The sequence below is a fragment of the Nonomuraea sp. NPDC002799 genome (assembly GCF_053592075.1).
Genome location: NZ_JBSFVA010000038.1, coordinates 1 through 91,139, shown reverse-complemented (window position 1 = coordinate 91,139; position 91,139 = coordinate 1). Strand labels below are relative to the sequence as shown.

Below are 91,139 nucleotides of genomic sequence, written 5' to 3'. Positions count from 1 at the left end.
TCTTAATTCTTTCAGCCGTTCAAGTCCCTGTCAAATTGACCCGACTTGCTCGACCTGCTGGAATTAAGCCCGCCCCCTTTCGAGGACAACCCCTCAAACTTACCAGCCGTTTCGAGTGGACGTGAACAACGTCCCACCGAAGTGGAGAGTGTGTCTGGAGGTGGCCCCGAGTGGGTCCGGCGATCAAGCGCCGTCCCCGTGGGACTGCTGAACTCTATGTACGCCTCCGGGAACCGTCAAATCGATGGTTCGGCCGCCCAGCGGGGGTACGAAGGGATCGTGCTTGATCAACCCGTTCCGAGAGCGCTCATCATCTTGGTGGGCATCGCCGCCGCCGTGGTGGCCGTCTTCGGGCTTCGCGAAGTCGCCTCCATCGCCGGCCCCGTCGTCCTGGCACTCGTGCTGGTCATCGCCGTCGCGCCGGTGCGTAGCCGGCTCCACGGAAGAAGGATGCCCACCTGGCTCCAGGTCGCCGTGCCGTTCCTCATCGTGGTCCTGGTGCTGCTGGGCATGGTCGGCATCCTGACCTACTCGGTCGCCCAGCTCGCCTCACGGCTGCCCGCGTACACCGGTCAGTTCGACAAGCTCGTCACCGACGCCCAGCACTGGGCCACCACTCACGGCATCAGCAACGACGTGCTGAACAAGGGACTGCAGGCGTTCGACCCCGGCAAGATGCTCGGGTTGGCGCAGAGTCTGCTCGGCAGCCTGATCGGTGTGCTGTCCGCGCTCTTCCTCATCGTCGTGTTGTTGCTGGCGATGTGCCTGGACGCGCCCGCGACGGCGAAAGTGCTCAGCAAAGGGGAGGGTGACAAACCCCAACTGGTGATGGCATTGGCGACTTTCGCCCACAAAACGCGGCGCTATTTGATCGTCTCGACCGTGTTCGGATTGATGAACGCGATCCTCGACGTGATCGCCCTGTCTTTGCTCGACGTGCCGCTGCCGCTGCTGTGGGGTGTGCTCGCGCTCATCGCCAACTACATCCCGAACATCGGATTCGTCATCGCGCTGCTGCCGCCCGCCATGCTCGCGTTGCTGGACGGCGGTGTGAAGACGATGCTGCTCGTCATCGCCGCATATATCGTGATCAATGTCGTCACCCAGTCGTTCATTCTGCCGAAATTCCTGGGCGACGCCGTCGGTCTTACGACGACGATGACGTTCATCTCGTTGTTGCTCTGGACGTTCGTGCTCGGGCCGCTGGGCGCGATTCTCGCCATTCCGCTGAGCCTGCTGACGCGGGCGTTGCTGATCGACAGCGATCCGAGCGCGAAATGGGCGCAGGCGCTCGTGTCAGGCAAGCTGCCGGACGGGTGAGACGAGGTCGCGCATCGGCATCCCGCTCAGCCGCTTGACGTCGTGGGCGAGATGCGCCTGATCGGTGTAGCCGGCCGTGGCGGCCACGTCGGCCAGGCGCTCGCCGGCGCGGGCCAGCCGCAACGCGCGCTGGAAGCGGACGATGCGCTGCAGGGTCTTGGGCGCGTAACCGAAGGAGACGAGGCTGCGGCGGTGCAACTGGCGCTCGCTGAGCCCCAGGTCCCAGGCCACTTCGGCGACCGTGCGGCCCCTGCGCAGCGCCGCGGCGATGGCGGGCGCGGCGGGATCGGCACCGCCGGACCGGGCCAGCCGAGCCTGAACGGCGGTGCACATGATGTGGAGGCGGGCCCCTATGACGCTCTCCACGTCCGGCGAAGCACGGATGGCGTCCTCCACGTCCCCCGAAGCGCGAATGCCGCCCCCTGCGGCTCGGAGCTCCTCCGCGGCCCGGATGTTGCCCAGCGCCTGCTCGGGGGCTCGGATGGCGCCCGCTGGCAGGCGAGCGACGGTGAGCTCGGCTGCGGGCAGGTCGGCGAGGGGGATGCGCTGGTCGCGCAGCTCCTGGAGCGGCACCCCGAAGACGTCGCCAGCCCCGCCCGGCCTGAAGCGGATGCCCGCGAAGATGTCGCCCGCCACCATGGGCGTCGTCATGGGCCGGGTGTCGGGCCCGGCCACGAACACGCCGCCGGGGCCCCAGATCAGATCGACGCAGGCGTCGGGGACCACGAGCTGGGCGGTGCCGGCCTCGCTGACCTGGTGCCACACGCAGGCGACGCGCGCCGCGAGGTCAGGACCTGGAGGTCGTTCCGCGTACATGCCTCCAACGTACGCCGGCGCACCGACAGAACCGCTTCACCCGGGCAGCCGCCCGTACGCCCGCAGGGTCTTGAGCCGCTGCACGGCCAGGTAGCCACCCCATTCCCAGGCCACCACAGGCGTCCAGACCGGCCAGTTGGGTGCCGCGTCGTCTTTCGCGGCCAAGGCGTCGAGGTGGACGTCCAGGACGTCCTGGGTGAAGAGCGGCAGCCGCAGCGGCCACGGCGCGAAGTCCAGCGGGAAGTGCACGGCCCCGTCGGCGTGCGGGTCGAAGGTGACCGTGGCCAGGATGGCCTCCCGCAACCGGGCGAACTCCGCCTCCGCGCGCTCCCGGTCGGGCGCCAGCTCCAGGAAGGTCACCACGGCGCGGGCCTCGTACGCCCCGAGCTCCCGCGCCGAGGCGATGCGCGACCAGCAGAAGTCCGTCGCGGCGGCCAGCCAGGGGTGGGTGCTGCCGTGCTTGTGCAGCAGCCCGGCGAGGGACGCGGTCGGGATGAGGTGCCCCGGCGGGTCGTCGTCGTCCGTCCGCCACCACGGGGCGCTCGGCGTGTCCCTGACGGACGGCGACACGAACGGCACGCCACCGTCGGGGGTGCTGATGCCGGCCAGGTAGTCGCAGGCGACGGGCACTATCGGCGAGTCGAAGGCGTCGATCTCGTCCAGGATCCAGAACGCCACCTCCACCGGCTCCGGCTGGCTGCCCGCGCCGCGCAGGTCGGGTTCGAGCGCGTTGCCGAACCCCCCGTCCGAGGGATTCTGGTAGCAGCGCAGCGCGTCGAGCACGCGGTCGCGCGAGCCGCCTCTGAACAGCGCCTCGAAGCGCAGCCTGTCGATCAGCCGGCCGTGGAGCTGGAGACGCCGCTCCACCTGGTCGAGCATGTCCATGTCAGTCCCGCCTTCCCTTCCTGACAGCCGGTTCCGCACCCAAGCTACGCCGCCGGGACCGCCACCTCTTGTAGGAATCGGACGGTCTGCCTGAGGGGATATTCGGTTGCTCCCGCGAGCGGCCCGCACTTAGCGTGACGGGCATGTCATGCATGTTCTCCTGCCAGGTCTTCATCCGCATCCGCCACAGCCGGGCTCTGGCCCGCTAGCGGACGCGATCACCTGAGCTGAGCGTCCGCAGGCGCGCCCAGGGCCCTTCGAGACCCGTCAATCTCGAAAGACCCGGAAGGGCAGTGCTGTGGCGCAGAATTTCGCGCACGGAAACTATTCACACACCCAGAAGAAGGTCGGGAACGGCGGCGGCGGTCGCACGCCCAAGGATCGGGCGCGGCGCACGCTGTCGCAGAATTTCCTGGTCGAGCGGCATGCCGTCGATCTCGTCGTGAAGGCCGCCGCGCCCGAAGGGCTCGTCCTGGAGCCGGGTACGGGCGAGGGCGCGCTGACCATGGCGCTCGCCGAGGCCGGCGCCCAGGTCGTCGGTTACGAGATCGATCCGCGGCTGGCGGGCCTGCTGGGCTCGCGCACCCGTGACGATCCCCGGATCGACGTCGTCAGAGGCGACTTCACGGTGGCGCGGGCGCCGCGCGAGCCGTTCGCGGTCGTGGGCAACATCCCGTACTCGATCACGTCGAAGATCGTGGACTGGTGCCTGCGGGCGCCGGCGCTGACCTCGGCGACGCTGCTGACGCAGCGGGAGTACGCCCGCAAGCGGGCCGGCGACTACGGCCGCTGGACCCTGGTCACGGTGGAGTCGTGGCCGTGGTTCGGCTGGCGGCTCGGCGACACGATCGGCAGGGAGAGCTTCCGGCCGGTCCCGGCGGTCGACTCGGCGATCCTGCGTCTCCAGCGCAGGCCCGAGCCGCTGGTGTCCGGCCGCCGCTCCTACCGGGAGCTGGTCGGGCTGGGCTTCAGCGGAGTCGGCGGCTCGGTACGGGCCTCGCTGAAGACCCGCTACGCGGGCGTGGACGCCGCGCTGGAGGCGGCCGGGGTGGCCCGCGGCACCGTCGTGGGCCACGTCCACCCCGATCAGTGGATCACGTTGTGGGGGCGCCTATGCCGGTGAGCTGACCATGGCCGGGGGCCTGCCCTGGGAGCCGCGCGACCCGGCGGCCCCAGGGCATGGCCAGCGCCAGGATCGGCAGCAGCACGATCGAGGCGCGTGACCAGTCGGAGTGCAGGGCCCACCAGGTGTTGGTGTCGAACTGCGTCATGTAGAGGTAGCCGTAGCCGGCCCAGAGGGACACGCCTACGATGGCCGGCCAGGCGAACCTGGTGGGCCTGGCGACCAGGAACGGCATGAACCACAGCAGGTATTGGGCGCCGAGCCGCGGCGTCATGACCATGAAGACGAGCAGGATGGCCGTCGTCATGTCGATCGGGTCGGCGCGCCGCCAGTAGAGCACGACGGCGACGACGCACACGTAGATGAGGTTGGTGCCGAACGAGGCCAGATCCGACCGCAACGCCCACTCGCCGCCGGTGAACCACGGCGTCCAGCCCCATTCGCCGACGATCGGCCGGATGTCCCTGATGGTGTCGATGACCGCGGGGATCTGGTCGAGCGCCGTGCCGGCGAAGACCGGCAGGGTGACGAGGAAGAACAGCGGCACCGCGCCCGTGGTGAACAGGGCGACGATCCGGGAGCGCAGGTTGGGCAGGAGCAGCAGCATACCGGGGATCAGCCAGAGCGGCCAGCTCTTCGCGGACAGCGCCAGGCCCATGAGCACGCCGGCCAGCGCGCCACGCTTGAGCAGCGCCCGGTCGTCGGTGCCGGGCAGCAGGGCGCGGTGCAGCATGCCGCGCCGGCCGATCACCCGCTGGACGGAGGCGCTCCAGCCGTACGCGGTCACGCCCTTGCGCACCTTGGCGACCACGTCGGTGGTCATGCCGGCCCGCTCGGGCGAGCCGGGGCCGCGGGCGACCACGAAGGCGGCCACGCCGAACACGAGCGCGACCGGCTCCACCTGGCCGTGGACGGAGGCGATGAGCACGGCGAGCGGGCTGAGCGCGTACTGAAGGGCGCGCAGCGAGGCTTTGGGGCCGCCGGCGAGCTTGGCGACCAGCGGGATGATGAAGATGTCGGCGACCACGGTGACCAGGCGGCCGGCGAACTCCCACGGGATGCCGAGCCACAGCAGGATGCCGTAGACGTAGGGGATCATGGCCAGGAAGTGCCAGCCACCCTCGCTGGCCAGCACCGGGTCCTCGCCCCGCAGCACGGCCTCGCCCGCGGGGCGGAAGCTCTCCACGAAGTCGACGGGCTGCCAGGAGTCGATGGCAGAGGTGAACATGATCAGCACTCGGACCGCGACGCCCACGAGGACGGCGACGATGAGTGGGGGTCGCCAATCCCGCCATTGGGCGATCAGAGCGAGGGCGACACCGGCGACGAGGACTATCCCCGTGAGAACTGCGTAATCCATGGCGGGATCTAGCCTGCCGTAACCCCGGGACTGCTGCCACCAGGGCTTCCGATTCTTATCCCCGACATGCCGACACGTATCCCGATACGCGATCCCGGTCTGTGTTGAACTTTTGCCATGGGGGGATCGCAGGTCAACCAGGCACTGGTCAGGCTCTACTTCGAGGTGAGAGATGGGCTGTGCGACCCGGTCGCGGCCTGGGCGAAACTCACAGGCAACCCACAGCAATACCGGCAGGCGCGGGGCGACAGGCGGGTGCCGCTCGACGACGGCACCGCGGCCGAGCTGGCGGCGGCGGCCATCTTGCACACCACGGCGCGGCACGGGGCCGAGCACGTGGCGGCGCTGGCCACCTCGCCGCTGGCGCGGCTCGTGGGCGGGCTCGGCGGCGCCGTGCTGACCGAGCATCCGTGCGCGCCCGAGCAGGTGCTGGGGCCGTGGTTCGCCGGTCCCGCGGCGGGCGACTGGGCGCGGACGGCGTATGTGCTGCTGTGGGGCGAGAACAACCGGCTCGTACGGACGGCGGACACGCCCCCGGTCATCGCCGGGCGCTACAAGGGGCAGAAGGTGGTCGCGATCGGCACGCATCCGACGCGGTTGTCGGACGAGACCCTGGTGGTGCGGCCCGGCACCGACGGGGCGCTGGCCATGGCCATGGGGCACGTGCTGCTCAAGGAGTTCTACCTGGACAGGGGGCCGTTCGCGGAGCACGCCATGGCCCGCACCGACCTGCCGTCGCTGGTGCGGCTGCGGGCCAGGCAGGAGGCGTACGTGCCGGGCGAGTTGCTCGGGCGGGTCGGCGACCGGCTCACCGTGTACGGCGGCGAGGCGGTCGAGGTGCTGCTGCCGCGCTTCGACGACGGGCCGGGGGTGCTGCGGCGCGGTGTGCCCGTGGTGCGCGACGGCGACGAGCTGGTGACGACGGTGTTCGACCTGCTGCTGGCGGTCTACGGGGTGGCGCGGCCGGGGCTGCCGGGGGTGTGGCCCGGCGGTTATGAGGATCGCGGCGAGCCGTACACGCCGGCCTGGCAGGAGGCCTGCACCGGGGTTCCGGCGTCGCGGACGTTGAAGGTCGCCAGGGAGCTGGGCGTGACGGCCGAGAAGACCGGCGGCCGGTGCGTGATCGTGCCGGGGCGGCTGGACACCCCGCACGCCGACACCGCCTACCGGGCGATGCTGGCGCTGCTGGTGCTCACCGGCTGCGGCGGCGGCTGGGCGCAGGCGGGCGGCTCGGGGGTCCCGCTGGTGCCGTACCTGTGCCTGCACGCCTGCGGCGAGGACCGCTCCGACGTGGGCGCGCTGAGCTGGGCGCTGGCCGACGGCCTGTTCGCGCGGCGGACGTCGCGCTCGGTGTTGCTGGAGGCGGTGCGCGACGGGTGGCCGATGGCGCCCTCGCCGCGCGTGCTGGCGCTGCCGCGGCCGATCTACCCGCTGCCGCCCGAGGTGGACCTGCTCATCGGGCCCGACGACCACTGCGACCTGTCGCCGCCGGACGCGGAGCTGGTGGCGGCGGCCGTGGCACGGCTGGCCGGGCCCGCCGCCCCCATGGTGGCGGGCGGCGGGCCGGACGCGGCGCGGATGCGGCTGATGGTGGACCACGCCTGGATGCACGAGTACGGCGAGGCGCTGCCGACCTACCGGCCGCCGGGTCTCGGCATCCCGCTCAAACCCACCCAGCTCGTGCGCTGGCCGGGCACGGTCGGATAGGCGAGGCCGCGGCCCGCCGGAGCGGGCCGCGGCGGGGGTCAGAAGCCCGCGGTGATCCTGGTGAACTCCCAGTCGGCCTGGGCGATGCCGCTGCAGTTGGAGACCACGCCGCCGCCCGGGCAGGGACGGTCGCGGTTGACGGCCCAGTACGCGAGCCGGGTCAGGCCATGGGAGTTGGCCCAGTCGCGGATCTGCGTCCAGGTGGAGGGTGAGGTGAGCTCCTGCTGGTCGGACAGGCCGTTCATGCCCGAGATGCCCATGTGGGCGTACGCCTGGGCGTCGGTCCAGCCGAAGGCGTTCTTGAGTGCGTTCTTCAGGCCCTCGGAGGCGTTGACGGTGTCCTGGTAGATGTTGGAGCCGCCGAAGTCGAACGGCATGATCGTGTAGTTGTCGATCGGCACGGCCAGCGCCCTGGCCTGGTTGATGAGCCGGACGCCATGCGCGTTCGGGCCCGAGGTGGTGGTGCCGAAGGTGACGACGACCTTGACGTTCGGGTTGTTCTGCTTGACGATCTTGAGGCCGTTCAGGATGCGGTCCTGGACGGTGTAGTTCTCGAACTCGTCGAAGTTCTCGATGTCGAAGTCCACGACGGCGGGGCCGACGGCGTTGATGACCTGCTGCACCGCGCCCGCGAACGCGGCCGGGGTGGCGCAGTTGGGGCCGAGCTTGTTGCCCTGCCAGCCGCCGAAGGAGATCTGGACGCTGCCGCCCTTGGACTTGATCGTGTTGATCGCCTGCTGGTCGGCGCCGCCGGTCAGCGCGCGGTTGCCGTCCCACGCGGGGGTGCAGCCGCCGCCGGACAGGATGAAGGCCATCGTGAACGACTTCACGCCGGTCGCATCCATGACCGTGCCGGGGTTGGGCGGGTTGCCCCAGCCCATGTAGAGGTAGGGCGCGCCGGGCATCTTGGTCGCCGTGCCGCATCCCGTCGTGGTGGCGGTGACGTCCCGGCCGGCCGACTCGCCCGCCGAGTTGTACGCCCGCACGCTGTAGGTGTGGGTCGTGCAGGCGCCGAGGCCGGAGATGGTCGTGCTGGTGCCGGTGACCTGGGCGCGCTGCGCCGCGCCTTCGTAGACGCGGTAGCCGGTCACGGTGCCCGAGGAGGCTCCCCAGCTCAGCGCGATGCTGGAGGCGGTGACCGACGTGCTGACCGTGCCGGGCTGGCCGGGGGCGCCGGTGCCGCCCGAGGTGGTCGCGGTGACGGAGTTGCTGACGCCGGAGAGGTTCCCGGCGGCGTCGCGGGCGCGGACCGTGTAGGTGTAGGCGGTCGAGGCGGCGCGGCCGGTGTCGGTGTAGGAGGTGCCCGTCACGGTGGTGACCAGGGTGCCGCCGCGGTAGACGTTGTAGCCGGTGACGCCCACGTTGTCGGTGGCGGCGTTCCAGGCCAGGGCGACGCTGCTGGAGGTGACGCCGGTGGAGCGGAGGTTGCCGGGCACGGAGGGCGCCGTGGTGTCGGTGCCGCCGCCCGTGGTGGGCTTCCAGAGGGCGGGCACGTTCGGCGGCTGCCAGTCGGGCTGGGAGGTGTGGCCCTGGAGGCACACGTAGTCGACGCCGTTGTAGGTGACGACCGCGCCGGTGGCGTACGCGGTCCAGGGGGCCCAGGCGGCGGCCAGCAGCCGGCTGGACTGCTGGGCCTCGCCGTAGGCGGCGGGGGCTCCGCCGGCGAGGCCGGCTCCGGTCAGGACGAGGGCTGTTCCGGCGAGTAACGCGGCGAGTTTTCTACGGAGTGTCATGGCATTCCCTGGAGGTGGGGCTTGACGGTCTTGGAGAACGACCAGTTGGTGCTCGCGTCCCAGTTGATGGACCACGTCATCGCGCCCCGGATGTCCGGATAGGCGCGCGGTGGCACGAAGGTCCCGCAGCTGGTCCGCTTGGCCAGGCAGTCGAGCGCCTGGTTGACGAGGGCGGGGGCGACGATGCCGCCGCCCGCCGCCCCTGGTCCGGCCGGCAGGCCCAGCGCCACCTGGTCGGGGCGCAGGCCGTTCTCCAGCTGGATGCAGGCCAGGGCGGTCATGAAGGTGACCGAACCCTGCGCGTACGCCTGGGCCTGGTCGCAGCCGAGCATGGAGCCGGAGTTGTAGAACTGGGTGTGGACGACCGTGAGGATGTCCTTGATGCTCAGGGCGAGCTTGAAGTACTCCATCCCGGTCGACTGCATGTCGATGGTCTGCGGGGCCATGGTGATGATCAGCCCGGAGCCGGCCTTCGCGCGCAGCGACCTCAGGGCCTGGGCCATGTAGGTGGCGTTGAGTCCGTTCTCCAGGTCGATGTCCACGCCGTCGAAGCCGTAGCTCCGCATGAGCGCGTACACCGTGTCGGCGAACGTCGCCGCCGCCGCGGCGCCGGCGACCTGCACGCGCCCGGCCTCGCCGCCGACCGACAGGATGACCTTCTTGCCGCGCTGGTGCAGGGCCTGCACGTCAGCCCTGAACTGGGCGTCGGTGTAGCCGCCCACGGCCGTGGCCAGGCCCGGGTCAAGGCCGAAGACGACCTCTCCCGGGGTGGCCGTGGCCTCGCCGAACGCGATCGCGATCAGGTCGTACTCGTTCGGCACGGCCGACAGCTTGAGCTCGGTGGCGGCGTTGACGAAGTTGTGCCAGTAGCCGGTCAGGATGTGCTTGGGCAGCGTCCCCGCCGGGCAGCCGGTGGTGGTCGCGGTCACCGCGTCCCCTGCCGACTCGCCCGCCGCGTTGTACGCCTTGACCGTGTACGTGTGCGTCTCGCACGAGCCGAGCCCGCCGATCGTGGCCGTCGTGCCCGTGACCGTGGCCTTGACAACCGAGCCCTCGTAGACGCGGTAGCCGGTCACCGTGCCCGCCGAGGCCCCCCAGGCGAGCGTGATCGCGGAGGCGGTCGTGGTGGCGGTGGCGGCGCCGGGCTTGCCGGGGACGCCGGTGGACGAGCCGCCGCAGGGAGCGCCGTTCAGGGTGCAGCCGGTGATGCCGGGGAAGTTGCCCGGGGCGCCGTTGAAGCCGAAGCTCGTGCCGGCGCCGGCCGCGAGCGGCCCGGCCCAGGCCGGTTGGGTGAAGGTGTAGTGCTGGCCGTTCCTCGACATGACCGCGTCCCAGGCGGACGGGATCGCGAAGCCGGCGGGGACGTCGAACTGCACGTTCCAGCCGTTCATGGGGGTGGTGGTGCCGTTGGTGACGGTGACCTTGCCCTCGAATCCGGAGCCCCAGTCGGAGACCTTGACGAAGGTCGCGGTGGCCGAGGCGGCCTGGGCGGGGAGGGCGATGAGGCTGAGTGCGAAGGTCGCTGACGCCAACAGGATCGCGCGAGCTTTCACGGGGTTCTTCCTTCGGGGGGTGGCGTGCCGTACGGCGTGCACCGGGGGGTGAGAGCGCAAGCCGTACGGCACGGGCCCGTGGAGGTGCGCACGGGCCTCTTCAGGGGACGAACGCGCGGTCGTTTCCTTGCGGAGGCTGTAAGGATTTGTCCGATTGATGATTACTTTTAGGAAAGTTTCCTAAGAGTTGCCGCGATCGTAGCTTTGACATCCCATGCTTACAAGACCCAAAACAAGGCTCCGCCGCCCAGGATTCGGGGTCCTGGACGGCGGAGGCGTGGCGGGCGGTCGTTACGGTTGCTGGGTGATCCGGACGTCGTCGACGCCGGCCTCCACCAGGGAGGCCCCGGAGGCGTCGGCCGCGTCGATGAGGATGCGGACCGTCTGGCCCGCGAAGGCGTTCAGGCTCGCCGTGGCCGTGGCCCAGGCGCCGTTGCGGTTGGCGGCGGATCCGGCCTGGTTGAGCACGGTGGTCGTGGTGCTGCCGACCACCCGGACCCTGAAGTAGTCGGCGCTGGAGGCGTTCGAGCCGTGCGCCAGGTACCAGGAGAGCGACAGGTTCAGCGCACCCGTGGCGGGCAGCGTGATCGGCGGCGACTGGATCGAGGTGACGCCGCCGTCGAGGTCGAAGTCACCGGCGGCGGAGCCCGCCTGGGCGCCGGTCACCAGGTCGTTCGTGCCGCTGACCGTGGTGCCGAGCTGCTTGGCCCCCGAGGACGTGGTCGCCGCCGGGTCACCGCGCTCCCACTGGCCCGTGGTGGCGGTGTCGGTCGCCGACGGGTTCGTGGTCCAGCCGGTGGCGGTCTCGAAGGTGTCGGAGTAGACGGTCAGCGGCGGGTTGCCGGTGCCGCAGTACTGCGCCTCCTTGCCGATGATCCGGTAGACGCAGTCGGAGTATTCGAGGAAGCGGAGCACGGCCTCCCTGTTGCGGGTGGTCTGCGGGACGATCTGCTCGTCCGGCGGATAGAAGCCGGGGCTGGAGCCGGTCGGGTACATCTCGAACGTGAAGCTGAAGATCTTGTAGACGCCCCACATCCAGTCGTCGATGGTCCCGTCGGTGATGTAGAGGTCGCTGGCCTGCTCGGGCGTGTAGTTGTTGGTCGAGGCCATGTTCTGGCCGAGTGTGGCGTGCGCGTCCCGGTCGTCCTGGGTCAGGCCGGGCCCGGTGTCGTTGAAGGTGTAGCCGTAGGGCCACAGGATCAGCTCGCTGTAGGTGTGCCAGTCGATGTGCGACTTGAGCTGCTGCACGCCGCCGACGACCCGGCTGCGCACCCAGTTGGCCGCCGCCTTGACCTCGGGGGCCGACTCGGCTGCCGCGCCGCGGTACGTCTCGCTGGAGGTCGTGCCCGAGGATCCGCCGCAGCAGCCCCAGTTGTAGGCCCAGTTGCGGTTCATGTCGGTGCCGACGGCCGAGGAGCCGGAGTTCGGCTGGCGGTTCTTGCGCCAGGAGCGGTAGCTGCCGGTGGCGATGTCGTACTCGCCGCCGTCCGGGTTGAGGTCCGGCATGATCCAGATCTCCCGGGAGTTCACCAGGTTCGTGATCCGGGAGTCGCTGCCGTAGTTGTCGGCGAGCAGGTGCATGATGTACAGCGCCATCTCGACCGTGAGGTGCTCGCGCGCGTGCTGGTGCGCGGTGAAGAGCACCTCGACCTCGTTCTCGTCCGCGGCCACGTTGTCGCTGATCTTGATCAGGCGCAGGGCCCGGCCCTCGTACGAGGTGCCGTACGTGGTCTGGCTGACGATGTTCGGATGGGCCGCGACCAGGGCGTTGATGTCCGCGGTCATCTCGGCGAAGTTGTGGTAGGCGGAGTCCGCCGGCGGGAAGTCAAGCGCCTCCACGGCGGACGGGGATGTCGGGCGTGGCTCCTCCGCCACCCGGTAGCCGAGCCGCCTGATGGCGGAGATCTCCGCTTCCGTGGCCGTGACCAGGACCGATTCCTTGGCGACCTCCTCGATGGCCGCGCCGGTGGCGGCGACGGCGCTGCGCTGCCGCGCGTCAGCCGGGCCCTCGACGCGGTACTGCTTGTTGGGTGGCGGTTCCGCGGTCGCTCCCGCTCCGGTCATACCGGTCAGGCTGATCAGGCTGAGGGCCGCGAGCAGGATGACAAAACGGTTTTTCACCTCGTCCTCCTCAGGCGCTCGGGATCGGGTGGTGACCGGCGCCTGAACCGAGAGTGAAGACCTTGCCCTCTTCCGCAAAGACCCAAATTTTCGGACCTGAGGTTTTGGTCGGGTGCGCCCGCTGACAGGTCGCTGCCAGGTGGATGCCAGGACGGCCCGGCACCGTTGCCGGCATGACGTACGCGATCGAAGCAGAAGGGCAGGGCAGCCGTGCTGCTGCCGCTCACCTTCGGCAGCAGCGCCTTCATCCCGGCCACTGACATGCCGGGCTGGCTGGCCTGGTGGCTGGGCGTCAACCCCGTCCCCCACCTGGCCGGCGCCCTGCGCGGGCTCCTGACCGGCGGCACGCACGTCTCCGACGTGTGGATCACGCTCGGCTGGACCGCCGCGCTGCTCACCCTTTTCGCCCCGCTTGCCCTGCGCGCCTACAACAGGAGAGTCCGATGATCGAGACCACTGAGACCATGACCACCCGCGACGGCGTCGAGCTGGTCGCGACGGTGTGGCGGCCGGACGAGCGCGGGCGCTTCCCCGTGCTGCTGTCGCGCACCCCCTACGGCCGGGCGCTCCTGGGCCCCGGCTTCCGCCTCGACGTGCCGCGCCTGGTCGCGGCCGGGTACGCGGTGGTCGCCCAGGACGTGCGCGGCACCGGCGGATCAGACGGCCGGTTCGCTTTCCTCAGCGGAGAGGCGGCGGACGGCTACGACGCGGTCCGGTGGGCGGCCACCCGGCCCTGGTCCGACGGAAATGTCGGCATGTACGGCGACTCCTACCTCGGGATCACCCAGCTCCTCGCCGCCCAGGAACGCCCCGAGGGCCTGAAGGCCATCGCCCCGCACGTCTCCCCCGCCGGCCTGTACGCATGTGTGTACCAGCCGGGCGGCGTGCCCAACCTCAACGTCATGCTCACCATCAGCGTGGTCGTGCTGGCCGTGAACGAGCTGGAGCGCCGCATCGCCCTGGGCACGGCCACGCCGCAGGACAGGGACGCCTATCTGGCGGCGATCGGCATGCCGGCCACGATCGGCGAGGTGCTGCACGAGCTGGCCGAGCGCCTGCCGCTGGACGACCAGCCGCTGCTGGCCGACCTCGTGCCCTTCTACGCGCCCTGGCTGGCCACCCCGGACCCGGCGGCCCCGCTGTGGCGCGGCGGAGTGGTCGACCATGCCGCCGTCGAGGTGCCCGCCCTGGTCAGCACCGGCTGGTACGACTACTTCCGCGACGGCTCCATCGAGCACTACGAGCGGTTGCGCGGCTCGTCGCGGCTGATCGTGGGCCCGTGGGCGCACACCTCGTACGAGCGGGACATCTGCGGGCGCGACTACGGCGACCACGCGAGCCAGGACGCCGTCGACTGGACCGGCGTGCACCTCGACTGGTTCGGCCACTGGCTGCGCGGCGCGCCACCGGCCGTCGAGGCGCCGGTGAAGATCTTCGTGATGGGCGACGACGCCTGGCGGGACGAGGACGCCTGGCCGCTCGCGCGGGCCCGGCACGTGCGGTACCACCTGGGCGTGGACGGCACGCTCGGCACCACGCCGGGCGCCGGCGGCGACGCCTCGTTCACCGCCGATCCGGGCGATCCGGTGCCCACGGTCGGCGGGGCGGTCATGATGTTCGACGCGTTCGGGCCGCTCGACCAGCGCCCGCTCGACGGGCGCGGCGACGTGCTGCGCCACCAGACCGAGCCGCTTGCGGCGCGGGTGGAGGTGACCGGGCCGGTCGAGCTGGTGGCGCTGGTCTCCTCGACGGCCGTGAGCGCGGACGTGACCGCCAAGCTGATCGACGTGCATCCCTCCGGGCGGGCCGAGCTGCTGACCGACGGCATCGTCCGGGTCACCGGGCTCGCTCCCGGTGAGGTGCGCGAGGTCACGGTGCCGCTCGGCGCGATCTCGAACGCGTTCCTGCCGGGACACCGGATCAGGGTCGACGTGGCCGGCTCGAACTTCCCCCGGTTCGGCGGGAATCCGGAGAAGGGGACCACCACGCTGCACGCCCCCTCCTACGTGGTGCTGCCGACCATCCCGTAGACCTCCGGCCCGGCCAGGGCCGCGCCCGCGGCGAAGCGCTCGCCGAAGCGTCCGTCGCCGAGCGCGGCCCTGGCCGCCGCCGCACCCCTCATGGTGTCGGAGGCCGTGTCGTGCGGCTCGACGGCCGACGACGCGCCGAAGAGCACGGCCGCCCGCTCCGGGTCGCCCGCGGCCAGCGCGGTCAGCGCGAACCCGGCCAGCACGGCGGAGCGCAGCGACCGGTCCGGGGCGGTGTCGCCGAGCCGGCCCAGGGCCTGGCGGTGCTGGTCGAGGGCGGCGTCCAGGTCACCGATCTCGGTCAGCGCCCGGCCGTAGGCGGTCCTGAGCGAGATGACGAGTTGCGGGAGCGCCGGCTCCCCGGCGAGCACGTCGAACAGGCCGCGGTAGATCTCCAGAGCCCGGTCCAGGTCGCCGCGGTGGCGGGCGTGCGCGGCCTCGGCCAGCCCGAGCTGCACCAGCGAGAACGCGGTGGTCTCCTCGCTCACACCGGCCCTGGCCCTGGCCAGATCCGCGCCGGCGGCGTCCAGGTCGCCGGCCCGCGCGCGCAGCTCGGCCAGCCTGATCAGCGTGGAGATGAGCTCGTCGGCGCTGATCCACGCGTTGGTGAGACCCCGGGCCTCGGCGACCAGGTCGTCGGTCGGCGCGCCCCGGGCGGCCCGCAGCGAGGCCAGGTTCAGCAGCGCCTCGCTCAGGCCCCATCGGTCGCCGAGCTTCCTGAACCCGGCCACCGACCGTTCGAGCTGCTCCTCGGTGCGGCGCGAGCCGCCGATCATGAGGGCGGAGCTGGACAACCAGGGATCGTCGCTGCCGGCATAGCCGTCGAGCAGCTCGACGGCGAACTCGTCTCGGCCGGCCGCGGCGGCCATCATGGCCCGGCTGATCCGCAACAACGGATGCAGGGGCCCCTCCCGCTCGGCGGTCTCGACCACCCGGTCCATCCGCTCGGACAGCTCACGCATGGCGGCCTTGTCGTTGATCAACGAGCCGAACCTGTCCACCCCGGACGCGAACATGCAGGCCGTGTAGGCCGCCGCCAGTCCCGGAGGCGGCGTCCGGCCGGCCAGGTCGAGCACCTGATTGGCCCAGACCGCGCTCTCCCGCCGGTAGCCGCACATCCACCAGTACCAGTTCAGCGCCCCGCACAACCGCAGCGCCAGCGCCACGTCCCGCTCGTCCAGGGCCCAGCGCAGCGCGGCGGCGCAGTCGTCGCGCTCGGCGGCCAGCCGCTCGATCCAGCCGATCTGCGCGGCGGTCCGCAGCTCGGGAACCGCCCGCTCGGCCACGTCGAGCAGGTGCCAGGCGTGCCGCCGCCGGTACTCGCCGACCTCGCCCGCCTCCGCCAGCCGGTCCAGGGCGTAGGCGCGGATGGTCTCCAGCATGGCGTAGCGGCCTTCGGACGAGACCTGGACCAGCGACTTGTCGGCCAGCGCGCCCAGCACGCCGGCCGTGCCGCCGCACACCGCCTCCACGGCCTCCAGCGTGGCCCCGCCCGCGAACACCGCCAGCCGTCTGGCCAGCACCCGCTCCTCGTCACCGAGCAGGTCCCAGCTCCACTCCACGACCGCTCTCAACGTCTGCTGGCGCGGCAGCGCGGTCCTGCTGCCGCCGGTGAGGAGCGTGAACCGGTCGTCGATCCGGTCGGCGAGCTGCCGGGGCGTCATGGTGCGCAGGCGGGCCGCCGCCAGCTCGATCGCCAGCGGCATGCCGTCCAGCCTGCGGCAGAGCTCCACGACGGCGGCCACGTTGGCGTCGTCGATCACGAAGGCGGGCCGGGCGGCGGTGGCGCGGTCGAGGAGCAGCCGGACCGACGGATATCGGGCGGCCTGCTCGGGGCCCGCGCCGACGGGCGGCGGCTCCAGCGGCGGGACGGGGGCGAGATGCTCGCCGGGCAGGCTCAGCGGCTCCCTGCTGGTGGCCAGCACGCGCACGGCCGGGCACTCGGTGAGCAGCCGCTCGGCCAGCAGGGCGGCGGCGGCGATCACGTGCTCGCAGTTGTCCAGCACGAGCAGCGCGGGCCGGTCCGCGAGCGCCTCGGCGACCTGCCCGACCGGGTCGGCCTGGTCGGCCCCGTCGGCTCGGCCGAAGGGCGGGCGGCCGTCGCGCACCCCGAGCGCGTCCAGCACGGCCCCGGGCACGTCGGCGGCATCGCGTACGGGAGCCAGCTCGACCATCCAGACCCCGCCGTCGCCGCCGGACCGGAGGGCCACCTCGGTGGCCAGCCTGGTCTTGCCCGCGCCGCCGGGGCCGACGAGCGTGACGATCCTGGCCCGGCCGAGCAGGGTGGCGAGCTGGTCCAGCTCGGTCTCACGCCCGATGAAGCTGGTGCGCGGAGCACGGACGTTCCCCACCCGCCGCCCGCTCCCGGCCGATGGGCGGGACGGAAGGTCTCCGGAGAGCACGGCCAGGTGGGCGGCCCGCAGCTCCTGGCCCGGGTCGACGCCGAGCTCGTCGGCGAGCCTGCGCCTGGTGTGCTCGAACAGCTCCAGCGCCTCCGCCTGCCGGCCGGCCGCCGCGAGCGCGCGCATGGTCAGCGCCCCGAGCCGCTCACGCAGGGGATGCGCCGCCGCCTCGGCGGACAGGTCCACCGGCGATCCGGCCGCCAGCCGGGCCTCGGCCAGCGCCTCCACGGCGGACAACCGCTCCTCCTCCAGGGCGGCCGCCGCGTTCGCCAGGCGCGGCACGGAGGTCAGATCGGCCAGCGCCGCTCCGCGCCAGAGCGCCAGCGCGGGCTCCAGCGTCCGCCGCCCGCGCGCCAGCCGCCGGAACAGCAGCGCGTCCACCTCGTCGGCGGCCAGGTCGAGCATGTATCCCCCGGGCCTGCTCCCCACCACGGGTCCGCGCGCCGGCACCTCGTACGGCCGCAGCACCGCCCGTAACCGCCTGACCAGCGTCTGCAGCGCGTTGGCCGCGTTGGCGGGCGGATCATCCGGCCACAGACCGTCGATCAGCCGCTCGGCGGTGACGGTCCGGCCCGCTTCGAGCGCCAGCAGGGCCAGCAGCGCCCGCAGCCGGAGTCCGCCGACCGCGATCGGCGCGCCGTCGCCCTCGACCTCCAGGGGGCCCAGGATGGATATCCGCACACATCCCATCCTGCCCTGCCGCTCGGAGGGCACGGTCCGCGCAGCCACCCCTAGCCACGCGAACCGCACTCACCCCAAAAGGCGAACCCGCCTTACGAGCGCACCGCCAGCCACGGTACGAGCAGCGGGTCCCTCTATATTCATGGTAAACCACTAGGGATTATCGGTAAACCCCCAGATTCATACGCGTACCAGTGTCACGACCCCGGCGACGACGAGAGCCGCCGCCCACATACGGTCCACGTTGAACCAGGCCCGGCGGAGCACCGTCAGCCCGGCCACCTCATAGACGATCACGGCGATCGTGCCCGCCACCAGGAACATGGCCAGCGTGTGGTAGATCGCCACGGCCAGGCCGCCCGACACCGCGTGCCCAGCATGGCCGGGCACGCCGTCCGCGTGCAGCCCGGTGAAGACGGGCAGGAGCATCAGCCCGGCGCCGTGCGCCGACGACATCAGGAACGACCAGCCGGCCAGTTGCCAGAGCGACAACCGCATCCCCACCCAGCGGAAATGCCGGGACGACAACAACCGCCACAGGCCGAAGGCCACCAGCACCACCCCGCCGCCGATCGACAGGACGGTGCCGGTGACGAGCGAGCCGGTGCCGGCCACGACGAGCGCCACCAGGGCCACCGAGGCCAGGTGGCCCAGGGCGATGGCCGGGATCGACTGCAGGAGCCGGTCCCTGCTGCGCTCCTGCAGACCGCGGGCCACGGCGAAGAGCCAGCCCATGGCCGGGTTCAGGCCGTGGAAGGCGCCGAGCGCGAGCACCGCGGCGAGGGTCACGGATAGCAGTAGGAGTCGGAGGAGGCGTCGCCACCCTGCAGGCGCACCTGGTGGGGGCGCAGACCGCGGAAGTCCGCGCCGTGCGGGAAGAAGCGGGTGTCGAAGGCGAACGCGTCCGTGTCGACCTTCGCCATCCAGGCGCCGACCCCGTCGGGGTAGAACTGGTCGTCCCAGGCGCCGTAGAGGGAGTTGGTCAGGTAGACGCGGCTGCCGTCGCGGCTGACCTCGACCATCTGCGGGCCGCCGCGCAGCGCGAGCCCCGGCTCGGCCGGATGGGACTCCTGCCGGACGATGCCGCCGATCCGCAACGAGCCGAGCTCGACCGGATGGTACGGATCGGAGACGTCATACTGCTTGAGCTCGCCCGTGCCCCAGCAGGAGACGTAGAGCCGCTGGTCGTCCACCGACAGGGCGATGTCGGTCACCAGCGGCGGGACCGCGCCGAACGGCTGGAGCAGCGGCGGCAGGCGGTCGGTGTCGGCCGGTTCTGCGGGGATGGAGATGACCTTGCGGACCTGCCAGCGGCCGTTCTCGTGGAACCAGGTCCAGACCGAGGCCGACAGGTCCTCGACGCTGACGGCCACCCCGACGAAGCCGTACAGGCGGGTCGGGTCGTGGGCGGGGCGCAGCTCCAGCGGCATCTGGTACTGGTCGCCCAGGTCCACCTCCTGGACGTGGGCCCGCTTCCGGAGGTCCCAGAAGTGCAGCTTGTGGCCATATTTCCGGCCGAGCAGCAGCTCCCCTACGATCCCGTCCTCGATCATGGACGGCGTCCCCCACTCCGAGGAGACCAGCACGTCGTGGTTGATGTGCCACCAGAAGTCGTAGGCCAGATATTGGGGCCCCCGATCCAGCTCCCACTGCCCGATCACCTCGAACGAGGTGTGGTCGAGCACCGCGATGCCGCCCGGCCCGTCGTTGCCGTCGGCGCCGCCGATCGCGGACACGTACAGGCCCTCGGGGCCGCAGTGGACGGTGTGCGGCCGCGAGTAGCCGGCGCGCGCCGCCAGCGTCTCCGCGTCGATGACCTTGACCAGCTCGGGGCTGATCCGGTCCTTGGTGTCGTAGATGTGGATGCGCGAGGAACGCAGCCCGGGCACGACGAGGTAGCGGCGCTCGACGTGCGGATGCGGCGCGTTGGGGCACAGGGCGCTGCTGCACGCGTTCCAGCCGAAGTGGTGCAGCTCGTCACCGGTGCCCGGCAGGTCCGTCCAGCCCACCACCGTGCCGTAGCCGGCGGAGGACGGGTCCGTGTCCAGCACCGCCAGCGCGTCCGGCCGGGCGGCGGCCCGATCGAAGGCGGCGACGTAGGCCAGCTTCTCGGTCGGGGCGGCGGCGGCGTCCCGAGGTGACGGGTAGAACGTGGGATCGGGAGTCCAGAGAGTCATCTTTCCAGATATAGACCGATTCCCTACACGGTCAATAGGTATTGATCTTCCCGCTGAGTCGATCAAGCGCGGCCGGATCCTCGGCACACATCACGAGATACCGTTATATGTCACCAGTTCTTCTCCAGGAGCAAGCGGCATGTTCTTCGGTATCACGGATTTCTGGGCCTACGTCGTCGGCGCCTTTCTGATCATCCTGCTGCCCGGCCCGAACTCCCTGTACGTCCTCACCTTCGCCGCCCGGAACGGCGTGCGCCAGGGCTACCGGGCGGCCGCGGGCGTCTTCGTCGGCGACACCGTGCTGATGGTCCTGGCCGCGGCCGGCGCCGCGTCGCTGCTCCGCTCGAACGCGCTGCTCTTCACCATCGTCAAGTACGCGGGCGCCGCCTACCTGGCCTGGATCGGCTTCCAGATGATCAGGGGCGCCATCGCCGCCTGGCGCACGAGGGCCGTGGCCACCTCGGAAGAGAAGGAAGAGCCGGCCGAGCGCCAGGCCCGCCCGTTCCGCAAGGCCCTGACGATCAGCCTGCTGAACCCGAAGGCGATCCTGTTCTTCGTCTCCTTCTTCATCCAGTTCGTGGACCCGGCCTATCCCGCTCCCGCGCTGCCCTTCCTCATCCTCGGCGCGGTGATCCAGATTTTCAGCTTCCTCTACCTGACCGCGCTCATCTTCGGCGGCACCTTCCTGGCGGCCCAGTTCAGCCTGCACCGCAAGCTCAGCGCCGGGCTGACCTCGGGCGTCGGCGCCGTCTTCCTGGGCTTCGGCGCGAAACTGGCCACCACGTCACTCGGTTGAAAGCCAGGTTCAAGGCTCTGCTGATTTGGTTGGCAACAGATGGAACGCGTCAAAAGAGGCAGTCGCATCGACCCGCCTCGGGTACGGTAGGCCACCGGCGTGCCGCCCGGGACGACGGTGCGACCGCGTCGGTTACAGCGAGCGGTCCATCTGGAAAGCCTGGTCCCCCGAACCCCGGGTAGACGCTGGTCGTCGGCCTATCTGCGGAGCAGCCTTGAATCACTCTCCGGTCACTCTCCCACGCCTCACCGCCCTCGCCCGGCAGGCGGCACCCCGCCTGCTCGAAGGCGTCGTGGCACCGCTGGCGGTCTTCTATCTCGCCATGATGCTCCTCGGTTTCAAGGGGGCGCTCGTCGCGACGGTCGCCTGGGTCTACATCGGAGTGGCCTGGCGGCTGGTCAGGCGGGTCAAGGTGCCCGCGACGATGTATCTGGCCATGTTCGCGATCACCGTCCGCGCCCTCGTGGGGTTCTGGACCGGCACGTGGATGTGGTTCTTCATCCAGCCCGAGATGGGCACGATCTGCATCAGCATCGCCTTCCTCGCCTCCGTCCGGCTCAACAAGCCGATCGTGCAGAAGCTGACGCTCGACTACATCCATCTGCCCTCGGCGGTGCTCAAGCACGAGCGGGTGCGCCGGTTCTTCGCCAGGATCACGCTGTTGTGGGCGTTCGTGCTGCTGATGAACTCGACGTTGAGCATCCTGCTGGCGGTCTACGAGTCGTTCGCCGGGTCGCTGGGCGCGTTCATGGTGTTGCGGACCTCAGCGGTGGCCGTGATCAGCGGGACGGCGATCGTGTTCTCGATCTTCGCCTTCAAGCGCGTCCTGCGCCGGCTGCACGTCGCCCACTCCTGACCGCCCGCCGCCCGGACCTCTTTCTGACGATCCCTCCCCCGGAAGCTCGACGGCCAGCTCGAAGCCGCCCTCCGCAGGACCGGCGCGCAGCGTGCCGCCCGCCAGCCGGACGCGCTCCCGCAGACCCGCCAGCCCCAGGCCGCCGCGGCGCGCCGTGGGCCGGGAGCGCGGCGGCCCGTTGCGGACCACCACGCGGTGCGCGGCGACCGACACCCGCACGGGCGCGCCGGGGGCGTGCTTGGCGGCGTTCGTGATGCCCTCCTGCACCACCGCGCGGGCCAGCTCCGGCACCGCGCCGGGGGCCAGGTCGAGGGTGATCGACATGCCGGACTCGCCGGCCCGCCGCACCACCTCGGCCACGTCCTCGTCCACCGGGGACAGCGGCGCCGCGTCGGAGTCGTCGCGCAGCAGCCCGATGATCTGGCGCAGCCGCTCCGTGGCCTCCGCCGCGGCCAGCCGCAACTCGCCGGCCGCCCGCACCTGAGCCCCGTCCAGCCCGGGAGCCAGCTCCAGCCCCGCGGCCCGGACCGCGATCAGAGCCAGGTCGTGGCCGAGCGAGTCGTGCATGTCCCGCGCGATCCTGGCCCGCTCCCGCAGCCGGGCCTGCGCCTCGGCCGACACCCCGGCCTGCCGCCGTTGCTGCAGCAGCCGGCGCCGCAGCAGCCCGAGCAGGTACGGCACGAGATAGGTGCCCACCAGCCCGCTGGCCATGGAGACCCACAGGGCCAGGTCGCCGCCCCCGGCCAGCACCACGGCCACGCCCACGGCCGAGATCAGGCCGAACGTCGCCGGCGCCGGCCAGATCCGGCTCAGGCGGCGGCCGGTGAGGTAGGCGTACCAGATGATGAACGGCGACGTGGCGAGCAGCGGAAAGATCTTGACGTCGCGCCGGGGCAACAACCAGCTCAGGTCCACGGTCGCGAAGCCGTCGCTGAACCGCCACGGCCCGAGCGGCAGCAGCAACACCAGCGCGGCCAGTGGCCGGTGCCTGCCGACCAGCACCGCCGCCCCCGCCAGCGCGAGCCTGGGCACGGTCAGCAGGGTGAACCCGGCCGGGTCCCGGAGCGGATCGGGCCCCATGGCGGCGACGGAGACGCCGAGCACGATCCAGAGCAGCAGATCGTAGACCACCTGGCGGCGGCTCTCCCGGCGGGGCAGGCGCGGACGTTGCACGGCACCGACGTTATCCGCCGCGCGGACGAGGCGGTCCCGTCCTCAGGCAGGAGCCGACCCTGACGAAGGTCAGGGTGGGGCGGAACCGACCAGCGCGGTGGTGCTAGCCCCACCGCGAAAGCGCCTACCCGCCCTGCTGTGCCGGCCTGCGAAAAGCGATGGGATCAAGGGTGTCATCCAGAGGTCGCGCGCCTGACCCCGACGAAAGTCGGGGGTGCCGCGTGCCGATCGACCGATGTGCCGTGACCTGCGGGGTTTCTACCTTGCAGGGGTACCGGCCCTGATCCACGTAAGGGAAGGGCCCGCGTTCGACCGGGGGCATCCCCGATGTCCCCGGACAGCGCGCACCGACACGCTGAGTGGGTGCCCTAAACGATCGGAGTACACGCTTATGTCGCACACCATCCTGGACCTGGTCCAGCAGATGATGTCGTCGCCCTGGTTGTACGTGGCGCTGTTCGCCCTCGCCCTGCTCGACGGGTTCTTCCCCATCGTGCCGGCCGAGACGTCGGTGATCACGGCGGCGGTCTTCGCCGCGTCGGGCGAGACGAACCTGGCCCTGGTCATCGTGGTCGCGGCATTGGGCGCCTTCGCCGGCGACCACGTCTCCTACCTGATCGGCAAGAAGTCGGGCGGCAGACTGCGCGGCAAGAAGGCGTTCGTCTGGGCGGGCAACGCGCTGGCGGAGCGGGGTGGCCTCGTCCTCATCGCGGCCAGATACATCCCGGGCGGCCGGACCGCGACCACGCTGACCATGGGCGCGGTACGCCATCCACTGCGCTCGTTCACCTTCTTCGACGCGATCGCCGCCGGCTCGTGGGGACTGTACTCCGGGCTGATCGGCTTCTTCGGCGGAATGGCCTTCGAGAACGACCCGATCAAGGGCCTGCTGCTCGGCCTGGGCATCGCGCTGTCCGTCACGGGCGTCGTGGAGCTCGTGCGCTGGCTGCGGAAGCGAGCCGCCATCCAGCCTTCTCCGGAACGTCTTCCGGTGGACACGTCCGTTTGACCCTGCCTGGTAACACCATCCGTTGGGAGAGGAGTGCGCATGACTGTGCTGGCCGCGGTGATCGCCTTGGTCGGTTCGCTGTTCTTCGCGCTCGGAGCCGCTCTGCAGCAGTTCGAGGCGGCCGGGTCCGCCAAGCCCGGCTTCCTGGCCCTGCTGCGCAGGCCGCGCTGGCTGTTCGGTGGCCTCTCGATCCTGGCGGGTGGCGGCCTGCACATCGTCGCGCTCGGGCTCGGCCCGCTGACCGTCGTCCAGCCGATGGGCGTGGCCAGCCTGCTCTTCGCCCTGCCCCTCGCCGCCACGCTGCACGGCCGCAAGCCCTCCCGCAGGGAGCTCGGCGCGGCGGCCGTGGTGGCCGCCGGGCTGATCGGGCTGGTCCTGCTGGTGCCCGAGTCCGACGGTCCCACCCACCTCAGCCCCAACGGCGTGCTCACCCTGCTCGGGGTGTCCGGCGTCGCGGCGGTGCTGCTGTGGGCCGGCTCGAAGGCGGCCTCGCCCGCGGGCCGGGCCGCGCTGCTGGCGACCAGCTCCGGCGTGCTGTACGGCGCCACCGCCACCCTCATGCGCGTGCTGGTGGACGGCGGCTGGAACTGGTGGTACCTGCTGGCGCTCCCGGTGCCCGCGCTGCTGGCGCTGATGATGCTGCAGCGGGCCTACGCCGTCGGGCACTTCGGCGTCTCCTTCGCTTCCCTGCAGATCGCCGACCCGCTGACAGCGGTGGCGTTCGGCGCGCTGCTGCTCGGCGAGCCGGTGCCGACCGGGATCGCGCCGATCGCGGCGGCGGCGCTGACCGCCGTGGGCACCGTGGCCCTGGCCCGCACCAGCCCTCTGGAGGCCCGCAACGAAGCCGCGTGATCTGACCTGATTCGTCCTTGCCTGTTCGTCCGCCGGCCCTCCCCCAGCCGGTTCCCCTTGTGAATTCGGAGTCACCGTCATGGCCATGCCCCTGCACACCGTCCGCGACCGTACCGGCCTCGTCCCCGTCCCTAACGCCGCTCCCGCCCCCGAACGACCACGCCGGGTGCTGATCTCGACCGACACCTATCCCCCTGACGTGAACGGCGCCGCCTACTTCACCCACCGCCTGGCCACGGGCCTGGCCGCGCGCGGCAACGAGGTGCACGTGGTCTGCCAGTCGGAGCTCGGCCCGGCCGGCGCCGACGTGGTGGACGGCGTGGTCGTGCACCGGCTGCGCTCCGCGCCGCTGCTGGTCCATCCCACGATGCGGGTCACCGTCCCCACCAGGCTCGACCGGCTGGTCGCCGGCATCGGCCCCGACGTGCTGCACACCCAGGGGCACTTCGTGGTCGGCCGGGCCGCGATCGCCGCCGCCCGCCGCGCCGGGGTGCCGGTCGTGGCCACCAACCACTTCATGCCCGACAACCTCTTCCAGTTCGGCCACATCCCGGAGCGGCTGCGCACCGGCGCGGGCCGGCTGGCCTGGCGCGACTTCAGCCGGATCTTCAACCGGGCCGACCGCATCACGACCCCGACGCCGCTGGCCGCCCGCCTCCTGGCCGAGCAGGGCTTCGACCGCTACGTGGAGCCCGTCTCCTGCGGGATCGACCTGACCAGGTTCCACCCGCACGCCGAGCCCAAGGCGTGGGCGCGCAAGATGTTCGACCTGCCGGACCGGCCCACCATCCTGTTCGTCGGGCGCCTGGACGAGGAGAAGCACCTCGACGAGATCGTCCGCGCGCTGCCTCTCGTGCTCAACGAGACCGACGCCCAGGTCGCCTTCGTCGGCAAGGGCAACCAGCGGGAGGTGCTGGAGAAGCTGGCGCGGCGCATCGGCGTGAGCGAGCGGGTGTTCTTCCTCGGCTTCGTGCCCGACGAGAAGATGCCGCAGGCGTACGCCGCCGCCGACGTGTTCGCCATGCCGGGCGTCGCCGAGCTGCAGAGCATCGCCACGCTGGAGGCCATGGCCACGGGGCTGCCCGTCGTGGCCGCCGACGCGATGGCGCTGCCGCACCTGGTGGAGGGGAACGGCTTCCTGTACCAGCCGCGTGACGTGGTCGCGCTGAGCAGGCTGCTGACGCTCGTCCTCACCGACGACGCCCTGCGGAGCAGGCTCGGCAAGGCCAGCAGGGACCTGGCGCTCACCCACGACGACCAGTCGTCGCTCGCCCGCTTCGAGGCGATCTACGACGAGGTGGCCCGATGAGCCCGCTGCCCAGCGCCCAGGGCGCGGCGGCCGACCCCGCGGCCGGTTCGAGCGTCGGCACAGGCGTCGGCACAGCGGTCGGCACGGTGGCCTGCACGGGGGCGTCCGCGGTGGCGCTGGCTTACGCGGAGCTGGCGCTGCCCACGCAGCCGCTGCTCAGCCACTACGCGCTGGTGCCCGGCGGGCTGATGCCCGTGCTGATCGGAATGCTGGCGCTGGCGGCGGCGTGCCTGTTCCTGGCGTACGGTCTGGCGGTGAGGGACCCGGCGCGCACCGCCGCCACGCGGGTCATGTTGCTGGCCGGGGCGGCGGGGCTGATGCTGAGCGCGATCTTCCCCACCAATCCCATCAACTCGGACATCGGCACGCTCTCCGGAGAGATCCACCGCTGGGGCGCGGCTCTCTTCTTCACCGCGTTGCCGGTCGCCGGCTGGACGCTGGCCAGGGGCCGGGCCGCGGCGACCCGGTGGAACGCGGTCAGGGCCGTCAGCGTGACCTCCACCGTGACACTCGTGATCTACCTGGCGGCGCATCCCGCCTCCTTCACCTCGGACCTGCTGAACGGCGGTGCCTACTACGGGCTGCTGGAGCGCGGCGTCGTGCTGGTGGAGATGGTGCTCATCGCGGCCATGGCCCTGGCGGCCCACCTGGACAGGCCCACTGTGCGAAACGCTGCGCGGGCCGGGGTGCGGGCCGGGGTGCGGCCTGAGGTGCGGAGCGAGGTGCCGTCCGGGGCGCCCGTCGCCGAGACCACCGAGCCCGGCCGTCCGGAACGCCTCGTAGCCTGACCCCCGGCATACTTCGGCCCCCGGCATACTTCGGCCCACGACGAACAGAGTGCGCTCTAGCCTGCGGACATGCCCATCACACGCCACGCGCAAGCCCAGGCGGTCCTCGCCGACAGCAGGTACGTGCCCCCTCCCGTACGCCAGGACGGCAGGACGGGAACGCTCGCCTGGCTCCGCGCGCACGTGTCCCGGTTCAGCGCCGGTGAGACCCACGCGCGCCGCCGCCACCTGGTCGTCGAGCGGCTGGCCACGGTGGACGCCGCCGAGCTGAGAGCGGCGGCCAGGGCCATGACCAGGGAACGGGACGGGCACTGGCGGGGCGTCCCCACGGCCGTGCTGGGAGCCGCGCTCGGGGTGGCCGACACGAGCGCCGTACCCGCAGCCGCGGCCGGCTACCTGTCAGGCGACGAGAGCCCCGAAGCCGACGCCGCCGTCGCCACGCTGCTCGGCCTGGCCGACCTTCCGGCGATCACGCTGCTCCTGCAAGGGCACGCCGCCACGGAGGCGCTGATCGAAACCGCGCTCACCCACGTACGGCACGGCGACGATGCGACCGCGCTCCCCCACACACGACACGAGGACGAGACCGCACTCACCCACGGACACGGGGACATCGCGACCGCGCTCCCCGGCGCACGACACGGCGGCGACGTCGACGCGCTGCTGCGCGAGACCCTCAGGCAGGACCCGCCGCTCAAGGCCACCCGCAGGCTGGACACGCGGACCGGCACGGAGGTGACGATCGACCTGGTGGCGGTCAACCGCGACCCGGACGTGTTCGTGCGGCCCGAGCGGTTCGAGCCGGATCGGGGCGACACTCCGCACCTGACCTTCGGCGCCGGCCTGCGACCCTGCCCCGCGCCCGCCCACGCGCTCGCCCTCGCGGCGGGCGTACTCGAAGCCCTGCTCGACGGGAGCCCCCGATGACCTTCCACGACCTGCACCGCCCCGGCGACCCGCTGCTGCTGCCGAACGCCTGGGACTACGGCTCCGCCGCGCTCCTGGCCGCGCGGGGCTTCCCGGCCATCGGCACGACCAGCCTCGGCGTGGCCGCCGCTTCCGGCAGGCCGGACGCGGCCGGCGCGACCCGGGCCGAGACCATCGAGCTGGCCGAGACCGTCAAGGATCTGGGCGTGCTGGTGACCGTGGACGTGGAGGGCGGGTTCAGCGACGATCCCGCCGAGGTGTCCGACCTGGTCGCGAGCCTGGCGGCGCTCGGGGTGGCCGGGGTCAACCTGGAGGACGGCCGCCCCGACGGCACGCTGCGGCCGATCGCACTGCACCAGCGGATCATCGAGGCCGCCAAGGGGCACGGGGTGTTCGTCAACGCCCGTACCGACACGTGCTGGCTGCGGACCGGCGACACGCGGGACCGCGTCCGCGCCTACGGCCACGCCGACGGCGTCTTCGTGCCGGGGCTGAGCGATCTGGGCGAGATCGCGGCGGTGGCGGCGAGCACGCCGCTGCCGCTCAACGTGCTCTACCAGCCTGGCGGCCCCACGCTGGCCGAGCTCGCCGGGGCGGGCGTGGCCAGGGTGAGCACGGGCTCGCTGCTCTACCGGGCGGCGCTCCAGGGAGCGCTGGCGACGGTGCTCGGCATCCGGGGAGAACCGACCCCTCAACTGCCGACATACGCCGAAATAACCGCGATGTTGCCGCGGCCGCGATAATCGAATCATGCGCTTCCAGATCCTCGGGCCCACCACTGTGCTGGGCGAGGACGGCCGGCCGATCCCCCTCGGGGGGCCGCGCGTGCGCGCCCTGCTCACGCTGCTGGCCCTGCACGCCGGCCGCATCGTCGGCGCGGAGCAACTCGTGGCCGGCATGTACGGCGCCCGGCCCCCCGAGGGCGTGGCCAACGCGCTGCAGTCGCAGGTGTCCAGGCTGCGCAGGTCGCTGGGCAAGGACCTGGTGGAGTTCCATCCGGCGGGATACCGGCTGGTCGCCGAGCCGCAGGAGGTGGACGCGCGCCGGTTCGAGCTACTGGCGCAGGCGGGCCGGCGGGCGCTGGCGAGCGGCGATCCCGGCCAGGCGGCCACGCTGCTGCGCGAGGGGCTGGACTTGTGGCGCGGGGCGCCACTCGCCGACGCCCCGCACGCCGAAGCCGCCGCCGCGGCGCTGGAGGAGCTCCGGCTGTCGGCCACCGAGGAGCGCGTGCAGGCGGACCTCGACCTCGGCAGGCACCGCGAGCTGGTCGGCGAGCTGCGTCAGCTCGCCACCGCCCACCCGCTGCGCGAGCGGCTGCGGGCCCAGCTCATGCGCGCCCTGTACGGCAGCGGCCGCCAGGCGGAGGCGCTGAGCGTCTACGACGAGGCCAGGAAGCTGCTGGACGACGAGCTGGGCGTCGAGCCGGGCGCCGAACTGGCCGCCGCCCACCTGGCCGTCCTACGGGCCGACCCGGCCCTCGGCACCCCGGCCACCTCGCGCCGGGCCGACCCGACGCTCGGCAACCCGACCGCCGCGCATCTGGCCGCACTACGAGCCGACCCGGACCGGGCCGGACCACAGGCCGGCTCGCCCGCCGCGAACCGGTCCAAGCAGGGGCTGCGGGCTCAGCTCACCAGCTTCGTCGGCCGGGCCGAGGAGCTGGCGCAGCTCAGCTCCCGGCTCTCGGCGAGCAGGCTCGTCACGCTGATCGGGCCGGGCGGCTCGGGCAAGACCAGGCTGGCCGGCGAGGCCGCCGAGCGGGCTCCCGGCGACGTGTGCTTCGTGCCGCTCGCGCCGGTCACCGAGAGCGCCGACGTGCCCCGGACCGTGCTGGCCGCGCTCGGGGTGCGCGACCCCCTGCTGCAGAACCGCGACAGGCCCGCCGTGGACCCGCTCACCCGGCTGCTCACCGCGCTGGCCGGCCGCAGGCTGCTGCTGGTGCTGGACAACTGCGAGCACCTCGTCGCCGCCGTCGCCGAGCTGGCGGACTCGCTCCTGGCCGCCTGCCCCGAGCTGCGCGTCCTGGTCACCGGACGCGAGGCGCTGGGCATCACCGGCGAGTCGATCATGCCGGTGTCGCCGCTGCGGGTGCCGCCGCCGGAGGCGGACAACCCGCTGGACTTTCCGGCGGTCCGGCTGTTCGCCGACCGAGCCGCCGCCGTCCGGCAGGGCTTCGCCATGGACGCGGGCAACCTCGCGCAGGTCGTGCACATCTGCCGGGCGCTCGACGGGCTGCCGCTGGCCATCGAGCTGGCCGCGGCGCGGCTGCGCACGCTGACGCTGGCCGACATCGCGGCCCGGCTGGACGACCGGTTCAAGCTGCTCGCGCGCGGCAGCAGGACGGCGCTGCCCCGGCACCAGACGCTGCACGCGGTCGTCGCGTGGAGCTGGGACCTGCTCGACGAGGACGAGCAGCGGATGGCCAGGGCGCTGACCGTGTTCGCCGGCGGTGCGCGGCCCGAGGCGGCCGAGCGGGTGTGCGGGCTGCCGGAGGAGGTGCTGTTCTCATTGACGGAGAAGTCGCTGGTGGAGGCGGACGGCGGCCGCTACCGGATGCTGGAGACGATCAGGGCGTTCTGCGCGGAGCGGCTGGCGGAGTCGGGCGAGGTGGCCGCGATCCGCGACGCGCACGCCGGCTACTACCTCGACCTGGCCGTCGAGGCCGACCCCCGGCTGCTCACCGGTGAGCAGCTCGCCTGGCTGGCCCGGCTCGACGAGGAGAGCGACGACCTCAACGCGGCGGTGCGCTGGACGGTCGAGTCGGGGCGGCTGGAGATGGGGATGCGGCTGCTGGCCCACAGCGCCTGTTACTGGTGGATGCGCGGCCACCGCGCGAGCTGCGCCGTCCTGGCCACCGAGCTGCTGGCCGCGCTCGGCCCCACCCGGTTCGACGGCCGGGACGAGGAGTACGTCATGTGCGTGCTCGTCGCCGCCTGGACGGGCACCGTCGACGCGGAGGTCCACGCGCGGCTGGGTGAGGTGCGGGAGCTGGTCCCGTACGCGTACGTGCCCACGCGGGTGGAGTTCCTGATGATGTTGTTGTCCTCCTTCACCGGGCCGCCCGGCGACTTCGAGGAGATGTACACCACGTTCCTGACCGGTGTCCATGTCCTTCCGCCGTGGCAGCGGGCGTTGTCCTCCTTCGGCGCGGCGTTCGTGCTGCAGACCATGGGCCGGATCGACGAGGCACGGGCCGAGTTCGAGTACAGCCTGGCCGCGTTCAAGGGCATCGGGGAGCGGTGGGGCGCCGTGCTGGTGTTGTCGGGGCTCGCCTCCATGCACCAGCAGGAGGGCGACCACACCCGCGCGTACGCGCTGGCCGACGAGGCGCTGACGCTGGCGCGCGACCTGGGCGCCAAGACGGAGATCGCCGAGGGCCTGTGCCGCAGGGCCGACGCGCTGCACGGCCTGGACGACCTGGCGGGCGCGCGGGCCGACTACGTGCTCGCGGCCGAGTTGTCCCGCCGCAACGGCTCGATGGAGGTTCTGGCCTGGGCGCATTGCGGCCTGGGCGAGGTGGCGCTGTCGTACGGCGACCTGGAGGAGGCGCGCGCCCTGCTGACGAAGGCCCACGACGAGTGCCCCGGCGAGTGGTACAGCGCCAGGGACACCGCCACGCGCATCGACGCCGCGCTGGCCGGGCTCGCCCGGATGGTCAGCGAGCGGTAGGCGGGCCGTCAGCGGCTCCCCGGACAGTGGGCGCCATGAGAACCCAATGGTCCTGCCTGGCCATCGCCTGCCTGGCCACGTTGCTGCTCTCGCTCGACCTCACGGTCCTGCATCTGGCCCTGCCCGGGCTGGTCACCGACCTCGGCGCGAGCTCCACGCAGCTCCTGTGGATCGGCGACATGTACGGCTTCGCGCTGGCCGGCCTGCTCGTCACCATGGGCAACCTCGGCGACCGCATCGGCCGCAAGCGCCTGCTGCTGATCGGCGCCGCCGCGTTCGGGGCGGCCTCGATCGTCACCGCCTACGCGCCCAGCGCCGAGCTGCTGATCGCGGCCAGGGCGCTGCTGGGGGTGGCGGCCGCGACGATCATGCCGTCCACCCTGTCCATCATCAGGAACGTCTTCACCGAGCCCGGCGAGCGCACGGCGGCCGTCGGCATCTGGAGCGGGATGAGCGCGGCCGGCTTCGCGCTGGGGCCGGTGCTCGGCGGCCTGCTGCTCGACCACTTCTGGTGGGGCTCGGTCTTCCTGATCAACGTGCCCGTCATGCTGCTGGTCGTGGTGGGCGGCGCCCTGGTGCTGCCCGAGTCGCGCAACCCGCACGCGGGCCGGATCGACCTGCTCAGCGCCGTCCTGTCCTTCGCCGGTGTCGTGACGGTCATCTACGCGATCAAGGAGGCCGCGCACCGGGGCGCCGGCCACGCCGACGTGCTCGCGGCGGGCGCGGCCGGGATCGTGTTGTTGTCGGTGTTCGTGTGGCGGCAGACGCGGCTGGCCGAGCCGCTGATCGACGTGCGGCTCTTCCGCCGCAGGGCGTTCAGCGCGTCCATCGTCACGAACCTGCTGGCGATCTTCTCCATGACCGCCATGATGCTGATGTTCGCGTGGTACCTGCAGCTGGTGCTCGGCTGGTCGCCGCTCCAGGCGGGGCTCGCGCAGCTCCCCGGCGGCCTGAGCGGCGCGGTGGGCGGCATCCTGGCCGCCCGGCTCATCCGCCACATCGGCCGGAACGGCGTGGTCGCGCTGGGCCTGGCCATGAACGCGGCCTCGTTCCTCTACTACTCGACCCTGGGCACCGAGCTGAACTACCTCGCCCTGCTCCCCGCCATGATCATCGGTGGGATCGGCGTCGGGTTCGCCTTCACCGTCAACAACGACAACGTGCTGGCCACCGCCCCAAGGGAACGCGCCGGGGCGGCGGCCGCGGTGTCGGAGACGGCCTTCGAGCTGGGCGGGGCGCTCGGCATCGGGATCCTGGGCAGCGTGCTGAACAGCGCCTACCGCGCCAACCTGGAGCTGCCGGCCGGCGTCGCCGCGGAGGCCGCGCGCGAGTCGATCGCCGGGGCGGTCGGCGTGGCCGCCGCACTGCCCCCCGAGCAGGCCGACCGGCTCGTACGGGCGGCGCAGGCGGCCTTCATCGAGGGCGTGCACCTGACCTCGATCGTCACCGCGAGCCTGCTGGCCGTGGTGGCCCTGCTCGCCCTGGTGGGGCTGCGCGGCGTGCCCAAGGTCATCCCGGAGGAGGTCCTGGCCCCCGCGCACGGGTGATCAGGCGATGGGGTTGGTGGGGCACGGGCGGGTGGTCGTCGGGGAGAGCCCGTCGAGCCGCCCGCCGATCATCCGGGCGATGCCCTCGATGGTCTCGATGCCCGTGCCCTCGCCCGGTTGCTGATCCGTCTGCACCGACAGCAGCAGGTCGCGTCCCGGCCCCGCCACGCGCCCGTAACTCGTGACGGCCCAGGTGTTGTGGATGAACGGCCGCGGCGTCCACCCGTTCTTGAGCGCCGCCCGGTCCCCTGGCCGCGCGGCGGCGCTGACGCCCCACGCCTGGTCCTTCTGCACCTGCCCCATCAGCCCGAGCACCAGCCCGCGATCCGCCGCGGACAGCCCCTTACCCCCCTTGATCAGCACCTGGAGCAAGCGGATGCGGTCGGCGGGGCTGGTGGTGGTGCCGCCCCAGAAGCGGCTGGGCCCCGGCGTGGTCTCCCGGAGGCCGAGCCGGGCGTAGAAGGCGCTCATCGCGCCGCCGCCGCCGACGCGCGACCACATCGCGTCGGCGGCGCTGTTGTCGCTCTCCTTGATCATGCGGTCCGCCAGGTCGCGCTCCCCCTCGTCGAGACCGCCGCTCCGCCGGAGCAGCAGCGCGGCGAGGATGTCCACCTTGGCGCCGCTGGCGGTGATCATGTCGTGCTGGTGCTCGCCCCGGCCCAGCCTGACCCCGCTGACCAGGTCGAGCGCGCCGTAGACGATCCGCCCGGGGCGTTTGCTCACGTAGCGGGAAATGTCGCGTTCAAGCCGGACACGGGCGCGGCCGGAACCGGCTCTGTCCGGAAATTTCATGACGCATCGCGCCACCTTCACCGGCACGTCCACCGCGACGGGCACCACCGGCGCCCGGCCGTTCCCGCACCCCCCCGCGAGCGCCAGCCCACACCAGGCGACCATCCACTGAGCACGCACGCGCCAACCCCCGTGATCGGTTCGGGGGATCCCAGGAGCATGCCCGGCCTGGTGGCGGGCGCCATCACACCCGGTGCTTTCCTGGTCAGACCTTCAGCACGACCTTGCCGACCGTACGGCGTCCCGCCAGGTCGGCCAGCGCCCTGCGGGCCTCGGAGAGCGGATAGGAGCCCCCGGCCAGCGGCCTGACGGCTCCGGTGGCGGTGAGGTGCAGCAACTCGCCGAGCTCGGGCCTGTCGATCCCGCGCGCGGCCAGCATCGGCTTGAGCCAGAAACCGGCGACACCCTGGTTGCCGGCGGTGAGCCGGGCCGGATCCACCACGGGCGCGGGCTCGCCCGACGACGTCCCGTACGTCACCAGCCGTCCGAAAGCGGCCAGCGCGACCAGCGCGGCCTCGAACACGGCCCCGCCCACCGCGTCGAGGACGACGTCCACGGGCCGGCCGCGGTTGGCCTCGATGACACGCTCGGCGTAGCCGTCGGCACCGCCGTCCACCGCGGCGTCCGCGCCCAGCTCCAGGGCCAGCGCCCGCTTCTCCGCCGTGGACGCGGTCGCGATCACCCGCCCGGCCCCGAACACCCCGGCGAGCTGCACGGCCAGGCTGCCCACCCCGCCGGCCCCCGAGTTCACCACGACGCTCTCCCCCGCCCGCAACCGCGCCGACGAGCGCAGCAGGTGCCAGGCGGTCAGCCCCTGGACCAGCAGCGCGAGCGCCTTTTCCGCCGCGAGCGCCTCGGGCACCACGACCAGGTCGCCGGCGCCCAGCACCGCCCTGGTCGCGAACCCGTTCGCGGTGAACCCCATCACCCGCCGCCCCTGCGGGTCCCGCCCGATCACCTCGTTGCCGGGGATGAACGGCAGGCGGTCGGGCCGCGCGTAGTGCCCGGCGATCTGCCGTACGTCGGCGAAGTTCACCCCCGCCGCCTCCACGTCGATCGGCACCTGCCCCGGCCCCACCACCGGATCGGGCAGCTCTGCCTCTTCGAGCACCTCTGGCCCGCCGTAACGGGCGAACTGAATGGCACGCATGGATCCCCCTTGATCACCTCGACATGACTCAGGGTAACCGTCAGAGGTGTTCGGCCAGGAAGGTGGCGGTCGCGTCCACGGCCTGCGTGACGTGCGGCTCACGGTCGTAGAGGTCGATGTGCTGCTTGGCGTCGACCCAGACGAGCCGCTTCGGCTCGTCGAGCCGCTTGAACACCTCCTCGGCCCCCTCGGGCGAGCAGAACCGGTCGATCACCCCGTGCACGATCAGCGCGGGCTTCGGCGACAGGAAGTCGGCTCCCATCATGTTGTCCAAGGTCAGCAGCTCGCGCGCGCTCGCTCTGGTCACGGTGTTCGACCAGGACGGCGAGGCGCCGCGCTCGGTGCCGTAGTAGGCGTACGGCTCGTCGCCCGGCATGGCGGCCGCGCCCTGCTCGGCCACGGCGGGCACGTACTCGACGGGCCCGCCCCGGTCCTCGCGCTCCAGCACGGCGGTGAGGTCGCCCAGAGCAGCCTGGTAGTCCATCCCCGATCGCATGGCGTAGGGGTTGTTGTACGCCCCGGCGATGCCGACAAATGTCCGCACCCGAGGCTCAAAAGCAGCAAATTTCAGGGCGTACCCGCCGCCGAGGCAGATCCCGACCACCCCGATCCGCTCCGGGGCCACCTCGGGCCGCGACCGCAGGAACGACACGGCCGCCCGCAGATCCCGCGACTTGCCCTGCGGATCCTCCGCATGGCGCGGCATCCCTTCGGACTCCCCCCAGTTGCGGTGGTCGAAGGCCAGCGTGGCGTATCCGCGCTCCGCCAGCCTCGCCGCGTACAACCCGGTGACCTGGTCGCGCACCCCGGTGAACGGCCCGGTGAAGACCAGGCCGGGATGCGGCCCCACGCCGTCCGGCACCCGCAGGTCACCGGCCAGCGCGAGGCCGTCCACGGTGAAGTCAACTCTCATGCCACCAAGTGTGCGCTAAGAGTCGAATCCCAGCCCCATCCGGTCCAGCGTGCGCAACCACAGATTGCGCCGCCCCTCGTGCTCGTCCGCCTGGGCGATCGACCACCGGGTGAGCTGGATCACCCCGGAGCGCACCGGCTCCGGCGGGAACGGGATGGGCTTCTCCCGCACCATCCGCAGCTCGGTGCGCTCGGTGCGCTCGCCCGACAGCAGGTCGAGCATGACGTTCGCGCCGAACCTGGTGGCCCCGACGCCCATGCCGGTGTAGCCGGCGGCGTAGGCCAGCCGCCCGCCGTGCGCCTGCCCGTAGAAGGCGCTGAACCGGCTGCAGGTGTCGATCACACCGCCCCATCGGTGGGTGAACCGCACGTCGCCGAGCTGCGGGAAGGTGGCGTAGAAGTGCCCGGCCAGCTTGACGAAGGTCTCGTCGCGCTGGTCGTACTCGGGTTTGACCAGGCCGCCGTTGTAGTAGACGGCGTCATAGCCGCCCCACAGGATGCGGTTGTCGTCGGTCAGCCGGTAGTAGTGGAAGCGGTTGCCCGAGTCGCCGACGCCCTGCCGGTTGCGCCAGCCCACCTCGGCGAGCCGGCCGGCGGTCAGCGGCTCGGTCATCAGGACGTAGTCGTACACCGGGACCACGAAGTGCTTGAGCCGGCGCAGCAGCGGCGGGAACACGCCGGTGCCCAGCGCCACCCGGCGGGCGGCGACGGTCCCGTGCGGCGTGCGCAGCTCGATCGTGGCGCCGTCGTCGTGCAGGGAGCGGACGGGGCTGCGCTCGTAGACCCGCACGCCGAGCCGCAGGCACGCCGCGCGCAGCCCCCAGGCCAGCCTCGCCGGGTCGAGCATGGCGCAGCCGCTGCGCTCCCAGAGCCCGCCCAGATAGGTCGGCGAGCCGACCTCGGCCCGCACCTGCCGCTGGTCGAGCGGCTGGTAGTCGAGCCCCAGCTGCGAGATGAGGTCGAGGTGCTCGCCCAGCGCGTCGAGCTGCCACGGCTCGGTGGCCACGTGCAGCTCGCCGGTGCGCTCGAAGGAGCAGTCGACGCCGTAGCGCTCCAGCGTGCGCTCGATCTCGTCGAGGTTCGCCACGCCCAGGCGCTCCAGCCGGCCGATCTCCTCCGGCCACCGCTCCAGCCCGTTGGCCAGGCCGTGGGTGAGGGTCGCCATGCAGAACCCGCCGTTGCGGCCGCTGGCCGCCCAGCCGATCCTGCGCCCTTCGAGCAGGACCACGTCCAGCGCGGGGTCGCGTTCCTTGGCCATCAGGGCCGTCCACAGGCCGGAGAAGCCGCCGCCGACGACGACCAGGTCGGCGCGGGTGTCGCGATCGAGCCGCGGCAGCGGCTCGGGTCTGGCCGGACTGTCCAGCCAGTACGGCTTGCGCTCCGCGTCAGCCAGCGCCTTCAGCGGATCCACACATTCCACGTCCCTACGAAAGGCGTCGGAGTCAGTTTCGGCGCCGCGCCGCCACCGCGTTGGCGATCGCGATCAGCACGCCGATGCCGAAGATCAGCGTACCCATGACGTTGACCTGCGCCGGGATCCCGGTCTTGACCGCGCCGACGATCCACAGCGGGAAGGTGACGGTCGAGCCGTTGACGAAGCTGGTCACCACGTAGTCGTCGATGGACAACGCGAACGACAACATCGCGCCCGCCAGCACGCCCGGCATGATCGCCGGCAGCGTCACCTGCCGGAACGTCCCCCAGGCCGTGGCCCCGAGGTCCCTGGCCGCCTCCTCCAGCGAGGGGTCGAGCGTGACGACCCGCGCCCGCACCGTGACGACCACGAACGAGAGCGAGAACAGCACGTGCGCGATGATGATCGTGTTCGCGTCGCGGGGCAGGTTGCCGGAGACGAACAGCGACAACAACGACGCGCCCATGACCAGCTCAGGCGTGGAGATGGCGGCGAAGACCAGGAAGTTCGTGAGGCCCTTGCCGCGGAAGCGGTGCCGGCCGATGGCCAGCCCGAGCATGGTCCCGATCACCACCGTGACGATGGTGCTGACCAGCGCGATGACCAGCGAGTTCTGCAGCGCCTCGGTCAGGTCGGAGATCTCGAAGAGCTCGGCGTACCACCGGAGGGTGAAGCCCTGCCAGGAGGTGTTCGACTTGCTCTGCTTGTCGTTGAACCCGAACAGGATCATCACGGCGATCGGCGACGACAACCAGGCGATGATCAGCCAGGTGTAGCCGTGCAGCAGCCGGTCGCCCAGCCTCGCCCGCCTCATCGGGCCGCCGCCTGCAGGACGTTCTCGGTGCCGAGCGCCCTGGCGTAGACGAAGATGCCCACGAGCAGCACCGCCATCAGCGTGAACGACAGCGCGGAGGCCGTCGGGTAGTTCTGGTTCGTCAGGTACTCGGTCTGGATGATGTTGCCGATCATCGTGTTCGACGTGCCGCCCAGGATCGCCGCGTTGATCGGGTCGGCCGTCGCGGGCACGAACGTCATCAGCACCCCGGCGAACACCCCGGGCAACGACAGCGGCAGCACCACCCGCCGGAAGGCGCCCGTCCGCGTGGCGTACAGGTCCTGGGCCGCCTCCACCACCCGCGGGTCCACCCGCTCCAGCGCCACGTAGATCGGCAGGATCATGAACGGCAGGAAGTTGTACGTCAGCCCGCCCACCACCGCGAACGTCGTGGCCAGCACGTGGAAGCCCTCGGGCAGCAGCCCCGAGTCCTTCAGCGTGCCCAGCAGGATGCCGTTGTCCGACAACAGGAAGTTCCACGCGATCGTCCGCAACACGAACGAGACGAAGAACGGGAGCAGCAGCAGGAACAGGTAGACCGACTTGCGCGTGCCGCCCTTGAAGGCGATCCAGTACGCCACCGGATAGCCGATCACCAGCATGGCCACCGTGGCGAGCCCGCCGTAGAGCAGGGAGCGCAGGAGCTGGGTGCTGTACCTGCCGATGGCGTCGCCGTAGTTGGAGAAGCTGAACGTCATGGCGAAGCCGTCGATGCGGTTGCCGGTCTGCAGGGAGACCGAGGCCATCGCGGCCATGGGCACGACCAGGAAGATCGCCAGCCACAGCCAGCTCGGCAGCGCGAGAAGATAGGGGGTGAGCCGCCGCATCGTTATGCCTGGGTGATGGACTGGAAGATCCGGTTGAAGACCTGCTCCTGCGCGGTGGTCAGGCTGGTGTAGTTGTGCAGCTTGGCGTAGTCGGCCTCGGTCGGGAACATGAGCGGGCTGTCGACCATGTCCTCCAGCGCCTTCTTGTCCTTGCCCTTGGCCGTCCCGGCCTTCTCCCTGAGCAGGTCCTGCACGGCCGGGACCGGGCTGACGAACTGGATGTACTCATTCAGTTCGGCGGCCACGGCGGGCTGGTAGAGGTAGTCCATCAGCATGAGCGCGTCCACCGGGTTGGCGGCGCCCTTGGGGATGAGCATGTTGTCGGTCCAGATCGTGCCGCCCTCCTCGGGCACCACGAACTTGACGGGCTCGCCGGCGAGCTGGCGCTGGAAGACGTCGCCGGACCAGGCCATGGTCAGCCAGATGTCGCCCTTGGCCACAGCGTCCAGGTATCCCTGGTCGTAATATTTCCGTACAATTCCGGCGTCGCGCTGCGCCTTCAGCTTCTCCCCGGCCTTCTTCCAGTCGTCCTCGGTCGACTTCTCCGGATCGATGCCCAGCGCGAACATGCCGAAGTTGCCGATCTCCTGGGCGTCGGCCATCATGCCCACCCGCCCCTTGTACTTGGGGTCGAACAGCGCCTCGATGCTGGTGATGTCGTCCTTGACGAACTCGGTGTTGTACGCGATGCCGGTCACCCCGGAGGTGTACGGAACCGTGTACTTGTTCCCGGGGTCGTAGGCCCGCTCCTTGTACTTCTGGCCCGCGTTGGCCGCGAAGTTGGGCAGCTTCGTGTGGTCGAGCGGCACGGCGTAGCCGAGCTCGATCATGTGCTGGAGCTGGATGCCGTTGGTCATGACGACGATGTCGTAGCCCAGCGACTGGCCGGCGCGGAGCACGGGATCGGACTTGCCGAAGAACTCCGCGTTCTCCTGGATGACCTCCTTGTACTCGTAGGAGATGCCGCTGTCCTTCGTGAACTGCTCCAGCGGGGCCTTGTCCTCGGGCATGTACTCGGGCCAGTTGGCGAAGACGACCTTGCCGTGCTTGCTCTGCTGGGCCCAGAAGTCCTTGACCGCGTCGGCCTTCGGCGGGGCGGCCTTCTGACCCTGCACGCCGCAGGCGGCGAGGGCGAGCCCGGCGGCGGAGTATCCGGCCAGCCGGAAGACGTCACGACGGGTACGGATGCGAGGGAGGTGCGGACGGGGGTTCATGGGGTGCTATCAACTTCCAATCACGTACGAGTGCTGCGCCTGCCACGACAACCACACGGAGTCGCCCCGCTCCGCCGTCGCCGTGGCGTCATTCGCGTTCTGCTGGAACACCGTGACCTCGGCCCCGTCGGCGAGACTCACGGCGTAGCTGTTGTAGGTGCCCAGGTAGACCACCTCGGCCACGGTGCCGCGCACCGCACTCAGCCCGGCACCGGGCTCCTCCGTGCCGATGACGATCTTCTCGGGCCGCACGGTCACGGTGACCGCGCCGTCGTGGCCGGGCACCAGCACCCGGCCGCCGCCGATCGTCAGCTCGCCCCCGGCCGCGGTGCCGGCGAGCAGGTTGGAGGTGCCGATGAAGCCGGCCACGAACGCGGACGCGGGCCGCTCGTAGATCTCGCGCGGCCTGGCGAGCTGCTCGACCCGCCCGTCGTTCATGACCGCGATCCGGTCGCTCATGGTCAGCGCCTCGTTCTGGTCGTGCGTCACGTACACGAACGTGATGCCGACCTCGCGCTGGATGCGCTTCAGCTCGATCTGCATGGCCTGGCGCAGCTTGAGGTCGAGCGCCCCGAGCGGCTCGTCGAGCAGGAGCGCCCTGGGCCGGTTGACCAGGGCGCGGGCCAGCGCGACGCGCTGCTGCTGGCCGCCGGACATCTCGCGCGGCCGGCGCTTCTCCCGGCCGGTGAGGTCGACGATCTCCAGCATCTCGCCGACCCGCCGCTTGACCTCCTCCTGCGGCGTCCTGCGCTGCTTGAGGCCGAACGCCACGTTGTCCCAGACGCTCATGTGCGGGAAGAGCGCATAGGACTGGAAGACCATGTTGACGTCACGCTTGTTCGGCGGAACGTTCGTGACGTCCTTGCCGAGCAGCTTGACGACGCCCTTCGTGGGCTCCTCGAAGCCGGCGACCATCCGCATGGTCGTGGTCTTGCCGCAGCCGGATGGGCCGAGGAGGGAGAAGAACTCCCCCTCGGCGATGCCCAGTGTCACGCCCCTGACCGCCTGGACGACCTCGCCATGCGAGAGGTACTCCTTGACGACGCCCTCAAGCTCTATCGCATACAGCTCAGTCATCCCAGGATTCGTCCTATTCGCCGATGTAGTGCATGACGTGCTTGACCCGGGTGTAGTCGTGCAGGCCGAACACCGACAGGTCCTTGCCGTAGCCGGAGTGCTTGAAGCCGCCGTGCGGCATCTCCGACACGAACGGGATGTGGGTGTTGACCCAGACCACGCCGAAGTCCAGCCGGTTGGACATCCGCATCGCGCGGCCGTGGTCGGAGGTCCAGACGGAGCCGCTCAGGCCGTACTTGACGTCGTTGGCCTTGGCCAGCGCGTCGGCCTCGTCGGTGAACGTCTGGACGGTGATGACGGGGCCGAAGACCTCGTTCTGCACCATCTCGTCGTCCTGGCGCAGGCCGTCCACGATCGTCGGCGCGAAGAAGTAGCCCTTGTCGCCGACCCGCCGGCCACCGGTGAGCACCTTGGCGTGCCCGGGCGTCCGCTCGATGAAGCCCTGCACCTTGGCGAGCTGGCTCTCGTTGTTCAGCGGCCCGTAGAGCGCTTCCTCGTTGCTCAGGTCACCGGTCACGGTGCCGGCCGCGGCCTCGGTCAGCGCGGCCACGAACTCGTCGTGCACGCTCTCCTGCACGAGCACCCGGCAGGCCGCGGTGCAGTCCTGGCCGGCGTTGTACAGGCCCGCGGTCGCGATGTCGGCGGCGGCCCTGGCCAGGTCCTTGACGTCCTCGAAGACCACGACCGGCGCCTTGCCGCCGAGCTCCAGGTGCACCCGCTTGAGGTCGTCGGCCGCGCTGCGCGCCACCGACATGCCCGCGCCCACCGAGCCGGTGATCGCGACCATGGACGCGGCCGGATGGCCGACCACCAGCGCGCCGGTCTCGCGGTCGCCGGCCACGACGTTGAAGACGCCCGCGGGCAGCACGCTGCCCAGGATGTCGGCCAGCACCAGCGTGGAGGCCGGCGTGGTGTCGGACGGCTTCAGCACGATCGTGTTGCCGGCCGCCAGCGCCGGGGCGATCTTCCAGACCGCCATCATCATCGGATAGTTCCACGGCGTGACCTGGCCGATCACGCCGATCGGCTCGTGCCTGATGACGCTGGTGTGCTCGGCCAGGAACTCGCCCGCCGTCGGCCCCTCCAGGGTGCGCGCCGCGCCCGCGAAGAAGCGGAAGTGGTCGGCGGCGACCGGGGTCTCGTCCTCGGCCATGCGGGCCCGCGGCTTGCCGGTGTTGCGGCACTCGGCGTCGTTGATCTCATCAGCCCGCGCGTCGATCGCGTCGGCGACCTTGAGCAGCAGGTTCGCCCGCTCACCCGCGGTGGTCCTGCCCCACGACCCGAACGCGGCGGCGGCCGCGGCGAACGCGGCGTCGACGTCCTCGGCGCCCGAGACAGGAGCCTGCACGTACGCCTCACCCGTGCAAGGATCGATGATGTCGGAGAATCGGCCGCTCTTGGCGTCCACGAACTCCCCGTTGACGAAGTTCTGCAGACGGGTGGTCAAAGTGACCTCCTCGGGATGTGGCTGAGATGCCGCGACTCTTACAGAGCAAGGGCATCCGGACAAGGGATTTCGTGGCGAAGATATCAAATTGCTACGAATTCGCTTGACAGACTGCCAAGAACTGACACCATGTCGCACCAGGACGGCAACCGAGTGGGAACGCCCCCGTTACGCCGCTCCGCTAGGAGGACACCGCTCGATGACGACGCCGCCCCGCGTTCGCCGGAACAATCCGAGCGCCGGTCCCGTGGTGCTCGACGATCTGTCGAAGCAGATCATCGAGCAGCTCCAGGCCGACGGGCGCATGCCGTACGCGGCGATCGGCAAAGCGGTCGGCCTCTCGGAGGCCGCGGTGCGCCAGCGGGTGCAGCGGCTGCAGGACGCGGGTGTCATGCAGATCGTCGCGGTCACCGACCCTCTCACGCTCGGCTTTCCCCGTCAGGCGATGATCGGGGTCAACTGCGAGGGCGATCTGGACTCGGTGGCCGACGAACTGGCAGCCATCAGCGAGATCGACTACGTGGTGCTCACGGCGGGCTCCTTCGACGTGATCGTGGAAGTGGTGTGCGAGGGCGACGGGCACCTGCTGGAGATCCTCAGCAAGATCCGCGCCATTCCGGCCGTCCGGGCGACCGAGTCCTTCGTGTACCTGAAGCTGCGCAAGCAGACGTATTCCTGGGGCACCCGCTAACGCGTGCCCCAGGAATGCCTCACCTGACGGGCTCCGGCGCGCGGGCGTCGACGATGGGCAGGATCGGCGTGTCGGCCGAGCGGACCAGGCGCGGGCCCTGCGGGCCGAAGACCGCCCGCGGCTCGGGGAAGGCGGCCAGCAGCGCCAGGTAGAGCAGCCCCGCGACCGCGAGACCGACCGGAAGCGAGATGTCCACCCCGCCGGCCAGGTCGCCGAGCGGCCCCACGAACTGGCCCGGCAGGTTCACGAACATCAGCGCCAGCCCGGCGGAGACCACCCAGGCGCTCAGCCCGCGCGCGTTCCAGCCGTGCGTGAACCAGTAGCGTCCACCGCGCTGGCGCCGGTTGAAGACCTGCAGCGCCTCGGGGTCGTACCAGCCCCTGCGGGTCACGTAGCCGAGCATCATGATCACCATCCACGGCGCGGTGCACGTGATGATCAGCGTGGCGAACGTGGAGATGCTCTGCGTGAGGTTCGCGGCGAAGCGGCCGACGAAGATGAACACGATCGACAACGTGCCGATGAGCACCGTCGCCTGCACCCGGGAGAAGCGCGGGAAGACGCTGGAGAAGTCCAGGCCCGTGCCGTAGAGGGCGGTCGTGCCGGTGGACATGCCGCCGATCAGCGCGATGAGGCAGACGGGGACGAAATACCAGCCGGGTGAGACGGCCAGCAGCCCGCCGACGTAGTTGGGGGCGGCCGGGTCCATGTACTCGGCGGCCTTGGCGGCGATGATCGAGGCGGTGGCCAGGCCGAAGAAGAAGGGCAGGATGGTGGCGATCTGCGACATGAACGCGGCGGCCATCACCCGCGAGCGCGGCGTGTTCGCCGGGATGTAGCGGGACCAGTCGCCCAGGAAGGCGCCGAAGGAGACCGGGTTCGACAACACGATCAGGGCCGCGCCGATGAACGACGGCCAGAACAGCGGGTCGCCGGCCGCCAGGGCGCCCGGGTAGGAGGGGTCGAAGTCGCCGGCGAAGGCGAAGACGCCCAGGACGAACAGCAACGACGCCGCCGTGACCGCGATCTTGTTGACGAGCAGCATGAAGCGGAAGCCGTACACGCAGACGATGAGCACGAGGACGGCGAAGAGCGCGTACGCGACGCCGAACGACACATCCGTGTCCGGCAGCCCGGCCAGCCGGTGGGCGCCGCCGACCAGTGCGTCGCCCGACGACCACACGGAGATCGAGAAGAACGCGATCGCGGTCAGCAGGGACAGGAAGGAGCCGACGACCCGGCCGTGCACGCCCAGGTGGGCCGAGGAGGAGACGGCGTTGTTGGTGCCGTTCAACGGCCCGAACAACGACAGCGGCGCCAGGATCAGCGCGCCGACCACCAGCCCGAGCACGGTCGCGGCCAGCCCCTGCCAGAACGACAGGCCGAACAGGATGGGGAAGGCCCCGAGCACGCAGGTCGCGAAGGTGTTGGCGCCGCCGAACGCCAGCCTGAACAGGTCCAGGGGGCGCGCGGTGCGGTCGGCGTCGGGGATGCGCTCGACCCCGTAGGTCTCGATCTCGGTGATGCTGCCGCTCATGTGCGCTTCTCCTGCATCGCTAGCAAGCTGACGAGGTCGTAGGCCACGTGGGAGGCCGCGACCGCGGTGATCTCCGCGTGGTCGTAGGCGGGGGCCACCTCGACCACGTCGGCCCCGATGAGGTTGCGGCCGGCGAGACTGCGCAGGATCTCCAGCAGTTCGCGGCTGGTCAGGCCGCCCGCCTCCGGCGTGCCCGTGCCGGGGGCGTGGGCCGGGTCGAGCACGTCGATGTCGACGGAGACGTACAGCGGGCGGTCGCCGATCCGCTGCCCCAGCAGGTCGATCACCTCGTCCAGCCCGCGGCGCAGCACGTCGGCCGCGGTCACGATGCCGAAGCCGAGCCGCTGGTCCTCCTGCAGGTCCGCCTTGCCGTAGAGGGAGCCCCGGATGCCCACGTGGCTCAGCGCCTCGGTGTCGAGGATCCCCTCCTCGACGGCCCGCCGGAACGGGGTGCCGTGCGTGTACTCGGCCCCGAAGTAGGTGTCCCAGGTGTCCAGATGGGCGTCGAAGTGCACGAGCGCCACCGGGCCGTGCTTCTTGGCGGCCGACCGCAACAGCGGGAGCGCGATCGTGTGATCGCCGCCGATGGTGACGAGCCGGGCGTCCAGCTCGTCGGCGGCGGCCTCGATGGTCTCGATCGCGGCGCCGATGTCGAACGGATTGACCGCGATGTCACCGGCGTCGGCCACCTGCGCCTGCTCGAACGGGGCGATGTCCAGCCCCGGATGGTACGGCCGCAACAACCGCGAGGCCTCCCTGACCGCGGCCGGGCCGAACCTGGCGCCCGGCCGGTAGGACACGCCGCTGTCGAAGGGCACGCCCACGACCGCGACGTCCGCCCGCTCGACCTGGTCCAGCCGAGGCAGCCGGGCGAAGGTGGCGGGGCCGGCGAAGCGTGGGATCTTACTGGAGTCGACGGGGCCCATGTTCATGCGGCCAGTGTTCGCCATGCCGCTGACCTGGGACAATTGTCGCCATCACGAAGTATGGCGACCCGCGTTGTGGCTGACCACAAACGAGGGTGAGCGGGCGGCGATGTCCCGCCTCCCGCTCACCTTTCAGCCGGTCCTTACGGGCGGGCCAGGGCGTACACCTTGGTGCCGGCGACCTTGAGCACCTTGCAGTAGTACTCGGGGCCGGCCTGGTTGGCGGCGACGTTACATGCCTTCGCGCCCGCGGTCGTGTACGAGTACCACTGGACGATGACCTCCGCGTTGGCCGTACCCGGCGTGACGGCGGCGAACATGGCGGTGGAGATGGCGGCGGCGGCCACTCCCGTGGACAACCGCTTCAGGGCAGTCTTCATCGGAACATTCCTCCCGAAAACCTCGAAATTGCCTTTATGGGATGCCCAGGCATATGCATGGACGATAGCGGCGGAAGGCGTCGGGCCGCAACAAGATCGTCGCTGCTATTTTTACCAACCGAATACCCCTATTTGCCTCAGTCAGTCAATTGGAGAGTCGCTATCTCCCACGCCCGCAGAGGAAGCCGGACGACTCCCTCGGAGACCGGCACCGGGGCCCCGGGACGCCCGCGCAGGTCGGCCTGCCTGGCGTGGGAGAACGCGCCCTCGATGACCGCCTCCGTGTCGTCGGGCGTCAGCGCCACCACGCGCAGCTCCCGCCACCCGTCCCGATTCCGGAGCGAGGTCATCACCACGCCCTCCCCCGTCACCGAGAGCCCCGCCGCCGGCGGGGGCAGGGGCAGGGCCGGCGCGCCCGAGCCCGGCACCACCAGCAGGTCGTGCCGGAAGGACTCCGCCTGCGGGACCACGTCCTGCCAGGAGCCCTGGTAGGGCATCAGCGCCAGGCTGACCGAGCGCAGCCCGCGCGACTGCGCGGCCGGGGTCGGGAGCTGGGGACCGGCCGGTTCGGGGCGCAGGACGTTGCGGTTGCGGGAGAGGTAGCCGACCGAGCGCAGCAGCGTGAGCGCCAGCTCGTCGTCCACCAGCTCGTATTCCGTCACGTGCTCCAGCAGCGCGGCCGCACCCCCTGACGCCACCCAGCCGGAGGCCGGGAAGGTGGGCAGCGGGGTCTCGCCGCAGCCGCCCTCCGCGGTGAGCCCACGGGTGACGACCGCGAACTGCCCCTCGGCGTGCGACTGCGCGGCCGGGGCCGGCAGCGGCACGTGCAGGCGGACCCGGTGGTCGGCGCAGCGGTTGTCGAACGCGACGTTGAGCCGGACGAAGGGCTCGCCCGCGCGCAGTTCGACGCGGGTGGTGACGACGGTCTCCTCCGCCCGCAGGGAGCGCTCGGCGGCGGGCAGCTCGGGCGCGCCGTCGATCCCGTCGCCCTTGGCGGGCCACCGGTAGGTGCGCCGCACGTCCACCACCGCCACCAGCGGCCCCGAGCAGACCAGCTCGGCCCGGACGAACTCCGGCTCCGACACGATCCGGTCCGACAGGGGCGGCGCGTAGTTGTAGGTGTCGCCGACGTCGCCGCCGTCCTCGATGCGACCGGCTCCCGTGATCGTGGTGCCGTCCTGGCCGACCAGCGTCAGCGTGCCGTCCTCCGCGATCGTGACCCGCAGCAGCCCGTTGTCCAGCACCTCCTCGTCGCCGCGCACCGGCAGCGGCGCGGAGTCCGAGCTGAGCCAGCAGGACGGGTCGTGCTGGGAGAGCGGGTGGCCGTCCGGCACGTGCGCCGCGTCGCGGGCGGCGGGCCGGACGCTCGTGTGGCCCAGCGGCGGCGCCTCGACCATGGCCGCGACCGTCCGCCGGGGCTCGGCGACGATGCGGACGCGGGTCACGCCCTCCAGCGCGCCGCGCAGGTCGTCCACGTCGAAGACGACCTCGGTCTCCCGCGCCACCGTGAACGTCAGCGTCCCGCCGGCCACCGACCAGTCCGTGATGTGCTGCCCGTACAGCTCGGTCCCGTGGACGAAGGAGAGCGCCGTGGCCGGATCCATCTCCTCGTCGAGCAGCAGCGTGGCCGCGTACTCCAGCGGCTGCGTGGGCACCGGCGCGCCGGTGGGGCCGACGAGCGGGTCCGTGCCCGCGACGTCCACGACCACGACGCCGCGCCGGAAGGCGGGCGTCGGGTTGACGACGAGCACGCCGTCCGACGGCACGGTGGCCGCCAGGCGGGCGGTCACCATGTCGCGCACGGCCTGGCCGAGGTGCTCGGCCTCCGCGATGCGGGCGGCCACCTGCTGGGCGGTGTCGTCCACGCCGCAGCCGGTCACCGAGTCGTGGCCGCTGGCGTCCACCAGCCGCCACCACGCCATGTCCAGGAAGCGCCCGGGCCACTCGCCGCCCCAGAGCGTGGCGAGCGGTTCGGCGTAGCGCTCCACCATCCGCTCGGCGCGGCTCATGGCCTGCTTGACGTGGGCGCGGACGGAGATGACGCCGGGCAGGATGTTGGCCCGCGCGTGGGAGCGCAGCTCACCCGTGACCCGTGGCAGTCTCTCGACGTCACCCGAATAGGCCCCGATGTATCCGGACAAGGTGTCCATGCGGGCGCCGATCTTCGCCACCATCTCCGGCAGCCCGCGCACGGGGGCGGAGTGGTCGGTGCCGTACATCGCCAGCAGCGAGCCCTCGGGCCCGTGCCACTCCCGCATGGTCGCGGAGAACGCCGCGGCCCGCTCGGCCAGCCCCGAGGCGTCGTGGAACAGGTGCGCCCCGTTGCCGTAACCGCCCGCCGGCAGATACTGCGTCCGCAGCGCCGTCCCGTCGGGCGCGACCCAGGCGAAGGCGTCGGTGGTGACGGACGACGGCACCCCGCGATAGACGCACGCGTGCAGCAGCCCGGCCTTGCGCAGGATCTGCGGCATCTGCGCCGTGTGACCGAACATGTCGGGCAGGTAGCCCACCGGCATCGCCCCGCCGAGCTTGTCCGCCCGGTCCAGGCCGAGCTCCAGGTTGCGGACGATGTTCTCGCCCGAGCACAGGAACTCGTCCAGCAGGATCTGCCACGGCCCCACCGCCAGCCGCCCGGACTCCACCAGGGCGGCGATCCGGTCGCGGTTCTCCGGCCGCACCTCCAGGTAGTCGTCCACGCAGGCGAGCTGCCCGTCGAGGGTGAAGTGATAGGCGGGCTCGCGTTCCATCGTGTCGAGCACCTCGTCCAGCAGCGCCACCAGGCGCAGCCGGAAACGCTGGAAGGGCTCGTACCACTCCCGGTCCCAGTGTGTGTGCGGGACGACGACGATCTCCGTGCTCACGCTGCTTCCCCTCCCATGGGCAGATCATGTTGTACGGCGTAGCGGGCGGCGATCCGCTGAGCCGTCACGATGTCCTCCAGGGCGCCCGTCGCGTCGGTGAGCGGCGGCTTGCCCTCGTTCACGAAAGCATGGAAGGCGGCGAGTTGTACTTCGAACGCCTCGGTCACGTCCCGCCACTCGGTCCGGCTCTCGCCGCCGGACACCACGGTGAGCGTCGTCGGGGCGTTCATCAGGTAGGGCGAAGGGAAGACCAGCTCCAGCGAGCCCTTGTCGTGGTGGATGGTCACGGTCTCCCGGTAGGCCGGATAGTCCTCCAGGTAGTGCCAGCGCAGGTGGAACCGGCCCCGGACCGGCAGCGGGCCGGAGATCTCGATGGAGCCGGGCGCGGGACCCCAGGTCTCAACATACGAAATTTCCGCAGGAGACCCGGTGAAGCGCCTCAAGAGCGACAAGTCGTGGCATATCGAGCCCAACGACACCCCGTACAGGCTCCGCACCGCCTCCGGCGCCGACTCTCCCAGCGCCTTGGACACGAGCGCGTTCTCGGCGGCCCGCAGCGAGTCCAGCAACCCGGGATCCACGTCGCGCGCCTGGGTCAGGTTCGCGAAGGCGAGCTGCGAGTCCCCGCTCGGGTGCAGCACGCTCACCTCGGCCGACCTGATGGCCTCGGGGCCGCCCAGCTCGGCCAGGATCTCCTCGGCCCGGCGCACGGCGGGGTCGTACTGCTTCATGTAGCCGACCATCAGCCGCCCCTCGGGCAGCGCGGCCACCTCGGCCCTGGTCAGCGCGAGCGGCTTCTCGCACAACACGGCGTATCCGGCGGCGAGCGCCTGCCGCACGGTCTCGCCGTGGGAGCCGGAGGCCAGCACGAGGACGGCGTCGAACCCGCCGTCGGCGATCATCTCCGCCAGCGAGGTGTAGCGCCTCGACGCCCCCAGCCGCTCGCCGGCGGCTTCGGCGAGCGTGCGCGACAGGTCGCAGACGGCGCTCACCTCGAACAGGTCACGGCGCCTCGACAGCAGCGGCACGTACACCGCCTGCGTGACGGCTCCGCATCCCACCAGCGCGATCTTCACAGTCCCAGTTCCTTCAGCTTGCGGAGGTTGGCGGCCTGGTCGGCGATGTTCTGGGCGACGGTGCGGCGGCCGGGCAGGGTGTCCTGCTCGATGATGATCCAGCCCTCGTAGCCGGTCTCGTCCAGGGTCCGCGCCACGCCCGGCAGGTCCAGCTCGCCCTCCCCGAGCTGCGCGAACCCGCCGCGGCCCATGAGCTCGCGCAGGTCCACGCCGTCGGCGAGGGCCCGCTCCAGGATCTTCGTGTCGCCGTCCTTGATGTGCACGTGGTCGATCCGCTCCGCCCACGCGCGCAGCGCCGTCACCGGATCGCCGCCGGCCAGCAGCAGGTGGCCGGTGTCCAGGCAGAGCCGCACGTCGGTCAGCTCCAGCAGCCGCTCCACGTCCTCGGGGGTCTCGACGTAGGTGCCGAGGTGGTGGTGGAAGGCGGGCTCGAACCCGCGCGCACGGCACCGGTCGGCGGCCTCCTGCACCCGGGCGGCATAGGACGGCCACTCGGACGCGGGCAGCCCTGGAACGCTCCCGCCGGGGCGGGCGAACCGCTCCGCCGAGCCGGAGCAGGCCAGCGTGGGCCGCGGCGCGAACCCCTCGGGCGCCGGGGGCGCGGCGGCGAACACGTCCAGCGCGGCCTCCAGCGCGGGCAGCCCGCCCGCGAACGCCGCCGCGTCGCCGTAACGCAGGTCGACCCAGCCGCCGGCGAGCAGCAACCCGCTGCCGGCCAGCCGGTCGGCCAGAGCCGAGCCGGTGCCCAGGTAGCCGATCGGCCCGGAGTCGATGCCCTCGTAGCCGGCCTCGGCCAGCGCGCGGACCATCTCGTCGGCGGTCAGCGGCGGTGGGGCGTCACTGAGCTCGAACACGCCGAAACTCACGGGCGCGTTGGCGATTCTCCTCACGCGCATAGGGCGATCACCTCGTTCTCGTAGGTTTCCAACCGGTGCCGTCCGTCCAGCGCGCGCACTTTCACGCGGTCGCCGCGGATCACCTGCCGGGTGCCGTCCGGACGCACCAGCACCAGGCCGTCGGCGTCCAGGGCCAGCAGCTCGTCGCCGAGCCGCAGCAACAGCGGCCCGTCCGGGCCGGTCGAGACGGCGGTACGCCCGGCGCGCACGCCGTCGAGCACCGCCGCCGTGTCCGCGGCCAGCACCCACGTCGTGGGAGCGCCGGGCAGGCCGTCGGAGTCGTGGCGGTGGAAGTCGCTGCCGCCGATCGCGATCACGTCATCGCGCCAGGCGTCGGCCCAGGCCAGCGGCGCGCCCCAGCGGCGGTCCCACCAGCCGGAGCTCCAGACCTCGGCGACCTGGGGGCGGCGGCTGATCGGCAACAACCAGGCGCAGTCGCCGCCGAGCGGATGGTTGACCGACATCAGGCCGCCTTCGCGGTCGGCGTGCTCGGCCCAGGAGTCGGCGGGGCGCCTGAAGTCGACCCAGCCGACGTCGCCGAACACGTTCGCGTGGCCCCGGTCGGTGGTGACCTCCTGGCCGGGGATCAGCGTGATCCCGCGCTCGATCTTGCCGAGCCAGGGGTGGTGGCTGACCGTGTTGTGGTCGGTGACGGCCAGGAAGTCGAGCCCGCGCCCGGCGGCCAGCTCGGCCAGCTCGGCGATGGTCAGGGCGCCGTCGCTGTGCACGGTGTGGGCGTGGAAGTCCCCGGCGAACCACCGCAGACCATCCACGTCGGGAATGTCCCTGCGCGGCGGGCGCGCGCCGTGCGGCGGCTCCTCGGCCACGGGCTCGGCCGGCGCGACCCGCTCGGCCGAGATCTCCAGCTCGAAGTCCAGCCCCTGCGGCGGGATCCGGTGCAGCCGCACCCACACGTGCCAGGTCCCCGCCTCGGGCTCGCCGGGCAGATAGCCGGGGGTCGCCCAGTCCCGCGTGATCGTGTACTCGTCGCGCGCGCCCCCGGACCAGCCGCGGAACCCGGCCGGCGATCCGCACCCGAGGTCGAGCACCCCCTGCGACCTGTCGTAGGCCAGCCGGACCGTCACGGCCGCCGTCCCGGCGGGCACCTCGAACGGCACCTCCCGCAGGATCCGCTCCAGCCGGTCGTCCAGGCTCCAGTGCCCCCTCATACCAGCTCCCCGTCGCGGTAGACGAGGGCCCGATCGTTCCTGGGCAGCGCGTAGCCGTCGTCGCCGAGCGCGGGCTCGCTGCCCTCGGGCACGACGGCCTGCACGTTGACGTCGTCGACGTCGAGGGTCACCAGATGGGCGGCGCCCAGGTTCTCCACCATGGCCACCTTTCCCCCCAGCGCGCCCGGTGCGGGCTCGGCCGAGTAGGACATGTACTCGGGTCGCACGCCGTACACGATCTTCTCTCCGTCGGACAGCAGCCCGCCGGCCGAGACCGGGACCGCCACCTTGCACCCTGCCACGTCCAGCGTGTCACCGCGGACGACGGCGTCCAGCAGGTTCATGGGAGTGGAGCCGATGAAACTTGCCACGAAGGTGCTGACCGGCCGCTGGAACACCTCGGCTGGCGTGCCGATCTGCCGGATGTGCCCCGCCTCCATGACGGCCATGCGATCGGCCATGGCCAGCGCCTCCGCCTGGTCGTGGGTGACGAAGACGGTGGTGACGCCCAGCTCGCGCTGGAGCTTCTTCAGGAACGTGCGCGCTTCGAGCCGCAGCCGGGCGTCCAGGTTGGACAGCGGCTCGTCGAACAGGAACGCCTGCGCCTGCGTGGCCATCACCCGGGCCAGCGCGACCCGCTGCTGCTGCCCGCCGGAGAGCTGGCCGGGCCGCCGGTCCATGAGCTGGTCGAGCCCGAGCCGCGTCCCCACCTCCAGGGCCTTGTCACGGCGCGCCTCCTTGGCGACCTTCTTGATGCGCAGGGGATAGGCGATGTTGTCCGTGACGTCCATGTGCGGGAAGAGCGCGTAGTCCTGGAAGACCATCGCGATGTCCCGGCCGCCGGGCTGCACCCCGGTCACGTCGCGCTCGCCGATCACCACGGAGCCGCCGGTCGCGGTCTCCAGCCCCGCGATCGTGCGCAGCAGCGTGGTCTTGCCGCAGCCGGAGGGGCCGAGCAGGGCGAAGAACTCGCCGTCGGGGACGACCAGGTCGAGCGAGTCGAGGGCTTTCACCCCGCCGGGATAGACCTTGGTCAGCCCGCGTAGTTCGATGGCGGCCATTTAACGCTTGATCCCTCCGTGGAAGCGGAAGCCATACTTCTTGCTGACGAACAGGTACATGAGCACCACGGGCACCGAGTAGAGCAGGCCGAACGTGGAGAGCATGCTGAGGTTGGCCTGGCCACCCTCGGTGTACAGCGTGTACGTGATCACCGCCGCCGGCTGCTTCTCGACGTCGCTCAGCAGCAGGTACGGCATCAGGAAGTTCCCCCACACGTTCGCCACGGCCCAGACCCCGATCGTCGCCAGCCCGGGCCGCACCAGAGGCACCACCACGTGCCGGACGATCTGCAGCGGCGTGGCCCCGAAGACCCGCGCCGACTCCTCGTAGGACTTCGGCGTCGAGTCCATGAAGTCCTTGAGCATGAAGATCGCGGCCGGCAGCAGCCCGCCGGTGAGGATGAGGATCAGCCCGAGTTGCGAGTCGATGAGGTTCAGCTCCACCGCGAGCTGGAACAGCGGCACCATGGCCGCCGTCCCCGTGATGATCGACGACAGCAGCAACAACGCGTAGAGCAGGGCGTCCCGGCCGGGCAGCCGCACCCGGCTCAGCGCATAGGCGGCCAGCGCCGACAGCAGCACGACCAGCAGCGCGGTGCCGACCGACAACACCACCGAGTTCCAGAGCGACGGCAGCGCGTACGGATGCTCCACGACCGCCCGGAAGTTGTCCCAGGTGAAGTCGGGCACCGAGACCTCGTACGTAGGGTCCGAGGTGAACGGCGCCGTGACCAGCCAGAGCAAGGGGATCGTGAAGAAGGCCAGCAGCACCGCGATCAGCGTGTAGAAGCCGATCCGGCCGAGGACGAAGCGCGTCATTTCTTGCTCCGGAGCAGCCGCAGGTAGAACATCGCCACGACCAGGTTGATGAGCAGGATGATCGTGGAGACGGCGGCGCCGTAGCCGAGCTCGCCACCCTGCAGGGCCACCTTGTAGACGTGCACCGCCAGCACCTCCGACTTACCGTCGGGGCCGCCCGCGGTGAGCATGAACGGGGTGAAGTCGTTGAACGTCCACAGGCTGATCAGCAGCAGGTTCGTCAGGATGTGCCCTCTGATGTGCGGGAACACCACGTCTCTGAGCTGCTGCCAGCCGGAGGCGCCGGCCAGGCGGGCGCTCTCCAGGTGCGAGGGCGGCACGTTGCCGAGGGCGGCGCCGTACAACATCATCGAGAACGCGGTGCCGCGCCAGGTGTTGAACACCACGATCGACAACATGGGGTGGTCGAGCAGCCAGGCGAAGCCGGGGATGCCGAGCAGCGCGTTGAGCGTGCCGCCGTCGCGGTCGAGCAGCGCCACCCACAGGAACGACACGACGGCGCTCGGCAGGATCCAGGCCAGGATGACCAGGCCCTCGACCAGCCGCTTCAGCGGCCCGCGGCGGTCGCGCAGCAGCCAGGCGATCGCGAACCCGAGCCCGACCTGCCCGATGACGGCCGAGCCGAGCACGAACTGCACGGTCAGCCAGGTCGAGCTCCAGAAGTCGGGGTGGGTGACCGCGCCGAGGAGGTTGTCCAGCCCGACGAACTGCGGGTTGGCCGCGGCGGCGCCGGTCAGGCGGTAGTTCGTGAGCCCCAGGTAGAGCACCCACAGTGCGGGGAAGACCAGGAAGACCGCGATGAGCAGCAGGGCGGGGGCCATGAAGGCCCCGGCCCGCAGCCTGCCCAGGCCCGCCGCGTCGGAGCTGTAGCGGCGGGCGGGCCGGTCTTCCGCGACGGCCTCAGGAGCCTCAGGAGGCGATATTACCTGCGCCACCGACGAGTCCCTCAAGCTTCTTCTGGTAGTCGGCCGCCGCCTGGTCGGGCGCCGTGCCCCCGACGACCGCGGCCGTGGCCTCCTGCAACGCCGCCGACACCTGCGGGTAGACCGCGACCGGCGGCCGGTAGGCGGTGAGCGGCAGCACCTTCTCCGAGATGAACGTCAGCAGCGGCTCACCCGCGAGGATCTCCTTGTTGACGTCGGAGCGCGGCGTGATGCGCACGTTGCCGTCCTTGGTCTCCTCCTTCAGCGCCTCGGGTGAGAGCGTGAAGGCCGCCAGCTCGAAGGCCTCCTTCGGATGCTTGCTGTTGGGGTTGACCGTGCGCAGCGCGCCACCGGACATGCTGACGAAGTCCTGGCCGCGCAGGCCCTTGCCAGGCTCCACGGCGGGGATCATGGCGTAGCCGACGACCGTGTCGCGGTCGGCCATCTTGGCCACACCGGTCGCGGGGTTGACGACGCCGCGCCAGAAGTAGTCGCCCTCCATGAGGATGCCGATCTTGCCGGCCGCGAACTGCTGGAACGACTTGTCGCGGCCCTTGGCCTCCTGCTGCAGCTTGGGATCGCCGAGGCCGCCACCGTAGATCTTCTGGTAGAGGCCGAGCGCGTCCTTCAGCGGCTGCGCGGCGCCGGTCCACTTGCCGTCCTTCTGCACCTCGCCGCCCGCGCCCGCGAGCAGCGGCAGCACGCCCTGCATCGAGGTGGCCTCGCCCATCGCGGTGCCGGCGTTGACCTGGATCGGCACGGGCACGCCGGACGACTTCAGCTTCGTGCCGGCGTCGAGGACCTCCTGCCAGCTCTTGGGCTGCCAGTCGGCGGGCAGCCCGGCCTTGGCGAAGAGCGTCTTGTTGAAGTAGAGCACCCGGCCGTCGGTGCCGACGGGCAGGGCGTACTTCTTGCCGTTGAACTCCGTCATGCCCTGCACGGCCTCGGGGATCTGCGCCCAGCCGTCCCAGCTCTCCGCCTCGGCTCCGACCAGGTCCGGCAGCGGCTTCAGATAGCCCGCCTCGGCGAACTCGCCGGCCCAGATGCCGTCGATGTCGATCACATCGGCGCCCTTGCCTGACTTGAGGTCGAGGGAGAGCTTGGTCTTGTACTGCTCGTCGTCGACGCCGCTGGGAAGGAACTTGACCGTGACGTTCTTGCCCTTCGCCTTCTGGGCCGCCTCGAACTTGGGGATCACCCAGTTGGCGACGAAGCTCGCCGCCGCGGCGTTCTTGCCGCCGGCGATGGCGTTCTGGGCGATCGTCAGCTCGACGGCGTCACCCTCGCCTCCTCCGCCCGACGACTGGCCGCAGGCGGCGAGCCCCAGCCCGGTCGCAGCAAGGACGGCGACCACACCCATCGACCGTTTCCGCAATGCCATGCAAACCCTCCGACGTGTCTTTAAGGGAGGCAGCCAAGGGGCCAATATGTCATGACATGCATATGACGTAAAGGCCCGGCCATATTTCGAGGATGTGCCCGCATGCTGCGTCTTCTCCGAGACGGGAGCCTGCTAACAGTCCGGCATCATGCATGGTGCGTCGCGCCGGTTTCGGTCTGGGCACATTAGGTAACCTAGCTGACATCCGAATGTCATGACAATATGCCATAGTGACGAAGTAAGCTCCTGGGAGGCGCGTTGTACGATCTGATCACGATCGGCCGCTGCGGTGTGGACGTCTATCCGCTGCAGACCGGCGTCGGCCTGGCCGACGTCGAGACCTTCGGCAAGTTCCTCGGCGGCAGCCCGACCAACGTCGCCGTCGCCGCGGCGCGCCACGGGCTGCGCCCCGCTGTGATCACCGCCGTCGGAGCCGACCCCTTCGGTGAGTTCGTCCGGCGGGCGATCCGCGACTTCGGCGTCGACGACGTCTACGTGCGCACCATCGAGGGACCGCCCACCCCGGTGACCTTCTGCGAGATCTTTCCCCCCGACCACTTCCCGATCTACTTCTACCGTGGCGAGCACCCGCCCGACCTCCAGCTCACCGCGTCCGCCCTCGACCTCGACGCCATCAGCGCCGCCGGCCTGTTCTGGTTCTCGCTGACCGGGCTGAGCCAGGAGCCGAGCGCCGCGGCCCACGCGGCCGCCCTGTCCGCGCGCAGGTCGTCGGGCTGGACCGTGTTCGACCTCGACTACCGGCCCACGCTCTGGGAGTCGCGGGTGGCGGCCCACGAGGCGGCGCAGCGGTTGTTGCCGTACACCAACGTGGCGGTCGGCAACCTCGACGAGGTGGAGACCGCGGTCGGCGTCCGGGATCCGGAGGCCGCCGCCCAGGCGCTGCTGGACGCCGGGGTCGAGGTCGCGATCGTGAAGATGGGCCCGGAAGGGGTCTTCGCCCGCACCGCCACCGAAAGCGTGCTGGTGGCGCCCCTGGAGGTGAAGGTGGTCAACGGGATCGGCGCCGGCGACGCGTTCGGCGGAGGCGTCTGCCTCGGCCTGCTGCGCGGCTGGCCGCTGGAGCGCACGATCCGGTTCGCCAACGCGGCGGGCGCTCACGTGGCGGCCCGCCTGGCCTGCGCCGATGCCATGCCGACGACCACAGAGGTGGACGAGTTGCTGAACGGGGTGCGCTCTTGAGCGACATCACGCTGCCCGTGAGCGCCGGTTACGAGCGGCTCACCCACATCCGCGCCACCCGGCCGGAGGGCATCGCCGAGGCCGCGGCCCGCAGGGTGCGCCGTGGTCTGCCGGGCGAGGGCGAGCGCCTGCTGATCATCGCCGCCGACCATCCCGCGCGCGGCGCCCTCGGCGTCCGCGACCGGCCGCTGGCCATGGCCAGCCGCGCCGATCTGCTCGACCGCCTCCAGGTGGCGCTGGCCAGGCCCGGCGTCGACGGCATCCTGGCCTCGCCCGACGTGCTGGAGGACCTGCTCCTGCTGGGCGCCCTGGAGGGCAAGCTGGCCTTCGGCTCCATGAACCGCGGCGGCCTGGCGGGCTCGGTGTTCGAGGCCGACGACCGCTTCACCGGCTTCGACGCCGCCGCCATCGACACGATGCGCCTGGACGGCGGCAAGATGCTCTGCCGCATCGATCCGGCCGACCACGCCACGGTGGCCACGCTGGAGTCGTGCGCCCGCGCGGTCACGGATCTGGCCCGGCGGCGCCTGATGGCCATGGTGGAGCCGTTCTGGTCGGGGCGTACGGAGTCGGGGGCGCTGCGCAACGACCTGTCGCCCGAGGCCGTGATCCGCTCGATCAGCGTCGCCCAGGCGCTCGGCGTCACCTCCGCCTACACCTGGCTCAAGATCCCCGCCGTGCCGGAGATGGAGCGGGTGATGGCCGCCACCACGCTGCCCGCCCTGCTGCTCGGGGGCGACCCGCCCGACATCGACGCCGCCTACGCCGACTGGGACCGCGCGCTGAGCCTGCCGGGGGTGCGCGGCCTCGTCATCGGGCGGGCCCTGCTCTACCCTGCGGACGACGACGTGGCGACCGCGGTGGACGGCGCCGCCGCCCTGGTGCGAGAGGCCCGCGCATGACCTACCTTCCCTACGGCAAGGCCGCCGCCGCCCCCTGGTCGGTCGAGATCACGCCGGCCCTGGCGGGCTGGGACTACTCCGGGCTGCGCGTCCTGGACCTGACCGACGCCCCGGTGTCGTTCGAGACGGGCGACACGGAGCTGCTCGTCCTCCCCCTGGCGGGCTCCTGCACGGTGACCCTGCCGGACGACGCGTTCGTGCTGGCCGGCCGGGACTCGGTCTTCGACGGCCCCTCCGACTTCGCCTACGTCCCGATCGGGACGGCCGTGACCCTGCGCGGCGCCGGCCGCATCGCGCTCCCCTCGGCCCGCGCCACCCGGGCCCTGCCGCCCCGCTACGTCGCCGCCGCCGAGGTCCCGGTGGAGATCAGGGGCGCCGGCCAGGCCAGCCGCCAGGTCAACAACTTCTGCGCCCCGGGCGTCTTCGACTGCGACAAGCTCATGGCCGTGGAGGTCCTCACCCCGGACGGCAACTGGTCGTCCTACCCGCCGCACAAACACGACACCCCCGGCCCGGGCGAGGCCGTGCTGGAGGAGATCTACTACTTCGAGGTCGCCGACCAGGGCATCGGCTACCAGCGTGTCTACTCCTCCGAACGCGGCCAGATCGACACCCTGGCCGAGGTCTCCTCCGGCGACGTCGTCCTGGTCCCCTACGGCTACCACGGCCCGTCCATGGCCGCCCCCGGCTACGACCTCTACTACCTCAACGTCCTGGCCGGGCCCGCGGAGCAACGGTCGATGGCGTTCTGCGACGACCCCCGGCACGCCTGGATCCGCTCCTCCTGGGACGCCCAGCACATCGACCCCAGACTGCCGTTCGGGAGGACCCCATGATCCGGCTGACCGTCGCGCAGGCCGTCGTCCGCTTCCTGGCCCAGCAGCACACCGAGCGCGACGGCGTGGAGCGCAGGTTCTTCGGCGGTTGCGCCGGCATCTTCGGCCACGGCAACGTCGCCGGGCTCGGCCAGGCGCTGGCCACCTCGGCCGAGGACCTGCCCTACCACCTGAGCCGCAACGAGCAGGCGATGGTCCACACCGCCGCCGCGTACGCGCGGGCCAGCAACCGCCTGGCCACCCTGGCCTGCACCACGTCCATCGGCCCCGGCGCCACCAACATGATCACCGGCGCGGCCGGCGCGACCATCAACCGGCTGCCCGTGCTGCTCCTGCCCGGCGACATCTTCTCCACCCGGGTGGCCGGGCCGGTGTTGCAGGAGCTGGAGGACCAGCGCTCCTACGACATCTCGGTCAACGACTGCTTCAAGCCGGTCTCCCGCTTCTGGGACCGGATCAACCGCCCGGAGCAGCTTCCCAGCGCGCTGCTGGCCGCCATGCGGGTCCTCACCGACCCGGCCGAGACGGGCGCGGTGACGCTGGCGCTGCCGCAGGACGTGCAGGCGGAGGCGTATGACTGGCCGGACGAGCTGTTCGGGCACCGCGTGTGGCACGTCCCCAGGCCGCGCCCCGAACGCGCCGCGCTGGCCAGGGCGGCCGAGCGCATCAAGGCGGCCGAGCGCCCGCTCATCGTGGCCGGCGGCGGGACGATCTACAGTGAGGCCACCGGGCACCTGCGGATCTTCGCCGAGACGTACGGCATCCCGGTCGCCGAGACCCAGGCCGGCAAGGGCGCGCTCCCCCACGGCCACCCCCTCGCGGTGGGCGCGATCGGCGCCACGGGCACCACGGCCGCCAACACGCTGGCCCGCGAGGCCGACCTGATCATCGGTGTCGGCACCCGCTACAGCGACTTCACCACCGCCTCGCGCACGATCTTCGCGCCCGGCGCCGCGTTCCTCAACGTCAACATCACCGGCTTCGACGCCGCCAAGCTGTCCGGCCTGCAACTGGTCGCCGACGCCCGCGAGGCGCTCGCCGACCTGACCGAGGCGTGCGCGGGCCGGCCCACGCCGCCCGCCTACCCGGCGCGGGCGGCCGAGCTGACCCGGGCGTGGGACGCGGCGGTCGACGCCGCGTACGCGCTGGAGGGCTCGCCGCTGCCCCAGTCCGCAGTGATCGGCGCCGTCAACGCCGCTGCGGGCGGCGACGGCGTGGTGGTGTGCGCGGCCGGCTCGATGCCCGGCGACCTGCACAAACTCTGGCGGCCCAGCGGCCCGGGCAGCTATCACGTCGAGTACGGCTACTCCTGCATGGGCTACGAGATCGCGGGCGGCCTGGGCGTCAAGATGGCGGCCCCGGAGCGCGAGGTGTTCGTCATGGTCGGCGACGGCTCCTACCTGATGATGGCCCAGGAGCTCGTCACGGCGATCGCCGAGCGCATCAAGCTGATCGTCGTCCTGGTGGACAACTCCGGGTTCGCCTCCATCGGCCGCCTGTCGGAGAGCGTCGGAGCCGAACGGCTCGGCACCTCCTACCGGCACCGCGACGGCACCCCGCTGCCCGTGGACCTGGCCGCCAACGCGGCCAGCCTCGGGGCCACGGTGTTGCGCCCGGAGTCGGCCGCCGATCTGCGCAAGGCGCTCGACACGGCGCGCTCGGCGACCGGGACCACCGTCATCTACGTCCGCACCGACCCGATGGCCGACGACGTTCCCTCCTCCGAGGCGTGGTGGGACGTGCCTGTGGCGCAGGTGGGCACGTCGAGCGCCACGTACGCGGCGCAGGAGACGTACGTGGCGAACAAACGCTCCCAGCACCCCCACCTGACTCCGCCCGGCTGAGCAGGGTTGCCCCCCATCCCCCGAGGGAACGCCTCTGACCAGGCACGATGGGGGGCATCGGATGAGGCCGTGGCGGCTGCTGGGGTGGGTCGCGCTTGTCGCGGTGGCCGGGTTCTGCCTCTACCACGTCGCCACGGTGGTCATCTCGATCGTCGTCGCCCTGTTCATCACCGCGCTGCTGTGGCCCCCGGCCCGCTGGTTGTGCTCGCGCGGGATGGGCCGCGCGCTGGCCACGACGATCGTCTTCGTCGGCGGGCTCGTGCTGGCGGCGGGTCTGGTGGCGCTGCTGGTGCCACCCACCGTCGACAGCGTGGCGGAGCTGCGCACCAGCGTCAGCAAGGTGCTCGACGACCTGCACGAGTTCACCGGCAGGTTCGGCGTCAACGAGCAGCAGCTCGTCGCGCAGGCCAGAGAGTACGCCACCGCGCAGGGCCGCCAGCTCGCCACCGGCGCGCTGGCCGGGGTCAAGACCGTGGGCGAGATCATCATCGGCACCGTGCTCGCCGTCATCCTGTCGATCTACTTCGTGCACGGCGGCGACCGGCTCTTCCGCTGGCTGGTGGACCTCACCCCCGCCACCGCCAGGGCCCGCCTGGCCGACACCTGTCACCTGATCTACTCGGTGATCGGCCGCTACATCCGCGGGATCGCGGTCGTGGGGGCGGTCGACGGGTTCTTCATCGGGATCGCGCTGTGGATCCTGGGGGTGCCGCTGGCGCTGCCGCTGGCGGTGCTGACGTTCGTGGGGGCGTTCCTGCCGGTGGTGGGGGCGTTCATGGCCGGGCTGCTGGCCGCCGTGGTGGCGCTGGTGGCCAAGGGCTGGCTGGTGGCGCTGATCGTGGTCCTGGTCACCGTGGCCGTGCAGCAGCTTGAGGGGCACGTGCTCGCGCCGCAGATCTACGGCAAGGCACTCGATCTGCCGGGGGCGGTCATCCTGGTGGCGATCACGCTGGGCAGCGTGATCGCGGGCATCGCCGGCGCCTTCCTGGCCGCGCCGCTGGCCTCGGTCATCGTCGCCCTGGTGCGCGACTTCGTCTCTTCCGAACGGCGGCAGTTGCCGCCCGCGACTCCCGCGACTCCCGCGACCACCTGAGGCATCGCGTCCGGCCGCCGGACCGCCGGCGGCGGGACGGTGCCCTCGGGACCCGGCCCGCAGATCGTGACCGACCGCAGATCCCGGGGCCCGATGGCCCCACGGACAGCGCCATCACCACCATGATGGAACGTATGCGATGGGTGACATTCGACTGTTTCGGAACCCTTGTCGACTGGCGGCACGGCATCCTCACCAGTGCCGGCCTGATCGCGCCTGGTCAGGGGGCGCGGCTGCTGGAGGCGTACAACCGGCACGAGCACCTCGTGCAGGACGAGTCGCCCGGCCTGCGCTACCGCCAGGTGCTGGCCGAGGCGCTGCGCAGGGCGTGCGCGGAGGAGAAGGTGGCGCTGAAGGAGGACGACGCCTCGGTGCTGGCCGCGACGATCCCGTACTGGCCGGTGTTCCCCGAGGTCGAGGCCGAGCTGTCGGCGCTGCGCGCGGCCGGGTGGAACCTGGCGCTGCTCACCAACTGCGACCGCGACCTCATCGCGGAGACGCTGCGGCGGCTGCCCGTGCCGTTCGACGCGGTGGTGACGGCGGAGGACGCGGGGGCCTACAAACCGGCCGGGGCGCACTTCGAGGTGTTCAGGCGCTCGCACGAGCCGTCGGCGTGGGTGCACGTGGCGCAGAGCTACTTCCACGACATGGTGCCGGCGCACCGGCTGGGCATCCACCGCGTGTGGATCAACCGGCTGGGCGAGCGGCCGTCGGACCCGACGATCGTGCACCGGATCCTGCCGGACCTGCACGGCCTGCTCACCCACGTCCAGCACGTCTGACGCTCAGGCGCGACCTCAGCACGTTCGACGCTGAGCCGCTTCAGCACGCGCTGCTCCCGGCACGCCCGACGCTAGGCCCGCTGCTCCAGCACGTCCGCGATGCCCGCCAGGAAGGAGTCCACGTCGGCGATCGCATAGCCGGACCTGAACAACACGGTCGAGAACTTGGCCGCCCGCACCTCCTTCGCCGTCACCGGGAACTCGGTCGTGCCCCGCAGGGTGGCCACGATGCGGTCGAGGAAGGCGTCGATCTCGTCCTCGTTGTAGCCGGCGCCCATGCGACCGGGGCGGAAGGCCACCCGTTCGACGCGAGCCGCCTGGCTCTCGAACCACTGCTCGCGCAGCAACTCGCCGGTGGGCTCCGCCATGGCCAGCCGTACGGGCCGCTGGGCCTGGGTCTCCAGGGCCACGACGAACGCCTCCAGGGCGAAGTCGACCGCGGTCTCCTGATAGCCGCCGCGTTTGGCGCGGAACGTGGCGGTGCGCACCTCATCGGCGGTAATGGGCTCCAGGGTGTGGGAGCCCCTGCCCAAGGTGGATTCGATCCGCCCGATCAGGGCGTCGACTTCGACCGGGTCATAGCCTGAACGCATACCTATGACGCGCGGAAAGCGGTTCAAGCTCACACTCCTCTTCAGAGGTGCTGGGGGTCTCTCCATTGTGGGGCTCTTTATGACGGCCATGCGACCTGACATATAGCGTTACTGCACCATGCGTCTGTCCAACGTCTCCTTCCGCTACCGAAGACGTGATCCATTCGTCATCCACAGCGCCGACGCTCGGCTCTCCGCCGGTGACGTGATCGAGCTCACGGGTGTGAACGGGGCCGGCAAGTCGACCCTGCTGCGCCTCCTGTCCGGGCTCGCCCGGCCGACCGCCGGCACGATCACCGACCGGCCCAGGTCCGTCGGCTTCGCCCCCGACCGTTTTCCCAGCGCCCAGCCGTTCACGGTGACGGCGTACCTGCGCCACATGTCCCGCGTACGCGGCGGAGCCCGCTGGGAGCCGTGGGCCGAACGCCTGAACATGGGTCACCTGCTCAACCTGCCCCTGAGCGAGCTGTCGAAGGGCAGCGCGCACAAGGTGGGCCTGACTCAGGCGCTGATGGTGGAGCCCGGGCTGCTGATCCTGGACGAGCCGTTCGCCGGGCTGGACGCCGACACCCGCGAGGCCCTGCCGGAGATCGCGACCGAGATCGCGGAGCGCGGGGGCATCGTCATCGTCAGCGACCACCAGGGCGGCCTGCGCGCCTTACCCGCGCTGCACCACTGGTCGATGGTCGACGGCCACCTCAAGGAGGGCACGGCGGCCCTCCATCCACCATCTCCGGATCCGGCCCTCACCCCCACCCCGCCAGCCGCCGACACGACCGCTCCGGCCACCGCCACCGCCGCGCCGCTCGCCAAGGCGACCACCGCCGCCGCGACCGTCGCCGTCACCGTGCCGCTGGCCGACGTCCCTGGCTTCCTCGCCCGGATGCGGGCGGAGGGCTACGACGCCCGCCAGACCGAGGAGACCGGATGATCGCCCTGACCGCCTTCCGCCTGGCCGCCTACATCCGCTCCCACCGCGTCTACCAGGCTCTTCTCCTCACCGCGGCCCTGCTCGCCATCGTCTACGGCAGCCGGGCCCCGATCGGCGCGGAGGCTTCCGTGCTCACCGACGGCGCCGTGCTGCTCACGCCCGTCCTGGCCTGGGCCGGCCGAAGCCTGCTCGACACCGAGCCCGACCGGCAGCGCGAGATGTCCGCGGTCCAGGTGGGCGGCCGGGGCAAGGAGGTGACGGCGGGCCTGGTGGCGGCGTTCGTGACGTGCGCGGCGCTCGCGGCCCTCGGGCTGGGCTGGGCCCTGCTGCTCGGCGTCAGCCAGTCACCGCCGGCGCCGGTACTGGCCGCCGGCCTGCTCCTGTACGCCCTCGCCGCCCTCACCGGCACCGCGCTGGGCGCCCTCACCAGCCGCCCGGTCCTGCCCTCGCCCGCCATCTCGATCATGACCCTGCTGCTGGGCTTCCTCGTGATGCTGATGCTCAGCGCATCGTCCCTCTACTGGCTGACCGTCCCGTTCACCGCCTGGATGAAGGCGGCGAACGCCGGCCTGTTCCTCGACCGGTTCCCCGAGCTCGCCGCAGTCTCCCTGGCCTGGTGCGTGATCGGCCTGGGCGCGTACGTATGGCTGAGAAGACGCGCGTGACGCGCTGAGGCCACTCGCCGGTGGCCACTCGGCAGAGCGGTCACTCGGCGGCGGTCACTCAGCGGCGGCGAGCTGCCCGCAGGCGCCGTCGATCTCGCGGCCCCGCGTGTCCCGCACCGTGACGGGCACCCCGTGGAACTCCAGCCGCCGCACGAAGGCCCGCTCGTCCTCCGGCCGCGAGGCCGTCCACTTCGACCCGGGTGTCGGGTTGAGCGGGATCAGGTTGACGTGCACCAGCTTGTTCTTGATCAGCTTGCCGAGCAGGTCGGCCCGCCACTCCTGGTCGTTGATGTCCTTGATCAGCGCGTACTCGATGGAGATGCGCCGCTTGGTCTTGGCCGCGTACGCCCAGGCGGCGTCGAGCACCTCCGACACCTTCCAGCGCGTGTTGATCGGCACCAGCGTGTCGCGCAGCTCGTCGTCGGGCGCGTGCAGCGACAGCGCCAGCGTGACGGGCAGCCCCTCGTCGGCGAGCTTGCCGATGGCGGGCACCAGCCCGACGGTGGACACCGTGACTCCACGGGCGGAGATGCCCAGCCCGTCGGGCGCGGGCTCCACGAAGCGGCGGACCGCGCCGATCACCTGCTTGTAGTTGGCCAGCGGCTCGCCCATGCCCATGAAGACGATGTTGCTCACCCGCGCGGGCCCGCCGGGCACCTCGCCGGCGGCCAGCGCGCGGGCGCCGGACACGACCTGCTCGACGATCTCGGCGGTCGACATGTTGCGGGTCAGCCCGGCCTGGCCGGTGGCGCAGAACGGGCAGTTCATGCCACAGCCGGCCTGCGATGACACGCACATCGTGACCCGCTCGGGGTAACGCATGAGCACCGACTCGACCAGCGCCCCGTCGAAGAGCCGCCACAACGTCTTACGCGTGGTGCCGCCGTCGGTGGTCTGCTCCTTGACCGGCGTGAGCAGCGTGGGCAGCAACGCCGAGAGCTTCTCCCTGGCGGCCGCGGGCAGGTCGGTCATGGCGCCGACGTCCGTCGTGAGCCGCTCGAAGTAGTGGCGCGAAAGCTGGTCGGCGCGGAACGCCTTCTCGCCCAGCTCGGTCACCGCGGCCCGGCGGTCGGCCATCGACAGGTCGGCCAGGTGCCTGGCCGGCTTGGCCCGCCTGGGACCGACGAAGGTGAGCTGACCTGGGGGCTGGGACACGTTCCTTGCCTTTGCTTGAGGGGAGGTCGACCAGGGTAGTGAACGTTCGGATCGGAGGTGGCATTCCTGCTCACGGTACGGCTCGCGTCATGGTTACCGCCCGATCTACAGTCATCTCGTATGGCGATTTTTCGGTCGGCATCTGGCGAGGGTGGCGCCGAGGTCGTCCTCGCCGCCGGCAGCCCGTACGGCAGCCGGACGCTCGTGGTCGAGCGAGACGAGGACTCCTCGGTAGCTTACCTGTGCTCTCCTGATGGCACGGTGCACGGCGCCGTCTGGCTGGCCAATCACCGCCCGGCGCCCCCCGTGGTCGACCTGGCCCGGATCAACGCCGGCCTGCCGCCGCTGATGCCGCGGCCCAACACGCTGCACCCGGACGGCAGACGCCCGCTCGGGCAGCTCAGCCCGCTCTGGTTCGAGGAGGGCGACGGGGTCGCGCTCTACGAGGATGACGACCTGCTGGCGGTCATTCCGGGCTGGGCCGACATGAGCAGGGGCATGCCGGGATACGCGCGCGACGCGGTGGGCGAGTCGGCGTTCGCGTGGGCGCTCTCGGAGGCGCTGGAGGGGCTGCAACCCCGTATCTCCAACGCCAGGTCCTACTGGCGCTGGCGGCACAGCGAGGGGTCGTGGCCGTCGTTCCAGCAGTTCGTGATGGGCCACCTGGACGGGGTGCTCGGGCCGGCCGGCCGCTACTGGGACGCCAGCGGCGAGCGGCTGCCGACCGTCGGCATCACCGAGCGCCCGCCGCACGGCGACCGCGGTTTCACCGTGCTGTCCACGGTCGGGATGAGCTGCCAGCGCATGCCGACGGTGGAGCAGTGGATCGACAAGCCGGGGGCGTACGCACGGATCGAGCTGGCCGTGGCCACCCGCGAGGACCCCAAGGAGGCGGCGCTGCTGCTGGTGTGGTTGTCGCAGTATCCGTGGCACTCGATCACCTGGCTCGGCCACGGGCACACGGCGAAGTGGTATCACGAGCCTTCGACGTTCCCGCTCGGGCCGCGGTATTCAGGGGTGCTGATGCAGGCCGACGCGCCTCACATGCCCAACATGGCGGGATTCGCCTTCGGTGGCGAAACCGTGCGGTGGCTCTGGCTGACCCCCGTCACCACGCAGGCGCTGGAGGCCCAGCACCACTAGAAGAAGATCGTCATCAGCAGCCAGGCCGGCACCAGCGTGGTGACCAGCGAGTCGAGCCGGTCCATCAGGCCGCCGTGGCCGGGCAGGATCGTGCCCAGGTCCTTGATGCCGAGGTCCCGTTTGATCATCGACTCGATCAGGTCGCCCACGGTCGCCAGCAGCGCGCCCAGCGCGCCGATCAGCGCGCCCTGCCACAGGTCCCCGCCGAGCAGCCAGGCCACCAGCCAGGCCCCGACCGCCGTACACGCGACCAAGGACCCGGCGAGCCCCTCCCAGGTCTTCTTCGGGCTGATCGCCGTCATCTGGTGCCGGCCGAACAGCACACCCGCGATGTATCCGCCGATGTCGCTGGCCACGGTCACCGCGATGAAGATCACCACCCGGTGGTTGCCGTCGTCCGCCGTGAGCAGCAGCGCCGCGAACGCGCTCAGCATCGCGGGATAGAACAGCGTGAACACCGACGCCGAGGCGTCGCGCACATAGCCGTCCGTGCCGTCGCTGAACATCCGCCAGATCATCAGCACGAACGCGAATATCGCGAACGTGGCCAGCAACCAGAGCGTCCCGCCCCAGTACGCGCCCACCTGCATCGCCACCAGCCCGGCGAGCACGGGCACCGCGGGCACCTTGATGCCGCGGGTGGCGAAGGCCTTGGTCAGCTCCAGCACACCGATGCCGACGGCCCCCAGGAGGACCAGGAGGAAGAGCTCCTTGACCGTGTACAGGGTGCCGAGGACCAGGCCGCCCAGCACCACGCCCACCGCGATCGCGGCAGGCAGGTTCCGTCCGGTACGGCCGCCGCCGCTCGAACTGGTGCCAGCCGTACGTTCTTCCACAGAGTTCTCCAAAAGCCACGGCCCCCGCCCTCCGGGCGAGGGCCGTCGGTGCATGACCCGCTCAGTGCGGCCCGCTGGAAGCGACCCGCGTGCGGCGCGCCGCTCAGACTTCGAGCAGCTCGGCTTCCTTGTGCTTGAGCAGCTCGTCGATCTTGGCGACGTGCTTCTGCGTGACGTCGTCGAGCTCCTTCTCGGCCCGCCGCACCTCGTCCTCGCCCGCCTCGCCGTCCTTGATCATCTTGTCGAGGAGCTCCTTGGCTCCGCGGCGGATGTTGCGGATGGACACCTTGGCGTGCTCGCCCTTGTTCCTGGCGACCTTGATGTACTCCTTGCGGCGCTCCTCGGACAACTCGGGGAACGTCACACGGATCACGGCGCCGTCATCCGTCGGGTTGACCCCGAGGTCGGAGTCGCGGATGGCCTTCTCGATCGCGCCCATCGAGCTCTTGTCGAACGGCTGGATCAGCACCATGCGCGCCTCGGGCACGTGGAACGACGCCAGTTGCTGGATCGGCGTCGGCGTGCCGTAGTACTCGGCGGTGATCTTGTTGAACATCGAGGGGGTGACCCGGCCGGTGCGGATGGTCGCGAAGTCCTCCTTCGCGACCGCGACGGCCTTGTCCATCTTGTCCTCGGCTTCGAGGAGGGTTTCGTCGATCACAGCGGCTCCTGTCGTCTTCTAGCTGGCGGTGTCGGGCTCACGCGCTCATTTGCCTGCGGGGCTCACCAGCGTGCCGATTTTCTCACCGCGTACCGCTCGCAGGATGTTGCCCTCGCCCATGAGGTCGAAGACCACGATCGGCAGGTCGTTGTCCTTGCACAGGCTGATCGCGGTGGCGTCCATGACCGCGAGGTCGCGGAGCAGCACCTCGCCGTAGTCAAGGTGGTCGAACCTGACCGCGTCCGGGTTCTTCCGCGGATCGGAGTCGTAGATGCCGTCCACCTGCGTGCCCTTGAGCAGCGCCTCGGCGCCGATCTCCAGGGCCCGCTGGGACGCCGCGGTGTCGGTGGAGAAGAACGGCGAGCCGAGCCCGGCGCCGAAGATGACCACACGCCCCTTCTCGAGGTGCCTGATCGCGCGGCGCGGCAGGAACGGCTCCGCCACCTGCTGCATGGTGATGGCGGTCTGCACGCGCGTCTCCACGCCCCGCCGCTCCAGAAAGTCCTGCAGGGCCAGGCAGTTGATGACCGTGCCCAGCATGCCCATGTAGTCGGCCCTGGCCCGGTCCATGCCGCCCTGCGACAACGTCGCGCCGCGGAACATGTTGCCCCCGCCGACCACGACCGCGACCTGCACGCCTTCCTTGACCGCCTCGGCGACCGAATCGGCCAGATGATCGACGATGACCGGATCGATGCCCAGCGGCTCGCCGCCGGCGAACGCCTCGCCTGACAGCTTCAGCATCACCCGCTTCCACCTCAGCGGGTTCTGAAATGAGGAAGCCGCCGTCCGTGTGGATTCGTGGGCTGGCTCCCGGTAGTCCTGCACGGCGGCGGCCTCCTTCAGTCGGTAAATCGTTGAGCTGGCAGCTTGCCTAAGCCTAAGCCTGACCGACCTTGAAGCGGACGAAGCCGAGGACCTCGACGCCGTTCTCCTCGGCGTACTTGGCCACGCTCTTCTTGTTGTCCTTGACGAAGGCCTGCTGGAGCAGCGTGAAGTCCTTGTACCAGCCGTTGACGCGACCATCGACGATCTTGCCGATGGCGGCCTCCGGCTTGCCCTCCTCGCGAGTCATCTCCTCGAAGAGCTTGCGCTCCTTCTCGACGACCTCGGCGGGGACGGAAGCGGCCTTCAGGTACTGCGGGGCCATCGCGGCGGCGTGCTGCGCGATGTCCTTGGCGATCTCGGCGTTCGGCTTGTCGAGCTGAACGAGCACGCCGACCGCCGGCGGCAGCGCCGGGTCGGTCTTGTGCATGTACGCACCGATGTAGCCACCCTCGAGCACCGCGAAGCGGCGGATCTCGATCTTCTCACCGAGCGCGGCGTTGGCCGAGTCGAGGTGCTCCTTGACGGTCTTGCCGTCGAAGGAGGACTCGAGCAGCGTCGCCACGTCGGCGGGCTTGGTCTCCAGGACGTGCGCGACGACCTGGCCGGCCAGCTCCTGGAAACGCTCGCCCTTGGCCACGAAGTCGGTCTCGCAGTTGATCTCGACCAGCGCGGCGGAGGAGTCGCCGTCCTGCTTGAGCGCGACGAGGCCGTTGGAGGCGGTGCGGGTCTCGCGCTTGCCCACATCCTTGGCGCCCTTGAGACGCAGCAGCTCGATGGCGCGGTCGAAGTCGCCGTCGGACTCCTCCAGAGCCTTCTTGCAGTCCATCATGCCGGCAGCGGTGATCTCGCGAAGCCGCTTGACGTCGGCCATGTTCACGGAAGCCATTGCTCTTTTTCCTTGTGGGATTTCGTCGTCGTGGATCGGGCGGGCGTCCGGGATCCGGACGCTCCACCCTGTGGGTTCGTGCGGCAGGCGCGTGCCTGGTCTTGCTTGGAGCTCGACCTGGTCGGCTTGCTTGTCGTGCTTCGCTTGAGCCGGCTCGGCCCTGCTGCTTCGGTAGGCATACTGCCCAGCCTGGGGCTGCTTACCGCCCTGGCCTTTGAGGCCCATTTTCCGGGACCGCCCGCCTCGGTGGGAATCCCACCTCGACCAGACACCCCTGGCGGGGCCGTCAGCCGGCCGGCTCGTCCCTGATCGGGACCTCCGGCTCATCCTGGTCGGGCCTGCCGGCTCGGCGGCTCACTTCAGCGCAGCCACTCCGCAGTCAGTATGCCTGTGCCAGTCGTCCAGCCGCCCTGCCCGCCCGATTCCTTGGCGCAGGCCCTGATCAGGCCCTGAGCTCAGACCTTTGATCAGGATCTTGACTCAGACCCTTGATCAGGGCCTGATGCCAAGCCCCTGATCAGGATCTTGATCAGGTAGGCAGGTCAGCTGTCCGACATTCGCCGTTGGCCTCAGGCCTGCGGCTTGTCCTCGCCCTCAGCGGCGGCCTCGGCCGGAGCCTCGGTGCTCTCCTCGGCGGCAGCCTCGGCCGGAGCCTCAGCAGCAACCTCGGCCTCGGCCGGAGCCTCAGCCTCGACCTCAGCGGCCTCGGCCGGAGCCTCGACCTCGGCGGCAGCCTCAGCCGGAGCCTCGGCAGCGGCCTCGGGGGCCTTCGCCTCTTCGGCAGCGCGCTCGCCGGTGCCCTGCTCGATGAGCTCGCGCTCCCACTCGGCCAGCGGCTCGGCGGCGGCCGGCTTCTCGTCACCGCGAGCGGCGCCGGAGCGGGCCATCAGACCGGCCGCGACACCGTCGGCGACGACCCTGGTCAGCAGCCCGACGGCGCGGATGGCGTCGTCGTTGCCCGGAATCGGGTAGTCGACCTCGTCGGGGTCGCAGTTGGTGTCGAGGATCGCGACGACCGGGATGCCAAGCTTCTTGGCCTCGCTGATCGCGATGTGCTCCTTCTTGGTGTCGACGATCCACACCGCACTGGGCACGCGGCCCATGTCCCGGATGCCGCCGAGCGTACGCTCGAGCTTGTCCTTCTCACGACGGCGCATGAGGAGCTCCTTCTTGGTGAGCCCCGAGCCGGCGACGTTGTCGAAGTCGAGCTCCTCGAGCTCCTTCAGACGCTGAAGCCTCTTGTGCACGGTGGAGAAGTTGGTGAGCATGCCGCCCAGCCAGCGCTGGTTGACGTAGGGCATGCCGACCCGAGCGGCCTGCTCGGAGATGGCCTCCTGAGCCTGCTTCTTGGTGCCGATGAACAGAATCGTTCCGCCGTGGGCGACCGTCTCCTTGACGAAGTCATAGGCACGGTCGATGTAGGAGAGCGACTTCTGCAGGTCGATGATGTAGATGCCGTTGCGCTCAGTGAAGATGAAGCGCTTCATCTTCGGGTTCCAGCGCCGGGTCTGGTGGCCGAAGTGAACGCCGCTCTCAAGTAGCTGTCGCATGGTGACGACGGGGGCCATGTGCTGGTCCTCCAGGTCTGGCGCCCGGTGAAGGGCGCGGTTCTCGGTTGTGCCGCGGCAGCGTGTCGTCTGCCGCCCTGATGCCCCGAGACCGCTCCAGCCGGGCACAAGGCCCGGACCGAAGGCGCGGTCCGCAGTGGGGCATGCGAAGTCGGCCTGTGGTCACAGGCCACCAAAAAGTCTACCTCCCGCATCGCCCCAGCCTGACCGTCTACGGTCAAACGGACATCCGGCCCCTTACGCCACCCACCCGCCGAGCCGAACGCGCCGCCGCGCGACCGTCGGCTCGAACCCCGTGGCGACCGTCAGGTCGCGTCATGATCCTCGGTCGGCAGCCCGGGCACAGGCCTTTTCGCGACGGGAAAAAGGTTGATCTGCGCCTCCGCGAGCCTGGCCCCCGCCGGCGCGGCGTCCTCGCTCCGATGACGAGCCTGGTAGGGCTCGAGCAACTTCTCGATCTGGTCGTTCAGCCGCGCCAGTTCCTCGGCGTCGACCCGAATCTGCGTACGGCCGAAGCGCGTCGCGTTCCGCCACTCCTCGGGCTCCTTGTCGATGTTCGCCAGAGCCCGCTCCATCTGCTCGTTGGCCTCACGGGTGACAGCGTTGATCAACAACATTTTGGCCTCACGGACCTCCGGCTGGTCCCCCGGCAGGACCCCCACGCTGAGCGGCCCGCTCACGGCCTTCCACAAGCGTTCCCTGCCGTCGCCCCGTGGTGGCGCGTCCTCCACGAACCCGTACTTGGCCAGCATCCGCAGGTGATAACTGGCGGCGCTGGGCGTGATCCCCGCGATCTCCGCCACCTCGGTCGCGGTGGCACTCCTCTGGACGGCGAGCCGGTTGAGGATCGTCAAGCGTGCCGGATGGGCCAGCGCCCGCATCGCTTTGGGATCACTGAGGCCCCCGCTGTCCCGCGTCATGCGCCAAAGGTTACCCGCCGCCACAGACATGAAGCATTGCCTTCACAACTCCGAAGCATTACCTTCATACTTATGAAGCGTTCCTTTCATACCTCGCGCCCTCTTGACGGCCCTGCGTCTATTTCCGCGCCAGACACCTCTCACGGCGATCCGCTTCCGCCAGACACCTCTCACAACGATCCGCCTACGCCCGACACCTCCCAGGGCGAACCGCCTACGCCCGACACCTCCCAGGGCGAACCGCCTACGCCCGACACCTCCCATGGCGATCCGCCTCCGCTCCGCAAGCAGCGTGATTACCGCCTGCTCTGGACCGCCCGAACCGTCTCGGTCAGCGGCTCAGAGGTCTCGAAGCTGGCGATCCCCCTGACCGCCGTCACGCTGATGACCGCGTCCCCATCCCAGATGGGCCTGCTGACCGCGGCCGCCTCGGTCCCCGCCCTCCTGCTGGGCCTCCAGTCGGGCGCCATCGCCGACCGCCTCAGGCGCCACCGGCCGCTGATGATCGCCTGTGAGCTCGTCTCCTGCGTGGCCGCCGCCACAGTCCCCGTGGCCTGGTTCCTCGGTGTGCTCAACATCCTCTGGCTGATCGTCGTCGCCCTGGTGATCGGCGCCGCCGGAGTGCTCTTCAAGGCGGCGAACTTTCCCCATGTGGCCGCCGTCGTGTCCCCCGAACAGCGCACAGAGGCGATGGCCGGTTTTCACGCCTCCTACTCGGTGGCCTCGGTCAGCGGCCCCGGACTCGCGGGAATCCTGGTGCAGGTCCTCACGGCCCCGATCGCCGTACTGGCGGAGGCGGTGTCGTTCCTGGCCTCGGCCCTGCTGTTGCGCGCCATCCGCACCCCGGAGCACAACGAACCGGCGCAGTCACGCGGCATGTGGCGTGACGTCGTGGAGGGCCTGCGAGCCAGCGTCTCCCACCCCGTACTCCGGGCACTGCTGGGCTCGGGCGTGACCATCAACTTCTTCGCCATGGCGTACACCGCCGTCTACATGCTCTACATGCTGAACACGCTCAACATCCCCAAGGGCATGATCGGCGCCCTGGTCGCGCTGAGCGGCGTCGGGGGCCTGCTGGGCGCCTGGGCCACGGTCCGCCTGGCGAAGCGCTTCGGCGAGAACCGCGTCCTGCTCGTCTCGGTGCTCTTCTTCCCCATCGAGATCCTGGTGGTGGGCCTGCTCACCGGCCCCTTGTGGTGGAAGCTCTCGCTCCTGGCCCTGACCGCCACGATCACCGGCGGCATAGTCGTGGCCTTCGCCACGTGCCTGGGCGCGCTCGTCCTCCGCGAATCCACCCCGGAACTGCGCGGCCGGGTGAACGCCACCATGACCTTCGCCGTCCAGGGCGTCCTGGCGCTCGGAGGCATCGCCGGAGGCGTCCTGGCCGAGTTCGTGGGCCTGCGCGCGGTGATCCTCATGTGCGCGGCAGGCATCGCTCTGAGCTCCATCTGGATCTGGACCTCCCCCCTCCGCCCCCGGCCCAAGTCCTCCCGAACGCCGGCAACCCCATCAACCCCAGCCCCCGACGAACCCTCGCCCAGGCCCAGAACTACGTGACCACCCCCAAGCGCCAGAGCCCTTTCTAAACCCCCTCCTCATCCACAGACCTGGCGTCCCTCCACCTCATTTCACAGACCCGAACCCCTCGCCCGCAATCCACACACTCAGACGCCCCCGCTCACGATCCACACACCCAGGCGCTTCCCCGCTCACGATCCACAGACCTAGCGTCCTCCACCCACAATCCACAGACCAGGACCCCTCGCTTTCAATTCACAGGCCCGGACGCCCTCGCCCACAATCCACAGGCCCGGACGCCCCCGCCCACAATCCACAGAATGCCGTTCACCTCTCGGCGACCTCGGCGCCTCGATAAAACTCGCGCCATGACCCACCACATCAGTTCCCACAGCCACCGCCACCGCGCCTGCGCCCTCTCTTTCTGCGGCCTTCGCGCCCCTTCCTGCCGCCGCCTCCGCGCCAGTCCCTTCCACAGTCCCCATCACACGCCCCGCCGCAGTCCGCGCGCCACTCCCCATCACACTCCCTGCGCCACTCCCCACCACCCTCCCCACCACCCTCCCCACCACCCTCCCCACCACACTCCCCGCGCCAGCCCCTGCCGCAGTCCCCACCACGGTTCGCGCGCCAGTCCTCGCACCGCTCCACGCCACACTCCCCGCGCCGCTCCCCCTAGCGCCGCCACCCACCCGTCATTCCACGCATATGCAGCTCAGAACCGCATTCGCCTACTGACGACAGCCTGCACAGCCGCCCTAATGGCCCTCATTTGCGCGGCTACGTTGCTCCCCATCACCACTGCGTCGGCAAGAGCCTCACCCTCCTCCACCTGGCGATGGCCGTTGGACGGGCACCCCCGCATCCTGCGACGCTTCACACCCCCACCAGAGCCATGGCTGGCCGGCCACAGAGGCATTGACCTGGCCGCCCCCGCCTCCACCCCAGTACTCGCACCAGGCGCAGGCACCATCCGCTTCGCCGGCCCGGTGGCCGGAAAGGGGGTGATCACCATTGACCACGGACAAGGCCTGCGCACGACCTACCTCCCCGTCAAAGCGTCGGTACGACGAGGCCAGGCAGTGACCCCAGGAGCCGAAATAGGCGTCGTAGAAGCCTCGGGCCACCAATGCCCCGAATCGTGCCTGCATTGGGGCCTCCTACGCGACACCCTCTACCTGGACCCCCTGCTCCTTCTGGGTCACGCCACCACCCGCCTCCTCCCTTTCTGGCCCTCAGCGGTCACCACAACCGCACACCTCTCAAAACGGCCCGCCCTCATCACTCCGCAACCCCGCGCCACATCACCCACAACGCGCCAGAAACACGCACCCACCGTGGCCGCATCATCATCTTTACCGCCATTCCAGCTCCAGACAGCGGCGACCGGCACAACGTCTGCCACCATCACCGCGCTGACCACCGCCACCATCGGTTCGGGCGCATTGCTGGCTACCGTCATCCTTATATGCGCAATATGCGCAATATGCCGCCGACAACGCCGCATGACGAACCGATCGGCCCACCGAGCGAAAGGCCAGCACCGCAAACATCCCCACAGACGAGGCGCACCCCCAAGAGCACCCCGACCCCGCCACCCGCCGGCTTCCCGGCCACCGCACTGAAGAAATGAACGCAAATCACCGGCCCAGAAGCTGCGTTTCCAGCGGCCTCCGGCGTCCGTTCTCAAGCTCGCAGACGCGCCCGCCTCAAGCTCGCGGATGTGCCTGCCGATACGCCGCACGCAGCCGCTCGATCGAGACCTGTGTATAAATCTGCGTGGTGTTCAGAGATGCATGCCCAAGCAGCTCCTGAACACTGCGCAGGTCGGCCCCACCCTCAAGCAGATGAGTCGCCGCAGTATGCCGCAGACCATGCGGCCCCATGTCCGGTGCCCCTTCCACCTGCGCCAGCCTGGCGTGCACCACCCGCCGAACGGTCCCCGCATCGATCCGGCCACCGCGCACTCCAAGAAAGAGCGCCGGCCCAGTCCCTTCCCGAACCCACAACGGCCGCCCATGGATGCACCACCGGTCCAGCGCCCGAAGAGCCGGAATCCCAAATGGCACCGACCGCTCCTTACGCCCCTTGCCCATGACCCGGATGACATGCCGCTCTCGATCCACGTCATCCACATCGAGCCCGCACAGCTCACTCACCCGCACACCGGTGGCGTAAAGCAGCTCAAGCATCGCTTGGTCGCGCAATTCCTTAGGCTCGACCGTGGAGGACGCATTCAGAACGGCTTGGGCCTGCTCCTGATCAAGCACCGCAGGCAGCGGACGAGACGCCTTGGCGCTACCGAGCAGCAATCCCGGATCAACCGACAACCATCCACGGCGATGGCAGTAGGCGGTGAATGTCCGAGCACAAGCTGTTCGCCGCGCAAGAGTAGCCCGCGCTTTCCCGGCCTCATGCTGATCAGCCAGCCACGCCCTCAGAACCCCGATATCAAGCCCGCCCAGTTGCCCTTCCACGTAGTCGAGCAGTGACTCAACATCAGACGAATATGCCCGCACTGTATGCGGCGACAGATCTCGTTCGAACCGCAGATACCGCCCAAATTCGGCAGCCACCTCCTCGCGCCCCACACCATCCTGCTCACCCTCAGCTTCATCCATGCCCCACGCTCCTCACACCCGAGCCCATGCTCCCAGCCGTAATCACTTCCCCACCCAACCTGGGACTCACCATCACCCGATACGCGCCGGGCGACACAAGAGGTGCACACGGCGAGTGATCCGATTTTCGTGCCCAGGCCAGCACAGCCTGAGGTGGCCAGGCCAGCGCAGTCTGAGAACGTCAAGCGCCCGCTTGTGAATCCGCGCGCGAGCCCCGCTCCAAAGCGACGCGGGTAAGCCAGCCGAGGCCTGCGGTGAAAGCGGTGACCACACGATCGGCCCGAAGGCGTAGCCGACCAGCGCCGCCAGACGCGGGTAGGCCAGCCGAGGCCTGCGGTGAAAGCGGTGGTCACACGATCGGCCCGAAGGTGTAGCCGACGAGCACCGCCAGCGGGATCCACACAAGGTGCATCGCTTGCAGAGCAACCCTGGCAAGGGTACGCCGCCAGCGGTACAAGATCGGGCAGGACGACGAAGAGCAACATGGCGGCGGCGGCCGGCAAGCCATACTTGACGCTCTCGAAAACCCCGAACGCAGCCAGCAACAGCGCGAGCACGCCCCAGCATGCCTTTCGCACCCAATCGTCACGCCAAGACGACCGTCGACTCCGTGATGCGCCGCGACTCGTCGTCTGAGGTGCGCTCAGCTGTTACTGAGGTGCCCAGCACGAAACCAGCAGCACGCTCGGGCAAGCACCGCGGCCGGGAAAGGATGGCAACCCACTCCGAGGATGCAGCGCAGCTTCAGCGACGCAAAGCGATGCAGCTGCCGCTCACGGACGGGCAGCGTGCCCGGAGACGACAGCGGGCCCGGAGACGACAGCGGGCCCGGAGACGACAGCGGGCCCGGAGACGACAAGTGCCTTCCGTTTGATACTCAGGGCGGCGGGCGCGGCGGTCGGTTACGGAGCCAGGAGGTCGTCTGCGTCGGGGAACGGGGGGTCGTCGGTTGGGTCGGGTTCCGGGGTGGGTGGGGGCTGCAGGGCGGTGGCGTCCGAGGCCTTGGGGTAGGTGGTCGTCTGTTTGCGGAGGCGCCAGCCGTGCTTGGTTCGTTCGATGTAGCCGGCGGCCGCCAGGCCGCCCAGTGCGCTCAGCGCGGTGTCCAGACCGACACCTGCCGCCACCGCGATCGAGGCTGGGCCTGCGCCGCCTCGGGAGGGGATGGCGTCGAGAACTCGTCTGGTCGGTTCGTTGAGTTTGTCGCGGGGCACTGCTGGGGCCCTCGTCTGCGTGGCCATATCCCCGCCTATCACGCCGACCAGGTCGATCATTTCCTCAGGTGAGGTGATGCATACTGCCTTGCGCTCGCGCAGGAGTCTGTGGCAGCCGACGGACGCAGTCGAGGTGATGGGCCCGGGAACCGCCCCCAGATACCTGTTCAGAGACAGGGCGTGGGTGGCTGTGTTGAGGGCGCCGCTGCGGTGGGCCGCTTCTACAACCAGTGTGCCCCTCGACAGGGCTGCTATCAGGCGGTTCCTGATGAGGAAGCGGGCTCTGGTGGGGTGTACGCCTGGCGGACATTCGCTGATCACCACGCCTTGGCCTCGTACAGCGGCGAACAGGGTGTCGTGGGTGCTTGGGTAACAGACGTCCACGCCGCAGGCCAGCACCACCACCGTCGGGGCGTCGGAGGCCAGGGCTCCCCTGTGCGCCGCGCCGTCCACGCCGAACGCGCCGCCTGACACCACGGTCCAGCCCGCCTCACTGAGGCCGACCCCGAACTCGGCGGCGATGTGCATCCCGTACGACGTCGCGGCGCGGGCGCCCACCACCGCGATGGACTTGAGGCAGGAGAACCGAAGGTCTGCCTCCCCGTGAAGCCACAGCCCAAGAGGGCGGCCGGAACCCAGTTGGTCCAGCTGGGTGGGCCATTCGGCGCTACCAGGGACGATCAACCTGGCTCCCAGCCTCTCCCCTGCCTCGATGTCGGCGACGGGATTGGCGGTCACCAGGCGGGCGTACCAGGAGTTCAGGCGGGTGGTGAGGTCTGGTGGACGCTCTTGCTCGGCCTCTTGGGCGGCGAACTGCGGTGGCAGGGTCCGGGCGCGGATCGCGTCCACTGCGCCTGAGGCACCGTATTGCGTCACCAAACGACCCATGATGGGGTCGCCGACGTCGGCGGCCCGCATGAGAGCAGCTCTGGCTTCAAGCTCATCTTGGTGCGCATGCCCATGCACAGGCGGGTGCTCAGGCGGATGTCGATGAGGTCGTTCAGGGTCATGGTGTTCGTGGGTGAGCAGGTCGGCGTTGGTGCTGTTGCCGTTGTGCAGAGGCGGTTGCGCGGGCTTACTGGTGGCGGGCGCAGCGGCGGCGGCTGGAGTGTGGCTGGCCACAGTGGTTGGCCGGCCGATGGCTCCAGTGGTCTCTGGAGGTGGGGTGGGCATGACGGCTCCCGTCGGTGGATCAGGGCAGTAACCACTGGCAGGCTGCTGCCGGAGCTGCGATGGGATCGCGGTGGGAGATCCCGCTTGTTGTTGCGCTGTGGGGGGCGACTGCAGGAAGATAGGTCCTGTTATGGCGCCACTCCGAGCCAGAAGCCGAGGGCTGCGGTGGTCTCGTCTTGGCTCGGGCTGTCCTTGTCGGCCAGATCGGCGAGAGTCCAGGAGACGCGCACGACGCGGTCCAGACCGCGGGCGGTGAGGGCACCCGAGTCCAGGCAGGCCGTCATGGGTTTCACGGCGGCGTCGGACGGGCGGTAGTCGGAGTGGAGGAGCGAGGAGGGGATTTCGGCGTTCGTACGCCAGGGGGTGCCTGCCAGTCGCTTGGCCGCCCGCTCCCTGGCCATGAGCACGCGTTCGGCCACCGTCTCGCTGGTTTCGACGAATTGGCGGTCGGCCAGGAGCTCGCGTCTGGAGGAGCGGGCCACGGTGACCTTCATGTCTATGCGGTCCAGAAGCGGGCCCGACAGTCTGCCCAGGTAACGGCGCCTTGTCGTGGGTGAGCACCTGCAGACCTGACCCTGGTTCTCGGCCTGAGCGCAGGGGCAGGGGTTGGCGGCCAGAACAAGCATGAATCTGGCCGGGAACGTGACCGATCCTGCTGATCTGGACACGGTGACGCGACCTGATTCCAGCGGTTGTCTGAGCGCGTCCAGCACGTGGCGGGGGAACTCCGGGGCCTCATCCAAGAACAAGACACCCCTGTGCGCCAGAGAGACCGCCCCAGGACGCACGACCGTGCTACCGCCGCCGATGATGGCGGCGGAGGTCGCCGTGTGGTGCGGGCTGACGAACGGGGGCCTGCTCATCATGGGTGCGTTGACCGGCAGGACGCCCGCGACCGAGTGGATGGCCGTGACCTCCAAGGCGTGGTCGATCTCCAGGTTCGGCAGAAGGCTGGGGAGGCGCTCGGCGAGCAGGGTCTTGCCGGTGCCCGGTGGGCCGAGCATCCACAGGTTGTGGCCGCCTGCCGCACACACCTCCAGGGCACGCCGCGCGACGGGCTGGCCGACGACCTCCGCGAGGTCGACTGCGGGGTCGATGCCGGCTTTCGGAAGCTCCACGACCTCCTCGATCCGGGGCTCCGGCGGCTGGTCTCCCTTGCGCAGCCACTCCACCAACTGCCGTAGATGCGCCACGGGCACCACGTTGACGTCGGGTACGAGGGCGGCTTCGGCGGAGTTCGCGGATGGGACGACGATCGTGACGTCTCCGTGCTTGGCCGCGCCCAGGATGGACGGGAGTACGCCGCGTACAGGTCTTATGCGTCCGTCGAGGCCCAGCTCTCCGAGAAAGAACGGCTCCGCGATGCGCTCGGCGGGGACTACCCCGGCCGCGCCCAGGATCGCCATGGCTATGGCGAGGTCGAACTGGGAGCCGCGTTTGGGGAGGCTGGCGGGAAAGAGGCTGACGATGATGCGGGCGTCCGGCCAGGAGTAGCTGCTGTTGACGACAGCGGATCTGACTCGGTCGCGGGCCTCGCTGAGCGCGGTGTCGGGGAGGCCGATGAGGTGGATGCCTGCCAGGCCATTGCCTACGTCGGCCTCTATTTCGACGGTGCGGCCTGTCACTCCAATGAGGGCGACGCTGCGTGTGCGGGCCACGGCCATCTAGATCGCCCCCCGTACGTGGCACAGGGCGAAGTCGCCGGCGAAGCGCTCAAGGGCGATCACGTCTACCCGCACGGCCTCGAACGTGGCGGGCTGCGTGGCGAGCCACTTGGCAGCGAGCATCCGTAGTCTGGCCAGCTTGACCTGGCTCACCGACTCCAGCGCAGTGCCGTGGGATCTGCCCGATCGGGTTTTGACCTCGACGACGACCAAGTTGGGGCCCTCTTCGGCGATGATGTCGATCTCGCCGTAACGGCAGCGCCAGTTACGGTCGATGACCTTCATGCCCTCAGCCTCCAGATAGGTCACAGCCACCTCTTCGCCCTGTTTGCCAAGTTGCAGCCTGCTGTTGGTGCGGCGAGGGCTGGGGGTGGGGGTGGCAGTGCCGGAATCGTGAGCCTCGGGGCTCCGCGAGTCGGGAGTGGTTTTGTTATGGCTCCTGGCGGCCATGGGCCACCTCCGTCCAATCGTCTGGTGCGGTCCGGGCACCGACTTTTGCCGACGGGTGGGGTGGGAGGTTGGGGCGAACGTGGTTCTGGGGATAGCGCGGGTGGGGTGCAGGGACCTGTGGATAAGTGGGCGGCAGTAGGTATGCAGGGATGTCAATCGCCGCACGGCACCGCGCGGGTCAGGGCTCGTAGGCAGCGGCACCAGGGCGTCGCGAGCCGTAGCTTGAGGACACCGTGCACTGTGGCGTAGGGCACCGTGTGGCAGGGGCGCGAGGGCGCCGTGCGGACAGGCGCGAGGAGACCGCGTGAGAGAGACCCGAGGACGCCACATGACACGGGCGCGAGGACACCGCGTGAGAGAGACCCGAGGACGCCACATGACACGGGCGCGAGGACACCGCGTGAGAGAGACCCGAGGACGCCACATGACACGGGCGCGTGGGCACCGCGTGAGAGAAGAACGTTAGTGCTGTGACTGGACACGATCACAGCACTAGAACACCGAACAACAGGAACACCGCGTGGGAGACGCCAGGGCGCTGCGTGAGAGAAGCGCGAGGACGCTGATGGGAGAAGCGCGCTGTAGGTCCCACACGTAAGCGTGAGCGCCGTAAAGGCCACACGAGGCAATGTCCGTCAGGCAGGAAAGGTTTGAGGCGCAATGCGGTCCACAGGGCGTCGCAGGTGTGGGAGCGCTCTGCTGTCATTGGAGGCGGCGCGTTTGGTGCGGTTGTGTGTCGCGAGTCCGCCAGTAAGCCTGTGCGTGGCGCGCCCGACCTCACCCCCAGGCCAGGCAGCGTGGCACGAACGGGCCTAGGCCGACCGGACAATCAAGCCGACCGGACAACCAGGCTGACCCGGCCCCACCAGACAACCCGAGCCGACCAGACAAGCAGGCCAACCGAACAAGCAGGCCGACCGAACAAGCGAGCCGACCACAGCCAAAAGGGCCGACCGAACAGCTAGAAGACCGACCGACCCGTACCCTCTACCCCGAAAACCCTTCCTTCGGCATCTCCAGGTCGGCCTTGGCCAGCTCTTCCACGTTCACGTCCTTGAACGTCACCACCCGCACGTTCTTCACGAACCGCGCCGGCCGATACATGTCCCAGACCCAAGCGTCCTGCATCTTGACGTCGAAGAAGACGTCGCCGTTCTCCGCCGTACGCACGTCGAGATCGACCGTGTTGGTCAGATAGAAGCGCCGCTCAGTCTCCACCACGTACGTGAACAAACCGACGACATCACGGTATTCGCGGTAAAGCTGCAGCTCCATCTCGGTTTCGTACTTTTCGAGATCCTCTGCGCTCATCGCGGTCCTCCTGTCGTACCGGTCCCCCGGTTCGCCTGCTCAGGCAACCCCGGCCCCCATTTCATTTTCACCCATCCCCCTCGCCACCGTGACGAAGGAGTAGCGGTGATCAGGACACGGTCCGTGCGTTTCCAGCGCCAGCCGGTGTCCTGGTGTGACATACCCCTTGTGCTCGGCGAAGCCGTACTGCGGGAAGCGCCTGTCGAGCGCGACCATCAGGCGATCCCGCGTCACCTTGGCCACGATCGACGCCGCAGCCACACATGCGGCCACCTGATCTCCCTTCCACACGGCCAGCGACGGAGCGGGCAGCCCGGGAACCGGGAAACCGTCCGTCAGGATGTACTCCGGGTCACAGGGCAACTGTGCGACAGCTCGCCGCATTCCGGAAATGTTGGACTTGTGCAGACCTTTGGCATCGATCTCCCCAGGTGGGATCACCACGATGCCCACATGGGAGACGGGCAGGATCTGGTCGTAGAGGCGCTCACGCACTGCCGGAGTCAGCAGTTTGGAGTCACCGAGGCCGTCGATCTGCCGGCGCAGGATGACGGCGGCGACCACCAGCGGCCCCGCGCAAGCACCCCGACCGGCCTCGTCGACGCCGGCGATGGGGGTGAGGCCGCGGCGGGCCAGCGCCCGCTCATAGGCGTAGAGCCCGGAATCGCGCCGGACGACGCTGGGTCGAGGGCGGAACACAACTGTCATGACAGAGGCAGCGTACGCCCCATTCGCCGCAATCCGCGACCGGAAGCACCCTCTACTTGACCTTGTCGAAGGTGTCGGGACGCGAGAAAAGATACCCGCGCGACAGCGGCCAGTAGCGCACCACGGCCTTGCCGATCACCGCGTCTTCCGAGATGAAGCCCTTGCCGGGCTCCCCCGTGTGCGACCGGGAGTCGGCGGAGGCAGTGCGGTGGTCGCCCATCAGCCAGAGCTTTCCGGCGGGCACCGTGACGTCGAACTTATCGCCGCCGGCGAAATCGTCGGGGTAGAGGTAGGACGTCTCGTCCAGCGGTGTGCCGTTGACGGTGATGCGCTTGTCGGCAGTGCAGCACACCACCTTGTCGCCGCCGATCCCGATGACCCGCTTGATGGTGTCCTCGCCGTTCCAGCCCTTGAAGACCACGATGTCGCCGCGATCAGGCTTGCCCGAGAGCTTGTTGACGAACACCCGGTCGTTGACCAGCAACGTGTTCTCCATCGACACGGACGGGATGTAGAACGACCCGACCACGAACGCCTGGAGCAGCAAGGCGATGCCGATGCCCATGACGAGCAGCAGGACGGTCTCGCGGAAGCCGCCCTTCTTCTTCTCTTTGGCCACGCCCTCCGCCTTCTTGGTGACGGCCATCAACGTCTCCTCACCAGCCGGCGCCGACGGACCAGGACCAAGGGTACGGCCAGCCCGAACCCGGCGACCAGCGGGACCGCCCCGCCCAGCGCCTGGAGCGCGGGCTGCGCGAACGTGTCGGGAATGTCGATCGAGGAGGCCCGGTTGAACGGCCAGACGATCACGAAGGCCCGCCCGATCACCTGGCTCACCGGAATGGAGCCGCCTCCCGGGTCACCGGTGTGACGCCGGGAGTCGAGCGAGACCGAGCGGTGGTCGCCCATCACCCACAAGCGCCCCGCCGGCACCGTGACGTCGAAGAACGTGTCGGACGGCTCGTTATCGGGATAGAGATAGCTCTCCTCGTCGATGGCCGTGCCGTTGACCGTGATGCGCCCCTTGGCGTCGCAACACTTGACGTGGTCGCCGCCCACGCCGATGACCCGCTTGATGTAGTCCTTCTCACCAGGCACGATGCCGAACGCCGTGCCGACCCACCGGAAGAACCCCGCGACCGGGTTGGACGGCTCCTCAAGCTGGAACTCGCCGTCCCACGAATCGACCCCCGAGAACACCACCACGTCGCCGCGCTCGATGTCACGCGTGTGGTAGACGAGCTTGTTGACCAGGACCCTGTCGTTCGTCAGCAGGGTGTTCTCCATCGACTCCGATGGGATGTAGAAGGCCTGGACCACAAACGTCTTGATGATCAGGGCCAGCACCAGGGCGACGACGACGAGAACGGGGAGTTCTTTCCAGAACGACCCCTTTTTCTCGCCTTTTCCACCCTTTGCCGACTTCTGAGTCTCTTCGGCGACCACGTCCACCTCGTCCTCGACAGGGCGGCGCGCCGCGCCGTGCTCCTGGTTCTCGCTAGTCATCGGTGACGAGCCTAGATGATGCGCAGGCTCGACAAGCCTCGACCGACGTTACACCCATGCACGAGTCGCTCCACATAAAGGAAACGGCCCCGTAAAACCGAAAGCCCGCGCGTCGCGCGGGCCATCGGGATGTCCGGAGAAAAGACCGGCTTTACTTCGCGGGCGTGGCGTCGCGCTTCTCGCGGATGCGGGCGGCCTTGCCGCGCAGGTCACGCATGTAGTAGAGCTTGGCGCGGCGCACGTCGCCACGGGTCACGAGCACGATCTTCTCGATGATCGGGCTGTGCACGGGGAAGGTGCGCTCCACGCCGACGCCGTAGCTGACCTTGCGGACCGTGAAGGTCTCGCGGGCGCCGCTGCCCTGCCGGCGGAGCACGAAGCCCTTGAAGACCTGGACGCGGGAGCGGTTGCCTTCGACGACTCGGACGTGAACCTCGAGCGTGTCGCCGGGCCGGAAGGCCGGCACGTCGCTGCGCAGGGTCGACTTCTCGAGCTCCTGGATCTTCGTGTGCATGAGAGTGGTTTCCTCAAAGTTCGCGAGCACGCGGAGGTCCACTCGGCCGCGCTCGTGCGAGCACGACATCGAAGAGGACACGCCTGCTGTCTCCTGGGCCCCCGGGGTCGCTCTCTCCCGGGCATGCCTCACCGACCCTTTGCTGGTCGGCAACGATTCAGTTTGCCATATCTTCCGGCCCGACGCGAAACGAGAGCTCGTCGAGCAGCTTCACGTCGTGCTTGTCGAGCGTCGCGGGATCGAGCGCCGCCGCCAGTTCGGGCCGGTTCCGGACGGTACGCCGGAGCGCCTCGTCCCGCCGCCACCTGGCCACTTTCCCGTGATGCCCGGACAACAACACCGGCGGCACCTCGTGCCCGCGCCAGACCGGCGGCTTGGTGTAGACGGGCCCCTCGACCAGGTTGCGCATGGATCCGGGCGCGAACGAGTCGTCCACGGCCGACTGGGCGTTGCCCAGCACGCCGGGCAGCAGCCTGCCGATGGCCTCCACCATCACCAGCACCGCCACCTCCCCGCCGGCCAGCACGTAGTCGCCGATGCTGACCTCGTCCACCCGCAGCCGCGCGCCGTACTCGGCCATGACACGCGAGTCGATGCCCTCATAACGCCCGCACGCGAACAGCAACCACGGCTCCTCCGCCAGCTCCTGCGCGAGCTCCTGCGTGAACGGCCGCCCGCTGGGCGTCGGCACGATCATGCGCGGCCCACCGCCGCCGGCCACGGGGCCGCCTCCGTGAGCGATGACGTCCTCGCCGGTCACGGACTGGACGGCGCCGTCCGCTGCTACGGAGCCGGCGGCACCACTCCCGGAGGTGGCACCGCCGCCGGCCACGGAGTCGATGGCCTCGCCCCACACCTCGGGCTTCATGACCATGCCGGGCCCCCCGCCGTACGGGGTGTCGTCGACGGTCCTGTGCACGTCGTGGGCCCAGTCGCGGAGCTGGTGCACGCGTACGTCCAGCGTCCCGCGCTCGCGAGCCTTGCCGATCAGGGAGACGTCGAGCGGCGCGAAGTATTCGGGAAAGATCGAGATGATGTCGAGCCGCATCAGAGCAGGCCCTCTGGCGGATCGACGATCAGCCGGCCACCCTCCACGTCGACCTCGGGCACCAGGGCCCTGACGAACGGGATGAGCGCGTCGTCCTGCCCGCTCCGGCGCACGACCAGGAGGTCCTGACCGTGGTGCAGGATGTCGGTGATCTCGCCCACGGGCTCCCCGGACGTGGTCTCCACCGTCAGGCCGATGAGCTGGTGATCGTGGAACTCGTCGGGATCCTCGGACGGCGCCACCTCGGCCGAGTCGATGACCAGCATGGTGCCCCGCAGTTCCTCGGCCGCGTCGCGGCCGATGACGCCGGCGAGCGCCAGCAGCAGGATGCCCTTGTTCCAGCGGGCGCCCTCGATGACGAGCGGCCCCTTGCCCGCGGGGTCGGTCGTGAGCGATGCGCCGGCGAAGAACCGCAGCTCGGGATCGTCGGTGCGCACCTCCACGGTCACTTCACCGCGTACGCCGTGCGGACGGCCTATCCTGCCGACGACAAGCTGCACGTGAATCTACCCTTTCAACGCGAGCGCCCTCACCGGCCACGAGGGCCGATGAGGGCGCGCAAACCTGACGCTAACGGACTGCTTCGTCCAGATCGAGCAAATCGACCCGCACGTACTTCCCGTCGGCCAGGGCGTTCACGACCGTGCGCAGCGCCTTGGCGGTGCGCCCGCCGCGTCCGATGACCTTACCCAGGTCCTCGGGGTGCACCCGGACCTCCAGGACGCGCCCGCTGCGAATGCGGCGTGCGCGGACCCGGACATCGTCAGGATTCTCGACGATGCCCTTAACGAGGTGCTCGAGAGCCTCCTCGAGCACCTCAGGCCTCGCCCTCGGCCTGGGTCTCGGCGGGGGCGGTCTCGGCAGCGTCTTCCTTCTTCTTGGACCGCTTCTGCGTGGTGGCGGCCGTGCCGGTGTCGCCACCGGACAGCGCCTCCTTGGCCGCGGCCTCGTAGACGGCGTGACGGTCGGGCTTGGGCTCGGCGACCTTGAGAGGCGCCGGAGCGGGCTCGCCCTTGAACTTCTGCCAGTCGCCGGTGAGCTTGAGCAGCTTGAGCACGGGCTCGGTCGGCTGCGCGCCGACACCGAGCCAGTAAGCCGCACGGTCGGCGTTGACCTCGATGCGCGAAGGGTCGTCCTTCGGGTGGTACAGGCCGATCTCTTCGATCGCCCGGCCGTCACGCTTGGTGCGGCTGTCGGCGACGACGATACGGTACTGAGCGTTGCGGATCATGCCGAGCCGCTTGAGCTTGATCTTGACTGCCACGGGTGTGGTCTCTCCTGCATTCGAGCGTGGGTGAACGGCATCTCGCCGAGTGGGGCACGACGGGACGACGCTCCAGGGACAGGCGCGTCCGGCGGGAGATGAGAGGGCACCCGCCTGGTCACGATGTTCCAACATGCCATTCTGCCAGATCGATGCCAGTGCCTCGACCTCCCTGCACCGGTGTGCCGCGTCGTCCGTGCCCGGACGCCGGTGGCAGCCCGGCAGTTCATCGTACGACGCCCTCCGCGACCTCGTCGAAGCCGCGCGGAACAGCGCAAGAAGAGGCGCGGGACGAGCACACCAAGACAGTCCGAGGCGAGCGCGCGGACCGGTGCCAGGGCAGGCAGGAGGCTGGCGAAGGCCGCCGGGACGTCAGGTCCCGGCGGCGGTGATCACTTCTGGCCGGGAAGCTTCAGCTTGGACGGGTCGAAGCCCGGCGGCAGCTCCATGCCCGGAGGCAGCTTGCCGCCCAGGTTGCCCAGCAGGCCACCCGGCTTCGGACCCTCGGGAGCCTCGGTGCCGTCCTCGGCGGCGGGCTTGCCCAGCGCCGCCTTGCGCGGGTCGCCGCTGACGCGCCGCCCCTTCTTGACCTTCTTCTGCCCCTTGGCGACCTTGCCGCGACCGCCCGGCATGCCGGGAATGCCCATCCCGCCCGCCATCCGCTTCATCATCTTCTGTGCCTCGAAGAAGCGGGTGACGAGGCTGCTGACCGCGCTGACCGTGACACCGGAGCCGTTCGCGATGCGAGCGCGCCGCGAGCCGTTGATGATCTTCGGGTCCTGGCGCTCACCCGGGGTCATGGACCGGATGATGGCGGCGATGCGGTCGAGGTCGCGATCGTCGATGGAGTTGAGCTGGTCGCGCATCTGGCCCATGCCGGGCATCATGCCGAGCAGGTTCTTGATGGGGCCCATCTTCTGGACCATCATCATCTGCTCAAGGAAGTCCTCAAGCGTGAAGTTCTCGCCCGACGTGAGCTTGCCGGCCATCTTGGCGGCCTGGTCCTCGTCGAACGTCTTCTGGGCCTGCTCGATCAGGGTGAGGATGTCACCCATGTCGAGGATGCGGGAGGCCATCCGGTCAGGGTGGAAGGCGTCGAAGTCTTCCAGCTTCTCACCGGTCGAGGCGAACATGATCGGCCGGCCGGTGATGTGCCGGACCGAGAGCGCCGCACCGCCCCGGGCGTCGCCGTCGAGCTTGGTCAGCACGACGCCGTCGAAGCCCACGCCCTCCATGAACGCCTGGGCCGTCGTGACGGCGTCCTGGCCGATCATGGCGTCGACCACGAACAGGACCTCATCGGGCTCGACCGCGTCGCGGATGTCGGCGGCCTGCCGCATCATCTCCTGGTCGATGCCCAGGCGGCCGGCGGTGTCGATGATGACGACGTCATGCTGCAGGCGCTTGGCCTCGTCGATCGACCGGCGGGCGACGGCGACCGGGTCACCGACGCCGCTGCCCGGCTCGGGCGCGTAGACGGCGACTCCGGCGCGCTCGCCCACGACCTGGAGTTGCTGGACGGCGTTGGGCCGCTGCAGGTCGGCCGCGACCAGCATGGGCGCGTGGCCCTGCTCGCGCAGCCACTGGGCGAGCTTGCCCGCCAGGGTCGTCTTACCGGCGCCCTGAAGACCCGCCAGCATGATGACCGTCGGCGGCGTCTTGGCGAAGCGGAGCCTGCGGGTCTCGCCGCCGAGAATCTCGATCAGCTCGTCATTGACGATCTTGACGACCTGCTGCGCAGGGTTGAGCGCCTGGGAGACCTCGACGCCGCGGGCGCGCTCCTTGACCTGGGCGACGAACGCCTTGACCACCGGGAGCGCGACATCGGCCTCGAGCAGGGCGATGCGGATCTCGCGCGTGGTGGCGTCGATGTCGGCGTCCGACAGCCGCCCCTTGGCTCGGAGGGAGGAGAAAACCGATGTCAGCCGGTCGGAAAGCGTCTCGAACACGTGGTAGGCCAGTCCTCGAAGCGGATATACGTTTAAGCCTCCAGCCTATCCGCTCAACTAGCCGCTCCAGCCGGGCACGGCCATCCGAACTGTGAGCGCGTGCTCGACCAGCTGGATGAGCGCGGTCTTGACCGAGTCCTTCGAGCGGGCGTCCAGGCGCACCATCGGGATGTGCGGCGACAGGGTGAGCGCGTCGCGCACCTCGGAGTCACTGTGCAGATAGGTGCCGTCCCAGCCGTTCACCCCCACGATGAACGGCAGCTGGGCCTCTTCGAAGTAGTCGATCGCCGGGAAGCTGTCGGCGAGACGGCGGGTGTCCACCAGGACCACCGCGCCGATCGCGCCGCGCACCAGGTCGTCCCACATGAACCAGAACCGGTGCTGCCCGGGGGTCCCGAACAGGTACAGGATCAGGTCGCGGTCGAGCGAGACGCGGCCGAAGTCCATGGCGACGGTCGTGGTCGACTTCAGCGGTGTCATTCCCAGGTCGTCGATCCCCGCGGAGGCGTCGGTCATGACGGCCTCCGTGGTCAACGGCATGATCTCCGACACCGCGCCGACGAAGGTCGTCTTGCCCACCCCGAACCCGCCGGCGACCACGATCTTCGTCGAGGTCAATCCGGGGCTAGAGCCTGCGAAGTCCACTGAGCACCCTTTCCAGCAGGTTGACGTCCGGCCTACCCGCTTCAAGCTGCGGCTGATGCACCCGAACCAGGCCCTCGGCCGCCATGTCCGCGATCAACACACGCACCACGCCGAGCGGCATCCGCAGCAGCGCCGACACCTCGGCGACCGACCTGACCTGCAGGCACAGCTGGCTGATCGCCTTGTACTCGGGCGTGATGTGTGAGAACTCCCGGTGTTCGGCGGTAGCCGAGGACACCAAAGCCTCCATGGCCAGCTTGACCTTGGGCGCGGTCCGCCCGCCGGTCACGGCATAGGGCCGTACCGGCGAGGCGGGGTCGTGTCGGGCGGGCTGCTGGGGTTGAGGGTCCCAGCCGCCGCTGTTCCATCTGGGGTCTGTCACCTACATCACCTGGACTGACTGGCGCGCAGCTCCGCGCGCACAGCCGGAGTCAGCACCTGACCGGCGCGATCGACCATCAGCGTCATCTGGTACGCGACCAGGCCCATGTCACA

General features: G+C 70.4%; 81 protein-coding genes and 1 pseudogene. 27 read left to right on the top strand and 55 right to left on the bottom strand.

Translation table 11 applies throughout. The features are described from left to right. Window positions 1–198: 198 nt before the first annotated feature. Window positions 199–1,320: an AI-2E family transporter gene (locus tag ACWD0F_RS42750; protein WP_449887391.1), complete on the top strand. Its 1,122-nt coding sequence runs from the start codon at window positions 199–201 to the stop codon at window positions 1,318–1,320. On the opposite strand, the gene ACWD0F_RS42745 is transcribed toward ACWD0F_RS42750, so the two are convergent. Next, a complete protein-coding gene (locus ACWD0F_RS42745; protein WP_449887389.1) occupies window positions 1,297–2,136 on the bottom strand; it encodes a DUF6597 domain-containing transcriptional factor in 840 nt (279 codons plus the stop codon). The genes ACWD0F_RS42750 and ACWD0F_RS42745 overlap by 24 nt on opposite strands. Window positions 2,137–2,172: 36 nt before the next feature. After that, complete coding sequence (locus ACWD0F_RS42740; protein WP_449887387.1) at window positions 2,173–3,021, bottom strand: hypothetical protein; 849 nt, start codon at window positions 3,019–3,021, stop codon at window positions 2,173–2,175. Between the two features lie 397 nt (window positions 3,022–3,418). Here ACWD0F_RS42740 and erm point away from each other — a divergent pair, with 397 nt between their 5' ends. Beyond that, entirely contained in the window at window positions 3,419–4,144 is a 726-nt protein-coding gene (erm, locus tag ACWD0F_RS42735; RefSeq protein WP_449887393.1) for a 23S ribosomal RNA methyltransferase Erm, read from the top strand. On the opposite strand, the gene ACWD0F_RS42730 is transcribed toward erm, so the two are convergent. Further along, window positions 4,116–5,504, bottom strand: a complete 1,389-nt coding sequence (locus ACWD0F_RS42730) for a hypothetical protein (protein ID WP_449887385.1) — start codon at window positions 5,502–5,504, stop codon at window positions 4,116–4,118. The genes erm and ACWD0F_RS42730 overlap by 29 nt on opposite strands. Window positions 5,505–5,621: 117 nt before the next feature. Between ACWD0F_RS42730 and ACWD0F_RS42725 the strand changes: the two genes are divergently transcribed. After that, window positions 5,622–7,211, top strand: coding sequence for a molybdopterin-dependent oxidoreductase (locus ACWD0F_RS42725; RefSeq protein WP_449887383.1), 1,590 nt, complete (start codon window positions 5,622–5,624; stop codon window positions 7,209–7,211). 38 nt (window positions 7,212–7,249) lie between these two features. On the opposite strand, the gene ACWD0F_RS42720 is transcribed toward ACWD0F_RS42725, so the two are convergent. From ACWD0F_RS42720 to ACWD0F_RS42710, 3 genes are all read right to left on the bottom strand, one after another. Further along, the gene (locus tag ACWD0F_RS42720) at window positions 7,250–8,944 is read right to left on the bottom strand and encodes a fibronectin type III domain-containing protein (RefSeq protein WP_449887382.1); all 1,695 of its coding nucleotides are present in this window, start codon (window positions 8,942–8,944) and stop codon (window positions 7,250–7,252) included. Then, complete coding sequence (locus ACWD0F_RS42715) at window positions 8,941–10,497, bottom strand: chitinase (protein ID WP_449887380.1); 1,557 nt, start codon at window positions 10,495–10,497, stop codon at window positions 8,941–8,943. The genes ACWD0F_RS42720 and ACWD0F_RS42715 overlap by 4 nt, the downstream gene beginning before the upstream one ends. A gap of 291 nt (window positions 10,498–10,788) precedes the next feature. After that, window positions 10,789–12,618: a M14 family zinc carboxypeptidase gene (locus ACWD0F_RS42710; RefSeq protein WP_449887378.1), complete on the bottom strand. Its 1,830-nt coding sequence runs from the start codon at window positions 12,616–12,618 to the stop codon at window positions 10,789–10,791. Window positions 12,619–12,828: 210 nt separating this feature from the next. Here ACWD0F_RS42710 and ACWD0F_RS42705 point away from each other — a divergent pair, with 210 nt between their 5' ends. Both ACWD0F_RS42705 and ACWD0F_RS42700 read left to right on the top strand, forming a co-directional pair. Next, the gene (locus ACWD0F_RS42705) at window positions 12,829–13,065 is read left to right on the top strand and encodes an ABC transporter permease (RefSeq protein ID WP_449887376.1); all 237 of its coding nucleotides are present in this window, start codon (window positions 12,829–12,831) and stop codon (window positions 13,063–13,065) included. Then, entirely contained in the window at window positions 13,062–14,648 is a 1,587-nt protein-coding gene (locus ACWD0F_RS42700; RefSeq protein WP_449887374.1) for a CocE/NonD family hydrolase, read from the top strand. The genes ACWD0F_RS42705 and ACWD0F_RS42700 overlap by 4 nt, the downstream gene beginning before the upstream one ends. Here ACWD0F_RS42700 and ACWD0F_RS42695 read toward each other — a convergent pair. From ACWD0F_RS42695 to ACWD0F_RS42685, 3 genes are all read right to left on the bottom strand, one after another. Continuing rightward, window positions 14,621–17,728, bottom strand: a complete 3,108-nt coding sequence (locus ACWD0F_RS42695) for a BTAD domain-containing putative transcriptional regulator (protein ID WP_449887372.1) — start codon at window positions 17,726–17,728, stop codon at window positions 14,621–14,623. The two genes, ACWD0F_RS42700 and ACWD0F_RS42695, sit on opposite strands and share 28 nt — an antisense overlap. Window positions 17,729–17,908: 180 nt before the next feature. Then, window positions 17,909–18,517 (bottom strand): hypothetical protein, encoded by a 609-nt coding sequence (locus ACWD0F_RS42690; protein ID WP_449887370.1) that lies wholly within the window; start codon window positions 18,515–18,517, stop codon window positions 17,909–17,911. Continuing rightward, window positions 18,514–19,905: a selenium-binding protein SBP56-related protein gene (locus ACWD0F_RS42685; protein WP_449887368.1), complete on the bottom strand. Its 1,392-nt coding sequence runs from the start codon at window positions 19,903–19,905 to the stop codon at window positions 18,514–18,516. The genes ACWD0F_RS42690 and ACWD0F_RS42685 overlap by 4 nt, the downstream gene beginning before the upstream one ends. 139 nt (window positions 19,906–20,044) lie before the next feature. On the opposite strand from ACWD0F_RS42685, the gene leuE reads away from it, so the two are divergent. Further along, a complete protein-coding gene (leuE, locus tag ACWD0F_RS42680; protein ID WP_449887366.1) occupies window positions 20,045–20,701 on the top strand; it encodes a leucine efflux protein LeuE in 657 nt (218 codons plus the stop codon). Window positions 20,702–20,915: 214 nt separating this feature from the next. Next, the gene (locus tag ACWD0F_RS42675; RefSeq protein WP_449887364.1) at window positions 20,916–21,557 is read left to right on the top strand and encodes a VC0807 family protein; all 642 of its coding nucleotides are present in this window, start codon (window positions 20,916–20,918) and stop codon (window positions 21,555–21,557) included. On the opposite strand, the gene ACWD0F_RS42670 is transcribed toward ACWD0F_RS42675, so the two are convergent. Then, the gene (locus ACWD0F_RS42670; RefSeq protein WP_449887363.1) at window positions 21,465–22,730 is read right to left on the bottom strand and encodes a sensor histidine kinase; all 1,266 of its coding nucleotides are present in this window, start codon (window positions 22,728–22,730) and stop codon (window positions 21,465–21,467) included. The genes ACWD0F_RS42675 and ACWD0F_RS42670 overlap by 93 nt on opposite strands. 391 nt (window positions 22,731–23,121) lie before the next feature. On the opposite strand from ACWD0F_RS42670, the gene ACWD0F_RS42665 reads away from it, so the two are divergent. The 8 genes from ACWD0F_RS42665 to ACWD0F_RS42630 all read left to right on the top strand — a co-directional run bounded on the left by ACWD0F_RS42665 (window position 23,122) and on the right by ACWD0F_RS42630 (window position 32,831). After that, on the top strand, window positions 23,122–23,739 hold the full coding sequence (locus ACWD0F_RS42665; RefSeq protein WP_449887361.1) for a DedA family protein: 618 nt from the start codon (window positions 23,122–23,124) through the stop codon (window positions 23,737–23,739). A gap of 39 nt (window positions 23,740–23,778) precedes the next feature. After that, a complete protein-coding gene (locus tag ACWD0F_RS42660; RefSeq protein WP_449887359.1) occupies window positions 23,779–24,591 on the top strand; it encodes a DMT family transporter in 813 nt (270 codons plus the stop codon). 79 nt (window positions 24,592–24,670) lie between these two features. Then, window positions 24,671–25,900, top strand: coding sequence for a glycosyltransferase (locus ACWD0F_RS42655; RefSeq protein WP_449887357.1), 1,230 nt, complete (start codon window positions 24,671–24,673; stop codon window positions 25,898–25,900). After that, the gene (locus tag ACWD0F_RS42650) at window positions 25,897–26,688 is read left to right on the top strand and encodes a DUF998 domain-containing protein (RefSeq protein ID WP_449887355.1); all 792 of its coding nucleotides are present in this window, start codon (window positions 25,897–25,899) and stop codon (window positions 26,686–26,688) included. The genes ACWD0F_RS42655 and ACWD0F_RS42650 overlap by 4 nt, the downstream gene beginning before the upstream one ends. A 69-nt stretch (window positions 26,689–26,757) precedes the next feature. Beyond that, a complete protein-coding gene (locus ACWD0F_RS42645; protein ID WP_449887353.1) occupies window positions 26,758–27,615 on the top strand; it encodes a cytochrome P450 in 858 nt (285 codons plus the stop codon). Beyond that, window positions 27,612–28,358 (top strand): isocitrate lyase/PEP mutase family protein, encoded by a 747-nt coding sequence (locus ACWD0F_RS42640; protein ID WP_449887351.1) that lies wholly within the window; start codon window positions 27,612–27,614, stop codon window positions 28,356–28,358. Before ACWD0F_RS42645 ends, ACWD0F_RS42640 begins: the two co-directional genes overlap by 4 nt. 7 nt (window positions 28,359–28,365) lie before the next feature. Next, the gene (locus ACWD0F_RS42635; RefSeq protein WP_449887349.1) at window positions 28,366–31,284 is read left to right on the top strand and encodes an AfsR/SARP family transcriptional regulator; all 2,919 of its coding nucleotides are present in this window, start codon (window positions 28,366–28,368) and stop codon (window positions 31,282–31,284) included. Window positions 31,285–31,319: 35 nt separating this feature from the next. After that, entirely contained in the window at window positions 31,320–32,831 is a 1,512-nt protein-coding gene (locus tag ACWD0F_RS42630) for a DHA2 family efflux MFS transporter permease subunit (protein ID WP_449887347.1), read from the top strand. On the opposite strand, the gene ACWD0F_RS42625 is transcribed toward ACWD0F_RS42630, so the two are convergent. From ACWD0F_RS42625 to ACWD0F_RS42585, 9 genes are all read right to left on the bottom strand, one after another. Next, complete coding sequence (locus tag ACWD0F_RS42625; protein ID WP_449887345.1) at window positions 32,832–33,554, bottom strand: serine hydrolase; 723 nt, start codon at window positions 33,552–33,554, stop codon at window positions 32,832–32,834. A 274-nt stretch (window positions 33,555–33,828) separates the two neighbouring features. After that, window positions 33,829–34,773: a quinone oxidoreductase family protein gene (locus tag ACWD0F_RS42620; RefSeq protein WP_449887344.1), complete on the bottom strand. Its 945-nt coding sequence runs from the start codon at window positions 34,771–34,773 to the stop codon at window positions 33,829–33,831. Between the two features lie 40 nt (window positions 34,774–34,813). Beyond that, entirely contained in the window at window positions 34,814–35,686 is an 873-nt protein-coding gene (locus tag ACWD0F_RS42615) for an alpha/beta hydrolase (RefSeq protein WP_449887343.1), read from the bottom strand. 15 nt (window positions 35,687–35,701) lie between these two features. Then, a complete protein-coding gene (locus ACWD0F_RS42610) occupies window positions 35,702–37,096 on the bottom strand; it encodes an NAD(P)/FAD-dependent oxidoreductase (RefSeq protein WP_449887341.1) in 1,395 nt (464 codons plus the stop codon). A gap of 31 nt (window positions 37,097–37,127) precedes the next feature. Beyond that, complete coding sequence (locus ACWD0F_RS42605) at window positions 37,128–37,913, bottom strand: ABC transporter permease (RefSeq protein ID WP_449887339.1); 786 nt, start codon at window positions 37,911–37,913, stop codon at window positions 37,128–37,130. Further along, window positions 37,910–38,761, bottom strand: a complete 852-nt coding sequence (locus ACWD0F_RS42600; protein WP_449887337.1) for an ABC transporter permease — start codon at window positions 38,759–38,761, stop codon at window positions 37,910–37,912. Before ACWD0F_RS42600 ends, ACWD0F_RS42605 begins: the two co-directional genes overlap by 4 nt. 2 nt (window positions 38,762–38,763) lie before the next feature. After that, window positions 38,764–39,975, bottom strand: coding sequence for an ABC transporter substrate-binding protein (locus ACWD0F_RS42595; protein ID WP_449887335.1), 1,212 nt, complete (start codon window positions 39,973–39,975; stop codon window positions 38,764–38,766). A 9-nt stretch (window positions 39,976–39,984) separates the two neighbouring features. Continuing rightward, window positions 39,985–41,052 carry an ABC transporter ATP-binding protein gene (locus ACWD0F_RS42590; protein WP_449887333.1) on the bottom strand — a complete coding sequence of 356 codons (1,068 nt, stop codon included), beginning with the start codon at window positions 41,050–41,052 and terminating at the stop codon, window positions 39,985–39,987. Window positions 41,053–41,065: 13 nt separating this feature from the next. Continuing rightward, window positions 41,066–42,499: a gamma-aminobutyraldehyde dehydrogenase gene (locus ACWD0F_RS42585; protein WP_449887331.1), complete on the bottom strand. Its 1,434-nt coding sequence runs from the start codon at window positions 42,497–42,499 to the stop codon at window positions 41,066–41,068. 199 nt (window positions 42,500–42,698) lie between these two features. Here ACWD0F_RS42585 and ACWD0F_RS42580 point away from each other — a divergent pair, with 199 nt between their 5' ends. After that, on the top strand, window positions 42,699–43,190 hold the full coding sequence (locus ACWD0F_RS42580) for an Lrp/AsnC family transcriptional regulator (RefSeq protein WP_449887329.1): 492 nt from the start codon (window positions 42,699–42,701) through the stop codon (window positions 43,188–43,190). 19 nt (window positions 43,191–43,209) lie between these two features. Here the strand turns inward: ACWD0F_RS42580 and ACWD0F_RS42575 are convergent, their stop codons facing one another. From ACWD0F_RS42575 to ACWD0F_RS42525, 11 genes are all read right to left on the bottom strand, one after another. Continuing rightward, on the bottom strand, window positions 43,210–44,727 hold the full coding sequence (locus tag ACWD0F_RS42575; protein ID WP_449887327.1) for a purine-cytosine permease family protein: 1,518 nt from the start codon (window positions 44,725–44,727) through the stop codon (window positions 43,210–43,212). Then, window positions 44,724–45,659, bottom strand: a complete 936-nt coding sequence (speB, locus tag ACWD0F_RS42570; RefSeq protein WP_449887325.1) for an agmatinase — start codon at window positions 45,657–45,659, stop codon at window positions 44,724–44,726. The genes ACWD0F_RS42575 and speB overlap by 4 nt, the downstream gene beginning before the upstream one ends. Before the next feature lie 137 nt (window positions 45,660–45,796). Further along, window positions 45,797–46,033 (bottom strand): hypothetical protein, encoded by a 237-nt coding sequence (locus ACWD0F_RS42565; protein WP_449887323.1) that lies wholly within the window; start codon window positions 46,031–46,033, stop codon window positions 45,797–45,799. Window positions 46,034–46,170: 137 nt separating this feature from the next. Next, on the bottom strand, window positions 46,171–48,894 hold the full coding sequence (locus ACWD0F_RS42560) for a glycoside hydrolase family 38 N-terminal domain-containing protein (protein ID WP_449887322.1): 2,724 nt from the start codon (window positions 48,892–48,894) through the stop codon (window positions 46,171–46,173). Then, entirely contained in the window at window positions 48,891–49,970 is a 1,080-nt protein-coding gene (locus ACWD0F_RS42555; RefSeq protein WP_449887320.1) for a Gfo/Idh/MocA family protein, read from the bottom strand. The genes ACWD0F_RS42560 and ACWD0F_RS42555 overlap by 4 nt, the downstream gene beginning before the upstream one ends. After that, window positions 49,967–50,866, bottom strand: coding sequence for a TIM barrel protein (locus ACWD0F_RS42550; RefSeq protein WP_449887319.1), 900 nt, complete (start codon window positions 50,864–50,866; stop codon window positions 49,967–49,969). The genes ACWD0F_RS42555 and ACWD0F_RS42550 overlap by 4 nt, the downstream gene beginning before the upstream one ends. Beyond that, window positions 50,857–52,035, bottom strand: a complete 1,179-nt coding sequence (locus tag ACWD0F_RS42545; protein WP_449887317.1) for a CehA/McbA family metallohydrolase — start codon at window positions 52,033–52,035, stop codon at window positions 50,857–50,859. Before ACWD0F_RS42545 ends, ACWD0F_RS42550 begins: the two co-directional genes overlap by 10 nt. Further along, window positions 52,032–53,096: an ABC transporter ATP-binding protein gene (locus ACWD0F_RS42540; protein ID WP_449887316.1), complete on the bottom strand. Its 1,065-nt coding sequence runs from the start codon at window positions 53,094–53,096 to the stop codon at window positions 52,032–52,034. The genes ACWD0F_RS42545 and ACWD0F_RS42540 overlap by 4 nt, the downstream gene beginning before the upstream one ends. Further along, a complete protein-coding gene (locus tag ACWD0F_RS42535; RefSeq protein WP_449887315.1) occupies window positions 53,097–53,915 on the bottom strand; it encodes a carbohydrate ABC transporter permease in 819 nt (272 codons plus the stop codon). Then, window positions 53,912–54,850: a carbohydrate ABC transporter permease gene (locus ACWD0F_RS42530; RefSeq protein ID WP_449887313.1), complete on the bottom strand. Its 939-nt coding sequence runs from the start codon at window positions 54,848–54,850 to the stop codon at window positions 53,912–53,914. The genes ACWD0F_RS42535 and ACWD0F_RS42530 overlap by 4 nt, the downstream gene beginning before the upstream one ends. Then, window positions 54,825–56,219: an extracellular solute-binding protein gene (locus tag ACWD0F_RS42525; protein WP_449887311.1), complete on the bottom strand. Its 1,395-nt coding sequence runs from the start codon at window positions 56,217–56,219 to the stop codon at window positions 54,825–54,827. The genes ACWD0F_RS42530 and ACWD0F_RS42525 overlap by 26 nt, the downstream gene beginning before the upstream one ends. Before the next feature lie 258 nt (window positions 56,220–56,477). On the opposite strand from ACWD0F_RS42525, the gene iolC reads away from it, so the two are divergent. From iolC to ACWD0F_RS42495, 6 genes are all read left to right on the top strand, one after another. After that, on the top strand, window positions 56,478–57,419 hold the full coding sequence (gene iolC / locus ACWD0F_RS42520) for a 5-dehydro-2-deoxygluconokinase (protein WP_449887309.1): 942 nt from the start codon (window positions 56,478–56,480) through the stop codon (window positions 57,417–57,419). Continuing rightward, window positions 57,416–58,321 carry a Cgl0159 family (beta/alpha)8-fold protein gene (locus tag ACWD0F_RS42515; protein WP_449887308.1) on the top strand — a complete coding sequence of 302 codons (906 nt, stop codon included), beginning with the start codon at window positions 57,416–57,418 and terminating at the stop codon, window positions 58,319–58,321. The genes iolC and ACWD0F_RS42515 overlap by 4 nt, the downstream gene beginning before the upstream one ends. Continuing rightward, window positions 58,318–59,157, top strand: coding sequence for a 5-deoxy-glucuronate isomerase (iolB, locus tag ACWD0F_RS42510; protein ID WP_449887306.1), 840 nt, complete (start codon window positions 58,318–58,320; stop codon window positions 59,155–59,157). The genes ACWD0F_RS42515 and iolB overlap by 4 nt, the downstream gene beginning before the upstream one ends. Beyond that, window positions 59,154–61,001 (top strand): 3D-(3,5/4)-trihydroxycyclohexane-1,2-dione acylhydrolase (decyclizing), encoded by a 1,848-nt coding sequence (gene iolD, locus ACWD0F_RS42505; RefSeq protein WP_449887304.1) that lies wholly within the window; start codon window positions 59,154–59,156, stop codon window positions 60,999–61,001. Before iolB ends, iolD begins: the two co-directional genes overlap by 4 nt. 61 nt (window positions 61,002–61,062) lie before the next feature. Beyond that, window positions 61,063–62,094 carry an AI-2E family transporter gene (locus ACWD0F_RS42500; protein ID WP_449887302.1) on the top strand — a complete coding sequence of 344 codons (1,032 nt, stop codon included), beginning with the start codon at window positions 61,063–61,065 and terminating at the stop codon, window positions 62,092–62,094. 134 nt (window positions 62,095–62,228) lie between these two features. Beyond that, entirely contained in the window at window positions 62,229–62,876 is a 648-nt protein-coding gene (locus tag ACWD0F_RS42495) for an HAD family hydrolase (RefSeq protein WP_449887300.1), read from the top strand. Between the two features lie 71 nt (window positions 62,877–62,947). On the opposite strand, the gene ACWD0F_RS42490 is transcribed toward ACWD0F_RS42495, so the two are convergent. Then, window positions 62,948–63,469 carry a DivIVA domain-containing protein gene (locus ACWD0F_RS42490; protein WP_449887298.1) on the bottom strand — a complete coding sequence of 174 codons (522 nt, stop codon included), beginning with the start codon at window positions 63,467–63,469 and terminating at the stop codon, window positions 62,948–62,950. A 118-nt stretch (window positions 63,470–63,587) separates the two neighbouring features. On the opposite strand from ACWD0F_RS42490, the gene ACWD0F_RS42485 reads away from it, so the two are divergent. Continuing rightward, window positions 63,588–64,400: an ABC transporter ATP-binding protein gene (locus ACWD0F_RS42485; protein WP_449887297.1), complete on the top strand. Its 813-nt coding sequence runs from the start codon at window positions 63,588–63,590 to the stop codon at window positions 64,398–64,400. Next, a complete protein-coding gene (locus ACWD0F_RS42480; RefSeq protein WP_449887295.1) occupies window positions 64,397–65,065 on the top strand; it encodes a hypothetical protein in 669 nt (222 codons plus the stop codon). Before ACWD0F_RS42485 ends, ACWD0F_RS42480 begins: the two co-directional genes overlap by 4 nt. A 54-nt stretch (window positions 65,066–65,119) precedes the next feature. On the opposite strand, the gene rlmN is transcribed toward ACWD0F_RS42480, so the two are convergent. Next, the gene (rlmN, locus tag ACWD0F_RS42475; protein WP_449887294.1) at window positions 65,120–66,220 is read right to left on the bottom strand and encodes a 23S rRNA (adenine(2503)-C(2))-methyltransferase RlmN; all 1,101 of its coding nucleotides are present in this window, start codon (window positions 66,218–66,220) and stop codon (window positions 65,120–65,122) included. A gap of 120 nt (window positions 66,221–66,340) precedes the next feature. Here rlmN and ACWD0F_RS42470 point away from each other — a divergent pair, with 120 nt between their 5' ends. After that, a complete protein-coding gene (locus ACWD0F_RS42470) occupies window positions 66,341–67,363 on the top strand; it encodes a suppressor of fused domain protein (protein ID WP_449887292.1) in 1,023 nt (340 codons plus the stop codon). Here ACWD0F_RS42470 and ACWD0F_RS42465 read toward each other — a convergent pair. The 6 genes from ACWD0F_RS42465 to ACWD0F_RS42440 all read right to left on the bottom strand — a co-directional run bounded on the left by ACWD0F_RS42465 (window position 67,360) and on the right by ACWD0F_RS42440 (window position 73,062). Further along, window positions 67,360–68,199, bottom strand: coding sequence for a phosphatidate cytidylyltransferase (locus ACWD0F_RS42465; RefSeq protein WP_449887291.1), 840 nt, complete (start codon window positions 68,197–68,199; stop codon window positions 67,360–67,362). The genes ACWD0F_RS42470 and ACWD0F_RS42465 overlap by 4 nt on opposite strands. A gap of 103 nt (window positions 68,200–68,302) precedes the next feature. Continuing rightward, a complete protein-coding gene (gene frr, locus ACWD0F_RS42460; RefSeq protein WP_449887290.1) occupies window positions 68,303–68,860 on the bottom strand; it encodes a ribosome recycling factor in 558 nt (185 codons plus the stop codon). Window positions 68,861–68,905: 45 nt separating this feature from the next. Then, entirely contained in the window at window positions 68,906–69,604 is a 699-nt protein-coding gene (gene pyrH, locus ACWD0F_RS42455; protein WP_449887288.1) for a UMP kinase, read from the bottom strand. A gap of 136 nt (window positions 69,605–69,740) precedes the next feature. Further along, complete coding sequence (gene tsf, locus ACWD0F_RS42450; protein ID WP_449887287.1) at window positions 69,741–70,574, bottom strand: translation elongation factor Ts; 834 nt, start codon at window positions 70,572–70,574, stop codon at window positions 69,741–69,743. A 569-nt stretch (window positions 70,575–71,143) separates the two neighbouring features. Beyond that, window positions 71,144–72,142, bottom strand: coding sequence for a 30S ribosomal protein S2 (gene rpsB, locus ACWD0F_RS42445; protein ID WP_449887286.1), 999 nt, complete (start codon window positions 72,140–72,142; stop codon window positions 71,144–71,146). A 305-nt stretch (window positions 72,143–72,447) separates the two neighbouring features. Continuing rightward, window positions 72,448–73,062: an ArsR/SmtB family transcription factor gene (locus tag ACWD0F_RS42440; protein ID WP_449887284.1), complete on the bottom strand. Its 615-nt coding sequence runs from the start codon at window positions 73,060–73,062 to the stop codon at window positions 72,448–72,450. Here ACWD0F_RS42440 and ACWD0F_RS42435 point away from each other — a divergent pair. Both ACWD0F_RS42435 and ACWD0F_RS42430 read left to right on the top strand, forming a co-directional pair. Next, window positions 73,006–74,619 (top strand): MFS transporter, encoded by a 1,614-nt coding sequence (locus tag ACWD0F_RS42435; RefSeq protein ID WP_449887282.1) that lies wholly within the window; start codon window positions 73,006–73,008, stop codon window positions 74,617–74,619. The genes ACWD0F_RS42440 and ACWD0F_RS42435 overlap by 57 nt on opposite strands. Before the next feature lie 281 nt (window positions 74,620–74,900). Further along, window positions 74,901–76,205, top strand: a complete 1,305-nt coding sequence (locus ACWD0F_RS42430; protein WP_449887281.1) for a M23 family metallopeptidase — start codon at window positions 74,901–74,903, stop codon at window positions 76,203–76,205. A gap of 84 nt (window positions 76,206–76,289) precedes the next feature. Here ACWD0F_RS42430 and ACWD0F_RS42425 read toward each other — a convergent pair whose 3' ends face one another. From ACWD0F_RS42425 to ACWD0F_RS42345, 17 genes and pseudogenes are all read right to left on the bottom strand, one after another. Then, window positions 76,290–77,201 (bottom strand): tyrosine recombinase XerC, encoded by a 912-nt coding sequence (locus ACWD0F_RS42425; RefSeq protein ID WP_449887279.1) that lies wholly within the window; start codon window positions 77,199–77,201, stop codon window positions 76,290–76,292. Window positions 77,202–78,103: 902 nt separating this feature from the next. Then, the gene (gene dprA / locus ACWD0F_RS42420; protein WP_449887277.1) at window positions 78,104–79,330 is read right to left on the bottom strand and encodes a DNA-processing protein DprA; all 1,227 of its coding nucleotides are present in this window, start codon (window positions 79,328–79,330) and stop codon (window positions 78,104–78,106) included. A gap of 383 nt (window positions 79,331–79,713) precedes the next feature. Further along, window positions 79,714–81,249 carry a YifB family Mg chelatase-like AAA ATPase gene (locus ACWD0F_RS42415; RefSeq protein ID WP_449887276.1) on the bottom strand — a complete coding sequence of 512 codons (1,536 nt, stop codon included), beginning with the start codon at window positions 81,247–81,249 and terminating at the stop codon, window positions 79,714–79,716. Beyond that, on the bottom strand, window positions 81,250–81,699 hold the full coding sequence (locus tag ACWD0F_RS42410) for a YraN family protein (RefSeq protein WP_449887274.1): 450 nt from the start codon (window positions 81,697–81,699) through the stop codon (window positions 81,250–81,252). A gap of 987 nt (window positions 81,700–82,686) precedes the next feature. Then, on the bottom strand, window positions 82,687–83,010 hold the full coding sequence (locus tag ACWD0F_RS42405; RefSeq protein WP_393153350.1) for a DUF2469 domain-containing protein: 324 nt from the start codon (window positions 83,008–83,010) through the stop codon (window positions 82,687–82,689). Between the two features lie 39 nt (window positions 83,011–83,049). Then, the gene (locus tag ACWD0F_RS42400; RefSeq protein WP_449887273.1) at window positions 83,050–83,718 is read right to left on the bottom strand and encodes a ribonuclease HII; all 669 of its coding nucleotides are present in this window, start codon (window positions 83,716–83,718) and stop codon (window positions 83,050–83,052) included. Between the two features lie 52 nt (window positions 83,719–83,770). Then, complete coding sequence (gene lepB, locus ACWD0F_RS42395) at window positions 83,771–84,364, bottom strand: signal peptidase I (RefSeq protein WP_449887271.1); 594 nt, start codon at window positions 84,362–84,364, stop codon at window positions 83,771–83,773. After that, complete coding sequence (gene lepB / locus ACWD0F_RS42390) at window positions 84,364–85,224, bottom strand: signal peptidase I (RefSeq protein WP_449887269.1); 861 nt, start codon at window positions 85,222–85,224, stop codon at window positions 84,364–84,366. The genes lepB (ACWD0F_RS42395) and lepB (ACWD0F_RS42390) overlap by 1 nt, the downstream gene beginning before the upstream one ends. A 151-nt stretch (window positions 85,225–85,375) precedes the next feature. Then, window positions 85,376–85,738: a 50S ribosomal protein L19 gene (rplS, locus tag ACWD0F_RS42385; protein WP_449887267.1), complete on the bottom strand. Its 363-nt coding sequence runs from the start codon at window positions 85,736–85,738 to the stop codon at window positions 85,376–85,378. A gap of 157 nt (window positions 85,739–85,895) precedes the next feature. Then, the gene (gene trmD / locus ACWD0F_RS42380) at window positions 85,896–86,786 is read right to left on the bottom strand and encodes a tRNA (guanosine(37)-N1)-methyltransferase TrmD (RefSeq protein ID WP_449887265.1); all 891 of its coding nucleotides are present in this window, start codon (window positions 86,784–86,786) and stop codon (window positions 85,896–85,898) included. Then, window positions 86,786–87,286 (bottom strand): ribosome maturation factor RimM, encoded by a 501-nt coding sequence (rimM, locus tag ACWD0F_RS42375; protein WP_449887263.1) that lies wholly within the window; start codon window positions 87,284–87,286, stop codon window positions 86,786–86,788. Before rimM ends, trmD begins: the two co-directional genes overlap by 1 nt. A gap of 70 nt (window positions 87,287–87,356) precedes the next feature. Further along, window positions 87,357–87,602, bottom strand: coding sequence for an RNA-binding protein (locus ACWD0F_RS42370; RefSeq protein WP_449887262.1), 246 nt, complete (start codon window positions 87,600–87,602; stop codon window positions 87,357–87,359). A gap of 1 nt (window position 87,603) precedes the next feature. Continuing rightward, window positions 87,604–88,050 (bottom strand): 30S ribosomal protein S16, encoded by a 447-nt coding sequence (gene rpsP / locus ACWD0F_RS42365; RefSeq protein ID WP_449887260.1) that lies wholly within the window; start codon window positions 88,048–88,050, stop codon window positions 87,604–87,606. 392 nt (window positions 88,051–88,442) lie between these two features. Continuing rightward, window positions 88,443–89,999: a signal recognition particle protein gene (gene ffh / locus ACWD0F_RS42360; RefSeq protein WP_449887258.1), complete on the bottom strand. Its 1,557-nt coding sequence runs from the start codon at window positions 89,997–89,999 to the stop codon at window positions 88,443–88,445. 57 nt (window positions 90,000–90,056) lie between these two features. Then, window positions 90,057–90,617, bottom strand: coding sequence for a GTP-binding protein (locus ACWD0F_RS42355; RefSeq protein ID WP_449887257.1), 561 nt, complete (start codon window positions 90,615–90,617; stop codon window positions 90,057–90,059). Between the two features lie 7 nt (window positions 90,618–90,624). Then, entirely contained in the window at window positions 90,625–91,026 is a 402-nt protein-coding gene (locus ACWD0F_RS42350) for a DUF742 domain-containing protein (RefSeq protein WP_449887255.1), read from the bottom strand. Between the two features lie 5 nt (window positions 91,027–91,031). Further along, a pseudogene (locus tag ACWD0F_RS42345) lies at window positions 91,032–91,139 on the bottom strand (roadblock/LC7 domain-containing protein); the annotation flags it as partial.

Coding starts and splice junctions, on each gene's coding strand:
- tsf (WP_449887287.1), bottom strand. CDS start 70,574: ATGGCTTCCGTGAACATGGCCGACGTCAAGCGGCTTCGCGAGATCACC.
- ACWD0F_RS42500 (WP_449887302.1), top strand. CDS start 61,063: ATGAGGCCGTGGCGGCTGCTGGGGTGGGTCGCGCTTGTCGCGGTGGCC.
- ACWD0F_RS42720 (WP_449887382.1), bottom strand. CDS start 8,944: ATGACACTCCGTAGAAAACTCGCCGCGTTACTCGCCGGAACAGCCCTC.
- ACWD0F_RS42600 (WP_449887337.1), bottom strand. CDS start 38,761: ATGCGGCGGCTCACCCCCTATCTTCTCGCGCTGCCGAGCTGGCTGTGG.
- ACWD0F_RS42595 (WP_449887335.1), bottom strand. CDS start 39,975: ATGAACCCCCGTCCGCACCTCCCTCGCATCCGTACCCGTCGTGACGTC.
- leuE (WP_449887366.1), top strand. CDS start 20,045: ATGTTCTTCGGTATCACGGATTTCTGGGCCTACGTCGTCGGCGCCTTT.
- ACWD0F_RS42730 (WP_449887385.1), bottom strand. CDS start 5,504: ATGGATTACGCAGTTCTCACGGGGATAGTCCTCGTCGCCGGTGTCGCC.
- lepB (WP_449887269.1), bottom strand. CDS start 85,224: ATGACTAGCGAGAACCAGGAGCACGGCGCGGCGCGCCGCCCTGTCGAG.
- ACWD0F_RS42640 (WP_449887351.1), top strand. CDS start 27,612: ATGACCTTCCACGACCTGCACCGCCCCGGCGACCCGCTGCTGCTGCCG.
- ACWD0F_RS42550 (WP_449887319.1), bottom strand. CDS start 50,866: ATGCGCGTGAGGAGAATCGCCAACGCGCCCGTGAGTTTCGGCGTGTTC.
- ACWD0F_RS42655 (WP_449887357.1), top strand. CDS start 24,671: ATGGCCATGCCCCTGCACACCGTCCGCGACCGTACCGGCCTCGTCCCC.
- rpsB (WP_449887286.1), bottom strand. CDS start 72,142: ATGGCCCCCGTCGTCACCATGCGACAGCTACTTGAGAGCGGCGTTCAC.
- ACWD0F_RS42635 (WP_449887349.1), top strand. CDS start 28,366: ATGCGCTTCCAGATCCTCGGGCCCACCACTGTGCTGGGCGAGGACGGC.
- ACWD0F_RS42685 (WP_449887368.1), bottom strand. CDS start 19,905: ATGACTCTCTGGACTCCCGATCCCACGTTCTACCCGTCACCTCGGGAC.
- ACWD0F_RS42400 (WP_449887273.1), bottom strand. CDS start 83,718: ATGACAGTTGTGTTCCGCCCTCGACCCAGCGTCGTCCGGCGCGATTCC.
- ACWD0F_RS42645 (WP_449887353.1), top strand. CDS start 26,758: ATGCCCATCACACGCCACGCGCAAGCCCAGGCGGTCCTCGCCGACAGC.
- ACWD0F_RS42405 (WP_393153350.1), bottom strand. CDS start 83,010: ATGAGCGCAGAGGATCTCGAAAAGTACGAAACCGAGATGGAGCTGCAG.
- speB (WP_449887325.1), bottom strand. CDS start 45,659: ATGAACATGGGCCCCGTCGACTCCAGTAAGATCCCACGCTTCGCCGGC.
- ACWD0F_RS42480 (WP_449887295.1), top strand. CDS start 64,397: ATGATCGCCCTGACCGCCTTCCGCCTGGCCGCCTACATCCGCTCCCAC.
- ACWD0F_RS42725 (WP_449887383.1), top strand. CDS start 5,622: ATGGGGGGATCGCAGGTCAACCAGGCACTGGTCAGGCTCTACTTCGAG.
- ACWD0F_RS42590 (WP_449887333.1), bottom strand. CDS start 41,052: ATGACTGAGCTGTATGCGATAGAGCTTGAGGGCGTCGTCAAGGAGTAC.
- iolD (WP_449887304.1), top strand. CDS start 59,154: ATGATCCGGCTGACCGTCGCGCAGGCCGTCGTCCGCTTCCTGGCCCAG.
- ACWD0F_RS42470 (WP_449887292.1), top strand. CDS start 66,341: ATGGCGATTTTTCGGTCGGCATCTGGCGAGGGTGGCGCCGAGGTCGTC.
- ACWD0F_RS42415 (WP_449887276.1), bottom strand. CDS start 81,249: ATGGCCGTGGCCCGCACACGCAGCGTCGCCCTCATTGGAGTGACAGGC.
- lepB (WP_449887271.1), bottom strand. CDS start 84,364: ATGGCCGTCACCAAGAAGGCGGAGGGCGTGGCCAAAGAGAAGAAGAAG.
- trmD (WP_449887265.1), bottom strand. CDS start 86,786: ATGCGGCTCGACATCATCTCGATCTTTCCCGAATACTTCGCGCCGCTC.
- ACWD0F_RS42535 (WP_449887315.1), bottom strand. CDS start 53,915: ATGACGCGCTTCGTCCTCGGCCGGATCGGCTTCTACACGCTGATCGCG.
- ACWD0F_RS42410 (WP_449887274.1), bottom strand. CDS start 81,699: ATGGCCGCCAGGAGCCATAACAAAACCACTCCCGACTCGCGGAGCCCC.
- rplS (WP_449887267.1), bottom strand. CDS start 85,738: ATGCACACGAAGATCCAGGAGCTCGAGAAGTCGACCCTGCGCAGCGAC.
- ACWD0F_RS42615 (WP_449887343.1), bottom strand. CDS start 35,686: ATGAGAGTTGACTTCACCGTGGACGGCCTCGCGCTGGCCGGTGACCTG.
- ACWD0F_RS42565 (WP_449887323.1), bottom strand. CDS start 46,033: ATGAAGACTGCCCTGAAGCGGTTGTCCACGGGAGTGGCCGCCGCCGCC.
- ACWD0F_RS42620 (WP_449887344.1), bottom strand. CDS start 34,773: ATGCGTGCCATTCAGTTCGCCCGTTACGGCGGGCCAGAGGTGCTCGAA.
- pyrH (WP_449887288.1), bottom strand. CDS start 69,604: ATGCTGAAGCTGTCAGGCGAGGCGTTCGCCGGCGGCGAGCCGCTGGGC.
- ACWD0F_RS42440 (WP_449887284.1), bottom strand. CDS start 73,062: ATGACGCGGGACAGCGGGGGCCTCAGTGATCCCAAAGCGATGCGGGCG.
- ACWD0F_RS42665 (WP_449887361.1), top strand. CDS start 23,122: ATGTCGCACACCATCCTGGACCTGGTCCAGCAGATGATGTCGTCGCCC.
- ACWD0F_RS42425 (WP_449887279.1), bottom strand. CDS start 77,201: ATGGATGAAGCTGAGGGTGAGCAGGATGGTGTGGGGCGCGAGGAGGTG.
- ACWD0F_RS42495 (WP_449887300.1), top strand. CDS start 62,229: ATGCGATGGGTGACATTCGACTGTTTCGGAACCCTTGTCGACTGGCGG.
- ACWD0F_RS42485 (WP_449887297.1), top strand. CDS start 63,588: ATGCGTCTGTCCAACGTCTCCTTCCGCTACCGAAGACGTGATCCATTC.
- ACWD0F_RS42700 (WP_449887374.1), top strand. CDS start 13,062: ATGATCGAGACCACTGAGACCATGACCACCCGCGACGGCGTCGAGCTG.
- ACWD0F_RS42580 (WP_449887329.1), top strand. CDS start 42,699: ATGACGACGCCGCCCCGCGTTCGCCGGAACAATCCGAGCGCCGGTCCC.
- ACWD0F_RS42430 (WP_449887281.1), top strand. CDS start 74,901: ATGCCGTTCACCTCTCGGCGACCTCGGCGCCTCGATAAAACTCGCGCC.
- ACWD0F_RS42605 (WP_449887339.1), bottom strand. CDS start 37,913: ATGAGGCGGGCGAGGCTGGGCGACCGGCTGCTGCACGGCTACACCTGG.
- ACWD0F_RS42740 (WP_449887387.1), bottom strand. CDS start 3,021: ATGGACATGCTCGACCAGGTGGAGCGGCGTCTCCAGCTCCACGGCCGG.
- ACWD0F_RS42540 (WP_449887316.1), bottom strand. CDS start 53,096: ATGGCCGCCATCGAACTACGCGGGCTGACCAAGGTCTATCCCGGCGGG.
- dprA (WP_449887277.1), bottom strand. CDS start 79,330: ATGCGGGCCGCCGACGTCGGCGACCCCATCATGGGTCGTTTGGTGACG.
- ACWD0F_RS42490 (WP_449887298.1), bottom strand. CDS start 63,469: ATGCGTTCAGGCTATGACCCGGTCGAAGTCGACGCCCTGATCGGGCGG.
- ACWD0F_RS42525 (WP_449887311.1), bottom strand. CDS start 56,219: ATGGCATTGCGGAAACGGTCGATGGGTGTGGTCGCCGTCCTTGCTGCG.
- ACWD0F_RS42575 (WP_449887327.1), bottom strand. CDS start 44,727: ATGAGCGGCAGCATCACCGAGATCGAGACCTACGGGGTCGAGCGCATC.
- ACWD0F_RS42545 (WP_449887317.1), bottom strand. CDS start 52,035: ATGAGGGGGCACTGGAGCCTGGACGACCGGCTGGAGCGGATCCTGCGG.
- iolB (WP_449887306.1), top strand. CDS start 58,318: ATGACCTACCTTCCCTACGGCAAGGCCGCCGCCGCCCCCTGGTCGGTC.
- ACWD0F_RS42630 (WP_449887347.1), top strand. CDS start 31,320: ATGAGAACCCAATGGTCCTGCCTGGCCATCGCCTGCCTGGCCACGTTG.
- ACWD0F_RS42745 (WP_449887389.1), bottom strand. CDS start 2,136: ATGTACGCGGAACGACCTCCAGGTCCTGACCTCGCGGCGCGCGTCGCC.
- ACWD0F_RS42435 (WP_449887282.1), top strand. CDS start 73,006: ATGGGCCAGCGCCCGCATCGCTTTGGGATCACTGAGGCCCCCGCTGTC.
- ACWD0F_RS42650 (WP_449887355.1), top strand. CDS start 25,897: ATGAGCCCGCTGCCCAGCGCCCAGGGCGCGGCGGCCGACCCCGCGGCC.
- ACWD0F_RS42660 (WP_449887359.1), top strand. CDS start 23,779: ATGACTGTGCTGGCCGCGGTGATCGCCTTGGTCGGTTCGCTGTTCTTC.